The following is a 114,131-nucleotide window of genomic DNA, read 5'->3' as shown; positions in this document are numbered from 1 at the left end:
AACAGATGCCCTACCGGGCGCACCACCAGATCACCCACCGGGTCATCGCGCATGGCCATTTCGGCCACGATGCCAATGCCCAAGCCTAGGCGCACATAGGTTTTAATCACGTCCGAATCAATCGCCTCGAGGGCGACACGCGGTTGCAGGCGGCGTGCAGCAAAAGCGGCGTCGATCTTACCGCGCCCGGTAAACGAGGGGTGGTAGGTAATCAGCGGCTCGTGGGCAATGTCTTCTACAGCAATGCGCTCTTTTTGCGCCAGTGGATGGCCGGGGGGTAGCACCAGTACGTGCTGCCACTCGTAGCAGGGCAGCGTGACCAGTTCGGGGTAGTCGGCCAGCGATTCGGTGGCCATGCCAATCTCAGCCACCTCGTCAATCACCATGCGCGCCACTTGGTCGGGCGTGGTTTGGTGCAGGCTGACATTCACCTTGGGATAGGCCTCGCGCAGGCGCGCCACTGGCAGCGGCAGCACATAGCGCGCTTGGGTGTGGGTGGTGGCAATGCTCAGGGTGCCGCTGTCTTGGGCGCTGAACTGCTCGCCAATGCGCTTGAGGTTACTGACCTCGCCCATGATGAGCTCAATGCTGCGCAGTACATGCTGGCCCGGCTCGGTAATGCGTTTGAGCCGCTTGCCGTGGCGGGCAAAAATTTCTACGCCCAATTCATCTTCTAACTCGATGATGGCCTTAGATACCCCCGGCTGCGAGGTGTGCAGAGCCTTGGCCGCCTCGGTCAGGTTGAGATTGCGACGCGCCGCCTCTTGTACAAAGCGAAATTGATGCAGATTCATATTCTGTTCTTATAAAGAATTGCATCATTATGTACTATTGATCTATAAGATGCCTGCCAATGGTGGTGGCGTGCTGGCAATGTCGGCCATCAGGGCCGTCATGCGGGGGTCTTCGCCAATGGCGGGTTGCACCGTCAACAGGATGTCGGGGTGGGCAAGGCGCAAGGCCTCTACCAGTTGCGGCAGGTCTTCGCGGGCGTGTTTGCCGGTGCCCAAGAACATCGGCACTACGGTGATGGAGCGCAGCCCCTGTGCGTGCAATTGCTGCACGGCCTGCGCCAGATCCGGCTGGCAACACTCCAAATAGGCACAACAGGCCAGCACCTGCGGCTGGGTAGCGGCAATGCGGTCGCGCACAGCCTCCATTGGCGTACGCCACAAAGGATCGCGCGAGCCATGGGCAAACAAAATAACGCCGTGAACAGAGTTAGGCATGGGCAACATCAAAGGATAAAAAAACCACCGGCTTAACGGCGCAGCACCAACCAGCCAAAAGCTGCCAGTGACAACAAGGAATACAGCAGCCCCGGCACTGCCGCCGCTACCCAAGGTGCCCAATGCTGCAAATTGCCCACAAAGCCAAACACGTTGTTGAGTAAAAAGAAGCTGATACCTGCCATCACGCCGCCAAAAACATAGCTGGCAATGCCACCCGAGCGGAAATGCAGATAGGCAAAGGGCAGCGCCAGCACCACCATCACCAAGCAACTGATGGGGTAAAACACCTTGCGCCAAAACTCAATCTCGTAGCGCTGCGCCGCTTGGCCGTTGGCCTCTAGGTGGCGTATGTACTGGAACAGATCAATCGTGGCCATGCGGTCAGGCTTGAGCACCGCCGCAGCCACCATGTCGGCGCTGATCTGGGTCGGCCAGTGCCATTGCGCCAGTTCTAGCACCCCCACGTGGGCTGGTGTATCACCTTGAGCCAGTTCGTAGCTGGTGTGGCGAATCTGCTGCAACAGCCAGCCGCCTTCGGGTGCAAACTGCGCCCCAGCCGCATCGGTGCGTGACACCATGCGCCCTTGGGTATCAAAGCCAAAAACCCGCAACCCCTGCATGTGCCCGTCTGGGCCAATAGCGCGCACATTAACCACAAAAGAATTCTCGCCCTGGGTCTCGCGCAGCCAAGCCCCCGTGGCCCCGGTGGTGAGCACCCCTTGGTAGCGCGCCTTGACCAACTGTGCGGCCCGGTCGGCCAGTGGGGCCAGATAATCACCGATAGCAAAGGTGAGCAGCACAAAAAGCCCCCCCAGCGTGAGCAAGGTACGCAAGGCGCGCCAAGGCCCCAGTCCACTGGTGCGCATGATGGTGAACTCGGAGCTTTGCGCCAGCCGGGCCATGACAAAGATGGTGCCAATTAGCACCGTGATGGGCAACAACTCATACAGGTGGTTAGGCAGTGCCAGCGTTACAAACAGCAGCGCTTGGGGCAACTGGTAGCCACCAGCAGGGCTGCGTCCCACCCAGCGCAACTCATCGACCAGATCAAAAAAGAAAAACAACGCCAGAAACCCCAGCGTGACAAAGCCCACCGCCGCCAGTACTTCGCGGTGGATGAGACGACGGATGGTTTTCATGCAGCGCTCCGACGGTGCCACCAGTAGCGCGGATGCCAATGGTAGTGGCGTGCGGTAAGCCAGACCCCAGCCAGCACCAGCGTGCTGCCATGCAGCAGCAGCAGAAAAGGCAGCAGTGTGATGCGGCCCGCACCCACCCAGCTTTGGCCCAAGCTCAGTAGGTTGTAATAGACAATAAAAGTAAACAGGGCCAGCAGCAGGTTGCCGCTGCGGCTGGCACGTGGGTTGACGCTGGCCAGTGCCAGTGCCAGCAGTACAAAGTTCAAGCCTGCCAAGGCCAGCCCAACGCGCCAGCCCACCTCGGCCAGCTCCACCGGCTGGCCTTGGGCCAGCAATTGCATCGTGCTGATGGTTTTGACTGGCCCCGCTTCGGTGTTGTGGGTCGCGGCAGTGCCAATGCGCGTGCCGTATTCGACAAATTGGCTGATTTTGATACCGGGTTTGTCGTTTGCTGTTGCGGTTTCTAGGCGGCGGCCATCGCTCAAAATGACTAAACGCTCGCCATCGCGCACTTCTATCCGGGCACCACGTGCTGAGGTGATGGCTTCGCCTTTGGGGTCGGTGGCAGCAATAAACACATTGCTAGCTACATCGCCTGCGGTGCTGTCGCGGTCAATAAAAAAGACGCGGCTGCCGTTGGCCGACTCTTGAAACTCACCCGGTGCAATGCGGTCGATGTCGCTGCGTTGCTCGTATTGCAGCTTGAGGGTCTCAATTTGCTGATTGGCCCAAGGCCAGACTAGCAAGGCCAGCAGGGCAATAGCCAGCAGCACCGGCCACGCAAAGCGCAGCAGCGGCCCCAAAAAATTAAACAGGCCCCGGCCACTGGCAAACCAGATGACCATTTCGCTGTCGCGGTACATCCGCGACAAGGTACTGACAATGGCCACAAACAGGCACAGACTCAGTAACGTGGGCAACTGGCCCAATACGGTAAAGCCCATGACCAGCATCACATCCGAAGGACTGACATTGCCGCGTGCGGCTTGACCCAAGGTGCGAATCAGCATCATGGTCATCACCACCGTGACCAGCACCACCAAGGAGGCACCGAAGCTGCGTGCCAGCTCTTTGCGGATGGATGAATCGAATAACATTGCTTGAAAACAAAAGGCGCATTATGAACTTCGACTTAAAAACCCTTACGCTGTCTACAGCCGCCACCGAAAAATGCGATCTGCTGATCGTGCTGGTGGCCGACGGCTTTACCCCCGGCAGCGATGCCCTTTCTACCTTAGTAGCTGGAGCCATCAAGGCCGGTGATTTGCAAACCAAGGCGGGCAAGGTGCTGCCGTGCTACCAAGTGCCCACCGTAGCTGCCCGCCGCGTGGTGCTGGCAGGCGTGGGCAACGGCCAGCCAGCGGGCGTGCGCCAAGGCGTGCAAGCGCTGGCCGGTGCCTTAAGCGCTGGAGCGCCCAAGCGTGCCGTGCTTTGCTTTGCTGGCCCGGTGCAGGCTGCTGCGGTGGCCGCAGCCGTGGCGGCCCTGTCGCAAGCCAGCTACGTTTATACCGCCACCAAGTCCAAGGCCGAAGCCCGCAGCCTGCAACGAGTGTTGGTGGGTGTGGCCGACACCGCCACTGTGGCCGATGCTTTCCACCAGAGCGTGGCTATTGCCACCGGCGTCGAGCTGGCGCGTGAATGGGGCAACCGCCCCGGCAACCATGCCACGCCCACGCTGTTGGCCCATGTCGCCAAAGACTTGGCTAAGCAGCCCAACATCGACTGCAAGGTAATGGGGCCTGCCGAAGTGAGCAAACTGGGCATGGGCGCTTTTATGGCCGTGGCCCAAGGCACCCACGAGGAGCTGCGCTTTATTGAGTTGCGCTACCACGGCGCGGCCAAATCCCAAGCGCCCATCGTGCTGGTGGGCAAGGGCATCACCTTTGACAGCGGCGGCATCTCGCTCAAGCCCGGCGCTGAGATGGACGAGATGAAGTTTGATATGTGCGGCGCTGCCAGCGTGCTGGGGGTGTTCCAAGCGCTGGCCGAACTGCAACCAGAGATCAACGTGGTCGGTTTGATTGCCGCCTGCGAAAACATGCCCAGTGGTCGTGCCGTCAAACCCGGCGATGTAGTGACCAGCATGAGCGGCCAGACCATTGAAATCCTCAACACCGATGCCGAAGGCCGTTTGGTGCTGTGCGATGCCCTGACCTACGCGGCCCGCTTCAAGCCCAGCGCCATCATCGACATTGCCACGCTCACGGGCGCCTGCGTGATTGCCTTGGGTGGCGTGCGCAGCGGCCTGTTTGCTACTGACGATGCGTTGGCCAGTGCCTTGCAAACCGCCGGTGAGGCCGCGCAAGACCCCTGCTGGCGTTTGCCGCTGGACGACGATTACGCCGAAGGGCTGAAGTCCAACTTTGCCGATATGGCCAATGTGGGTGGGCGTCCCGCTGGCTCCATCACGGCAGCCAAGTTTTTGCAAAAGTTTGTCGATGGCACCCCTTGGGCGCATCTAGACATTGCGGGCACGGCTTGGAAAAGCGGTGCCGCCAAAGGCTCTACGGGCCGTCCGGTGGGCTTGCTGGTGCAATACCTGCTGCAAGCTGCTGCGCCCCAAGCTGCGGCCCCTGCACCCGCCAAACCTGCTAAACCCGCCCGCGCCCCCCGCGCCAAGGCCAGCACGCCACGCGCCGCTTGAGCCTGCCCAGCACCATCATGACGCAGATCGCCTTTCATTTTCATGCCCCCGACAAACTGGCCTATGCTTGCCGGGTGGCGCGCAAGGTGCTGCGCCATGAACAGCGGCTGGTAATAACCGGCCCTGCCGACACGCTGGCGCTGCTCGACGATATGCTCTGGCAACTTGCGCCGCAAGACTTTGTGGCCCATTGCCGTGCCGATGCCAGCGAGGAGCTGCTGGCCGCCTCGCCGGTGCTGCTGCTGCCCGACCCGCGCCAAGCGCGGCACCACCAAGTGTTGCTCAACTTGGGCGACACCGTGCCGCTGGGTTTTGACACCTTTGAGCGCCTAATTGAAGTGGTCAGCGCCAGTGACGAGCACGACATCCAACAGGCCCGCGCCCGCTGGCGTAGCTACCGCGTCAGCGGCTACGACATCGTGCGCCACGACCTGGCCACCCAAGGAGCCTGATCGATGAGCCGCCCCCCCAAGGCCCCACCCCGTTTTATTCCTACCCTGACCGAAGTGGTGCCGCTGCCGCGTGAGCCGGTAGTGCCACCGCCGCCTACATCGCGAGAGCGGCCTGCCGCTGTGGCAAGCCCCGCGCCCGCTGGCCCGCCGCCGTGGCTGCTGGACATTCCAACCCTGGCTGACAGCATAGAGGCCAGCTTTGCTGCACAAACAGCGCCCACGCAGCCACACAGCGCAGCCGAGCCATTTCAGCAGGCCACAGCGTTGCCCGGTAGCCTGTCTGCCGAGCAAGAAGCCCGTTTGGTGCAGCGCCTGCTGCAACGGGTAGAAGCCTCGCTAGAGCACCGCTTGCGCGAGGCCATCGACCATATCGTGCAAGAGCAGGCGGCGCTGATTTTTCCCAAGCTGCGCACCGAAGTGCGCACGCTGGTGCGGCAAACCGTGGGCGAGGCCGTAGCCCAAGAATGGATTAACGTCCGCACACCGGGGCGTCAAGAGCCGCCGCCGTCCCTTAGCGGTGCATTTGCAAGGCCCCTGGATTGACGATATTGGTGGGAGTGCCTTGCAGGTAGCGCACGATGTTGTCAAAGGCGGTAGCAAACGATTGCTCGTAGCTGTCTTGCTCGACATAACCAATGTGCGGCGTACACACGCAGTTTTCTAACCGCAACAGCGCATGGCCTTGCAAAATCGGCTCGCTCTCAAACACATCAATCGCCGCCATGCCGGGCCGCCCCCGGTTGAGCGCTGCAATCAGGGTGTCGGGAGCAATTAGCTCGGCGCGTGAGGTGTTGACCAGCAGCGCGGTGGGCTTCATGCTGGACAAATCATCTAAGGTGATGGTGCCTTGGGTTTCGGGGCACAGTTGCAAATGCAGCGAGACCACATCACATTCAGCAAAAAATGCTTCGCGGCTGGCAGCCACGGCAAAACCATCTTTGCGCGCCCGTGCCAATGATGCCTCGCGCCCCCAGATGCACACCTTCATGCCAAAGGCACGGCCATAACCGGCCACGATTTGCCCCACTTGGCCATAGCCCCAAATACCCAAGGTTTTGCCGGTGAGCACCGCCCCTAGGCCAAAATTGACCGGCATAGAACCTGACTTGAGGCCCGATTGCTGCCACGCCCCATGTTTGAGGTTTGCCACGTACTGTGGCAAGCGGCGCATGGCCGCCATGAGCAAAGCCCAAGTCAGCTCTGCCGTGACCACCGGAAAATTGACCCCATCTGCCACCGCCACGCCGCGCTCGGTACACGCCTGCACATCAATATGGCGGCCCACCCGGCCCGCTTGGGCAATCAGGCGCAGACGCGGCAGCTTTTCTACCAATTGGCGGCTGATGGGCGTGCGGTCGTGCAGCAGCACCAGAATGTCAGCCTCCTTGAGGCGCACCGACAGCTGCCCCAGCCCCTTGACGGTGTTGGTATACACCTTGATGTTGTAGGCATCAAGGCGGGAGGTGCAGTGCAGTTTGCGCACGGCGTCTTGGTAGTCGTCCAGAATGACAATGTTCATACGATAAAGTAGCTCAGCGCGTGGCTGCTTATGAAATCAAACGGATACAGGGTTTATGGAGTCAGCATGTTGGTGCTCTTGCCTTTGGCTTGCGCAGCAACAGCGCGTTGTTCGCATCACCCAAGTGCAATTGTGCGGTTCGAGACCATTTTCTGCGCAAACGCTATACCGTTGGAAGCTTCGCCGTGGGGATGGTGTCGGTATTTGCCATCACGTTGCGCTGCGGCAGGTAATGCAGCAGCAGATCGGTTTCTTTCTTCACGACGCTGTAGCACTCGCAACTGAGCGTTTCAAGCTTGGGCCGATCGAGCACCTTGATCAGGCCGCGTGAATAAGAAATCACGCCCAAGTGCTGCAATTTCAAAGCGGCTTGGGTGACGCCTTCGCGCCGAACACCGAGCATGTTGCCGATAAATTCTTGCGTCATCGTCAGGTGGTTATGCGACAGGCGATCCATAGAAAGCAGCAGCCAGCGGCAAAGCTGCTGGTCGATGGAATGGTGCCGATTGCAAACGGCGGTTTGCGAGACTTGCGTGATCAGGGACTGTGTGTAGCGCAGCATCAGCAGCAGCAACTGGCCGTGGCGGTTGAACTCCTCTTTCACCCGCAGTCTGGGGAGCCGGTAGGCGTAACCGGCGCTTTGCACCAGCGAGCGGCTTGGTGTGCTCTCGCCACCCAGAAACAACGTGATGCCCAGCAAGCCCTCGTTGCCCACTACCGAGAGCGCGGTGGAGGCCCCGTTCTCCATTAAATACTGTAGCGAGACGATGGAGTCGGTAGGGAAATATACATGGCGCATGGGGCGCCGCGACTCGTACAGGAGCGCGCGCAATGGCAGTGGCACTAGCTCGAGATATGGGAACAAACGGTTTTGTACGTCAGGCGACAAGGCGGCCAGCAGATGGTTTTGCTGTGGCTGTGGTAAGGGTTTGGTGGAGATGTTGGCGCTTTCTGAACGGAGTGGTGAGCAGGCTGTTGCTGCCCGATAGAGGCTGGTAAGACACCGCGAGAACGGGTGGCTTGGCCCATCGTAGCCCACCGATGGGGAGGGCTTTGAAGGGGTTCGAGCAGTTTCATAAAATGTATACAAATCTTCTCATATCTATCCAAATAGCTATCCAATCCAAAAATTGGGCAATCCGCTTCTCTGTCACTGGACATCGTTGGCTACAGCGCTCAAAATTGCAACACTTATGCTGATGGCCCATCGTATCGCACTCGAACCCAATAACGCACAGGCCACCTACTTGGCCCGTGCAGCAGGTGTGGCGCGTTTTGCTTACAACTGGGCGCTGGCACAGTGGACGCAGCAGTACGAAGCCTGCAAGCTTGATGCCAGCCTGCCCAAGCCATCCCAGGCAGCCTTGCGTCGGCAGCTCAATGCTATCAAGCGCGAGCAGTTCCCGTGGATGTTGGAAGTGACCAAGAATGCCCCTCAGATGGCCATTATTCAGCTGGGTGATGCCTTCAAAAACTTCTTTGCTGGGCGTGCCAAGTATCCGCAGTTTCGTAAAAAAGGCAGGTATGAGCGTTTCAGCCTGAGCAACGATCAATTCAGCATCGACGGCTGTCGCATACGTATCCCCCATTTGGGCTGGGTGCGGATGCGCGAGGCGTTGCGCTTTAGCGGCAAAATCCTATCGGCCACCGTTTCACGTGTGGCGGATCGTTGGTTTGTCAGTATTGCCGTAGATACCCCAGACAATGCACACCTGCCCAAAGCTGAAAACCAAGGCGCGGTCGGTGTGGATTTGGGTATCTCGGCGTTGGCAACGCTCTCAACCGGAGAAAGCATCGCTGGCCCCAAGCCACATAAAGCCCTGCTGGGGCGTTTGCAGCGCTTGTCACGCAGTTTAAGCCGCAAGCAAAAAGGCTCCAGCAACCGCAACAAGGCGAGGGCGAAACTGGCCAAGCTGCACGCACGCATTGCCAATATCCGCTCGGATGCCTTGCACCAGCTCACTACCAGCCTGACGCGCCGGTTTCACATTATTGGCATTGAAGACTTGAACGTGCGTGGCATGGTGAAAAACCGCTGTTTGGCACGCTCGATATCCGATATGGGGTTCTTTGAGTTTCGGCGGCAACTGCACTACAAGGCAGCCATGCGTGGCGGGCAAGTGGTGGTGGCTGATCGCTGGTTTGCCAGCAGCAAGACCTGTTCAGCCTGTGGGCACAAGTTAGAGAGCTTGCCGCTATCGGTACGCCAGTGGAAGTGCCCCGAATGTGGTGCCAACCATGATCGGGATGTGAACGCGGCAATCAATTTGAAACAAGTGGCCGAGAGTTCGGCTGGCGACTGCCAGCGCATGCAGTCTATGGCTGTATGTTCGGTGACAGCCTGTGGAGAGGAAGGCGCTGGCTTGGGTTGTAAGACCCAAGCGAAACCTGCCTCTGTGAAGCAGGAAGTAATCGGTAGATTTAATTAAAAATGATTAGATTTGCATAGGTATTGCAGAACGGTGGATGATACGAGATCAGCCCCTTTATTTTTACCCGGAGAATGCCCTTGGCCTGAAGCGCACAAGCGTGACTGTGGCAGGTGAATCCAGCGATGCCAGTGCCTCTACCATGAGATCAAGCGCCCCTTCTTCACCAAAACCGCCCGTGCCAGCCCCAATAATAGGAAAGGCGACCGATTGAAATGAATGCTGGTTTACCAAAGACATGGCAGAGATGACAGAGCCTTGAATGGATTGTTTGGATGAGCGCCACCACATACTGATGCCCGCCACATGAATAATCGCTTTGAAAGGCAATCGGCCTGCCGATGTTTTTACCGCACCACCCAGAGGGATAGCTCCCATGCGACCCAACTCAAAAAATGGCTGCAAACCGGCCTTGCGTTTGATGGCACCAGAAACCCCCTGCGGCAGTAAAAGCCACCAAGGAATGATATTTCTATTCCAGGCATTCACAATCACCTCAACCTCTTGATCTAAGAGATTGCCATCAACTATTTGTGGTTGGATCATGGTGGTATTGAAGTGTAAAACTAAGCAGCAGATGTAAGCTATTTATCAAGCAAGAAAATTATACTCAAGATAAGGCTTGAGTGCTTCAAATTTATTTTTGCAAAGGATCAATTAAGCAGAATGTGCTGTTTCTTGTGCAGATTTAGTGCAATGCTGGTTTAGCTAATATATCCAATGTGCCATATGCCGGAGCCCATTTTTTTGGAGGGTTGATAAAGCACCCAATTTATGTTTATGGCGATCTGGTAAATTTATGCAAGAAGAATGAGTAAGCCGACGAGTGCTCCACTCAATGACCGGATGCCTGATGTACCTACCAGTGTCAGAGATAGCAAGATGCCATATGAGAATGGTAGGTAGCAGATAGCGACAACAAAAATATGTCGGACGATTTTTTACAATATTTCTATTGCGTTGCTTGGATGTAGTTCGAAACTTCAATGAGATTGAGGTCTGGATCACGGAAGTAGATGGACATGATTGGACCGCTAGCGCCTGTTCGCCTTACTGGGCCTTCAATCAAACTAACGCCTGCGAGGCGAAGCTCATCAATGACTTCATTGATTGCGGTTTCAGTAATGAGGCATATATCAATTGAGCCCGGTGTCGGCTTGTTTGCTTTTGGCTCAAATTCTTTACCTGCTTCATGTAGGTTGAACTTTTGCTCTCCGAACGACAGGGCTTTTCGCCCTTCGCCAAAGGTAACTACCTCCATGCCTAAAGCACGTTCGTAAAATTCCGTCGTCACGTCGATACTTTTTACGGTGAGTACGATATAGTCAATTCGAGAAATTTTCATTGGATTTTTATATGATCAAGAACATAACGAAACAAGGTAGGCGGCAACTGGAAGCTGTCCGCTTGAGCAATGGGTTAGTAAAATGGCAGTTAGAAATGAATATATTCAATCTTGATGCCTTCATATTTTGTTTCGGCTCGGAAAATGCGCGCAAGATTATGTTTTTGAATTTGAAGGTGTGAATCTGATAGCCAATTAATCTGAACTTCAGGGCCGCCACCTTGACCTATTGGTGCAGCATCATGATTTGTGTCGGCAATGAATATGTTGCCACTTTCATTTTCAAGTGTATCAGTACTTGAAAGAATCGACACTTGGGTTGAAAAGCTTGTGGTAGCTCCACAGTCACGCTGAAAGGTGACAGCTTTTAATTTGTTATTTGGAGATAAATATTGAGCCAAAACTACATTGTTACACATGTCAGGTAGTGACTGAATAAATAGATATAAACCGCCAATAAATATAGAAGTTAGTGCGAATGCACCAATGAGTATTTTCTTCCAGAGTTTCATTTTGTGATTACCAATACTGGCTATAAAAATTCCGAAGATATGGTCAGTGTTGGCATCCGCGTTGAACCGAGTTAGGCATCATGGCTGCTTAGCTTGTACGGTTGACACCAGTATGCCTATTTCTCTGGCAACTACTTCAGGCCTGCCCTTCTGGATATAGTGGCCAGTTCCATCCACTGTAGAAATGGTCATGCCAGACAAAAGCTCCGGCCAGCGTGAAGCAAGCTCTCTTGACATTGATTGGAACTCTGCTGATTCCGTAGGTTCGGCATTGCCGCGCAACAACAGCCGAGCGGTGACTGGCGGCGTGTCTTTTCCCCGTAGGTCAGCGATGCATTCGGATTGGGCATCAAATTCTCGCCTTTCGGTGTCAGAGAACGCGATCGCTCGCAATCCACGCACCATTGCTGCTGAGTTGGGGACTCGACGTTGCATGGTGGCCCAATGTTCTGGATGTGTTGCATCGAGAAGTAGTATTCCACTCACCTCACTCGGATAAAGTTTTGCGTAGGCATATTGGTAAAGACCTCCCAACGAATGTCCAACCAAGACATAGGGCGGATGTATGTCTGCGATGCGTAGCATTTCATGAAGTTCGCGAGCAACTGAGCAGGGATCGCGCCTATTGTGTTTGCTGGAGCTACCACCATACCCCGGGCGATCATAGGCAAAGGTGCCAACGGCAGATGGAAGGCGTTGAAGAACCGCTGACCATACCGACATCCCGTCGCCAAGACCAGACTGAAACACGACGATAGGGGTGCTGCCGATCTTATGTGCAATAGCGACTTTCGATTCTTCATACTGTAGCTGTGCAGCATTTGGTAATGTCGAACAGCCAGAGAGAGCTGCGACTGAAATTCCAAAAAGCCAATAGGAAAAAAGTGTCTGTTGCACAAAGCTCACCCACATAGAAAACCAGTTTCAAATCCAGCGACGAACCGAAGATTTGTATGCACGATAGTCCACTCCGAACAACGCCTCTAATGTGGCTTCCTCGGGTTTGATCTGAAATTCAGTTAAGTACAAGCAGAACAATGCGACAAGTAGGAAACCCAAGGCATTGCATGTCCACGTGGTTACCGAAGCTAGTACAAGCGCCATGCCAAAATACATCGGATTTCGACTGATTCGGAATAAACCCCTCGCAACAAACTTGCTTGCTTTGGCTGGGTTCCTTGGATCGAGCGTCGTGTGATGAAGTCGGAATTGCAGGGCGGCCCCAAGCAACATGGAAACTCCGGCGAGCATCAAACCAGCAGACATGTATCTGCTATAGGGAATGGGAAACACTAAAGCTGGAAAAACGAATACGACAGCTACGATCGCCGCAAGGAATACGGCTGTAAGCAGGAGCGGTGGAACTTTCAATTCGAGTGCGCGCACGTCGATTTTCTCTTTCAGTGTGTCAACGGAGTCCATATTTTCCTAGGAGAGCCTAACGAAATAAGGTAAGCGGCAGCTGGAAGCTGTCTGCTTGAGCGACCAGTTAGATAACTACCTAGGTAAGCACTCTGAACTGATGTGGAATTTTTTTGGGTACCTCTCCAGTGTAGATGCTTCCACGACGGTTGCGCATGCTTACTTATTTTTGTAAGTATTGCGTACCTTTGGTGGTACAAAACTATATTTTGCAACTTCATCAATAATTTCTGGATACAGACAAAAAGGAGAATTTTCAAACATTAATGGGTAATTCTTCATTTTTACTGATTTTCTATTAGAATTAGTGTAGTAGAGATTAGACCAAACCAATTCTGGTCTTGCAGAAGATTCTTTGTTTTTTAAAGTTTCCTCAATAAATCCCCCAGAAATATGGGTGTTTTGATGGATGGGTTTATCAATTAATTTAAGAACATCATAAGCATTTGGCTTTACTTCTAAAAAATCATTATCTGAATATATGTATAGACTAGAGTTGCAGTAACGGCGTAGTTCCCAAACAGCTCTATCAAGAACTGCTAATTCCACCTCTTGCGCAACCCAAGAAACCCCTAAATATCTGTCCTCGGCTCCATTTTCTAGGCGACAAATAAAATTTCTAGTCTGTTCTGACAGAATAATATCAACTCGATCATGAAGTAATGCTATTGCCTTATTAACCTCATGGTTTATATACTCTGCGCGCTTTTGAGGTTTTGGAACACGAGTTAATATTAATATACATTTTGCATATTTTTCCAACGCATGAAGTGACGACCAAAGAAATTGAGGATATAAAGCCGCTTTATAATCCATCCGAGCATGTATGTAATCTTTATCAGCAGTATCTCTGAAAGCCCTTAGAGCATAAGTATTAACTTTTTGTGTCATGCTATGAGGCATAAATCCTCGTTTAAATATCTAACTAAGATTAGACGACTGAGCTACGCTGGCCAGCAGTCGGATATGATGGCATCATCCTATCCTATCCATAGGGAAACGCCAACAGCCAAGCGTTTAGGCAAACCTAAATTTTTGCGGATGCCAGTCTCGCCCTACATCCCCAACACCGATGCCCCGCGCCAGCCAAAACTGCTGGAGCGTATGCGTATTCACCTGCGCACGCAGCATTACAGCATCCGCACCGAGCAAGCCTACGTAGATTGGGCGCGGCGTTTCATCTTGTTTCATAAAAAACGGCATCCACAGGAGATGGGAGCCTCCGAGGTAGAGGCTTTCTTGAGCTATCTGGCCGTGGAGCGGCAGGTATCAGCCTCCACGCAAAACCAAGCTAAGGCGGCACTTTTATATCTGTACAAGCAAGTGCTCGGTGTCGACCTGCCTTGGCTCGATGAGGTGGTGCAGGCCAAGCGCCCCCAGCGTTTGCCAGTGGTGCTCACGCCCTCTGAGGTGCGCGAACTGCGCCTGCGCGTGAAGGATATAGAGTTTTCCCAGCGCGAAATCGTGGTGCGCGAGGGCAAGGGCAACAAAGACCGGGTCACGGTGCTGCCTTAAAATTTGTTGGCACCCCTGCGGGCGCAATTAGAAAAAGCGCGGGTGCTGCACGAAAAGGATTTGGCCGCAGGTTTAGGCCGCGTTTATTTGCCCCATGCGCTGGCCGTCACGTACCCCGAATCGGTACAGCGCGCAGTGCGTGAAGCGGCACGGCTGGCGTGCATTGATAAACCAGTCTCACCCCATGTATTGCGCCATTCGTTTGCCACGCATTTATTGCAGGCGGGCTACGATATTCGCACGGTGCAAGAATTGCTCGGCCATGCCGATGTGAGCACGACCATGATTTATACCCATGTCTTGAACAAAGGTGGGCCTGGTATTTTAAGCCCACTCGATACGTTATAAAAAAGCCCGCCCCCACAAAATGGGGACGGGCTTTTGCTTGAAATACCGGGTCGTGTTTACAGCGAATCAATAAAGCTGCGCAGCTTATCCGAGCGGCTGGGGTGCTTGAGTTTGCGCAGCGCCTTGGCTTCTATTTGGCGGATGCGCTCGCGGGTCACGTCAAATTGCTTGCCCACTTCTTCCAAGGTGTGGTCGGTGGACATTTCAATGCCAAAACGCATCCGTAGCACTTTGGCTTCGCGGGGCGTCAGGCCATCCAGAATATCTTTGACCACATCGCGCAAACCGGCCTGCATGGCTGCATCAATCGGGGCGGTATTGGCACCGTCTTCAATAAAGTCGCCCAAGTGGCTGTCGTCATCATCACCAATCGGGGTTTCCATCGAGATTGGCTCTTTGGCGATCTTCATGATCTTGCGGATTTTGTCTTCCGGAATCTCCATTTTCTCGGCCAGTACGCTGGCATCTGGCTCAAAGCCAAATTCCTGCAAATGTTGGCGCGAGATGCGGTTCATCTTGTTGATCGTTTCGATCATATGCACCGGAATCCGGATGGTGCGTGCCTGATCGGCAATCGAGCGCGTAATCGCTTGGCGAATCCACCACGTAGCGTAGGTGGAGAATTTATAGCCCCGGCGATATTCAAACTTGTCCACCGCCTTCATCAGGCCGATATTGCCTTCTTGGATCAGATCCAAGAATTGCAAACCCCGGTTGGTGTATTTTTTGGCAATAGAAATCACCAGGCGCAAATTGGCCTCGATCATTTCTTTTTTGGCATTGCGCGAGGTGGCTTCACCCTCGTTCATGCGCTTGTTGATGCCCTTGAGTTCAGCCAGCGGCACCACAACGCGGGTTTGCAAGTCCATCAGCTTTTGCTGCAAATCTTGGATGGGTGGAATGTTGCGCGCCATCGTCGCGCTCCAAGGCTTGCCTGCCGTGGCTTGTTTTTCTACCCATTGCAGATTAATCAAGTTGGCCGGAAACTCTTTGATAAAAGTTTCTTGTGGCATGCGGCATTTGTCCACAATGATGCGGCGCAGTTCACGCTCTTTTTTGCGCACATCATCGACTTGGGCGCGCACCATGTCGCACAGCTTTTCGATGGTTTTGGCGGTAAAGCGGATGCTCATCAGCTCGGCAGACAGGGCTTGCTGCACCTTCATGTAGGCTAGGGTGCCGTAGCCTTCTTTGTTGTAAATGCTGTGGATTTGGTCAAACAGCTCGCGCAGCTTGTCAAAGCGCTCTAGGGCTTGCTTTTTCAGCTCTTCGAGCTTTTTGGTCAGGGCTTTGGAGCCGCCCTTGCCGTCGTCATCGTCGGCTTCGTCAAACTCGTCAAAGTCTTCTTCGGCCACATAGTCGTCGGCCTCGTTGGGGTTAGAAAAGCCATCGACGATGCTAGAGATCACCACCTTGCCTTCGCGGATTTCTTCGCCCATGCTCAAAATTTCGGCAATGGTGGCGGGCGAGGCGCTGATGGCTTCCATCATGGCTTGCAAGCCGCCTTCGATGCGCTTGGCAATTTCGATTTCGCCTTCGCGCGTTAGCAGCTCTACCGTGCCCATTTCGCGCATGTACATACGCACGGGGTCGGTGGTGCGGCCAAATTCGCTGTCCACAGTGGAGAGCGCTGCTTCGGCGGCTTCTTCGGCTTCTTCTTCGGTGGCGGCGGTCTGCGCGGTGTTGGTCACCAGCAGGGTTTCGGCATCGGGGGTTTGTTCGTACACCGCCACGCCCAAGTCGTTGAGCATGGAGATCACGACGTCGAGCGTTTCTTGGTCGATCAGCTTGTCGGGCAAGTGGTCGGAGATTTCGGCGTGGGTCAGGTAGCCACGGGTTTTGCCCAGCTTGATCAGCGTTTTGAGGCGCGAGCGGCGCTTGGCTAGGTCTTCTTCGGACAGAACGGTTTCGTCCAGACCAAATTCTTTCATCAAGGCGCGCTCTTTGGCCTTGCTGATTTTCATGCGCAGGGGTTTGACCTTTTCTGCGCTGGGGGTGGCTTCGGTCTCGGTGCCTGCTTCGGCCTCTACTTCGCCTTCACCTTCCAAATCGGCTTCGATGTCGGACAGATCGGCATCATCGGCGGGGTCGGCATCGGGGTTGGCCTTGGGCTTGCGACCGCGCTTGGCTGGGGGTTTGGCGGGGTCGGCGGTGGCCGATTTGGCTGGGCGGCCGGGGCGCTTCTTCACAGCCTCTTCCGCTTCGGCGGCGGTGGCAATCAGCACCGCTTTAGGCTCGACTTTGGTAGCCACCGTTTTGACGGTTTTGACCACGACCGTGACAGGCTTGACCACCACCACGGGTGCTGCTGGCTTGGCTGCGGGTGCTACCGCCACTGGCGCAGGCTCTAGCGCAGCGGACAAGGGCTTGAGCTGGATCGTCTTTTTCTTTTTGATGATGACCACAGGGGCATCAGGTTCCAGCGCTGCCGACAGGGGCTTGAGCTGGATGGTCTTTTTAGTAGTGACGATGTTTTCTTCCGGGGCGGAGGCGGGAGCGGCAGGCTTGGTCACGGTGGTGGCTTTCTCGGGGGGCGCTGGCCAAAATACATCGGTGGGGTGCGCAAAACACCGACACGGCAAGGCGGCCCAGATGGGTTTTTACAGAAGGGGCAAAGCCCCGGAGGCAAGATGTGTGGGCGAACATTTGGTGTGCAGTCCTTGCGGTGCCAGGGGCGGTTGTGCGTGTGTGTCACGGTGGCCCAACCCGGAGGTGCTGCTGTCGCTCTTGCCGAAAACCCTATATTGTACCTTCGGGGCTGGATTCAAGTGCCAGCGCGGTTTAATTTTTCCAATAAATCACGGCGTCGGGCATCTAGCGTCCGGTAGTGTTGCAATTGGGCCGGATCGCTCATGGCTGCAGCCAAGGCTTGGGTGGCTTGTTGGCCCAGTTGCTCCACCAACAGCCGGTTGAGCAGGTCGTGCAGCTCATGACGCCATTCGCCCACATCGCCTTCGGCTTGGGCGTGGGTGCCGCTCATTAACTGTTCGGCCAAGGCTTGGCCTTCGTGGTCTTGCAGCCGCTGGTGCAGCACGGCCCAAGTTTGCGGGCCATGTTCGTGGAACTGCTCTTCTAGCCAAGCCAGCAAGGGGCTGTACGGTGGCCCCAAGGCGTGCAGGGCGGCAAGGTGCTCGTGCGAGAGTTCATCAAAAAAAGCCATGTGCGCCAACAATAGGCGGATGGCGTGGTCAGCACGGCTGACCGGCACCGACCTTCTGGTCTGTGTGGGCCTCGCCGCGCTGGTGCGTGCCGGGCCTTTGCGCCGTTGCACTAGCGCATCGGTATGGCCGGGAGGCGGTGGTGGTTTGTGTCCGGCAGCGCGGTGACTAGCGTTTTGCCAGTCTTCTAGCAACTCGGCGGGGGTAAGCTGTGCCTGTGCCGCCAGATCGCCCAGCATTTGGCGCTTAAAGGCCCCCTCAGGCAGGGCTGCCCACAAAGGCGCGGCATGGCTGCTCATGCGTGCGCGGCCTTCGGGGGTGGTCAGGTCGCACTGCTGCGCCGCTGCGGTACACAAAAATTGGCTCAGGGGCTGCGCCCCGGCCACCAAGCGGGCAAAGGCATCGCTGCCGTGGCTGCGGATAAAGCTGTCTGGGTCGTGCTCAGGTGGCAGGAACAAAAACTTGATGCTGCGGGTGTCGGTGGCATAGGGCAGGGCACCTTCTAGCGCCTTGTGCGCTGCCCGCTGCCCGGCAGTATCGCCATCAAAGCTAAACACTACGGTATCGGTAAAGCGAAACAGCTTGGCTACATGCTCTGGCGTACAGGCGGTGCCCAGCGTGGCTACAGTGTTGGCAAAGCCGCGTTGCGCCAGCGCCAGTACATCCATATAGCCTTCTGTGACCAGCACATAACCTTGCTCGCGGATGGCAGTGCGGGCTTCGAACAGGCCGTACAACTCGCGGCCTTTGTGGAATACCGGGGTTTCAGGGGAGTTGAGGTATTTGGGCTTGTCATCACCCAAGACGCGGCCTCCAAAGCCGATGCACTCGCCTTTCACGTTACGGATCGGAAACATCACCCGGTCGCGGAAGCGGTCGTAGCGCTTGCCGCCATCGTCGGCGTGGGTAATGACCAGCCCGCTTTCTTCGAGCAGGGGGTCGTCGTATTGCGCAAACACGCTGGCCAGGTTGCGCCAGCCCTCTGGGGCGTAACCGACGCCATAGGCGCGGGCCACCTCGCCTGAGACGCCGCGCTCGCGCAAATAAGCAATCGGGCTCTGGGCACCACGCAACAGGCGGCGGTAGGCTTGGGCGGCGTGCTCTAGCACGTCGGTCAGGGTGGCTTGCTTTTGCCGCTGTGCGGCAGCTTGCTCTTTTTGCTGCGGCGAGAGGTCGTCTTCGGGCACTTGCAGCCCGGTTTGTTGGGCCAGATCATGCACTGCCTCGACAAAACCCATGCCGGTGTGCTCCATCAGAAAACTGATGGAATTACCGTTTTTACCGCAACCAAAGCAATGGTAGAACTGCTTGGCCGGACTGACGCTGAACGAGGGGGATTTCTCACCATGAAAGGGGCACAGCCCCATGAGGTTGGCCCCCCCCTTTTTGAGTTGCACATAGCGCCCAACGACATCGACGATATCGACGCGTGAGAGAAGCTCTTGGAGAAAAGACTGGGGAATAGACACCGGCCTATTGTCCGTGCAAAGCCGGGGTGGCCCCGATACAGGCTGATACAGACTGACAGTTTCCTGCCAGTGTTCGGGCGTAAACTGGTTCGCTCTCCGTCGCCGTGGCACTGCCAGGCGTTTTTTGTCTGAACTGTTTTCTTATGACATCCATCTACGAGCAAGATCTGCCACGCAACCAAGCCAACTTTGCCCCGCTGTCGCCGTTGGGTTTTATCGAACGCACCGCCGAGGTGTATCCAGAGCGGCTGGCGATTGTGCATGGACAGTTGCGCCAGACCTGGGGCCAAACTTACACGCGCTGCCGTCAGTTGGCCAGTGCCCTGCAACAGGCTGGCATTGGTAAAAATGACACTGTGGCCGTGATGCTGCCCAACACCCCACCCATGGTAGAAGCCCACTTTGGCATCCCAATGGCTGGGGCTGTGTTGAATACACTTAATACCCGCCTTGACCCTGAAGCCATCGCTTTTATGCTCGACCACGGCGAGGCCAAAGCCTTGATTGTCGATCCAGAATTTGCCACCGTGGTGGCCAAAGCGCTGCCCTTGCGCCAGAGCCAAACACCGCTGCTGTTGATTGATGTAGAAGATGCCCTGTATGGCACAGCAGCCCAGCGCTTGGGCAGCAGCACATACGAAGAGTTTGTGGCCCGTGGCGATGCCAACTTTGCTTGGGATTTGCCCGCCGATGAGTGGGACGCCATTGCCCTGAACTACACCAGCGGCACCACTGGCAACCCTAAGGGCGTGGTCTACCACCACCGGGGTGCGGCCTTGAATGCTATCTCCAATGTGCTGGAATGGGACATGCCCAAGCACGCGGTTTATTTGTGGACGCTGCCGATGTTCCACTGCAATGGCTGGTGTTTCCCTTGGACGCTGGCTGCCCGTGCGGGCGTGAATGTCTGCCTGCGCCGCGTTGATGCCCAGTCGATTTTTGATGCCATCCGCAACTACGGCGTCACGCACTACTGCGGTGCCCCGATTGTGCAGAGTCTGCTGGTCAATGCGCCTGCGGCGATGAAAGAAGGCGTTCCTGCGGGCGTCAAGACGATGGTGGCGGGTGCTGCGCCACCAGCCTCGATGATCGAAGGCATGGAAAAGATGGGTTTTGACCTGACCCACGTTTATGGCCTGACCGAAGTTTATGGCCCAGCTACAGTTTGCGCCAAACACGATGCTTGGAGCGAACTCGATATTGGCGAACGCGCTCAACTCAATGCCCGCCAAGGGGTGCGTTACCACTTGCAACGCGGTGCCAGTGTGCGCAACCCCGAAACCCTCGAAGAAGTGCCCCACGATGGCGAAACGATGGGTGAGATCATGTTCCGGGGCAATATCGCCATGAAGGGCTACCTCAAAAACCCAGCGGCCACCGAAGAAGCCTTCCGGGGCGGCTGGTTCCACAGTGGTGATTTGGCCGTGCAGTATCCTGATGGCTATATCAAAATTAAAGACCGCAGCAAAGACATCATCATTTCTGGCGGCGAGAACATCTCCTCTATTGAGGTAGAAGATGTGCTCTATCGCCACCCCGATGTGTTGGCCGCTGCTGTGGTAGCCAAGCCCGACCCAAAATGGGGTGAAACGCCCTGCGCCTTTATCGAACTGAAATTGGGCGCGCAAACCACGGTAGAAGACATCGTGGCGCATTGCAAGCTGCATCTGGCCGGTTTTAAGGTGCCGCGCCATGTGATTTTTGGTGAAGTTCCCAAAACCAGCACCGGCAAAATCCAAAAATTTGCGCTGCGCCAGCAGGCTGGTTCGCAAAGCGCCATCAACGTCTAAGTGCCCTGCCAACATCATGGCCATTTACTGTATTGGTGATGTGCAGGGCTGTGACGAGGCGCTGCAACGGCTGCTAGAGCAGATCGATTTTTCTCCTAGCCGAGATACGGTCTATCTGCTGGGAGATTTGGTCAATCGGGGGCCGGCCTCGGTGCAGGTGCTGCGCCGCTGCTTGGCCGCTGATGGGGCTATCTTGAGCTTGCTGGGCAACCACGACCTGCACTTGCTGGCCGTGGCCCACGGAGCGCGCAAGCCATCAGCACGCGACACATTGGCCCAGGTGCTGCAAGCGCCTGACCGCATGGCGCTGCTCGATTGGCTGCGCCAGCAACCGCTGGCGCGTACGCTCGAGCATGGCGGCGAGTCGATGCTCATGGTACACGCCGGGGTGTTGCCACAGTGGGATACAGCACAAACACTGATTTTGGCCCAAGAGGTGCAAGCGGTATTGTGCAGCCGCGATTTACCGCTGTTTTTGCGCCAGATGTACGGCAATGCTCCCGACCACTGGAGCTATCAGCTCCAAGGCATGGATCGGTTGCGGGTGGTGGTCAATGCGCTCACGCGGTTGCGCTTTTGCTCGCCTGCCGGGGCGATGGACTTTGCCAGCACCGAAAGCGCCACCACCACCCCAGCGGGTCTGCTGCCTTGGTTTGAGGTGCCGGGGCGGCGCACGCAGGGCCAGCTAGTGGCGTTTGGGCATTGGTCTACGCTGGGCTGGCTCAACCGGCCCGATGTGCTGGCGCTGGATACCGGCTGCGTATGGGGTGGTTGCCTCAGTGCAGTGCGTTTTGGCCGGACGCTGGCCGAGCGCGAACTATTGCAAGTGCGCTGCCCACAAGCGCAAAAGCCGGGCTAAAAGGGAGCGGCAACCGTTTTGCAGCAAGAAAAGAGCATTATGGTGGCTACCCCAAGGCCCACGGGTATCGCCATTCATCCTTGGTGCTATGGAACAAAACGGTACCCTACACCCGTCTCAGTGAGCAAATGTTGGGGCATAGAGGGGTTTATTTCAATTTTCTTTCTTAAGTTACCCATGTGTACACGGACATAATGGGTGTCTTCTGTATGCCCCGGCCCCCAGACAGATTTGAGTAACTGCCCGTGTGTTACCACCCGATCGGGCTGAGAAGCTAGATGGGTGAGAAGTTTGTATTCAATGGGGGTTAGGTGCAATGGTTTTTCATAACAGCTTACTATGCGCCGTGCCAAATCAATGGTGATATTGCCAAACCTGATCATTGAACTGCCGTCAATCGCGTTCTTTTGGCCGCGTCGCAATTGGGCACGGACTCTGGCCATCAGTTCACCCGTACTGAATGGCTTGACAAGATAATCATCGGCCCCAAAATCTAGGGCACGAATTTTTTCATCCTCGTGGCTTCGGGCAGACAGAATAATCACCGGTGCCGCAGACCATTGACGCAGTTCTTTAATGAGATCGATGCCGTCGCCATCGGGCAACCCCAGATCGACCACTAACAAATCAGGACAGCGTGTGGCCGCTTCGATCAGACCACGCGCTAAGGTGCTGGCTTCGTGGACGGTATACCCTTCTGCCTGCAACGTCAGGCGAAGGAAACGCCGTATTTCCACTTCATCTTCTATGATAAGAACGTGGGTCGTAATCAGGTTCATAGCGTATTTGTACCATCATCTTGCGGCGGATTACCACAGGGTAGCCCGATTGTAAATCGGGCCCCTACTATTTTAGTATTTTCTTGCCGATTGTGGGCGGTAATATGCCCTCCGTGGGCATCAATAATTGCGCGGCAAATCGCCAATCCTAACCCTACACCAGGGGTAGTTGCTTCGCGCTGACCGCGTTCAAATTTATCAAACAACAGCTCTTCTTTTCCTGGGGGTAGCCCTGGGCCACTATCGTCAATATCAATCACTACCTCGCCACTCTTGAGCTTGGCATCTAGTGTGACTGGGCTGCCCTCAGGGGTATATTTGGCAATGTTCTCTAGCAGGTTGACCCATACCCGCTCCATCAGCACGGAGTCTAAGTGCAGCAATGGTAAATCTTCTGCCAGATGAATTTCAATAGGCCGCCCTGCCATCATGGCGGCACAGGCGGTCAGGGCGCTGCCAATCACTTCGTCTAAGGGCTGCCAAGCACGGTGGAGTTGAACGCTGCCCCCTTGCAGTCTGGCCATATCCAGCAGATTGTTGACCAGCGCACTCATGCGCAAGGCTGCGTTTTTGATCGAGTCCACAATGTCACGCTGCGCCCGCTCCAAGGCGGGCGGCATCATGAGCAATGCCTCTGACAGACCAACCAATGAGGCCAAAGGTGTTCTGAGGTCATGGGAAATAGCCGACAAAAGGGAGTTGCGCAAGCGTTCGGACTCGATCTGTACCGTGCTTTTTTGTGCCATGTCGATATAGTGAATACGCTCCAGTGAAATAGCCAACAGAGATGCGCAGGTGTCGAGCAGCCGCCGCTGTTCAGGCCCCAGCAACCGGGGGTCGCCCGGCTCCAGTGCCAACACCCCCCGCACCCGCATCGGGGCTTTGAGCGGCAATACCAAACAACTGGTAGAAGGCAGGGTATCGGTTCCTAAACCGGCGGCCTCGGCACGATCAAATGCCCACTGGGCCACGCCCATATCTACGGTGGCATTGCCGCCCGGAAGGGCTTCTAGGCGATCTTGTTCGTCTGCGGCCAACAGCGTGGAGCGGGCTTGAAACTCAGAGGCTAGAAAACGAGCGCCAATCTCGGCCACCTGTTCTGACAGGAGAGCCGCTGATAGGTCGCGGGACATCTCATACAAACTTCGTACTCGGTGCTCACGCTGGGTGGCAGCCTCGGCCTGAACTTTCAGGCCCGCCGTGAGTTGGCCTATCACCAGCGCCACTACCAGCATCACGCCAAAAGTGACGAGATACTGCACATCACTGACGGCAAACGAGAAGCGCGGGGCCACAAAGAAAAAATCAAACAGCAATACCCCCAGAAAGGCAGCCAGTACCGCAGGCCCCCGGCCAAAACGCAAACCAACGCCCACCACGGCCAGCAGGAACAGCATCACAATATTGCTCAGTTCGAGCACATTGCGCAGTGGGCTGATGAGCAACGCCACCATGACACAAGCCATAGTGGCTGCCGCATAACCTGACCATGTAATCGGGGCCTCTAGCATCCGCTGTTTTTGCTCTGGAGGCTGGGCGCGGCCTGTACTCTGTGGCAATGCGACTTGCAAAACATCCAGATCGTCGGCCCGTTGTGTCACAGCATCTACTAAGGGCCGATGCCAAGGCCAGCGTCGGTGGCTGCGGCGGCCCAACACCAAGCGCACCAAGTTTTGTTCTCGGGCATAACGCACCAAAGCAGTGGCAGTATCGGCATGAGAGACCGTGGCTGTAGTGGCCCCCAACTCTTGGGCCAATTTGAGCACCCGCAGTGCTTGCTCGTGCTCTTTGTCGAGGCCCTTGTGCTGTCCGAGCGACTCGACATGCAAGGCATGCCAAGGCACGTTTAACTGTGCGGCCATGCGTGCGCAGGTGCGTACCACTTTTTCGTCTTCAAGCCCTAGCCCGACACAGGCCAACAGCGCCTCACGGTTGGGCCACACGGGCTTGACTGAGCTGGCACGGCGATAGGTGCGCATCTCATCATCGACCCTGTCAGCAGTGCGCCGCAATGCCAGTTCACGCAGGGCCAACAAATTGCCTTTGCGAAAGAAGTTAGCCGCTGCTTGCTCTGCCTGCTGCGGTAAATACACTTTACCCGCCTTGAGGCGTTGCAGCAATTCATCAGGGGGCAGATCTACCACCACCACTTCATTGGCAGCGTCAAAAAGACGGTCAGGCACGGTCTCCCACACCCTGATGCCGGTGATACCACTGACAATATCGTTCAGGCTCTCTAGGTGCTGCACGTTCATCGTTGACCAGACGTCAATGCCTGCTTCTAGCAGCTCCTCTGCGTCCTGCCAACGTTTAGGGTGCCGGGAACCGGCCACATTACTGTGGGCCAGCTCATCGAGCAGCACCAGCGCTTGGGGCTGCCCAACGCCAAAGGCTAGGGCAGCGTCCAGATCAAATTCTTGCAGCACCCGATCCCGGTATGGTACCTGTTGCAATGGCAGGCGGGGCAGATGCTCGGCCATGACTTCGGTGTCTAAACGACCGTGGGTTTCCACCACACCGATGATGACGGGTATCCCCTCGGCTCTGGCGGCATGGGCCGCTGCCAACATGGCATAGGTCTTGCCCACTCCAGCATTGGCACCAAAGAAGATTTTGAGACGCCCCCGATGGGCTTGCCCCTCTTCCTGCTGCATCTGGGCCAGCAGGGCATCGGGGTTTGGGCGCGGTTTCTCCATGACGGGCACGGTTATAACCAACCAATACGCCGAAAGCGCCAATACAGCACACTGGCAGCACTGAAAATAATGAACAAGGCCGCCGGGTAGCCATACTCCCACTTTAATTCAGGCATATTCTCAAAATTCATACCCCAAATACCAGCCAAGGCTGTAGACACGGCAAAGATAGCGGCCCAAGCTGCCAGTTTTTTGGTGGTTTCAGACTCTTCAATCGTTACCATAGATAGGTTCACCTGAATGGCCGTAGCGATAGTTTCACGAATGGAGTCAATAGTTGAGTTGATCCGCATCAGATGATCGTGGACATCGCGAAAATATTCTTGTGTTCCAGAGAAAACCACGGGCACCCGACCTCCATGCAGTTTTCCGGTAACTTCGAGCAGCGGAGAAACTGCATGACGCATAGTGGTGGCACGGTGTTTAAGTGCGTACAAGCGCTCAATATTGCCGCGCCCCGCATTGCGCTCAAAAATTCGCGATTCAATATCGTCCAACTCGGTCTCAATGGCGTCGAGCAGCGGAAAATAGCGGTCTACTACAGCATCCATCAGTGCATAACAGACAAAGCTGGAGCCATGTTGTAATAAATGGGGTTCCCGTTCACAGCGTCCACGCACCCCCAGAAAATTCTGCTGGCTGTTATTGCGTACGGACAGGACAAAGTTGGTACCCACAAAAATAGCGACTTCTCCCACTTGCACCTGCTCTTGCTCTTGCTGGATTTCCAGCAACTGCATCACAATAAAAACGATACCACCATACTCTTCCATCTTGGGGCGTTGGTGTCCATTGCGTGCATCTTCCACCGCTAGCTCATGCAGTCCAAATTCTTCTTGCATCTGTTGCAATTCGGCATGGGTGGCGTCACGCAAGGCTACCCAGACAAAACATTCGGGTTTCTGCACCCAGATGGAAATGTCTTCGATAGAGATGTCCGCCAGTTTTTTTCCTTGGTGGTAGGCTACGCAGTTGATCAGCATGAGGTCTCCTGTGGATTAGGGCTTTTTATGATGCCCTTGTAGATGCTTGGGCGGTGCTTGGCGTCGTACTAGCCATGCGGCCCACAACGCAGGCAAAAGGACTGTACCCAAACCCAATAGCAGACCCCAAAAGTTGTCCATGATTGCTGTTTAATGCGCGCCCTGAGCATCCAGTGCCAGATTCAGGGGCAGCACACGGACACGGGATTCGCCCAGCAACCCTAGCCAAGGGCCTTGCGTGTGCTGCGCCACCAGTGCTTGCACTTGGGCTGGTGGCAGGCCTCGCGCTCGCGCTACCCGCGCTACCTGAAAATCGGCAGCCGCCACACTGATATCTGGATCGAGTCCACTGGCCGACGCCGTGACCAGATCAACAGGAACTGGCTGGTTATTGCCCGGATCAGCAGCGCGCAAGGCGGCTATGCGGCCTTTGACTACCTCGGTCAGGTTGGGATTGGATGGCCCCAGATTAGACCCGCCCGACGCTGCTGCGTTGTAAGCCATAGGAGCAGTGGCCGATGGTCGCCCCCAAAAGTAGTGGGCGGCGCTGAAGTTTTGCCCGATTAGTGCAGAGCCAACCACTTGGTCACGCACTTGGATCAGGCTGCCGTTGGCCGCATGTGGCAGCAGCAGTTGCGCAAAGCCGGTCACGGCCAATGGGTAGATCAACCCTGTCACCAGCGACAGTATGGCAAAGAGGGTGAGTGCAGGCCGCAGGATGCCAGGGGCTGCATCGGTGCTTGTTGGAGCCATGGATTGGGATGTCATGAATGCCTCTTCGATCAGAAATTGATCTTGGTACCCACCACAAGGCGGCCTTTGCCCAAGTTCCTACCATCGGGTGCCGTGTAGGCATGGCTATCGGTGCCCAGCCATGTGGCACTGAGCAATACGCCGTGAACATCCTTGGTCAAAGTCAGTGCATAGTCAGTGTAGGAGTATGTGCCGTTGTTGCGCACGATCTGTCGGCCAATGTGGGGCATGAGTGTCATGCCGTCACCCAAGTCGAGCGTGGCACTCAGATCAAGATAGCCGCTCCCACGGCTGTTATCAAAACCAAACAGATTGGTGGTGCTGCGGAAATACTTAGCGCTGAACACGCCCATGCTGACTCCACCATAGACTTCAGTGCTGTTGGGGCTAATCGATAGGCCTGCAGAGGGATATTGGTAACGTAGCACGCCAAGGTCGTAGCCAAGTCCGGACGAAAGTTCACCCTTGTAGCCTCCGTAAAAGTCAAACTCTAAGGGAGCGTCACCACCAGAATCCTTGATCCAGCGGATAGTGGATGCCCAAGCTCCTAGATAAAGGCCACCATTGCTGAAATCAGCGCCCGCCTGAACAGCCGGTTGCCAATGGGTCTGGGACACACCACGATAACGGTACTCACTTATAACACTGGCATTGAAAGTGAGGTCAGCATGGGCCATCATGGGTTGTGTCAGTGCAGCCACAGCCACGAACAAACAAGATACGATTTTTTTCATGGGAGAAATCCGAGAGGGTTTGTTTTAGGCCAGACCAACGATGGTCAATGCCATATCAATCAACTTGATGCCGACAAAGGGGACGATGACGCCGCCCAGACCGTAGATCGCCAGATTGCGCCGCAACAGCACTGCCGCGCCCACAGCACGGTACGGCACGCCCTGAAGCGCCAAGGGAATCAGAAAAATGATGATGAGGGCATTGAAAATCACCGCCGCCAAAATGGCCGAGTTCGGACTGGTCAGTTGCATGACGTTCAGCGCAGACAACTGGGGGTAGGTGCCCACAAAGGCGGCGGGCACGATGGCAAAGTATTTGGCTACATCGTTGGCAATGCTGAACGTGGTCAGGGAGCCTCGCGTCATGAGCATTTGTTTGCCTGTCTCGACAATCTCGATCAGTTTGGTCGGATTGCTGTCCAGATCAACCATATTGCCCGCCTCTTTGGCCGCTTGGGTGCCGGTGTTCATGGCCACCGCCACATCGGCTTGGGCCAGTGCGGGGGCGTCGTTGGTGCCATCGCCCGTCATGGCTACTAACCGACCAGCACTTTGGTAGTCACGGATCAGCTTGAGTTTGGCCTCGGGCGTGGCCTCGGCCAGAAAGTCGTCCACCCCGGCTTCTGCGGCAATGGCCGCTGCCGTCAGGCGGTTGTCCCCCGTCACCATCACGGTTTTGATGCCCATGCGGCGCAATTGGGCAAACCGTTCTTTGATGCCCCCCTTGACAATGTCCTTTAGCTCTACGATGCCCAGCACCTGACTGCCATCGGCCACCACCAACGGGGTACTGCCCCGGCGTGAGACATCATCCACCAGCGCTTGCAGTGCGGCTGGAAAGTGTCCGCCTAGAGCCTCCACATAGTTGCGGATGGCTAAGGCAGCTCCCTTGCGCAAGCTGCGTCCACCGGCCATATCGACGCCACTCATCCGGGTTTGGGCCGTAAAGTGAACAAACTGTGCCTCTAACGCGCTGATATCGCGCTCGCGCAATTGAAACTTCTGCTTGGCTAGTACCACGATGCTGCGCCCCTCCGGGGTTTCATCCGCCAAGGAGGCCAACTGGGCAGCATCGGCCAGATCGACCTCTTTGATGCCCGGTGCTGGCAAAAATGCGCTGGCTTGGCGGTTGCCCAAGGTGATGGTGCCGGTTTTGTCCAGCAGCAGCACATCGACATCGCCCGCTGCTTCTACCGCCCGCCCAGAGGTGGCAATCACGTTGGCCTGCATCATGCGGCTCATGCCTGCTACACCAATGGCACTGAGCAATCCGGCAATCGTGGTGGGGATCAGGCAGACCAGCAAAGCCACCAGCACCACCAGATTGACTGGCTCCCCAGCACCACTGGCATTGACAGAAAACTGCGAAAAAGGCAGCAAGGTGACGACGACACCCAAGAACACGATGGTCAGTGCCACCAGCAAAATGGTGAGCGCGATTTCGTTGGGGGTTTTCTGCCGTTTGGCGTTCTCCACCATAGCGATCATCCGATCGACAAAGGTTTCTCCTGGATTGACGGTGATACGGGCCACAATCCAGTCAGAAAGCACTTGGGTGCCACCGGTGATGGCACTGAAGTCGCCCCCGGACTCGCGTATCACTGGGGCCGATTCGCCAGTAATGGCGCTTTCGTCCACCGAAGCCACCCCAGCAATGACCTCCCCATCGGCGGGGATGGTGTCTCCAGCCTCTATCAGCACCAGATCACCACGGCGCAGCATGTCGGCCTCTAGCGGCAGCCATTGCATTTGTTCGCGCGCCATGTCGGGGCGAGAATCAGCATCGAGCTTCTTGGCCCATGTTTTCTTCTTGAGGCCCCGCAAGGATGCTGCCTGCGCCTTGCTGCGGCCTTCGGCCAAAGCCTCGGCAAAATTGGCAAACAAGACGGTAAACCACAGCCACAAGGCTACAGCCACCGTGAAGAGCGTAGGATCACCTAACGCCAAGGCGGTGGTGAAGGCGCTGCCCACATACACAACAAACATCACAGGGTTGCGCCACTGGATTCGGGGATCGAGCTTCTTGACGGCATCCCACAACGCGGGGCGCATGAGAGCCGGGTCTAACAGGGTAAGCTTTTTGCGGGTCATACAGCTTGGCTCCACAGCATCAGGTGCTCAACAACAGGCCCCAGTGCCAAGGCAGGCACATAGTTCAGCAATCCGACCAACAACACCATGCCGATCAGCAGTGCCACAAACAGCGGCCCGTGGGTTGGCAGCGTGCCTTCGGTGGCTGTGAGGCGTTTTTTTGCGGCCAGTGATCCGGCAATGGCTAGCACCGGAACAATGATGCCAAACCGCCCCAGCCACATGGCTGTAGCCAGCAATACGTTGTAGAAGGGGGTATTGGCAGACAGGCCCGCAAAAGCACTGCCGTTGTTGTTGGCGGCTGAACTCAGGGCATACAAAATTTCACTGAAACCATGCGGGCCAGGATTGGCAATACCCGCACGGCCTGCCTCGGTCATCACCGACAAGGCTGTTCCGAGCAGCACCACCAAGGGCGTCACGAGGATGGCTATAGCCACCAGCTTCATCTCTACCACCTCGATCTTCTTGCCAAGATACTCTGGCGTGCGACCAATCATCAGGCCGGCGATGAATACGGCCAAAATGGCAAACAGCAGCATCCCGTACAGGCCAGAGCCCACGCCGCCAAACACCACTTCACCCAGTTGCATCAGGATCAACGGCATGGCACCCCCCAAAGGGGTAAAACTGTCATGCATGGCATTGACGGCCCCGCAACTGGCGGCGGTGGTAACGATGGCAAACAGGGTAGAGGCATTGATGCCAAAACGCACCTCTTTGCCCTCCATATTGCCGCCAGACTGGATGCTGCTGGGGCTTTGGTCAATGCCCAACCCCGCTAGAACTGGGTTGCCCTGTTGCTCGGCCACTGTGGCAGGAATGACGAAGGCGACAAAAAGTATCACCATAGCTGCCAACACAGCCCAGCCTTGGCGCTGGTCAGACACCATCTGGCCAAAAACAAAACACAAGGATGCTGGAATCAGAAAGATAGCCAGTATTTGCAAGAAATTGCTCAGTGGCGTCGGATTTTCAAAGGGGTGGGCAGAGTTGGCGTTAAAGAAACCACCACCATTGGTACCCAGCATCTTGATAGCAAGTTGGGAGGCCACAGGCCCCATGGCTATGGTCTGTACCGCGCTGTGCTGCTCTTGCAGCAGCGGCTGGCCTTGTGCATCTGTTATCGGCTGCTCTTCGGGGCCCAGTTGTGGTATTTGCCAAGTCACAGGCTCTAACGTAGTCACCTCTTGATAGGGCGACAGGTTTTGTAGAACCCCCTGACTGACAAACATCAAAGAGAACACCAGTGACAGTGGCAACAAAATCCAGAGCGTCACCCGGCTCAGGTCTACCCACACATTGCCTATGGTCTGCACCGAATGGCGGGCAAAACCGCGTATCAAGGCCAGCACCACCACGATGCCGGTGGCGGCAGACAGAAAGTTCTGTACCGTCAGCCCCAGCATCTGCGTGAGGTAGCCCATGGAGGACTCGCCACCATACCCCTGCCAATTGGTGTTGGTAACAAAGCTGATCGCGGTATTGAAGGCTGAATCTGGGCTGATGGCCGCCATTGCCTGAGGGTTGAAAGGCAGGTAGGCCTGCCACCGTTGTAGCCCATAGACGGCCAACACCCCCAAGCCATTGAACACCAAAAGCCCTAGGGCATAACGGTAAGCGTTGCTTTCGCGGTTTGCTTGCACGCCTAGCAGTTGCCACAGTGGCGCTTCCAGCCGCTGCATCCAGCCCACACGGCCAGACAGAATGGCATCTATGTAGCGCGCTAGGGGCCAAGACAGCGCCAGCAGCACGGCTAGGAAAGCGGCCAGTTGAATCCATGCCCCAGAGGTCATGAAAAGTCCTCCGGACGCAGCAACGCCACGATCAGATAGAAAAACACGCCACCAGAGAGCAGCAACGCCCACAGATCCCAGCCGGTCATGTGCGCTGCTCCTGCGTTGCTAGGCCGAAGCAACCCCTGAACAAACCATAGGCCAGCAGCCAGAACATACCGGCCAGACCCAAATACAAAGCATCCATCTCATCCTCCTATGGAGATGGCTCCATGTTAGGAAAGATGGCATCAAGATAGTCTCAAGAAAGAACTACCAGATAGCAAGAAAGTCTTAAGAGAGTGTGGCCTCGTTGGGCGGCCCGATACAGGTGCTATGGATGCTGGTAGCTGTTTATGCATCGTGCTACACAAGGCACAGCACGATGCCAAACCAAGGTGTTGGGTTAAGAGAGCGAATCTATGTACCAACTCATCCCCGTTAAGGTAGCTGTGGTGACGGGTTGCACATAGTCTTGCAGCTCGACATAGACATTATCTGCGGGCTGATTCTGACCGGCTGGCACTTGGTATAACACCCCGCCAATTTGCAGCAGCTCTATATGGCGCACCACATCTACTGTGCCACTGGCTTTGTGCCGGATCAGTGCATCATGCACCCCAGCCGCAGTATTGGGCGTGAGGGCGACCTCGTAATCTGACGGCCTGCCAAAGTACACTGCCATGTCTGTGCCCTCGCCACCATCGAGCACATCTGTGCCACTGCCACCCACCAACATATCATTGCCTGCACCACCGAGCAGGGTGTTGTTGCCCGCATTCGCTGACCAGCCCGTTTCACTGAGCTGTTGATCGATGAGCTGTAGATGGCCTTGGGCATCAGTGAGCGCTCGCGTATGGTGGGCATCGCGTGCCAAGGCCAACCAAATCGCCGACCAACTACCACCCGCGTTCAGATGACTTACCCCTAAATTGGTTAATGCGGCAGTTGCACTGCCTGTGCCCCAGACTTGGTTCATCACGGCAGCCACCTGTTCTGGTAAGGATTGGTTTGCCCATGTGGAATGGGTTCGCATCCAATAGCTATGGGCCATCTCGCCTAACTGGGCACTGCTGTAGTTTCCTGCCGCAAATACCCCCATCTCGCTCAAGGTGGGCAAGCGCCCACCCAGCGCATGCACCAACAAGGCCGTGTCTTGGGCCAGTTGGTAGTTGTCATAGACCCACGCCAAGCGCGCATCAGTGACCAAGCCACTGCCGTGGTTGTTGCTCCAAGTATTGGTCAGGTGCAGGCCGGTGCTGTCGGCCAGCTCGGTGCTGCTGGGGGTAAAGTCCACTTGCAAGCGCCCCTCAGGCGTGAGGGCAAAACGCCAGCGCCCGGCGTCGCTGGGGCCACCTTGGAGCAGGTCGTTGCCATCACCACCTTGCAAGGTGTCATTGCCAATGCCGCCGACTACCCAGTCGTTGCCGCCATCGCCAAACAGTTGATCGTCTCCACCTTTGGAGCCAATGGTGTCATTACCATCACCACCGCGCAGCACATCGTCGTCAGCGCCCAGCACTAAAAATTGCGCACTGCCATCGCCAATGACAAAGTTACGCCCGCTGCCGCCAATAGCGGTGCTGGGGCCAATGACGATGGCAAACTCAACCAAACTCAAATCGAGTACGGAGCCGGGTGGTAGCTGGCGGGCATCAATCACCAAGGCCTCAGCCCGCTGGGGATTGGTGCTGTCATCCTCGCCGGTGCCGGTGGTGCCCCTAATGACGATGGGTTGCGTGGGTGCGGTGCCACCTGCTGCTGTGGTCAGGGTGATGGTGCGCACCATGACTTGGTCTTGGTTAACCACGCCGGGCACATATTGGTCAATGCCTTGGCCAAGGACTTCTGCAAAGTTGGCAGGCAGATCAATGCGCGGCTCACTGGCTTGAATGAGTTTCTCGCGCAGGGTCAGGCTGCTGCTTTCGCTGCTTTCAGAGGTCAGACCGACTCCGACGGGCAGGCTCACTTGTAGCAGCGGTTCGCCACTGCTGGTTTTGGCCAGCGGAATATCAGCCAGAGCACCATTGGGGGTATTGGTGTCTTCGGGGCGGGTTTTGCTCACCGGGGCAATGGTTTGGGTGGTGGTGGTGATGGTTTGGCCATTGCTGCCGATTTGGGTGTTGGTCTGTGTTTGTACCGTGGTGCCATCAACAGTTTCAGTGCTGGGTGCTGGCGCTGGTGCAGGTGCAGGTGCAGGTGCAGGTGCGGGTGCAGGTGCTGGTGCTGGTGCTGGTGCTGGTGCTGGTGCTGGTGCTGGCGCTGGTGCTGGTGCTGGTGCTGGCGCTGGTGCTGGTGCTGGTGCTGGCGCTGGCGCTGGCGCAGGTGCAGGTGCAGGTGCAGGATCAGGCCCCGGATCAGGCGCAGGCGCAGGGGCAGGCGCAGGCGCACTGGCTGTGGTGAAATTGTAGGTACTGGTATTGCTGACTGCTGTCGCGGCATTGCCAGCGGCATCTTGGAGTGCACCAGTATCCCAGTTAACATAATAGGCTGTACTGTAGCCTAGAGAGGCGGTTGGATTTATAACCAACTCACCATTACCATTGATGCTGATGGTGGCTGCCACTACACTGTTGTTAGTTATATCCTTTAGATAGACTTTGCTAGTATCTGATCCTGAATCCAATGGCTCTGTAAATCGAACAATGATATCGCTATCAATACCAGCATTGATAGAGTTGTCAGCCGGAGAGCTCGTTCCAAAATTGGGGGTGGGGGCTATAATATCCAGTACATAAGATTTACTTACTTCGGGGCCGTTGTTTCCCGCTGTGTCAGCCACACGTATTTTTAGCGTATCATTTGCAATAAGCGTCTGGCCTGTCAGTGTCCAGTTGCTAGAGCCAATAGTATTGGTAGCTGTTACCCAAGTAGTGCCATTATCCAAAGAAACTTGTATGATTTCCCCGGCCGCAGTCACTGTGCTCAGGGTGCCGCTGATGGTTTGTGCATCAGTGCTGGTAATAAAATCTGTGCTGCTGGCCCCAGTATCAGATGAAAATTCCTGCGTGGCGATAGTGGTGGTAGGGGAGGTTTGATCCAGAAAATAATTCTGGGTTAGGGGTGTACTGCTTCCAGACGCATTGGTGACTCGTGCCTGCAAAGTGTTATTGGCTGTTAAGGTTTGGCTGCCTAAACTCCAGGTGTCTTGGCCGATGGTGTTGGCTGCAACAGCCCACGTTGCGCCATTGTCCAAAGAAATCTCTACTGTTTCTCCGGTAATGCTCGCTGCACTTAGCGTTCCTGTAATTGTTTGCGCGGCTGTTTTGGTAATTAAATCGGTGCTGCTCACCCCAGTGTCCGCAGAGAATGCCACACTGCTTACGGTGGTACTGGGGCCAGAAGAGACGTTGAGGGTTTTTGTTTTACTATCAGTTTGTGTGCCACCTGAGCCGCTGTTGCCAGCATCGTTGCTAGTAATATTGAGTGTGATAGAGCCAGTGGCCCCAGCCACACTGGTGTAGCTGATGTGGTTGCCAGAGATAAATGCATTGAGGCTAGTCTGCGATCCCGTTAATGTGATGGAATTGGTACCGCTGCCGCTTACCGTGACACCTCCGCCGGAGGTGCCTGTCAAGCTGCCTGCCGCCGCCGACAGTGCGAGTGTGATCGGGTTGGTATCGGCGTCTGGATCGCTGATACTGATGCCAGTGATCGGGGTGGCAGTAGCTTCGGCTATATTTTGCGAAGCCGACGCAGTGAGCACTGGTGGTTCGTTCACGTTACTGACGCTGATGGTCAGTGCATTGGCCGCAGTATGGCTGCTGGCGTCAGAAGCAATCACCTCTAAGCTGTAGCTGGACTTGGTTTCATAGTCAGCAGTAGCATTGAGCGTGAGCTCGCCTGTGCTGCTATTGATGGTAAACGCACTGGCGTCGGTGCCAGACAGGGCGTAGGTGATGGCTTCGCTTTCTGGGTCAGTGGCTGTGGCGGTGTACACCACGGTGCTGGTGGCTGCATTCTCCGCCACTGTGCCCGCAGCGCCGCTAGTGAAGCTGGGCGCTTCGTTCACATCGGTAACGTTGATGGTCACTGCCTTGGTGGTGGTGTTGTTGGCATCCTTGGCGTTGACGGTGATGCTGTAGCTGGACTTGGTTTCATAGTCCGCCGCAGTGAGCAGGCGCATCTGGCCGGTGCTGGCATCGATGGAGAACGATGCTGCGTCGGTGCCGGTCAGCGAGTAGGTGATCGCGTCGCTTTCGGCATCGGTAGCGGTAGCGGTATAGACCACGGTGCTGGTGGCGGCGTTTTCGGCTACGCTGGCGCTGGCACCGCTGGTAATAGTAGGCGCGGCGTTGGAGACGGCAATATTCAGCGTTTCGGTTTTGCTGTCAGTTTGCGCGCCGCCCGAACCCGAGTTGCCACCGTCGTTACTGCCAATATTGAGCGTGACGGTGCCAGTGGCACCTGCCGCCGTGGTGTAGGTCACCTTGCTGGCGGCAATAAAAGAGTTGATATTGGTTTGTGTGCCGCTCAGTGACACTAGGCTAGTGCCGCTACCCGCCACATTCACACCGCTGCCGGTGGTAGCGGCAAACGTGCCTGCCGCTGCCGACAGGGTCACGGTGATCGAATTGGAGCCTGCGTCTGGATCGGCCACGCTGATGCCGGTGAGCGCGGTGGCGGTGTTCTGGTTGACGCTTTGCGAGGCGGGCGCGGTCAGGACGGGGGCTTCGTTGACATTGGTGACGCTGATGGTCACTGATTTCAGCCCAGTATTGACCCCATCTTTGGCCAGCACGTTCAGGCTGTAGCTGGTCTTGGTTTCATAGTTGGCCGAGGCATTCAGCGTCAGCGCGCCCGTGCTGCTGTTGATGGTAAACGACGCGGCGTCGGTGCCCGCTAGGGCATAGGTGACAGCCCCGCCTTCCGGGTCGGTGGCGGCAGCGGTGTAGACCACGGTGCTGGTGGCGGCGTTTTCGGCGACGGTGCCGGTGGTGCCGCTGGAATACACCGGTGTCTCATTGATGTTGTTGACGTTGACGGTCACCGCCTTGGTGGTGGTGTGGGTGGCGTCCTTGGCCAGTACATTAATGCTGTAGCTGCTCTTGACTTCGTAGTTGGCGGCAGTGGTCAATCGCACCACGCCAGTGGTGGCGTTGATGGTAAAAGACCCGGCATCGGTGCCAGACAGCGCATAGGACAGAGTGTCGCTGTCTGCATCAACGGCCATCGCCGTGTAGACCACGGTGGAGGTGCTGGCGTTTTCGTTGACTGAGCCGGTGGCACCGCTAGAGAAGACTGGGGCAACGTTGCCGCCGCCGATGTTTTCCAGTTGGATGTCGTCAAAGTTAACTTGGAATACGCCATCATTGCTGGAAATGGTCAATGAGGTCAGATTGTCAAAATTTGTATTGGCGCTCAAATCGACAGTTTGCGTCTGCCCCCCGGAGAAGTTATGCGTCACTTTGTTGGCAGCATTGCCATTGGGCGTGAAGGTCATGACTTCACTCAGCCCTCCCGCCTCCATCATCAGCATGGACACAAAATCAAACACCTTGCCGCCTTGTACGGTCAGGGTGATGCTGTTGATGTCGGTATTGTCCGCCGTGACCACCACCATGCCGCTACTGCCTGTGGGCACGCTCATGCCCAAACCGGTGAACACACTCGTGGTGTCTTGATAAATGCCAGTTCCACCATTGATCGCAATATCTAGCGTATCGCTGGTGGCGGTGTTGGTGATGGCGACGGATGCCACCGGCGTGCTTGTGGACACCGTGGCATTGGGGGCGCTAGTGTTGCCGGCATCGCCAGTAAATGACACTACTGCCAGTGTTCCAGTGTAGTCATCCACCGCGAGCGCGGCAGTGTTAAGTATCCCAGTACGTGCTTCCAGCACCCAATTGCCCCCCCGTGCTGCATAGCCTGTGAGGTTGGTAGATGCTGCCATGTCAGCTTGGGTTATGCGGCCAAGCTGATCAAGCAAGCGGGCACCAGCCTCTCCGGCTGCCACATCACAACCGTACAGTAGCCAGTCGCCCTCTGCGCTCAGAGAGCGGTGGATGGTGTCCAGCTCTGTGGCGTACCTGTGTAAATTGTCAGCAGTCAATGTGGCACGGCCCAGTTGCACTTGGCCAGTGCTGCCGTGGCTCAACAGGTGAATAGCATCCACACTGCCTTGGGGTAGCCCAGCAAGGTACTCGGCCATCTGTTGCAGCCCGTCGTTCTGACTATCCAATATCACGACCTTGGCCTTTGCTGCCACCGCTTGGGCCAGCACTTGCCAATCCACAAGGTTGTCTTCAATGAAAACGATGTCTTGGCGGGCTGTGGGGCTATCGAAAATAGGAGAAGCAAGAGCGGTCATAGGAGCAAACTATCGAAAGGCAAACAGACAATAAGATTACGGGGCTATACCGTTTTTGGGGCGGCCTAGATTGCTTTATCAGTTATGCGTTATAGGCATAGGCATGTGCTAGGGTAACCGCGCCAGAGGTCGCACTACACTGCTCAATTACCACCATGAACCTCAAACGCATCGAATACCTATTGCAAGTGGCCGAGCTGGGTAGTTTTTCACGGGCGGCTGCCGTGTTGGGTATTACCCAGCCTTCCCTTGGGCGGCAGGTGCAAAAATTAGAAGAAGAATGCGCTGTGCGGCTGCTGTACCGCCACGGTCGGGGAGTCTCCTTGACGCTTGATGGCGAGCAGTTTGTAGCCCGCGTACGGCCCTTGTTGGCACAGTTGCTACAGGTGTCTGTCGATATGCGTGCCAGCCGTGAGCAGGTAACGGGTGAGGTGGCGGTAGGAATGCCGCCCACCACCGTTAGCTTTTTGGGCTTGCGGCTGTTTCAGAGGGTACGCCAGCAGTTTCCGGGTATACGCCTGAACGTGGTCGAAGGCTATAGCGGCCACATCCACGAATGGTTGCAAGATGCCCGGCTAGACTTGGCCGTGCTGCACCATGCCCGCCGCTCGCACCATGTGCTGCTAGAGCCGCTGGCAGATACTCGGCTGGCTTTGATCTGCGCCCCAAAATATCTGCCTTTGGGCCAAGGAGATCGAGCCGACATTGAGTTTGAACAACTGGGCCGAGTGCCGCTGATTCTCTCGAGTCGGCAACATGGCTTGCGCCGAACCTTGGAGCAGACGGCGCAGCAGTTAGGAATACGGCTCAACGTGGTCTATGAAGTTGATTGTCTGAGCATGAGCAAGCACATTACGGCCACTGGTTTGGCGCATACGGTGCTAGGGCCATCTGCCGTGAAAGCCGAGTTGCAGGCTGGGCATCTAGTGGCCTTGCCGTTGACTAATCCAGAAATCCATACCCGCTTGCTGTTGGCCTCAGCCAGCCAGCGTCCCTACACCGAAGCTACGCGCCACGTTGCCCACTGCATCAAAGTTCTAGTGCAAGAGCTGATTGAGAATGACCGAGACGACATTGGTTTGAAGGCTATTTCTAGCCCAGCCAGAGATTTGTCTGACGAGGGCTAAACCGACCCTCATTGACTGTAGCCCCTGAGGCGCGAACGATGTCATGCCAAGAGGCAATCTCGGCCCGAACAAACTGGGCGAATGTGTCGCTGCCCATGGGCACAAAGCGCATCCCCTCGGCGGTCATCCGTGCTTGCACGGTGGGCAATTGCAAAATGCGTTGCACTTGGGCATGAATTTTTTGTACCACCACGGCAGGCATACCGGCGGCACCAAAAAGACCAGCCCAGTTTGCTAGTGTTTTACCCATCCAAGGTGACTGCGCCAGTGAGGGTAGCCCTTGTACCCAAGGGGATGGAGTCGCCCCCAGCGCTCCCAGCACCGCCAAGGCCCGCAATCGCCTAGACTGCAAATACGGTATCACCGTTTGCAGGGTGGCAAACATCATGGTCGTTTGCCCACCGATCAGATCGACCAGTGCCGGGCTGTTGCCTTTGTATGGAATGTGGGTGAGGTCGAGCCGGTTTTTTTGTCTGAACAGCTCTCCTGCCAGATGGCTGGTGCTTCCTAGCCCTGCTGAGGCAAAACTGAGATTTTTTTGCGTTCGTGCCCACTCCAGCAGTTCCTGTACTGTCTTGGCGGGTGACGATGCCGGTACTACCAACACGCCTTCAGCTTCTACGACAAAACTGATCGCAGAAAAGTCATTCACAGGGTGATAGGGCAGACGGGCTAACAAAGAGGCATTGATAGCATGGGTGCCTACCGTGCCCATCAGCAGGGTGTAGCCATTGCCAGCGGCTTGGGCTACCTCTGAGGCGGCTAACATCCCACCATTGCCAGTGCGGTTGTGTACCGTGACGGACTGCCCCCATGCCAGCGTCATGTGTTCGGCCAGAATGCGGGCATAGGCATCCGCATAGCCTCCTGCGGGAAAAGGCACCACGATCTTGACGGGCTTGCTGGGCCAGGGCTGGGCGCGGGCCAGTGCCCACCCTAGGCCGCTACTGCCGACCAACAACTGTTTGAGTATTTTGCGTCGTGCAATCGGCATGGCAAAGTGCAGGCAATGCCTTCTTCAAAAATATCAATGTGATCGATCAGTGTAATCACATAGATTTTTTAAATCACAAGGCATCTCGTCAACTTTTTGCCGATGGGGCTGCGTTCAGGCGGGTGCTACTGTTGGCTCTGTCGGCTTGAACAAGGCCGCTAGCTTGCGCCGTGGTTTGATGTTGCCCGATGGGGTGCCACGCGCTGCCGGGTTGGGGGGAGCCGAGTCCCATTGTGCTATTGCGCCAGCGGCTGGAGCCTCGTAGGGCCTGTCAAAAAACGGGTCGCGCGAGGGCATAGCGGGCCGAAAGCCGCCGCGCTGCACCGGCGACCTGGCTGCACGGTCAAAGCGCTCTGGGCGCTCGTAGCGCTCGCTGCGGCCTTCGGGGCGTGCCTCAGCGTAGCGGCTGGCAGGGCGCTCGGTGCGAGGCGGCTCGTCTAGGGCCAGCGTTTCGATGTTGAGCTTGGTTTTGAGCAGTTTTTCGATGTCTGCCACGAGACGGGTGTCGCTGCCCGACACCAGTGTGACGGCCAGCCCGGAGGCCCCGGCGCGGCCCGTGCGGCCAATGCGGTGGACGTAATCTTCGGCGTTGAACGGCACGTCAAAGTTGAACACGGCGGGCACGTCTTTGATGTCGAGGCCGCGCGCGGCCACATCAGTGCAGACCAGCAAATCGACCTCGCCTTGCTTGAAGGCATCCAAAGCCTTGATGCGCTCGTCTTGGCTCTTGTCGCCGTGCAGGGCGGTGGTTTTGAGGCCCTCGCGCTCTAGGCTGCGCGCCAAGCGGCCACAGCCGAGTTTGCTGTTGACGAAGATAAAGGCTTGCTTGATGCCACGGGTTTTGAGCACCTGATGGATCACGCGGCGCTTGTCTTCGTCGGTGGCGGCATAAAAGCGCTGCTCTACGGTGGAGGCGGTCTGATTAGGCCGGGCTACTTCAATGGTGATGGGGTCTTGCAGGTAGCTGCTCGCCAGTCGTTTGATCTCGGGCGAGAAGGTGGCGCTAAACAGCAGCGTGGTGCGCTGCTTGGGTAGGTGGCTGAGGATGCGTTGCAGGTCAGGCAAGAAGCCGATGTCGAGCATGCGGTCGGCCTCGTCGAGAACGACGTATTCGACTTGGTTGAGTACGGTGTTTTTGGCTTCAATGTGGTCGAGCAGACGCCCTGGGGTGGCTACCAGTACCTCAACGCCTTTTTTCAGCTCTAGGGTTTGGGGCTTCATGTCCATGCCACCAAAGACCACGGCGCTGCGCAGTTTGGTGTATTTGGCGTAGAGGGCGATTTGCTGTGCCACTTGGTCGGCCAGTTCGCGGGTGGGCAGCAACACCAAGGCGCGCACGGGGTGGCGCGCTGGGGAGGTGGAGGCGTTTTCGTGCTGGAGCAGGCGTTGTAGCAGCGGCAGTGAGAAGGCAGCGGTTTTGCCAGTGCCAGTTTGGGCAGCGCCCATGACGTCCTGCCCGGTGAGCACGACGGGGATGGCTTGTGCCTGAATGGGAGTCATGGACTCGTAGCCCATTTCGGCTACGGCACGCGCTAGCGGCTCGGCCAGCGATAAATTGGAGAAGGAGCTTGTCATTGGTGTGCAATTGTCGCACCAGCGCCGCCAAAACGGTATCGAAAACGCTATGGGCTAGAGGTTACGCGCTGAAAAAGTGTCGCAAGCTTGCACATTGCCCTTTTGTAGCCCCTGCTGAAACCAGCGCACGCGCTGGGCGCTGCTGCCGTGGGTAAAGCTATCGGGCACCACGCGGCCTTGGCTGCGTTGTTGCAGGGCATCGTCGCCAATTTTGGCGGCGGCGTTCATGGCGGCTTCGATGTCGCCTTGCTCCAAAATTTGCCGCGAGGCTTGCGCATGGTGCGCCCAAGCACCGGCCAAGCAGTCGGCTTGCAGTTCTAACCGCACCGAAAGTTGGTTGTATTGCACTTGGCTCACGCGCCCACGCTGGCGGTCTACTTCGTCACTGATGCCCAGCAGGTGCTGGACGTGGTGGCCCACTTCGTGGGCAATGACGTAGGCTTGGGCAAACTCGCCGGGTGCGCCTAAGTCGTGCTTCAGGGTTTCGTAAAAAGCCAAGTCGATATAGACCTTTTGGTCTCCGGGGCAGTAAAACGGCCCCATCGCTGCTTGGCCGGTGCCGCAGGCGGTGGGCGTGGCCCCCCGAAACAATACCAGCTTGGGTTGTTGGTAGTGGCTGCCGCCTTGGCGAAACAGTTCCGTCCAGACGTCTTCGGTGTCGGCCAGCACGGTAGAGACAAACTTGGCCATGCGGTCGTCCGCTGGAGGGCGGTGCGCTGGGGTGTGCTGCTGCACTGGCGCCGGGGGGTGGCCACCGCCACTGAGCACGCCCAGTACGGTGAGCGGGTTGATGCCCAGCAGCCAACCTGCCAGCAGGGCCACAGCGATGGTGCCTAAGCCGATGTTGCGCCCACCGAGCACGGGCTGGCCGCCACCGCTAGGGCTGTCGCGGCGGTCTTCGACGTTGTCGGATTGGCGGTTGCCTTCCCATTTCATGCGCTGTCTCCGGTGGGAGCTATGGGGCCTGATTAGGCGCGTGGCAGGGTGACGCCGTGCTGGCCTTGGTATTTGCCGCCACGGTCTTTGTAGCTGGTCTCGCACACGTCGTCTTTGTCGCTCTCAAAGAACAAGACCTGCGCGCAGCCCTCTCCAGCATAAATTTTGGCGGGCAGGGGGGTGGTGTTGCTAAATTCGAGTGTGACGTAGCCTTCCCATTCGGGCTCAAAAGGCGTGACGTTGACGATGATGCCGCAGCGGGCGTAAGTGCTTTTACCCAAGCAAACGGTGAGCACATTGCGCGGAATGCGAAAGTACTCTACCGTGCGCGCCAGCGCAAAGCTGTTGGGCGGGATGATGCAGGAGTCACCATAAAAATCGACAAAACTTTTTTCGTCAAAGTTTTTGGGGTCTACCACGGTGCTGTGGATGTTGGTAAACACCTTGAATTCGGGCGCACAGCGGATATCGTAGCCATAGCTGCTGGTGCCATAACTGATGACTTTGTGACCATCTGCCGCTTGGCGCACCTGGCCTGGCTCGAAGGGGGAGATCATGCCGTGCTCGGCTGCCATGCGGCGGATCCATTTGTCACTTTTGATGCTCATGGTAGCTCGGCTCCTGTGAAAACTACGGTTTTGATAGCTGCTGGCTCTGCTCAAGACAGCTTAAGAGCGCTATTTTGCTTGAGAAATCACGGCAAACAGCAACTTGCCTAAGCTACTGGCGTGTGTTGGGCCAGCAGCGGTGTGGCTTGCGGGTTGATCAGCACAAAATCGCCCTCGCAGCCCGGTTGCAAGTTGCCCACCACGCTTTGTGTATCAGGCCAATAGGAGCTTAGAACTCCCAAGCTATTCCCAGATTACCCATATTGTGCCGATTGCCCCGGCCACCAGCCATCGATAGTTTCAGTCCCTCTGCTATTTGGTAGCGTAGCCCAGCTTGGTAGGCTGGTTTGCGCTCTTGCTCACCAAAAGTTTCTAGCGTCAATACCAAAGCCCCTAGCACTGGCATATCGCCCCCTAGTCCCCAAGTGCCAACATGGCCTTGCCCCCGTGTCCAAGTTTTTCCAAGGTTCAGATGCAGGCTTGGCCCGGCTGTAAATGTCCAGCTGGCCAGAGCCAACAGTCTATGTGTGTGGTATTTGGCCTGCTCACTATCGAGACGATCACGGCTATACGCATATTTCAGGCCCGCTGACAACCCCTGGTCGGCTTGCAACGGCACCCACTTAACGGCAGCTCCTACCGCACGCTGGGTGTCGCTGGGTGTGAAGGAGTGATCACGGGCGTGACCAAAATTTACCTCGGTTTCTACATGGTGCAGCGGGCTATAACCGATGGAGGTATCCCAACCACGCAGGTTAGCATCTTTGCTCCAGCCCAGCTCTACCTTGGCGCTGCCGCGCTCCATCGTGCTGGCATCTTCCACTGCCATTGGCCGTTCAGCCCACACCGGCAACGATAACGCTGCCAAACAGCTAGACAAAACCGTGGCGTGCCAGTGACGAACAACAACATGGTGCATAGTAAACCCTCCAAAATAGTAAAAATATCTGTTTGAGAGCGCGTTTTTAACCTAGCTTGCGTTGGGGAAAAGCAAAAACGCCAACCGTTGTGGTTGGCGTTTGGGTGGGAATGGGGCTTGAATGGCTCAAGCCCAGTCAAAATGCTGGTGCGGCTGGCGGGGATCGAACCCACGACCCTTGGCTTCGGAGGCCAATACTCTATCCACTGAGCTACAGCCGCTGGTGCGGCACAGGGCCGACTTCGCAATTATGGCATGGCTGGGCAAGCCCCCACACAAGATAGCGGCCCCTCCAAGCTGGTTCTGCGCTGGCCTTGAAGATGCACCCATATAATCCGGGGTTATTTTTCAGTCCACTCACCCCCGATCTTTGCGAGGACGTCATGCGCGCCAATCCCCACAAAAAACACCCCAACCGCTCCCGAGGGTCGCTGTCCTCCGTGATGCTGACCCTTGTGCTGCCGATTGCCGTGGTGGTCGGACTGGTCGCCACGGCCTACGTCAAGACCAACCCCACTACGCCCGCAGGGCGCTTGGATGACGGCGGTCAAGCAGTTGCCAGTCGTATTCAAAAAGTAGGCACCGTGGCCATCCGCGAGGCTAAAAAGGCCTTGCGCACTGGCGAGGAAGTCTATACCGCCCAATGCTCCGCTTGCCACGCCAACGGCACCGTGGGTGCGCCCAAGTTTGGTGATGCTGCTGCTTGGGGCCCGCGCATTGGCGCTGGCTTTGATGCGCTGCTGCAATCGGCACTCAAGGGTAAAAATGCGATGGGTGCCCAAGGTGGCGGCGAGTTCAACGACATCGAAATTGGCCGTGCTGTAGCCTATATGGCCAATGCCGGTGGTGCTAAGTTCACCGCCCCTGGCCCAGCAGCCGGTGCTGCGGCCGCTGCCGAAGCGACTGCGACGCCCTAAAGCGCTCACTGTCCCCCAAGGCCGGCTTGATTGCCGGCTTTTTTATGTCCGCTTTTTTTGTTTTTCTCTGAGGAGCCACACTATGGCCGGTCTGACTGCCCACTCCCCTACGCCCCAAGCCATCACTGCGCACGAAACCTCGCGCGTTCTTGAAGTGGCTTTTTCGGATGGCGCTGTGTTTCGCATCCCTTTTGAGCTGATGCGCGTGGCCTCGCCGTCGGCTGAGGTGCAAGGGCACGGCCCCGGCCAAGAAACGTTGCAAACGGGCAAGCGCGATGTCACGCTGCTGGCCTTAGAGCCAGTAGGCCACTACGCCGTGCAGCCCACCTTTTCAGATGGTCATAGCAGCGGCATCTTCACTTGGGACTTTTTGTACCAGCTGGGCCGCGATCAAGAGGCCCTCTGGCAAAACTACCTGCAACGCTTGGCCGCTGCCGGACTAGACCGCGACACCCCCATGCCCGTCCGGGGAGGCCCACGCCCAGAGGGTTCCGGCTGCGCTAGTCATTAAAGTTCTTCTTTTTCTCACTCCCCAGCGCGATACCCGGAAGGCTTGCAGGGTTGTCGCCATAGCAGATAGCATCAGCATTATGAGTACCACCCACTTCGGATTCCAGTCGGTTGACGAGCACGAAAAAGCACAGCGCGTGCGCAGTGTTTTTGACTCGGTCGCGCCCAAATACGACCTGATGAACGACCTGATGTCGGCGGGTCTGCACCGCCTTTGGAAAGCCTATACCGTCATGGTAGCCAACCTGCGTGAAGGCAGTCAGGTGCTCGACATTGCGGGCGGCACCGGCGATTTGGCCTTGGCCTTTGCCAAAAAGGTAGGTCGCAGTGGCCGCGTGGTACACACCGATATCAACGAAGCCATGCTGCGCGTGGGGCGCAATCGCTTGCTCGATGCGGGCGTGGCCCTGCCCACGCTGGTGTGTGATGCCGAGCAACTGCCCTTTCCCGATGAGCATTTTGATGTGGTGAGCGTTGCTTTTGGTCTGCGCAACATGACGCACAAAGACGATGCTCTGGCCGAGATGTGCCGGGTGCTCAAACCCGGGGGCAAGCTGCTGGTGCTGGAGTTTTCTAAGGTGGCGCAGCCACTGACCAAGGCTTACGACTGGTATTCGTTCAATGTATTGCCCAAGCTGGGGCAACTGATTGCGGGCGATGCCGACAGCTACCGCTATTTGGCCGAATCCATCCGTATGCACCCCGGCCAGCAAGAACTCAAAGCACTGATGCACGAGGCCGGTTTTGGCCATGTCGATTACCACAACCTCACCGGTGGCGTCGTAGCGCTGCATGTGGGCATCAAGTGTTGAACCCAAGGAGAAATAAGCGATGAAGAAACTCTGGCCCGCCCTGTTGTTGGCAATTATGGTGATCGTGGCACATCCTGAGGCCGAGGCCAAACGTTTGGGCGGTGGCAAATCGCTGGGTCAGCAGTCTGGCAACGTCACCCAGCGCGACGCTACCCCCGGCGCACCGGGACAAAATTTCAACCAAGCGGCACCGCGTCCGGCCACCGCGCCGCAGGCAGCCCCTGCTGCAGCACCTAAAAAGCCTTGGGGGGCCATGCTGGGTGGTTTGGCAGCTGGGCTGGGATTGGCTTGGCTGGCGCACTCGCTGGGCTTTGGGGAAGGGTTGGCACAGTTTCTGATGTTTGCACTCTTGGGGGTAGCTGTTTTGGCGGTGGTGGCTATGGTGTTGCGCAAACGCCAAGCCAGCCAAAATGCCGCTGCCTCACCCTTTGCCTTCCAAGGCGCAGGAGCACCGGTCAATGCCCCGGTGCTGCACGACTACAACCCCGACAAGGTGGGCAACGACGCCTCGGCCCGCCCTTGGGAACGCAACAGCATGTCTTTTGACAACAGCCGCCCGGCCTCTGGCGGTTCGATGATTGGCTCGGCGCTGGCCGGATCGCAAAACTGGGCCATTCCTGAGGGTTTTGACAGCGCCGCTTTTGTCGAAGCCGCTAAGCGCAACTTCATTACGCTGCAAGCGGCTTGGGATCGTTCTGACGTTTCCACCCTGCGCTCAATGATGACCGACACCATGTTGGCTGAAATCCGCAGTCAATTGGCCGAGCGTGAAACCCACCGGGGTGAGCAGCAACCCAACCAGACCGATGTGGTGATGCTAGAGGCGCAACTGCTGGGCATTGAAGACTTGGGCGAAGCCTACATGGCCAGCGTCGAGTTCTCCGGCATGATCCGCGAAGAAGCCTCGGCAGGCCCCAACCCGTTCCGCGAAGTCTGGAACATGACCAAGCCCAAAACCGGCGGCAGTGGCTGGTTGGTAGCAGGCGTTCAAGCCCTGCAATAACAATACCGGCCCAATACTGGGCGCGCTTCAGGAATAATCGGGGATATGGCAACACCACAGTCCCCTTTTTCTATTCTTGGCAGCGTGTTCGAGCGTCTTGCCCCCGGGCTTGTCCCACCACCTTGGCTGGTACACGAGGTGCAGCATCGCGCCGTCCTGCTACTCAACCATGTGCTACAGCAAGAGCCTGCGGCCATGGAGCGCCTAGAACGCCAGCAAGGGCGCATCGTGCAGGTGCAATGGCGGCACTTTTTTATCGCCTTGCAAGTCACGCCAGCGGGCTTGTTTGATACCGCCGATGAAGACCTCACCCCCGATTTGCGCTTAGAAGTGATGCAGGACTCCCCGTTAGGCTTGGCCCAATTGGCCCTGCGCGGCGAGCGTCCCGCAGTGCGCATTGATGGCGATGTGCAATTTGCGGGGGATATCCAATGGCTGTCTGATAACCTGCGTTGGGACATTGAGGAAGACTTGGCCCGCGTGATTGGTGACGTGCCCGCGCGTACCCTGTCTGAGGCAGGGCGCTGGCTGGCTCAGGCGCTGCGCCAGTTTGTGGGTAGCCGCATGGCAGCCGCCCAAGGCATGGAGGCATCTGCCCATGCCCCTGGTGCAGCCCCGGTGTGGTCTGACGACCGCACAATTCCATGAACCGACTGCTTCGTGGTGCCACCATCGTCTGGGTGGCGTTGCGCTATGGCCTAGACGAGTTGGTGCTCAACAGCTTTCAGCACCGTTGGCTGCACTTGTTGGCGCGCATTATCTCGGTCGGGCGCGATCTGCGCGCACCGCGTGGCCAGCGCCTGCGCGAGGCGCTGGAGCGGCTGGGGCCGATCTTCGTGAAGTTTGGCCAAGTGCTCTCCACCCGGCGCGATTTGTTGCCGCCCGACCTTGCCGATGAACTAGCCCTGCTGCAAGATCGGGTGCCGCCGTTTCCATCAGCCGTGGCCGTCGCTACCATTGAGCGCGCCTTTGGCAAACCATTGGCAGAAGTATTTGTCTCGTTTGAGCAGGTGCCGGTGGCCAGCGCCTCCATTGCTCAAGTTCACTTTGCCACGCTGCGCGACCGCCACGGTCAGTTGCACGATGTGGCCGTCAAGGTGTTGCGCCCCGGTATGTTGCCGGTGATTGACAAAGACTTGGCGTTGATGCGCATGATGGCTGGTTGGTTAGAAAGCTTGTCCAGCGATGGCAAACGCCTCAAACCGCGTGAGGTGGTGGCCGAGTTTGACAACTACCTGCACGACGAGTTGGACTTGGTGCGCGAAGCGGCCAACGCCGCGCAACTGCGGCGCAACATGGACGGGCTAGACTTGGTGCTGATTCCAGAAATTTACTGGGATTTTTGCCACCCCGAAGTGATGGTGATGGAGCGTATGCATGGCGTCCCCATCAGCCATGTGGACAAGCTGCGCGAGGCTGGGGTCGATATCCCCAAATTGGCGCGCGATGGCGTGACGATTTTCTTCACGCAGGTGTTTCGCGATGGTTTTTTCCATGCCGATATGCACCCCGGCAACATCCAAGTCAGTTTGGCCCCTGAGACGCTGGGGCGCTACATCTCGCTAGACTTTGGCATTGTTGGCTCGTTGACCGAGATCGACAAAGAATATCTGGCGCAAAACTTTACCGCGTTTTTCCGGCGTGATTACAAGCGCGTGGCCGAGTTGCACATTGAGAGCGGCTGGGTGCCCCCCGATACGCGCGTCAATGACCTAGAAGCGGCCATCCGCACCGTCTGTGAACCCTACTTTGACCGGCCCCTGCGTGAGATATCGCTGGGCATGGTGCTGATGCGGCTGTTCCAGACCTCGCGGCGCTTTAATGTCGAAATCCAGCCGCAACTGGTGCTGCTGCAAAAAACCCTGCTCAATATTGAGGGGTTGGGCCGCCAGCTGGACCCCGACCTCGACCTGTGGAGTACTGCCAAGCCGTTTTTAGAAAAGTGGATGCTCGACCAGATGGGGCCGCAGCGCCTGTGGCAAGAACTGCGCGCCCAAGCGCCGCATTACGCCAAGCTGCTGCCCGCGCTGCCGCGCCTGTTGTATGAGCAATTGCACCAGCGCAGCGCCAAGAGCGCCGCCCCCAGCGAGCTGCAACAACTGCTGCAAGAGCAGCGCCGCACCAATCGGCTGCTGCAAGCGCTGCTCTATGGTGGCGGTGGTTTTGTGCTCGGCCTGCTGGCGATGCAGTTGGTGGTGCGCGTGCGGTTGTTCTAACCCACTTGCCCGGATAATGCGCGGCATTTTTCACTTCCCGGTTGGCGGAGCCACACATGCTGATCACTTTTATCGTCTTGTACCTGCTGGTCTCGATTGCCGTGGGCCTGTGGGCCGCCACCAAGGTACACAACACGGCTGATTACGCGGTGGCGGGCCGCAGCCTGCCACTGGCGGTGGTTATTGCCACCACCTTTGCCACTTGGTTTGGCTCCGAAACGGTGCTGGGCGTATCGGCCCGGTTTGTCGACCAGGGGCTGGGGGCGGTGGTAGAAGACCCCTTTGGTGCCTCCATGTGTTTGGTGCTGGTGGGGTTGTTTTTTGCCTATAAGCTCTACCAGAAAAACCTGATTACCTTGGGCGATTACTACCGCCAGCGTTATGGGCGTACGGTAGAAGTGGTGTGTTCCATCATCATCATTTTTAGCTATTTGGGTTGGGTGGGGGCGCAGATTGCTGCGCTGGGGCTGGTGTTTAACTTACTGACCCAAGGCGCGATGTCGATGACGGTTGGCATGGTGGTGGGCACCTTGGTGGTGCTGGTCTATACGCTCTATGGTGGCATGTGGTCGGTGGCCCTGACCGATTTTGTGCAGATGATCGTGATTGGCTTGGGGCTGATCGCCATTGCGTGGTTTGCCGCCGATTTGGCTGGTGGTGCAGGCAAGGTGGTTGATTTTGCTGCGCGCGAAGGCAAGTTCCAGTTCTTTCCGCAAGACGGCGGCTTTAAAGAGTGGAGCTTTTTTATTGCGTCAGCCATCACCATGATGCTCGGTTCGATCCCGCAGCAAGACGTGTTTCAGCGCGTCATGTCGTCGGACAGCGCCCGCACCGCCCGCATCGGCCCGGTGATTGGCGGGCTGCTGTACCTGCTGTTTGCCTTTATCCCGATGTTTGTCGTAACAGCCGCTGTGCTCATCATGCCCGATACTGCTCGCGCCCTGTTGCAAGATGATCCGCAAAAGGTACTGCCCACACTGGTGATGGAGCATATGCCGCTGGCGCTACAAATTGCCTTCTTTGGAGCCTTGTTGTCGGCCATCATGTCCACCGCCTCGGCCACGCTGTTGGCTCCTTCCACTGCTTTTGTCGAAAACATTTTGCGCAACCTGCGCCCCGGCATGAGCGATGCCCTGACGCTCAAGGCAATGCGAGTCTCGGTGCTGGTGTTTACTGGCTGTGTACTGACTTATGCCATCACCATGCAGGGCACTTCGATTTATGAGATGGTGTCTGGTGCCTACCAAGTGCCGCTGGTGGGGGCTTTTGTGCCTTTGGTGTTCGGCCTGTACTGGCAGCGCGCTACTACCCAAGGGGCACTGCTGGCGGTAGTACTGGGGCTAGGGGTTTGGCTGCTGTTTGTGGCCAGCCCGGTGCTGTCGCAGGCGTTTCCGCAGCAATTGGCTGGTTTGTTGGCAGCGCTGGTTGGGATGCTGGCTGGCTCCTTGCTGCCTCAGTTCATCGCCAACCACAAGGGCCATGCGCCCCATTACGAAGGTAGTCCGGTGGCTTGAAGGCCGTTAGTAATGCTCAGACATCTGGCCGTCAAGGGGGAAGCCTATAATTGAAGGCTTTGCACTTTCAGTCCAGGCCCCAAAATATGCCTATTTACGCCTACAAATGCGGCTCCTGTGGCCATGCCAAGGATGTGCTGCAAAAAATGTCCGATCCGCCCCTAACGCAGTGCCCTGCCTGCGGTGCTGAGGCCTTTACCAAACAGGTCACGGCAGCGGGCTTTCAGCTCAAGGGATCGGGCTGGTATGTGACCGATTTCCGTGGCGGTAGCGGTGGTACCGCAGCGCCAGCCACCTCGGATAAAACCGCCAGTGGCACAGATGCTGCTGCGCCCAGTACGGCCAGCTCCAGCTCCGATGCCGCCAAGCCAGCACCAGCCGCAGACAGCAGCAGCGCTACCCCCAAAGCCTGAGTTCATACCCATGTCTGCCCTGCGCAAATGGCTGTTCACCGGCCTGCTGGTGATTGTTCCTGGAGCGATCACTCTGTCGGTGCTCAACTGGATTGTGGGTCTGCTCGATCAGACGCTGCTCATCCTACCGCAGGCTTGGCACCCAGACCGGCTGTTGGGTTTTCACCTGCCCGGCTTTGGCGTGGTGTTGACGCTGATGATTTTGCTGACCGTGGGTGCCTTGGCCAGCAATTTTGCTGGCCGCAAGCTGGTGCAGTGGGGCGATGCTGTGGTACACCGTATCCCGGTGGTGCGCTCCATTTACTCCAGCGTCAAGCAGGTATCAGACACGCTGTTTTCTGAAAGCGGCAACGCCTTTCGTACAGCGGTGCTGGTGCAGTGGCCCCGCGAAGGCGTCTGGACGCTCGGTTTTATCACCGGTTCGCCCAGTGGTGAGGTAGCTAGCTATTTGCGCGACGAATTTGTCAGCGTCTATGTGCCGACTACGCCCAATCCCACCGGTGGTTATTTTGTGATGGTGCGCAAAAGCGAGTGCGTCGAGCTAGAAATGAGCGTCGATGCCGCGCTGCGCTATATCGTCTCCATGGGGGTGGTTGTCCCCGTCGATCCTTTGACGCTGGCTGCTGCCCAGATCCCCCCTAACCCTTAACGCGCCGACAACGGCGTCGGAAGTTTTGCTATGGCTATGCGCTCCCATTATTGTGGTCTTGTGACCGAAGCCCTGTTGGGCCAAACCGTTACCTTGTCGGGCTGGGTGAACCGCCGCCGCGACCACGGTGGCGTGATCTTTATCGACCTGCGCGACCGCGAAGGCTATGTCCAGGTGGTGTGCGACCCAGACCGCCCTGAGATGTTCCAAACCGCCGAGAGCATCCGCAATGAGTTTTGCGTGCAGATCAAGGGTTTGGTGCGCGCACGCCCCGAAGGCACCACCAATGACAACCTGTCTAGCGGCAAAATCGAAGTGCTGTGCCATGAGCTGAACGTGCTCAACCCATCCGTCACGCCACCCTTCCAAATCGACGAAGAAAACCTGTCGGAAACCACCCGCCTGACGCACCGCGTGCTCGATTTGCGCCGCCCCTATATGCAGCGCAACATGATGCTGCGCTACAAGACGGCCATCCAAGTGCGCAACTTCTTGGACAAAGAAGGTTTTATCGACATCGAAACCCCGATGTTGGGCAAAAGCACCCCCGAAGGTGCGCGCGATTATTTGGTGCCCAGCCGCGTACACGACGGCCAATTCTTTGCCTTGCCACAATCGCCCCAGTTGTACAAGCAAATGTTGATGGTGGCGGGTTACGACCGCTACTACCAAATTACCAAGTGCTTCCGCGACGAAGACCTGCGCGCTGACCGCCAGCCTGAGTTCACGCAGATTGACTGCGAAACCTCGTTCTTGGACGAGGAAGAAATCCGCGCCATCTTCCAGCGCATGATTACCGAAGTGTTCAAGCAGCAACTGAACGTCGATTTGGGCGAGTTCCCGATCATGAGCTACCAAGAAGCGGCGCGCCGCTTTGGCTCGGACAAGCCCGACCTGCGCGTCAAGCTCGAATTTACCGAGCTGACCGAAGTGATGAAGGATGTGGACTTTAAGGTGTTCTCCACCCCCGCCACCACCAAGGGTGGCCGTGTCGTGGCGCTGCGCGTGCCCGGTGGCGCGCAAATCTCGCGTGGCGAGATCGACCAATACACCGAATTCGTCAAAATCTACGGTGCCAAGGGCTTGGCTTGGATCAAGGTCAATGAAGTGGCTAAGGGTCGCGAGGGCCTGCAATCGCCCATCGTCAAAAACCTGCACGATGCCGCCTTGGCTGAAATTATGCAGCGCACGGGCGCACAAGACGGCGATTTGCTGTTCTTTGGTGCCGACAAAGAAAAGGTGGTCAACGACTCCATCGGCGCGCTGCGCCTGAAGGTGGGCCATAGCGAGTTTGGCAAGAAGAACGGCCTGTTTGAAAACCGCTGGGCACCGCTGTGGGTGGTGGACTTCCCGATGTTTGAGCACGACGAGGAAGAAAACCGCTGGACAGCCGTACACCACCCCTTTACCAGCCCCAAAGATGGCCACGAGAACCTGATGGACACCGATCCCGGCGCTTGCATTGCCAAAGCCTACGACATGGTGCTCAACGGCTGGGAACTGGGCGGTGGTTCGGTGCGTATCCACCGTGCTGATGTGCAGAGCAAGGTGTTTGCCGCGCTCAACATCAGCCCCGAAGATGCCCGCGCCAAGTTTGGCTACCTGCTCGATGCGCTGCAATACGGCGCACCTCCGCACGGTGGCTTGGCCTTCGGTCTAGATCGTCTGATTACGCTGATGACCGGCGCTGAATCCATCCGCGACGTGATTGCCTTCCCCAAGACCCAGCGCGCCCAAGACTTGCTGACCCAAGCCCCCAGCCCAGTGGACGAGAAGCAACTGCGTGAACTGCACATCCGTTTGCGCAATCTGGACGCAGTCAAGGCGGGTTAAACCGTCTGGTGCCTGTACACTGACAGGCAAAATCGAAGGGCACCTACGGGTGCCCTTTTTGATGCTCAGGAGAAGTATGTTGTGACCAAGCCGCTGTCTAAATCCCATTTGTTGGCTAGCAAGGTCATGTATGCGGCCATGAGTATTTTGCGCGATGGTGGCAAAACCATGAAGGCGGCAGACATCTTGGAGGCCATTCCGGCCCATGTGCCGCTGGATGCCTGGGCGCTGGAGGAGATTGAGAGCAACGGCTCACCACGCTGGCGGATGTATGTTCAGTTCTTTTCGGTCGATGCCGTCAAATCGGGCTATCTGCTCAAATCCAAAGGCGTTTGGTCATTGACGCTCACTGGCGAGGAGGCCTTGGCTTTGGGAGCCAATGGGTTTTTCTCCAAAGCCCGTGAGGGCTACCGCATTTGGAAAAAAGAGCAAATCAACACCTCCAAATCTTCAGGCAAAGAAAAGTCAGACGATGGCAACGTCGTACAAGAACCGCCAGAAGAGCAGTTTGAGCGCTTGCGCAAAGATGTCAACTCCACCTTGGTGGCAGAGATTTTGGAGCGCATCAAGACCAATTCTTGGCAATTTTTTGAGCGGCTGGTGGTGGAACTGTTGTTGGCAATGGGCTATGGCGGCACTGGGGGGCAAGGGCTGGCGTTGCAACAGGGCAGTGATGGGGGCGTGGATGGTTTTATCCACCAAGACAAACTGGGTTTGGACATCATTTACCTGCAAGCCAAACGCTGGACAAATCAAACCGTGGGTCGGCCCGACATCCAGCAGTTTGTTGGGGCCTTGGCGGGCCGCCAAGCCAATCGCGGTGTGTTCATCACCACGTCAAAATTTAGCCAAGAGGCGCGTGAATATGTCAAAGCCTTGCAGGTACGGGTGATTTTGATGGATGGGGAACGCTTGGCACAGTTGATGATTGAGCATGGCGTGGGCGTTTCTATTTGGAAGTCTTACGAACTCAAACGCATTGACTCCGATTTTTTCAGTGAGGAATAACACCATGCACAAGATGACGTGGGGCGCTCTGGTGCTGCTGTGGGCTGCCATCGGGCTGACGGGTTGCGGCGAGAAAAAAACCGAACTGGGCCAAGGCGGCTCGGTGGTTACGGGATCAGCAGGGCCGCAGGGTGCCCAAGGAGCTGCGCCGGAGTTGGTGCGTTGTGAGGCACCTGTGGCTACGGTAGCGCTGGCCGAGAATCCGCATGGCTATGTCATGGGGTCGGGTGGGCATTTGCCTGCCTCGCCGGTGCCGCTGGTCAAATTGTTGGCGCAGCAAAGCGGCTGCTTTCGTATCGTTGATCGGGCCGCCGGACTGCGGGGCACGGTGCAAGAGCAAGAGCTGAAAGAAGCCGGGGTGCTGCGCAAAGAAGGCTCTACCGTGGCTAAAGGGCGCGGCTACGAGGCCCAATACACCCTCACCCCCAGCCTGACTTTCAGCGAAGAAAACGCCGGGCGCGGGCTGGCGGGTATTTTGGCCTTGATTCCGGTGCTGCGCGACATGGCTGGGCTGATTGGGTTGGCCGAGCAAGTCAAGTTTAAAGAGGCGCAAACGGCTTTGCTGCTCTCAGATAACGAAACCACCGAGCAAGTGGCGGCGGCCACCGGCGCGGCCCGCACCACCGATTTGGGCGTGGGCGGCTTGGTGCTGGGCCGCATCGGCGGCGGTGCCGGAATGGGGTGGAGCAATACTAACGAGGGCAAGGTAATTGCCGCTGCTTTTTTGGACGCGCACAATCAACTGGTGGTGCAGGCGCGGGCCTTGCAGGCCAAGCAGTTGCCGCCCGCCGTACCAACACGCGCCGCTAGCGTGCGTGCGCCCGGTTGAGATGTTCGATAGTAGCAAGTAGGAAGCAGCCATGCACAGTTTCACCACGGCCTTGGGCCCACGCGCCAGCGACACCCTGCGCATCGCTACCTACAACATCCACAAAGGCGTGCAGGGCCTAGGCCCGGTGCGGCGGCTAGAAATCCACAACTTGGGTGCAGCGGTGGCGCAACTCGATGCCGACATCATTTGCCTGCAAGAGGTGCGCAAGCTGCACCGGCGCGAGGCGCAATACTTTGCGCACTGGCCCGATCAGCCCCAAGCAGATTTTTTGGCCCCGCAAGGCTATGCCGCTGTGTACCGCACCAATGCCGTTACCCGCCACGGCGAGCACGGCAATGCGCTGCTCACGCGCTGGCCGGTGATAGGGCACCAGCATGAGGACATTTCTGACCACCGCTTTGAACAACGCGGGTTGCTGCATGTGGAGCTGGAGATACAAGGGCTGCCCGTACACGTCATTGTGGTGCATCTGGGGCTGATTCCTGGCAGCCGCGTGCGGCAAATCCACCGGCTGCATGCCTTTATCGAGCGTGAGGTGCCGGGCGGTAGCCCGCTGGTGGTGGCCGGAGACTTTAACGACTGGGGGCAACAAATCAAGCGGATGCTGGCAGGCCAAGGGCTGCATGAATACGAAGAGGCTACCCCCCATCGGGCCTTTACCTACCCAGCCCGCCTGCCCATCGTGCAGTTAGACCATGTGTATGTGCGCGGCTTGCAGCCCTTAGGCTTGCAGGTGCCGCGCGGGCGCAGTTGGTGGCGCATGTCCGACCATTTGCCACTGGTGGCCGAGTTTCGCGTTTAAAGGCGGGTGCAGGTGTCTGATACAGATTGGGGCGATAGCCCGCAGATAGCGCTGCTACAGGGGGCGACAGAGCTTTTTCCGGCGCTGATTGCCGCGCTGGATGCAGCCCATACCGATGTGCAGTTTGAGACCTATCTGTTCGACTTTACCGACACTGGTGCCACGGTGGCCCAGGCGCTCGAGCGCGCCGCCCAGCGTGGGGTGCATGTGCGCGTGGTGGTAGATGGTGTGGGCACTGGGCGGCTGCCGCCGCAATGGCGCTTGCGTTTTCATCAGGCTGGGGTGCGCTGCCTGATTTTTGCGCCGCTGGGGCCACTGGGCCTGCTCTGGCCTAAGCGCTGGCGGCGGCTGCACCGCAAGCTGTGCGTGGTGGATGGAGAAACGCTGTTTTGCGGTGGCATCAATGTGCTGGACGATTTTCACGACCCAAACCACGGTGCGCTACAGGCCCCCCGGTTTGATTTTGCCGTGCAAATGACAGGGGATTTGGCATTACAGGCCAGCGACACGATGGAGCAACTGTGGCAACGTATGGTGGCGGTGCGCCAGATACGCCACTATCAGTTGCCTGAGGCGGTACGCGCCCTGCGTGCTGCCCAAGCGGCCCGGCGCAGCGCTATGCTAGCCGCCGAACAGCGCCCACGCGCCAGCCTGCTGCTGCGTGACAACGTGCGCCACCGCGCTCGCATCGAAAAAGCCTACCTGCGCGCCATCGCTGCGGCGCGGGAAGAAATCATCATTGCCAATGCCTACTTTTTGCCGGGGCGCAAGCTGCGCCGGGCGCTGGTGCTGGCCGCGCGGCGCGGGGTACGGGTGCAGTTGCTATTGCAAGGGCGCTATGAGTATTTTTTGCAGTACCACGCTGCTCGCCCTGTGTATGGAGCTCTGCTGGCCGCTGGTGTCGAAATCCACGAATACGAACCTAGCTTCTTACACGCCAAGGTGGCGGTGATTGACGCTGCCAGCGCCCATCCGTGGGCCACGGTCGGCTCGTCCAACCTTGACCCTTTAAGCCTGCTGCTGGCCCGTGAGGCCAATGTGGTGGTAGAAGACAGCCACTTTGCCCTGATGTTGCGCCAGCGCCTTGTCCACGCTATGGAGCACGCTGGCCGAGTGCTCGATGCAGAAAGTTATGCCCAACGCCCTTGGCGCGTGCGCTTGCTCGACCGCATAGCCTTTGCCTTGGTACGGGCAGCGCTGTGGCTAACCGGAAAAAAATATTGAGCACTGGTACGATGGCACCATTTACCGACCACTGGCCGCCGATATGACACCTGATACTCCAGACGAAGGCATTCCGGTCTCCGTCAAAATCCGTGAGCGCATCATTGCGGCGCGCAAGCGCGCCCACGCCAACGACAACATCGCCCAGTTTATTCAACCCGGTGAGCTAGAGTTGCTGCTCGACGAGGTGGAAGCCAAAATGCAGGGCGTACTCGACAGCTTGGTGATTGACACTAACAGTGACCACAACACCAACAACACGGCCCGGCGTGTGGCCAAGATGTACTTGCTGGAGGTGTTCAATGGCCGCTACGTGCAGCCGCCCAGCGTTACCGAGTTTCCCAATGCCGAGCACCTCAATGAGTTGATGATTGTTGGGCCGCTCACGGTGCGCAGCGCTTGCAGCCACCACTTTTGCCCAGTCATGGGCAAAATCTGGATCGGCATCATGCCCAATGAGCACACCAACGTCATTGGGTTGTCCAAGTATGCGCGCTTGGTCGATTGGATCATGAACCGTCCGCAAATTCAGGAAGAAGCCATCATCCAACTAGCTGACCTGATTTTGGAAAAAACCAAGCCCGATGGTTTGGCTATCGTCATGGAAGCGAGTCACTTTTGCATGTCTTGGCGCGGCGTGCGTGAGACCGACAGCAAAATGATTAACTCGGTGATGCGCGGCGTGTTCCTGAAAGACTCGGCGCTGCGGCGCGAATTTTTGTCCCTGCTCCCCCGAAAGAACTAACTATGCTCGTGCGCCTGCTCTATGTGAGTCGCTTGGCCGACACCTCGCCCGATGCGATTGAAACCATCCTAGCGCAATCGCGCGGACACAACCCCGGCAGTGGCATTACCGGCGTGCTGTGCTATGGCGAGGGCATTTTTCTGCAAGCTATTGAAGGCGGGCGTTGTGCCGTCAATGCCCTGTATGGCCAAATTTTGCGCGATCCACGTCACCATCAAGTGGAACTGCTGCACTACGAAGAAATTGCCGAGCGCCGTTTTGGCTGCTGGACTATGGGGCAGGTCAATCTGTCCAAAATCAATCACGCTATTTTGCTTAAATACTCTGAGCGCGCCGAGCTTGACCCCTACGCCGTGTCGGGCCAAGTCTCGCTGGCGCTGCTTGAAGAGCTGATGGCTACGGCCTCTATTATTGGCCGTGCCTAATATGTGGTGGCTACGGCGGCTGGTGCTGGCGGCCTTGTGGGTGGCTCACGCTGGCTTGTGGGCGGCCCCAGCTCCGTGGTACTACTGGAGCTATGCCAGTGGCGGGGCCTTGGTCTGCGCCCAGCACGCTCCCGGCCCCGGCTGGACAGCGCATAGCCCGCCCTTTGCTGGCCCCGGTTGTCAGCGCCCACTGCGCTCAGCGCAGCCTTAGTCATTAGCGTTGCCATGCCTACGTTACAAACCTTGTTGAGTTTTTTGGTGTCTCGCTGTTGCTGGCCCTAACGCCGGGGCCAGACAACCTTTTTGTGCTGGTGCAGTCTGTGCAGCGTGGCGCACGCGTCGGCTTGGCCGTGGTACTGGGCTTGTGCTTGGGACTGGTGGTACATACCAGCGCGGTGGCGCTGGGGCTGGCGGCCCTGTTGGCAACCATGCCGCTGGCCTTTACGCTGTTGCAATGGTGCGGTGCGGCTTATCTTGGCTGGTTGGCATGGCAAGCCTTGCGCCCGCGTCCACTTCATCTCTCCGCTGCCCCCAGCCCGCACAGTGCTGCACCCACCCCAGTCGCTCTGGCCCGCATGGTGAGGCGTGGCATGCTCATGAACCTGAGCAATCCCAAGGTGCTGGTGTTCTTTTTGGCCTTTTTGCCCCAGTTTGCTGATCCAGCCCAAGGCAGTATTACCACGCAGATTTTGCTGTTAGGGCTAGTGTTTATGCTGGCCTCTCTGCCAGTGTTTGGTGCTATCGCTTGCTTTTCGGGTGGATTTGGCGCGCTGCTGCAACGCCATACCCGCGCCACCGTGTGGCTAGATCGGATGGCTGGGTTGGTTTTTTTAGGGCTAGCGCTGCGCTTGTTGGGTACGGATTTACCCAGCACCAGCCCCAGCCGCTAAAGCCACCCAGATCGCTTATTCGCGGTGGTAAGGGTGCCCGGCATTGACCGACCAAGCGCGGTAGAGCTGCTCAATCAGTAGCACGCGCACCATGGCGTGCGGTAGCGTTAAATCAGACAGACGGATGCGCTCGTGCGCCGCTTGCCGAAAGGCCGGATCAAGGCCATCGGGGCCTCCAATCACCAACGCCACATCATCGCCTGAGAGTTGCCAGCCCTTGAGCCGTTCGGCCAAGGCTTTGGTGGTCAGGTTAGTGCCGCGCTCGTCCAGTGCCACCACGCGGGTGCCGCGTGGAATGGCGGCCTCGATGCGCTCGCGCTCGGCGGCATAGAGTGTTTCTAGCGTTTTAGAGCCACGCGGTTCAGTTTTGACGGCTTTGAGCTCCACCTTGAGTTCAGGCGGAAAACGTTTGGCATAGTCGTCGTAGGCCGTTTGCGCCCAATCGGGCACGCGCTGGCCCACGGCCACAATCAGCAGGCGCATGGCTCACGGCTCCTTATTCGGGCTTGCTGCGCGGTGCTGCCTTGCGGGCCGGAGCCTTTTTGGCGGCAGTGGTTTTGGCTGGAGCCGCTTTTTTGTCAACGCGGGGCTTCACGACCACTGTTTTAATAGCTTTTTTGGCAGCCGGTGCTGCGGGGGCGGCACTGCTGCTCTTGCTGGCCCGTTTGGCGGGGGCCTTGGCTGCGGGGCTGGCACTGGTGGTGCTGGCCGAGTCCACCTTTTTCGGGGCAGTCTTGCGGGCGGCAGGCTTTTTGGCGGCTACTGGGGCTTCAGCGGGTGCGGCAGCGGTGCTACGGCTGGTTTTGCGTGCGGCAGGCTTTTTGGCTGTGGCAACGGTACCTTCTTCTGTAGCAGCGGCTTCGGCCTTGGCAGCGCGGCGTGCAGCAGTTTTGGCAGGAACCTTAGCTACGGGGGCCACTGGCTTGGCCGCACCGAGCTTGAGGCGCACGGGCTTTTCTCCCCAAAGCTCTTCGAGGCGGTAGTACTGGCGGATGGTGGGTTGCATGATGTGAACCACGGCAGCACCACAATCGACAATGATCCATTCGCCGTTGTCTTCGCCTTCAGTGCGGGGCTTGGAAAAACCCGCGTCGCGCACGGCATCGCGCACGCTGGCGGCCAGCGCCTTGGTCTGGCGGTTGGAAGTGCCCGAGGCCACGATCACGCGCTCAAACAGGGGGGAGAGGTGTTCCGTATTGAAAACCTGGATGTCTTGTGCCTTGACATCTTCCAGGCCATCAACGATGGCACGCTGGAGTTTGGTTACGTCTTTTTTAGCGGTGGATTCCGATTGGGGAGTGGTGGTCATCAGGCAGTGGTTAGAGAAAGAAAAGGGGTAACAGGAAAAAAATCAATAGTTGCCAATATAGCGTGCCTTCAGGCTTCAATCCGGTCGCGGCCATCGACTTTGGCGCGCAACAAAGCGGCATCGGCCCGGTTGAGGGTATCTGAAAAGCGCTCACCTAGGCAGTAGGTACTCAAACCCACACTGGCGGAGATGCGGGTATCGAGAAATTCAAAGCGAATGGCCTTGATGCTCTGGGTCACTCGCTGTGCGATCTGCAAAGCAAAATCTAACGGCGTTTCTGGCATCAAAATCAAAAATTCTTCACCGCCCCAGCGGCCACACACATCGTATTCACGCAGCGCATCGGCAATGGCGTTGGCAATGGAACACAGGACTGTGTCGCCCGCCTCATGGCCGAAGCGGTCGTTGACGGTTTTGAAGCGGTCTACATCCAGAATAGCCAGTGTATAAGGCGATGCTTTGCGGTTGGCGCGCTCGGTTTCCTGCGTCAGGCGTTCCATCAGAAAACGGCGGTTGCCTAGGCTGGTCAAGGGGTCGTGTAGTGAGGCTTGTTTGAGGGTTTCACTCAGTTCGCGCAGGCTGTTTTGGTAGCGGTCCGAGATGCGAGCAATTTTTTCTAGGCGGTGCAGTTGCCGCTCGTATTGCTGCTCTAGGTTCTCTTGTTGGCGCCGTGAGATGTATTGATAGCCGTCGGAGATGCGGATCAGGCGGTGCAGTTGCGCCTGATGTACCTGATTGCAGGCCAGCAAATGCGCCAGCGGCTCGCGCAGCGGGTTAGCTTGGTGCACCGGGTCGGCCAGTAGGGCCTGTACCTGTGTGACTAGCTCGTCCTCATTGCAGGCATGGCGTGGGCACTCAGGCATCGGCAGCAATCTGGAACGGAAAGGTGCAATCTTCCCGAAACTCATCGGCCAAGTCCACCACGCGCTCGTTGCGCGAGTCGTAATACCAGTCCACACGAACTTGGCGCCCCTGTTTATGGGCATCTTCGAGCAGGTCAAAAATGTCCATCATGGCCTTGACTGAGCTGGTGTTCATGTACACCAAGCGCAACTCCACACGCAGCATGGGTGCGGGTGGGTTTTGCAGAAAGCACTCCAGCCAAGCAATGATGGGGCTAAAAAACTCAAAAGAATTTTCGGGGTAGGAGTCGCCTTGCATGCGTAGCAAACCCTGCGCCCAATTGCCAGTAACGCTGGGTGTGGATTGGCTGCCCGTGATAGAGAAGTCGTTGGTATCGCTCATGGTCGCTGCATCAAGAGGTTTTTTGGATCACGGCGCGTATGCTGAAAAAACAGCGCCCATTATCCAGTTCGGTCAAGGTGGCGCTCAGGGGATGTACCGATTTGCGGGCAATATCAATCAAACCCAGGCCAGCACCGCTGGCACTGGACTCGCTGCGCGGCTGGCGTAGCTGGGTTTTGTAAGCTGCTTTGAGTTCTGCTTTATCCATACTGGCCAGCGTGGCAACGCGTGCCATGAGCGCCTGACCATCGGGTTTTTCGACCAAATTGCCCGATTGCACAATGTAATGCTGATCGCCATCGCGCGCTACCACTACGGTGGCCGAGCTGTCGATCTCGTCGTATTGGTGGGCCAGCGCGTAGTGACGAATGTTTTGCGTCATCTCGATGTACACGCTGAACACATCCATAGCTGCGTTGGGTTGGGCTTGATCGGCCTGCAGATAGTTTTTCAGCGCGTTGCCGATTTCTTCAATCAGACTGCGCGAAATTGGGCCATTGAAGCACAGCAAGATATTGCTGTGGTTGAAGTGTGCCCGAAGCTCAAACAGGTTGATGTCTTGCATGGAAGTTTTATGCTGGCAGGAAAGGAGTTTCAGGTAACGCGGAAAGAGAGCAAGGTGATATCGTCGCGCTGGGGGTAGTCGCCGCGGTAGGCCTCCAGTACCTGGTTGAGTGCGCTGGCCTGTTGTTCCATGGGCAAACGGGCATGTGCCAGCAGCAACTGGGCAAAGCGGGTATCGCCAAAGCCGTAGCCCAACTCACCGCCAGCTTGGTCGAGAAAACCATCGGTGGTAAGGTAGTAGGTAGCGCCGGGAACAATCTCTACTTGGGTATCGGTGTAGCTGCCTTGGCGCCGATCACCCAGCGCACGGCGACCGCCCTTGACCTCTTGTACCATCTGACCATCGCTCCAGTATAGGCTGATTTTGGCCCCAGCGTAATGCAGGGTGCGGGCTTCGCGGTCTACGTAAGCTAGGCCCACATCCATATTGGTGGCAATGGCACGGGGCAATTCGCTGTGTTGCAGCATGGCGCGCATAGTGGTATCGGTATGGCCCAGAATGGCAGCTGGGGACATAATGCCAACCTGCGCCATGGCATGGTCTAAGGCCGAGCGCGCCAGCATAGTCATCAGCGCACCGGGCACTCCGTGGCCGGCGCAGTCCACCACGCCCAGCAGGTAACGTGGCCCTTCGGCGCGGAACACATAAAAATCGCCGCCCACTACGTCGCGGGGCCGCCACAGCACAAATTGGTGCGGGCCTAGCAGCTGCGTCAGCTGCTGACTGGGCAAGGTGGCCTGCTGGATCAGGCTGGCGTAGTCGATGGAGTCGTTGATTTGCTGGTGTGCCCGGCGCATGTCGCGGTTGGCCTCTTCCAGCGCCAACGTGCGTGCCTGTACCTTGTGTTCTAGCTCTTCGGTGTTGCTGCGGATTTGGCGCGCCATAGTGGCAAAGGCCCGGGTCAGGTCGCCCAGTTCATCGGGGCCGTCGGGGGGTAAAGACACGCTGAAATCGCCCTGCGCCAATGCTGATGCTGACTTTTGTAGTTTACGCAGTGGTTGCAACACCAGTTTCTCCACCGCGTAGCCAAACCCCAGCAGCAACACACACAGTAGTACCACCACTGCGCCCACGACAGCGTGCAGCCAACCTTGGTTAATGACTTGGGCCGCCTTCAAGTCGACCGCAGTGACGATATGCCATTGCAACTCTGGGATATAAGACAGCGCTAGCAGTTGCTCTTTGCCGTCTAACGTGGCTTGGAAGCTGCTGACCTGCCCCGGCTTGGCCACAGCTTGTGTCATGGCAGTGGCGAGCGAATCACGCTGCGCACCGGCGGGCAATTGACCAGCCAAAGTTTGCGCCAGCTCTGGCTGGCGCCCAGCCGGATTGATGGCAATCAGCGCGCGATTGGGGTGCGCCTGAATGGCACCGGCAGCGGTCAAGATAATGGGGGTGACACCGGGGTCGCTGGTGGTGATGAAGTCTTTGAGGAAATCCGTCAAATCCAGCCCGGCACCGGTCACGCCAATCTTGTGCTCACCGCTGCGGACGATGATGTTGAACCAGACCTTGGTGGTTTGCAAATCCAGATCATCGTTCACATTGATGTTGTAGTGACTCCCGGTTTGGTTCAGGGTGGCAACAAACCAAGCATCTTTTTTCTGGGTCAAGTCCAGCGTATAGCGAGGCGTAGCGCTGAACGGCTTGGTGTTGTCATTGAAATAAAAATGTTGCGAACCCACGCTGGCCAAAAAATAGGCGTGGTCACGCAAGTCTTTGCGGTAGCCCTCGGCTTCTTCAAAAAACAGCGCTTTTTTGGCGACATTGCCCTCGTCGAGCAGCCATTGCCGGGTGACGACCGAATCGGCCAGACGCAAAGAAAGGGCCAGCTCACGCGCTACCGGGGCCAAAATGCTTTCGCGTTTGAGCTGGGTGTAGTTGCGCGCGTAGTTCTCGCCAAAATAGTTGCGCACGCCCTCGAGCACCTGCCAGCCAATTAACACAGCAGGCAGCAGCGCCAGCGCACAGGCCAGCGTCAAAGCCAGCATGGACTTAGCCCTCAGACCTGCCATCCAAGAAGGAGCTGCGTTTGTCACCGTGTATCTCCCAAGGGTCGCCGCTGACTGTGGTCGGCAGGTGCGCGCCTCAGAGCCAATCGCGGCGCACCAGATAACGCTGGGTGAGTTCAGCTTCGGGGCTGCCTGGCTCGTCTTGGCGCTGGTAGGCCCAAGCCGCTTGAGGCGGCATAGACAGCAAAATGGACTCTGTGCGCCCGCCCGACTGTAGGCCAAAATGGGTGCCTCGGTCCCAAACGAGGTTGAATTCCACGTAGCGGCCCCGGCGGTACAACTGGAAATCGCGCTCGCGGTCGCCATAGGAGGTGTGTTGGCGCTGCTCCACAATGGGCAGGTAGGCACCCAAAAAGGCATCGCCCACCGCTTGTGTCATGGCCAAACTTTGCTCAAAGCCCAGTTCAGCAAAGTCATCAAAAAAGATACCGCCCACGCCGCGCTGCTCGTTGCGGTGTTTCAGAAAAAAATACTCGTCGCACCATTGCTTGAAGCGCGGGTATTTGTCCTGCCCAAACGGGGCCAGTGCATCGTGGCAACTGCGGTGAAAATGCACCGCATCTTCTTCAAAGGCGTAGTAGGGCGTTAAGTCCATACCGCCGCCAAACCAGCACACCGGCGTTTGTCCTGGCTGACCCGCCGCAATCATGCGCACGTTCATGTGGACGGTAGGCACATAAGGGTTGCGTGGGTGAAACACCAACGATACCCCCATCGCCTCGAAGGGCGCACCAGCCAGCTCAGGGCGGTGCTGTGTGGCTGAGGGCGGCAACTGCGGTCCGCGCACATGGCTAAAACCACAGCCAGCGCGCTCGAACACGCGGCCCCCCTCGATGATGCGGGTGATGCCATCGCCCTGCAAGCGCTCGCCTTCGGGCTTGTGCCAAGGGTCGATGGTGGAGCACGCACCTTCAGGCCCTTCGATGGCTTCTAGCGCGTCCATGATCCGCGCTTGCAGCCCCACCAGATAGCCGCGCACGTGGGCCACCGTGGTGTCGGGGTTGAATGCTGGGCTGGTGGCTTGGCTCATGGGGTTTTGATGGCGCGGTGGCCGATATCACGGCGGTACTGCATACCGTCAAAATGGATGCCACGGGCCACATCGTAGGCCCGGTTTTGGGCCAAGCGCAGGCTATCGGCTAGCACTGTGACGCACAGCACACGGCCACCGCTGGTACGCACCACACCGTCTTGCAGCACTGTGCCCGCGTGGAACACCACTGCATCGTCATGGTCGGCAGGCAGGCCCGTGATGGCGTCACCCTTGCGGGGGTCTTCTGGGTAGTTGTGTGCGGCCATGACCACACCCAATGCCGGACGGCGATCCCATTGCAAATCGACCTGATCGAGCTTGCCATCAATGGCGGCATTGAGCAGATCGAGCATGTCGCTTTTCAGGCGCATCAAGATGGGCTGGGTTTCGGGGTCACCCATGCGGCAGTTGAACTCCAGTGTCTTGGGGCGGCCTTGGGCGTCGATCATCAAGCCAGCGTACAAAAAGCCAGTGAACGGGATGCCGTCTTTTTCCATGCCCCGGATGGTGGGCAGAATGATCTCGCGCATAGCGCGGGCATGGACGTCTGCCGTGACGACGGGCGCGGGCGAATACGCGCCCATGCCGCCGGTGTTGGGGCCTTCGTCACCGTCTTTGAGGCGCTTGTGGTCTTGGCTAGTGGCCAAAGCGGCCACGTTTTTGCCATCGCACAATACGATAAAGCTGGCTTCTTCGCCTTCGAGAAACGCCTCGATTACCACGCGGGCACCACCGGCGTTGTGCGTCACGCCGTATTTGTTGTCCACCAGCATAAAGTCCACGGCATCGTGGGCTTCTTGCAGGTTCATGGCAACCACTACACCCTTGCCAGCGGCCAAGCCGTCGGCCTTGATGACGATGGGCGCGCCCAAGCGGTCAATGAAGGCGTGGGCAAGGGCCGGATCGGTAAATGTGTCGTAATCGGCGGTGGGGATGCCGTGGCGGCGCATGAACGCCTTAGAGAAGGCTTTGGAGCTTTCAAGCTGCGCAGCGGCCTTGGTGGGGCCAAAAATGCGCAGGCCGTGGGCGCGAAACTCATCGACGACGCCAGCGGCCAGCGGCGCTTCTGGGCCGACCACGGTGAGGCCGATTTTTTCTTGCTGCGCCCATTCGCGCAGGGCCACCACATCGGTGATGGGCAGATTTTCAAACTTGGGGTTCAGGGCAGTGCCGCCGTTGCCGGGCGCGACAAAGACGCGCGTGACTTTAGGCGACTGGCTGAGTTTCCAAGCGATGGCGTGTTCGCGGCCACCGCCGCCAATGACAAGAACTTTCATAATTCGGCGTTGTGGTAGACCTCTTGGACGTCGTCCAGGTCTTCGATGATGTCGAGGAGTTTTTGCATACGGGCGGCGTCTTCGCCTTCTAGGGGGATGGTGATGTCTGGGCGCATAGTGACATCGGCAGCGTCGGGGGTGAGGCCCGCCGCTTCGAGAGCGTTTTTCACGGCTTCAAACTCGGCGGGCGAGGTAAGCACTTCGATGGCGCCATCGTCGTCGGTGACTACGTCGTCGGCACCGGCTTCTAGCGCCACTTCCATGACCTTGTCTTCGTTGGTGCCGGGGGCAAAAATGATTTGGCCCACGTTCTTGAATTGGAAGGCCACCGAGCCCTCGGTGCCCATGTTACCGCCGTATTTGCTAAAAGCATGGCGCACTTCGGCTACTGTGCGCACGCGGTTGTCGGTCATGGTATCGACGATGATGGCTGCGCCACCGATGCCGTAGCCTTCGTAACGAATTTCTTCGTAGTTGACGCCCTCTTGGTTGCCGGTGGCCTTGTCAATGTTGTACTTGACGCGGTCGGCAGGCATGTTGGCTGCTTTGGCTTTTTCGACGGCCAAGCGCAGGCGCGGGTTGGCGCTGAGGTCACCCCCCCCGGCGCGGGCTGCGACGGTGATTTCACGGATGATGCGCGTCCAGATTTTTCCGCGCTTTTCGTCTTGGCGGCCCTTGCGGTGCTGAATGTTCGCCCATTTGCTGTGTCCGGCCATGGGAAGTCCTTTTACTATCCTGATATTTAATCTAACCCTCCGATTCTACTTTTGCCCACCTCTTGGCTATGACCAATCTTTTGCTTCATTACTATCGGCATGGGGTTTGGGCCTGCGTGCTGGCTTGGTCGTTGGCTATTGGGGGGGTATTGGCGGGTTGGTGGCCCGCCCAGCCACGTGGGATGCTGTATTTGTTTGCTACGCTGGCGCTATGGGCACTGCTGGCTTATGCCGTGCGTGCTGCGCGCGAACGCTTTGTGCGCGAGGCTGCGTTGCCGCAGTTCTTAAAGCGCAAACTGCGTGATGCCTACCCACATTTGGCGCAAAAAGATGCTGAACTGGTGGAGCAGGGCCTGCGGCAGTTTTTTTTGAGCTGTTTGCGCAGCAAACGGCAATTTGTAGCCATGCCCTCGCGGGCGGTAGATGTGCTTTGGCACGAATTTATTTTGCACACCCGTGCCTACCAAGATTGGTGCCAGAGTGCGCTGGGCTTTTTTTTGCACCACACACCTGCCGAAGCGCTAGGGCGGCGTGCCAAGCACAATGATGGCTTGCGCCGGGCTTGGTATTGGGCCTGTAAGCAAGAAGATATTGACCCACGGGCTCCCTTGCGCTTGCCGTTGCTCTTTGCTGTGGATGCGCAACTGGGCATTGCCAATGGCTTTTTTTATCTGCCCGATTGCAGCGATATTGCGCGCAAAAACGCCGCTGGCGACAGTGGTGGTACCACCTACTGCGGCACCGATTTTGCCGATGCCAGCTACGATGGCAGTAGCGATGATTTTGGTGGTGCTGAATCGACCGATGGCAGCAGTGGAGATGGGGACGGCGGTAGTGATGGTGGCGGCGACGGTGGTGGGGGTTGTGGCGGCGACTGATCTTTTCAACCATAGCGGAAAAATCTACCAACTAGAGCGTTGGGGGCTTGCTTGAGGGGTTGCTTGCAGGATAATTGCCTTCTCCATCTGCTGGAAAATGCCTAGATGCTTCTGACCGCCGCCCCCTCCCCTGACGATGTCATCCAAGCTGCTGCGCGCCTCAAAGGCACTGTGCACCAGACGCCGGTGTTGCGCTCCAGCACCGCTGACCGCTTGCTGGGAGCACAGCTGTTTTTTAAGTGCGAGAGTTTGCAGCGCACTGGATCGTTTAAATTTCGCGGGGCGTTCAATGCCCTGTCGCAGCTAAACGCCGAGCAGCGCCGCCATGGTGTGCTGGCGTTCTCGGCGGGCAACCATGCGCAGGCTGTAGCACTGGCGGCGCGCCAGTTGGACATTCCTGCCGTGGTGTTCATGCCCGAAGATGCGTCCACCTCCAAAATGGCTGCCACGCGCCACTATGGCGCCCAAGTGGTCACTTACGACCGCTACACCACCGACCGCGAGGCCCTGAGCCGCCAGTTTGCCCAAGAGCGTGGCATGACGCTGGTGCCACCGTCTGAGCACGCACAGGTCATTGCTGGGCAGGGCACTGCCGCCCTAGAGCTGTTTGAAGAAGTGCCCCACTTAGATTATCTGTTTGTGGCGGTGGGCGGTGGAGGTTTGCTGGCAGGCAGCTTGCTGGCAGCGCAAGTGCTGGCCCCGCAGTGCGTGTTGGTGGGCGTGGAGCCGGAGGCGGGCAACGATGCCCAACAATCTTTGCGCAGCGGCCAGATTGTGCAAATCGCACCACCACACACCATTGCCGATGGCGCGAGAGCCGAGAGTTTGGGCAAGATAGTGTTTGGCCTGATTCAGCACCAAGTGCAAGACATCGTCACCGTGAGCGATTTGCAGCTGTTGCACGCACTGCGCTTTTTTGCCGAGCGCATGAAAATCGTGGTCGAGCCTACGGGGGCTTTAGCCATTGCTGGTGCGCGCCACGGCGGTATGGATATTCAAGGCAAACGGGTCGGCATTATTATCAGCGGTGGCAACGTGGATATGGCCCGTTACGCCCGTTTTCTGGCCGATTAGCGATTCTCAATCGACTGAACTGGTGCTGACTGCGCCGGGGCTGCGCCAGTCTTGCAACTGCGCTACCGGCATTGGGCGGCCAAACCAGTAGCCTTGGTAAAAAATGCAACCCAGTTGCTCTAGCATGTCGCGCTGCTCTTGGGTTTCTACCCCCTCGGCCAGTACCGACAAATGCAGGCTGTGGCCCATGCCGACAATCGCTTTTACGATAGACAGGTCATTGGCATCAATGAGCAAATCGCGCACAAAGGATTGGTCAATTTTGAGCTGATCGAGCGGCAGGCGCTTGAGGTGGTTGAGCGAGGAGTAGCCAGTACCAAAATCATCGAGCGACAAATGTATGCCGTGCTCTTTGAGCTTTTTCATTTTGGTGATAGCCCCCTCCATATCCTCGACCAATTGGCTTTCGGTCAACTCTAACTCTAGCCGCTCTGGGTTGGCCCCAGTCTCGTCCAAGATAGCTAGCACCTGCTCTACAAACCGGGCATGGTGCAACTGGCGCGCACTGATATTTACGGCCACTTGCAAATGGGCCATAGCTGGGTTGTGGCTCCAGTGTGCTATTTGTGTGCAAGCGGTGCGCAAAATCCACAGCCCCAGCGGCTCAATCAGCCCCGAAGCCTCGGCCAAGCCAATAAAGCTGCCCGGTGGCACCAGCCCACGTTGTGGATGTTGCCAGCGCACCAGCGCCTCGACGCCAAACATTTGGTGCTTGCTGTCCACTTGGGGTTGGTAGTAGAGCAAAAATTGTTCTTGGCGCAAGCCCTCGCGCAGATCGGTTTCTAGGGCGGCGCGTGCGGCCACGACCACTTCCATATCGGGCTTGAAAAAGCGCAGACTGTTGCGGCCTTGGGCCTTGGCTTGGAACAGTGCCAGATCGGCATGTTTCAAAATCGCCTCTACCGATGGCTGGCTGCTATCGAGCACGGTGATGCCAATACCAGCAGAGGCCAGGTACTCTAGTGCGCCAATTTGGTAAGGCATCTCGGACAGCGCCTTGAGAATGTGCGTGGCTGCATACTCGATTTGGTGCTGCGTGCTGGCCGAGTTTGGCTTGTGCTCACCCATAAGCAAGGCAAACTCATCACTGCCCAAGCGGGCCACCATATCGCCGGGGCGAGCGCAGGCTGTGAGGCGTTGCGCCACTTGCAGCAGCAGTTGATCGCCAGCGCTGTGTCCGTGGGTATCGTTGAGGTCTTTAAAGTTGTCCAGATTAATGAGCAACAGCGCTTGGCTGCCTTGGTGGGTGCGAGGCTCTGCCATCAACTGGTGTAGCCGCTCCATCAGTTGCTTGCGGTTGGGCAGGTGCGTGAGGGGGTCGTAAAAAGCCAGTTGATGGATTTCTTCAATAAACTGGCGCTGCTCGGTGATCTCGGTAGAAATGCCGCACAGGGCATAGCCTGCTTGTCCGGGCAGCCCCAAGGGTAGCTTGACCGATAAAAAAGTGTGTTTTTTGGTGTTGCCTAAGCGATGGCCGTATTCTTCGCGCACCAAGCGCTGGCCCGATTCGAGCACTAGATGATCGATCTCACGGATGCGCGCTGCGGTAGGGGCATCAAAAAAGGCTTCATCGCTTTTGCCCAAAATTTGTTCTATGGGCACGCCGAGAAACTCGCACAGTTTGCGGTTGGCATACTGGTAGCGCAGTTGAGCGTCTTTGATAAAGACGTTGGCTTCAATGCTGTTGAGGATGGTAGAGAGCTTTTCCTCGCTGGTGCGCAGCTTGTGTGTTTGGCGTGCTACCTCGCGGCGCAGCAGCAGCATACCTGCCAAGGCCAGCAGCAGCAAGGCAGCCACAGTAGCCAAGCCCCACCAGAAGGCGATGGGGACGGTGGGAGGGGCAGGGGGAGGGCCACTCCAACGCTTGAGGTTTTGAAAATAAAACGAATTGGGGTTGGCTTGCCAATTGGTGAGGTGGCTGTCAAGGGTTGCCAGCAGGTCGCTATTGCGGCCCTTGCCGCTGGCGTAATAGAGTTTGGACGGCTGAAAAATCAGGCTGGTAGGCAACAAATGAAAGCGGGGCGCTGCCTGATCGCCAAAGTGGTAGTTAACAGCCGCCGCATCAGCTTCGCCTGCTGCCACCTTGGCAAAGGCTTGCTCAAAATTTTGTGCTGGCATGATTTGCGCGGTGATACCAAAGCTGGCTAGCAGAGGGCGCAGGTATTGTTCTTGCACGGAACCGTTGAGCACTATGAGGCGCTTGCCCTGCAAGTCCAGCATGGAGTGCAGTTCTATCCCTTCGCGGCGGTAAATTTGCGACCAACTGTGCAGGGCGGGTGTTTCGTGAAAATCTAATGTGCTGGCGCGCTGCTCGCTGTAGGCCACATCGGGCAGCAGGTCAATGTCGCCAGCCTCTAGGGCCGCCAGACAAGCTTCCCAAGTGCAGTGCACTGGGTGCAGTACCCAGCCCTCTTGCAAAGCTATTTCTTGCAGCAAGTGTCCCAAGATACCGCTGGGCTGACCATTGGCCCCAGCCATGATTTTGGGTGGGTTGTTGTAAATCCCAACATAAACCTCTCTGGCAGCCGCTTGGGCTTGGGAGGTGTTGGTGTTCATGGCACCAAACAGCAGCGCTAGCAGCAGTGCGCAACCACAGCACCAACGCCAGTACCACCGCACACGATGCAATCGAGACATGGTTAGAACGCCTTCTTTTTCAAGCACGGCATCGGGGTCATTGGGGAGGCTGGAAAAGTACGGTGGCACATGTGGGTTATGCCCAATGGTATGTCACTATCCACAGACTTCGGTTTCGATTTTTGCAATCGGTAAAAGATTGCCTTATTTTCGTTGTTTTTGATGGCTTTTTGATGGCAAGTGTGACTCCCAACAGCAAAAACCGCTGCCGCCCAAAGTGGGCTGCAGCGGTGCTGGGTGCAGTGGTGGTTTATACCTTGACCGATGCCATATAGGCGTTAAAGCGCTGCTCAGAGAATTTTTCCCACAAAATTTGGTCACGCTGGAACGCGCGCATGTCTTGGTGGATTTTCTTAAATTCAGGCGACTTGGCCTCGTGCTCGGCAAACACTTCCATCGATGCCTTAAAGCCCGCGTCGAGCACATCTTTAGAGAAGGCTTTGAGCTGGGTCTTGGCACCTACCAAACGCTTGAGCGCTTGCGGGTTGAAGGCGTCGTACTTGGAGCCCATGTCGCGCGCTGCCACAATGGTGGCGGCATCAACGATGGCTTTGAACTCTGGGGTCAAGGCTGCGTAAGCCTTGGTGTTGACGTAGAACTCCAGCTCAGCGCTGCCTTCCCACCAGCCGGGGTAGTAGTAAAACGGTGCCACCTTGTTAAAGCCCAGTTTTTCATCGTCGTACGGGCCGACAAACTCGGTAGCATCCAAGGTGCCTTTTTCAAGCGACTGGTAGACCTCACCCACGGGCATGTTTTGCGACACGACGCCCAGCTTTTGCATGGCTTCGCCAAACAGACCACCGCCCAAGCGCATTTTCAGGCCCTTGAGGTCAGCCACGCTCTTGATTTCTTTGCGGTACCAGCCGCCCATTTGTGTGCCAGTGTTGCCGGCGCTGTAGCTCTTGATGTTGAACTCGGCCAAGAAGGCATCCATCAGCTTGCGGCCATTGCCGTGGTTTTTCCAAGCATCCATTTGGCGTGCGGTCAGGCCAAAGGGCACGGCGCAGCCAAAGGCAAAAATGGGGTTCTTGCCGGTAAAGTAGTAAGAGGCAGTTTGTGCCATTTCGATGGTGCCGTTTTGTAGGCCATCGACTACGCCAAAGGCAGGCATAAGCTCGCCAGCCGCATGGACGGACACTTCAAACTTGCCACCCGACAGTGCCTTGACGGTCTTGGCAAACATTTCGGCGCTGCCAAAAATGGTATCGAGCGATTTTGGGAAGCTCGATGCCAAGCGCCAGCGCACGGTGGCTTGGGCATGGGCCGCAGGGGCGACACCAGCCGCCAGGACGCCAGCGATGCCAGCGTGTTTGATAAGGGAACGACGATCCATAGGAAGACTCCGAAAAGGACTGCAAAACCTGCCGTGGCAGGAGCTTCTGGGCTGCGGGCAGGGGTGGGCAGCAGCCTATGATTGCCGCACGGGGGTAGGGTGTGCGGCATTTGCACCAGTGTAGGGGCCGGTGCCAGATTTTTTATGGGTGGTGGGGTAATTGAAAGTGCATTCGCACCGCCTGCTCAATGCCTTGTGCGTCTAGCCCCTGCAAGGCCAGCAGCTTGGCGGGGTCGCCGTGCTCGATAAAGACATCGGGCAAACCCAGTTGCAACACTGGGCGCTGCACTTTGGCGGCCGCCAAGGCTTCGAGCACTGCACTGCCGGCACCACCGGCAACGGCCCCTTCTTCCAGCGTGACCAGCAGGTCGTGCTCGGCGGCCACTTGCAGCAGCAGTTCTATATCCAGTGGTTTGGCCCAGCGCATATTGACCACGGTGGCATCCAAGGCTTGGGCCGCTTGCAGTGCTGGATACAGCAGGGTGCCAAAAGCCAAAATGGCGATGCGAGGCCCATTATCGGTAGCGGTGTGGCTGCACTGGCGGCGGATTTCGCCTTTACCAAAGGGCAGGGGGTCTAAACTTTGCAGCGGCGCAATGCCTGCACCGGCCCCGCGTGGGTAACGTACAGCCACTGGCTGGTTTTGTGCAAAAGCAGTGCTTAAGAGTTGGCGGCATTCGCGCTCGTCAGCGGGGCAGGCCAGCGCCATATTGGGGATGCAGCGGATAAACGGGATGTCGTAGGCCCCGGCATGGGTAGCGCCATCGGCACCCACCAAGCCAGCGCGGTCTAGCGCAAACACCACTGGCAGATTTTGCAGCGCCACATCGTGGATCATCTGATCGTAGCCGCGCTGCAAAAAGGTGGAGTAAATCGCCACCACTGGCTTGAGGCCCTCGCAGGCCAGACCGGCGGCAAAAGTGACAGCGTGCTGCTCGGCAATGCCCACATCGTAGTAGCGCTCTGGAAAGCGGCGGTGAAACTCCACCATGCCGGAGCCTTCGCGCATGGCGGGCGTAATGCCTACCAGCCGCTGGTCTTGAGCCGCCATGTCGCACAGCCAATCGCCAAACACTTGGGTAAAAGTAGGCTTGGGTGGCGTAGCGGGCTTGACCAAGCCCACGCTGGGGTCAAACTTGCCGGGGCCGTGGTAGGCGATGGGGTCGGCTTCGGCCTGTTTGTAACCTTGGCCTTTTTTGGTGACGACGTGCAAAAACTGCGGGCCGGGCAGGCTCTTGATGTTTTCTAGCGTCGGGATCAACGAGTCGAGATCGTGGCCGTCAATGGGGCCGATGTAGTTGAAGCCAAACTTCTCAAACAGCGTGGCTGGTACGACCATGCCCTTGGCCTGCTGCTCTAGCCGCTTGGCTAGTTCTAGCAGGGGTGGCGCGTTTTTGAGCACGTTCTTGCCGACGTTTTTGGCTTTGGCATAAAACTGGCCGCTCATCAGTTGTGCCAGATAGCGGTTGAGCGCGCCCACGGGCGGGCTGATGCTCATGTCGTTGTCGTTGAGCACCACCAGCAGTTTGCAGTCTTCCACCCCTGCGTTGTTCAGCGCCTCAAAGGCCATACCTGCCGTCATGGCCCCATCGCCAATGATGGCTACGGCATGGCGGTCTTCGCCCTTGCTACGCGCTGCCAGCGCCATGCCCAAAGCGGCGGAGATGCTGGTGCTGGAGTGCGCGGTGCCAAAGGTGTCGTATTCGCTCTCGGCGCGCTGCGGAAAGCCACTCAGGCCACCCAACTGGCGCAGGGTGGACATACGGTCGCGCCGCCCCGTCAGGATTTTGTGCGGGTAGGTTTGGTGGCCCACGTCCCACACCAGCCGGTCGTGTGGGGTATTAAAAACGCGGTGCAGGGCGATGGTCAGTTCTACCGTGCCCAAATTAGAACTGAGGTGGCCGCCGGTTTGCGCTACGCTGTCAATGACAAAAGAGCGCAGTTCGGTGGCCAGCGCCTTGAGCTCGGTGCGGGGCAGGCGGCGCAAATCCGCCGGGTTATTGACGGTCTGCAACAGGGGGTAGGGCGTGGTGGGCATGGATCACTGTGTCTCGTGAAGGGGGCAGGTCAGTAGGCGCGGTGAACGACTTTGTCGGCCAAGGCGGCCAGAGCGCGGGTGTCGGGCAGGCCACTGGCCGCCAGTGCCGCCAACGCCTGCTGGTGCAAGGCTTGGGCATGGGTTTGGGCGCGCTCTAATCCGAGCAGCGACACATAGGTCGGTTTGTCTTGCGCCGCGTCTTTGCCCGCTGTTTTGCCCAGTGTGGCGGCATCGGCAGTGACGTCCAAAATATCATCCACCACCTGAAAAGCTAGCCCCAAGGCAGCGCCGTAGTCGGCCAGAGCAGCTCGTGCTGCTGTATTGGCTTGACTGCAGGCGGCTCCCATCAGCACACTGCCTTGCAGCAATGCACCCGTTTTGAGGCGGTGCATCTGGCGCAGTTGGTCTTCATTCAGGGCTACGCCCACGCTGGCCAAGTCAATGGCTTGCCCCCCGGCCATGCCTTGGGCACCAGCGGCGCGGGCCAGCAGGCTGCACAGCCGTGCTTGGATGCCCTCCGGGATGGCGCTGCCTTCGGGAGCGAGCAGCTCAAAGGCCAAGGCTTGCAGCGCATCACCGGCCAACAGGGCCGGGGCTTGACCAAACTGCACATGCACGGTGGGCTTGCCCCGGCGCAGCACATCGTTGTCCATGCAGGGCATATCGTCGTGGACGAGGGAATAGGCGTGGATTAGCTCGACGGCACAGGCGGCGCGTAGCGCAGCCTCATCGCAATGGCTGCGCAGCAGGGCGTCGGGGCTATCGGCACTGGCCACGGCCTCGCGGGCGGCCAGCACCAGCAGCGGGCGCAGGCGTTTGCCACCATCGAGCACCGCGTAGCGCATGGCCTCGCCCAAGCCCGCTGGGGCACCTTGGCCCACCCAGTCGGACAGGGCTTGCTCCACCCGCAGCAGGTGGCTTTGCATCCAAGCTGCCATGTCAAGTAAAGGAGTAGAACTGCTGCCCGCGCCGGTGGGGTGGGCAGTCTGGGTATGGAGCATGAAAGCGGGCCTGCAAAAGTCTGAAACCTTCAATTTTAGGCCGATACCGCTGGCAATACACGCATGGCCCCTGCGGGAATGCCCCACAGCAATAACCCCACGGCCTATAATCCCATTCCCTGCAAGCCGGCGTCCTGCCGGTTTATTTTTTTCTCACCCGCGCCGTGTGCGCACCTCCCTGTGGGGAGTCTTTAGGTCAGGTCACCCATGTCTGATTTAAGTCTTCGACTGCAGCAGGCTGCAAGCCAACTACCAGTTTCAAGCTACTTTGATGAGGCGCTGTTCCAGCGCGAGATGGAGCTTATCTTTCAACGGGGGCCCCGCTATGTGGGGCACCAATTGGCTGTGCCCAATGCAGGAGACTATTACGCCCTGCCCCAAGAGGGCGAGGGCCGCGCGTTGGTACGCAATGCCCAAGGGCAGGTAGAGCTGGTCTCTAACATCTGCCGCCACCGCCAAGCGGTGATGCTGCAAGGGCGCGGCACGTTGCAAGGCCAAGGCAAGGGCCATGCCGGTGGCAACATTGTGTGCCCATTGCACCGCTGGACGTACAGCCCCGGCGGCAGCCTGTTGGGCGCACCGCATTTTGCGCAAGACCCCGGCCTCGATCTGAAAAACTACCCACTGCGCGAGTGGAATGGCCTGCTGTTTGAAGACAATGGCCGTGACGTTACCGCCGATTTGGCCGGTATGGGGCCACGGGCTGAACTCAGTTTTGAAGGCTTTGCCCTAGACCGCGTAGAGCTGCACGAGTGCAACTACAACTGGAAGACGTTTATTGAGGTCTACCTAGAGGATTACCACGTCGGCCCCTTCCACCCCGGCTTGGGCAACTTCGTCACCTGTGATGATTTGCGCTGGGAATTCAGCAAAGAATACTCAGTGCAAACCGTGGGCGTGGCCTCCACCTTTGGCAATTCTGGCTCGGATGTGTACCAAAAGTGGAAAGAGGTGTTACTGCAATACCGCCAAGGCAAGCTGCCTGAGCGCGGCGCGATTTGGCTCACCTACTACCCGCACATCATGGTGGAGTGGTATCCACACGTGCTCACGGTGTCCACGCTGCACCCGATCAGCCCGACCAAAACGCTGAACATGGTGGAGTTTTACTACCCCGAAGAAATTGTTGCTTTTGAGCGCGATTTTGTGGACGCCCAGCAGGCTGCCTACATGGAAACCTGCATCGAAGATGACGAGATTGGCGAACGCATGGACGCAGGCCGCAAAGCTCTGCTGGCCCGTGGCGACAACGAAGTCGGCCCTTACCAAAGCCCGATGGAAGACGGCATGCAGCATTTCCACGAGTGGTACCGTACTACGATGGGTGCTGCGGTGCCACAACGCTAATACGTTGTAGCCCTGAATGCCCTGAACCCCTAGCTGCCGGTGCTGAAAAAACAGCGCTGGCAGCTATTTTGCTTTTTATCCTCTACCTTTTCAGGATTCCATGCAAGCCCTGTGGATGGTGCTGGCGGCTTTTTTATTTGCCAGCATGAGCGTGTGCATTAAGTTGGCATCAGCCTACTTTAACGCGGCAGAACTGGTGTTTTACCGGGGGCTGATTGGTATTGGCGTGCTGTGGCTGTTGGCGCGTTCGCAACGGGTGGTGCTGCGCACCGACTACCCGTGGATGCACGCTTGGCGCAGCGTGATTGGCGTGACGGCAATGGGGGCTTGGTTCTACGCCATAGGCCAATTGCCGCTGGCCACGGCCATGACGCTCAACTACATGAGCAGCGTGTGGATTGCCGCCTTTTTTGTTGGCGGGGCTTTGCTGGCGTGGCGGCCCTCGCCCAGCGCCCCTTTGCCCGCCTTGCAAGGGCCTTTGGTGCTGACGGTGTTGGCCGGTTTTGTTGGGGTGGTAATGGTACTGCGCCCCAGCCTCGACCAAAACCAGATGTTTGCCGGGATTGTGGGCCTGCTGTCAGGGATGGCTGCCGCCTTTGCCTATTTGCAGGTGGTCACGCTCTCTAGGGTGGGGGAGCCAGAAACCCGCACCGTGTTCTTTTTTGCTGTCGGCTCCACCTTGGCTGGTGGCTTGGCTACCTTGGTAATGGGGGTGTCCGATTGGCCCGGTTGGTCGGGGCTGTGGCTGCTGCCGATTGGCATACTGGCCTCTGGTGGGCAGTTGTGCATGACGCGTGCCTACGCCAGCGCCAAAACGCAGCGCGGCACGCTGGTAGTAGCTAATTTGCAGTATTCAGGGATTGTGTTTGCAGCACTGTATGGCATGGCCTTGTTTGGCGACAAAACACCCCTGCTGGGTTGGGTGGGCATGGCCCTGATTATCAGCAGTGGCATTGCCGCTACCGTGCTGCGCGCCCGTGCCGCGCCGGGGGCCACTCCGGCCCCAGAGGAATAGACCGCACTAGGAATAGCCACAATGGCGCTTGGTTTTAACTCTCCAGCCTACCTGTGATGACCTATTCCACCTTGATTTCTGTGGCGCAACTGCGCACCTTGTTGGCTAGCGACCAGCCGCCGCTGCTGTTTGATGTCAGTTTTGATCTGGCCCAGCCTGCTGCCGGTGCCGAGCAATACCAGCAAGAACACCTGCCCGGTGCTGTGTATGCCCACTTAGAGTACGACCTCAGCGCCCAGCCCGACGATGCCCCGGCCTCTGGTGGCCGCCACCCGCTGCCCAGCCGTGAGCGTTTTGCGCAATGGCTGTCGGCCCAAGGGCTGGGTAATAACCGCCAAGTGGTGGTGTATGACCGCAATGGCTGCGCTTTTGCTGGGCGCTTGTGGTGGATGCTGCAATGGGCCGGGCACGAGGCCGTGGCGGTGCTCGATGGCGGTTTGTCTGCGTGGAAGGCCGCAGGGGAGGCGCTGGAGTCGGGGCCAGCACAGCCGCCAGTGCCTGCTGCTTTCCGTTTGGAGCCCTCCTTGCGCTTTTTGGCCAGTGTGGCGCAGGTGCTGGCAGCGCTGGGGCAACCTGAGCAAACGCTGATTGATGCTCGCGCTCCAGCCCGTTATCGTGGCGAGGTGGAACCCCTCGATCCGGTGGCAGGCCATATCCCCGGTGCCTTGAACCGCCCGTTTACCGACAATTTTGCTGCCGATGGTTGCTTTAAGCCCGCTGCGCTGCTGCGCGCCGAGTTTGAGGCCCTGTTGGCAGGGCGCGACCCGGCCAGCGTGGTACACCACTGCGGCAGCGGCGTGACCGCCAACCCCAATGTGTTGGCGATGGAATGGGCTGGTCTCGGAAAAACCACACTTTTTGCCGGTAGTTGGAGTGAATGGTGCCGAGATACTGGTCGTCCGGTAGCACGCGGGGCCACCTAAAGCGTGGTGGGGCTTGTTGCAGTGCAGCAGGCCATGCACGGGGCTAGGGGGCTGTACCTGCTGCATGGTTTGTAAGGCAAATTCCTACAAGGCTGCCAGATTGCCTGACACGCGATACCGACAAAGCCCGACTTAATTTTTGATTGGCATGTCTTCACAATCCATTTCAACGGTTCACCCATTGGCGTGGCCTGAAAACCCCGACCGAACTGAAAGGATTGCACCATGACTAACGAACAACTGCTTGCCGAGATCCGCGAAGCCAACCTGACCTATCTGATGCTGGCCCAGACCTTGATTCGCCAAGACAAGGCCGAAGCAGTGTTCCGTCTGGGCATCAATGAAGAGGCTGCCGATATTTTGTCATCCTTGTCGGCAGCGCAAGTGATGAAACTAGCCTCCCGCAACACGCTACTTTGCAGCTTCCGTGTTGATGACAACTTGGTCTGGAGCTTGCTGACCAACCACAACACCCCCAAAAAGGTGGGCAACGAAGCCACCAACACCTTGCACGCCAACATCTTGATGGCCAGCCGCGTGTCGGAAGTTTTGTAAGCCTTTGTCACCTTGCCTGCATCTGATTGGAGATTTCACCATGACCGCCACTTCCGCCGACCAAAGCACCGCCAAAGTCACCAAGCCCGCTACTAAGAGCGTGCTCAATGAATCCAAGCAAATTGAGCGCGCTGCCATGCTGATCGGCATGGGTGCTCGGATGCAGGTGCTGGAGTCGGAAACCACGCTGTCGTATGAGCGCCTGATTCGCTTGTACAAAGAAGTGGCGGGCAAATCGCCCTCTAAAGGTCAGTTGCCCTTCTCGACCGACTGGTTCCTGACTTGGCAAGAAAATATCCACAGCTCGCTGTTTTTGAACATCTACGAATACCTGTCTAAGGGCATTGATTTGGATGCGGTCGATCAGCTCACCAAAGCCTACCGCCTCTACATCGAACAAATTGAGATGGCCCAAGTGGAGCCGCTGTTGTCTTTTACCCGCGCTTGGCGCTTGGTCAAGTTTGTGGATGCCGGTATGCTCACGCGCACCAAATGCGCCCAGTGTGGCGGCCAGTTTGTGACCGAGTTGTATGAAAACCGCCATTACACCTGCGGTTTGTGCAACCCCCCAGCCCGCGCTGGCAAGAGCAAAGCCGCTGGCTCGCTGATGCTGCACTGAACCAATTTTTTCCGTTAGCAACAAAAAACCCGGCCCGCCTTACACAGGCTGCCGGGTTTTGTTTTGCGTACGGTTCAGGCAGGTTTAGACGTAAGCCAAACCCATGTGGGCCAGCCCGACCAGATTGACGCTGCTGGCATTGAGATCGGTATTGGCAGCCAGTGCCAGCATTTGCGCTGGGGTTACTTCATGATTGTCTAGCATGGCGGTAAAGGTGGCTTGCGCAGTGGCATCAGGAGCGCGGCCCACCACATGCTGGTACACGGTTTTGACAAAATCGCTGTGGCTGACATTGTTAAAAATGCCCGTATCCATCACCACCTGTGCTACCGCTTGCAAGTCTAAGCCTTGGTCAAACAGATTGAGGCCCGCACCGACGATGGCTGGGGTCAGAGCGTTGAGCCCCGCAGCGGCGTTAATCAGCAGTGCCGTTTTGCCTGCGTTGCCATTGAGGTCGTAGGCATACTGGCCATCTGTAAAGCGCAGCCGGCCTGCATCGGCCACGGTCTCGCTGCTGTGCTGGCCGTCAATTTTGGTCACGGTCAGGGTTTTGTTGCTGTTGAGCTTGACGCCATAGTCGAGCCGGTTGCCGCTGTAGCTGGCTACAGCAACGCCGTAGGCATTGCCTTGCAGGGTGTGGCTGGTGGCAGTGAGCGTGGCTGCTGGGGTGTAGCGGTCGGCGCTGTAGATGCTCAGAAAGTAGGGATAAGGAAAATTTTGGTAGTTGCTACCGTTGAGGCTAAAACTGGCGGTTTGCGTGTTCTCAATGGCGTCGATGACGTCCATACCGTCGATCACTTTGCCAAACACGGCGTAGCCGGGCTGAGAGGCGCTTTGGTAGTTGAGCGCAGTGTTGTTGACAGTATTGACAAAAAACTGCGAGGTGGCCGAATCGGGCACCGTAGTGCGCGCCATAGCGATGGTGCCCCGGTCATTGAGCAGGCCATTGTTCGATTCGAGGGCAATCGGGTTGTGCGTGGCTTTGAATTGCAAGGCTTTGGTCATGCCGCCGCCCTGCACCATAAACTGGTCAATCACCCGATGAAACAGCGTGCCATCGTAGAAGTTTTCATCCACATAGGTCAAAAAATTGGCTACCGTGGTGGGCGCTTGCGTAGCGTACAGCTCTATCGTGAACGGGCCGTAGCTGGTGTTGATGAGAACTTGGGTGTTGTTGGCAGAGGCGGGCATGGCAATGGGGCAGCAAAGGTCAAAAAACGGCGCAGTCTAACGGAGCCGCCTTGCTGGCGCACCGTCGGTTAGCGGGCGTACAACAAAGAGCGCACGTTGTCGTCCATCGGCAAAGTGTAGTCGGCAGCAGCCATAACCAGATTGCCCACCGGATGCACCAGTTTGAGGCTGACATACACCGAGCGCAACGAGGCGGCATAGGTGCCTACCAGCACGGCTTGGGCATCGTGGCGCTGGCTGACTTCGTGCAGCTCGCGCGAGAGCAGCAGCTCCCCTTGGCTGGGGAGCATGACCAAGTTGTCGCGCAAGCGTGGCTCCACCACCAACACACCGCGCTGCACTAAGCGGCCTGCCAATTGCTCAGATAGGGTGCGGCCTAGGCGTGAAGATTCACCCAGCCGATCTACGCTGACCAAGGTGCTGACCAAAATCGGGCGGCTGGGGTCTAGCACGATGTTTTGCAACAGTGCTTCGATGGCTTTGGTGTTGGCTTCTACCAAATCGACGCCCACCTGTGCGGCGTCGCCATAGTAGTAGCGGGCGCAACCGGGCAGCGCCACAGCGGCTGCCAGCAGGGCGAAAGCGGCGGTACGGCGCTTCATGGTGCTACCACCCGCCAGCTTTTAATGGCTGTAGGGGCCGGTGGCGGCGGTGGCGGTGCATACAAAAAGGCATCGTCGGGATTGAGGTAGTAAATGTCGGAAGTACGGGTCAGATAACGCTGGCCGCTCTCTAGCGAGGTGGTAATGAGCACCTCAGTGCGCGTGGGCCAAGGCCCCATATTGTGCGGATGCGAGGCTGTAGCGGCGGGCAAGGTACTGCTGCCGCCACTCTCGCCCACTTCGGGCCCAGTACGCCCTGGGGCCGGGGGCTGCCAGTTGCGCAACACCGACACACCGGAGGACAGCGGTAGCAGTCCCGTGAGTGGTGCGCCGTGGGCAATCAATTGGGCATCCACATACAACACCACCTCGGTCGGCTCGGTGGAAATAGTGATGTCGCGGTCTAGCAGACGGGTAAGCAGCAGCTTGTGAAAGCCCGCGCTAAAGTCTGACGATTGCACCGGCTTGATGTACAGCGGAAATTGGCCTGAAGGCCATTCACTGACTTTGTAGGCAATGCGTGTGGCTACATCGTCGGCCAATACATCCCAATGATGGGCCGACATCGCCTTTTTTTGGCCGCTGGGGGCGTGGCGTTCTAGGTGTGGCAAATCGGCCACGGTGCCACAGCCAGCCAGCGCAGCGGCGGCCAGCAGCGGCAAAAGGAGGCGGTGCGTAGTGCGCCGAGAGGAGTGGGGCTGGGCTTGCATAGGCTAGATGGTAGCGGCCAACAGCCGGTTTTGATCGGGCAATCAAACGCTGATTCGCCATGTTCTTTGGTGCAGAGATGGTGTAGTGGCCGCTTCCGGTTGCAAAATCGCCCCATGAACGCGCGCGCTTCCTCTTCTGTCAAAGCATCTCCCTCTAAGCCTGCTGTCACAGTGACGGCTCAAGGGGCGAATGCGCCCCCGGTAGCCCCTGCCTTTGATTTGCCCCGGCTGGCTTTGGTGTGGTTGGCTTTTTTGGCCAGCGTGGCTACGCTGCACTGGGCCAGTGCAGTGTGTATTCCGATTGTGCTTAGTTTGTTGCTGACTTGCGCTTTGCAGCCTGCGGTGCAGTACCTCAGCCAGCGTTGGCGCGTGCCACGGGCGCTGAGTGCGGCGGCGCTGCTGCTGGCGCTGGTGGCCGCTCTGGCGGGCAGCAGTTGGTCTTTGAGCGATGGTGCTTCGCAATTGGTCGATTCTTTGCCCGTGGCCGCCAAAAAAGTGCGCGACCAGTTGCGCAGCACCCACCGCACAGGCAGCACCAGCACGCTAGAGACGGTGCAAAAGGCCGCCACCCAACTGGAGCAGGCCACGCAAGACAGCGGCACCCCTGCTATCCGCCGGGGCGTGCAGCGCGTGGTGGTGGAGCGGACACCGTTCAATGTGCGCGATTATGTGTGGCCGGGTACGCTGGGGCTGATGTCGGGGCTGGCGCAATTGGCTGCCGTGGTGTTTTTGAGCTTCTTTTTGCTCGCTTCTGGCGATTTGCTACGGCGCAAGCTGCTGCGCATCGTTGGCCCAGGATTGCAACGCCAGCAAAGCGCATTAGACATGGCCGATGAGATCAACACCCAAGTGCGCCGCTATTTGCTGGTGCAGTTGTGGACGAGCGCTTTGGTGGGCGTAGCCACTGGGCTGGCTTACTGGGCGCTGGGCTTGCAGCAGGCAGCGGTGTGGGGTGTGGCGGCGGCGGTGCTTAACTTGGTGCCTTATGTTGGCTCGTTGCTGGTGACGGGCGGCTCGGCACTGGTGGCCTTTTTGCAATTTGGCACGCCCAATATGGCGCTGGCCGTGGGCGGGGCCTCGTTGCTCATCCACACGCTGGTGGGCAATGTGCTCACGCCGTGGCTGACCAGCCGCACCAGCAGCCTCAACCCGGTGGCAGTGTTTGCCGGGATCATGGCTTGGGGCTGGTTGTGGGGGGTGTGGGGCTTGCTGCTGGGTATTCCGCTGATGATTGCCATCAAAGCCGTGTCGGATCGGGTGGCGGCCTTGCGCCCAGTGGGCGAGCTGCTGGGCAATTGACGTACACGGCAACCATAGCGTTTTACGCGCACAATCTGCGCTTCACGTTTTTCTTGCTATCCACCCATGAAATTCCAAGGCTCCTCCCAATACGTTGCTACCCAAGATTTGATGCTGGCCGTGAACGCGGCCATCAAGCTCCAGCGCCCGCTGCTGGTCAAGGGGGAGCCGGGCACCGGCAAAACCATGCTGGCCGAGGAGGTCTCGCAGGCCCTGAGCCTGCCACTGCTGCAATGGCACATCAAATCGACCACCAAGGCGCAGCAGGGCCTGTACGAATACGACGCCGTGAGCCGCCTGCGTGATTCGCAATTGGGCGACGCCGATAGCAGCGAGCGCGTGAAAGACATCCGCAACTACATCGTCAAGGGGGTGCTGTGGCAAGCCTTCACTGCGGATCAGCCGGTGGCATTGTTGATTGACGAGATCGACAAGGCCGATATTGAGTTCCCGAACGACTTGCTGCGCGAACTCGACCGCATGGAGTTTTACTGCTACGAAACGCGCGAGATGATCCGCGCCAAGCACCGGCCTTTGGTGTTTATCACCTCCAACAACGAAAAAGAGCTGCCCGACGCCTTTTTGCGCCGCTGCTTTTTCCACTACATCAAGTTTCCAGAAGCGGAAACCATGCGCCGCATCGTCGATGTGCATTTCCCGACGCTCAAGAGCGAGCTGCTGGCCGCAGCCATGAAAACGTTTTACGACGTGCGCGGCCTGCCCGGCCTGAAAAAGAAGCCCTCGACCAGCGAGCTGATCGACTGGCTCAAACTGCTGGTGGCCGAGGATATTCCGCTGGAAGCGCTGCAAAGTGCCGACAACAAAGTGTCGGTGCCGCCGCTGGTGGGCGCACTGTTGAAAAACGAGCAGGACGTGAGCCTGTTTGAAAAGCTGGTGTTCATGAACCAGCGCAACCGCTGAGAGACCGATAGAGCATTAGGCAGGAGTGTGCAGCATGGCTTTTGTGGAACCTGTGACCCTGCAACAGGGTAATGTGCGCCTAGAACCCCTGACGTTGGCCCATGAGGAGGGCTTGCGGCAGGCGGCGGCTGATGGCGAGTTGTGGAATCTGCGCATCACCTCGGTGCCTGCGCCCGACGCCACCAAAGCCTACATTGAAACCGCGCTGGCCGCCCACGAGCAAGGGCAACGCTTTGCCTTTGCCGTGATCGACGCCACCACGGGCCGGGTGCTGGGTAGTACCAGCTACCACGACATTGTGCCCGCCGTGCGCCGGGTGGAGATTGGTTACACCTGGTATGCGCAAAGTGTGCAACGCACCCATGTGAACACCACGGCCAAACTGTTGTTGCTGGCCCATGCCTTTGATACCTTGGGCTGCCCGGTGGTGGGCTGGCGGACTGACAACCTGAATCTGGCCTCGCAGCGGGCCATTGAGCGTTTGGGGGCAAAAAAAGATGGGGTGATTCGCCGTCAGGCTTTGCGCCGCGATGGCAGTATCCGCGATACGGTGATGTACAGCATGACGGTGGAGGAATGGCCGCAGGTACGTGAGCGGTTGCTGCGCCGAATTGAATCTCATAGCTAAAAGAAGAAAAAAGCATATTTATGCACCCACCCAGCAATCAACCATCGAATCCATCCGGCGATTTGGCTGAAGCAGCCGAAATCAATAAGGAGGATGACGACTCCATCGCAAAAGGTTTGGGTTTTACCGTAGTGGCAATTACTTTGCTATTGGTGGGTGCTGCTGCTGTTGCTTACTTTTCTAAGGATATACCACAATCTTTTAAAGATATTAAAAAATTTGGTGAGATAGGTGATTTTATTGGTGGAATATTGAATCCAATTATTTCTGGATGTACTCTGTTTGTTGCGTATGCAGTATGGAAGCTACAAAAGGCGGAATTAGCTGAAACAAGAAAAGAGCTACAAGAATCCCGAAAGGTGATGCAAGAGCAAACAAAAATTGCCGAGCAACAACGTAGCGAGCAAAGATTTTTTGATTTGCTGAATCTTTATAAATCAGCTTTGGAAAATACAACAGAATCAGCAAGGCGCAGCGACGGTGGTTTTGATGTGCTTATTGGGAAAGAAGCTGTTTCAAGAATAAACTCAGCACTTTCAAGGGATATCCCTTTGATTGCAGGCTTTAATGTTGATATAAAACAATTTAGATACTATTGCGGCAGGATAGATGGAATCGTGGCTGTGTGCAATAAAAGCTACTCTTACTCGAAAACGGTTTTGCTGATTATAAAAACATTAAACGATGATTTAAATAATTGCGATAATTATAAAAACTTATTTTTAAACCAGCTAACAAAAGCGGAGCTTGCATTGATTGCAGCGTTTTTAATTTTTGATTTTGAAGGGGATGGTTATTTTGATGTTGCGGCGAAGGTTGATCTATTTTCTAGAATGGAAAACGGTTTTCTTCGGTCTAAAATAGAAAAATTACTTTTAGAGAATAAAAACTCCAAAGATTAAAAACATGCTAATTGATTTCTTCTACACCCTGCGCGCCGCCAAACTCCCGGTCTCGGTCAAAGAGCTACTTACGCTGCTGGAAGCCTTGCAAGCGGGCATCGTTGGCCCTCACTCCGAAGACGCTTGGAGCATCGACGATTTCTACCATCTAGCCCGCCTGACGCTGGTCAAAGACGAAAAGCACTTCGACAAGTTTGACCGCGCTTTTGCCGCTTACTTCAAGGGCGTGGAGCTGCTCACCGACTTCACCCAAGAAATCCCTGCCGACTGGCTGCGCAAGGTGCTAGAGCGTGAACTCACGCCCGAGCAAAAAGCCGCCCTGCAAGCAATGGATTGGGACGAGCTGATGGAGACGCTCAAAAAGCGCCTCGAAGAGCAAAAAGAGCGCCACGAAGGCGGCAACAAATGGATAGGCACCGGCGGCACCAGCCCGTTTGGTCATGGCGGCTACAACCCGCAAGGCATCCGCATTGGGGGCGCTGGTAAAAACAAAAGCGCCGTCAAAGTCTGGGAGCAGCGCGCTTACCGCGACTACGACGACAGCCAAGAACTGGGCACGCGCAACATCAAAGTGGCCTTGCGCCGCCTGCGCAAGTTTGCCCGCCAAGGCCATGAGCTAGAGCTAGACCTGCCCGACACCATCCGCAGCACCGCCGCCAATGCAGGCTGGCTGGACATCAAAATGGTGCCTGAGCGCCACAACAACGTCAAAGTGCTGCTGCTGATGGATGTGGGCGGCACGATGGACGACCATATCCAGCGGGTAGAAGAGTTGTTTTCTGCCGTCAAAACCGAGTTCAAGCATTTGGAGTTCTACTACTTCCACAATTGCGTGTACGATTTTGTCTGGAAAAACAACCGCCGTCGCTTTGCTGAGAAGTTTCCTACTTGGGACATCATCCGCAAATACAACAAGGACTACAAGCTCATCTTTGTCGGTGACGCTACCATGAGCCCTTATGAAATTTTGCAACCCGGTGGCAGCGTTGAATACACCAATGAAGAGCCGGGGGCCGAATGGCTGCAACGCCTGACCTACGCCTTTCCGCACTTTGCGTGGATCAACCCGGAGCCGCAGGGCGTGTGGCAATACCGCCAGAGCATCGCCATCATCCAGCAGTTGGTGGCCGACCGTATGTATCCGCTGTCGTTGCAGGGGCTGGAGCAGGCTATGCGCCTGCTGTCCAAGTAGCCTACCGCGTGCGCAAAGCCATTTTTGGGGGAGCTAGAGTGGCACCCGTACAGGTTGGGCGGCTGCTGCGCTGGGCGGTGCTGAGTGTGCTCATGCTATTGGGCACGTGCCTACAGCCTTGGCAGGGTGCGCAGGCGCAAACGCTGCCCCATCCGCCAACAGCAGATAGCGATAACACAGCACCAGTAGCTTTTACGTTAGAGGTGCGTAGCCCCAATGATCGCATCAGCGCTTATTTAGAAAAGCACCTAGAGTTGCAGCGTTTTCGCCAACTGCCTGAGTTGCAAGAGCGTGAATTGTTGCGCCTGTTGGCCTCTGCCCCCGACGACGCGCACGAGTTGTTAGCCACGCTAGGCTACTTTGAGCCTACCGTGACGCTAGAGCGCACACCGACGCCCACAGGCGATGCGCAGGCATTGCCACACATCACCTTCATCATAGAACCCGGCCCGGCCACGGAGATTGCGCAGGTCAATCTTGACTTTACTGGGGCTGTGGCCGATGAGGCCCCCACCAGCGCGCAAATAACCCAGATACGCCAGTCTTGGGAGCTGGCACCGGGGCAGGTTTTTAGCCAAGCAGCGTGGGATGAGGCCAAGACCGAAGGCCTGCGCAGCTTGCAAGCGCGCCACTACCCCGCCGCCCGCATTGACCAAAGCCACGCCCTGATCGATGCCGACCAGCACCGGGCCGAGTTGTCGGTGCGTTACGACTCTGGCCCAGCCTACCGTTTTGGCGCACTGCAACTAGACGGCCAGCAGCGCTACAGCTTGGAGGGTGCGCAGCGCATTGCCCGCCTGCCCACTGGGGCCGCCTACGACCAAACGCAATTGTTAGAGGCGCAGCAGCGCTTGGCTAGCAGTGGTTATTACGACACGGTGTTTTTGCGCCTCGATACCGAAACCACCACCCCCGAAGCTGCGCCGGTGCTGGCCCAAGTGCGTGAGGCACCATTGCAAAAATGGGTGTTTGGTTTGGGAGCCTCCACCGACAGCGGTGCCCGTCTGCGCATAGACCACATCCACAACCGCCTGCCGCTGATTGGCTGGCGCGCCGTGAGCAAGCTCTCGCTAGACCAAAAAAGTAAATTAGTGGCCAGCCAATGGACGGATTTGCCCGACGCGCGCGGCTGGCGCTGGTTTGGCGGTGCCCAGCTCCAGCGCGAAGAAACTGGCAGCTATCAAGTCAACAGTGCGCGCCTGCAAGCGGGCCAGCGCCGCGACAGTGAGCGCATTGACCGCAGCAATTATCTGCAATACGACTATGCCAACGCCCAAGGCCAAGGCGCGCCACCATCGAGCACGGCTTGGAGTATCAACCACAGTTGGACGGGCCGCTACTTTGACAGCACCACCGCCCCCAGCGCTGGCTATGGGTTGGCGTGGGAGTTGGGGGCGGGCACCACGTTGCGCCCTCAACGCGACCCGTTTGTGCGGATGTCTGGGCGCTGGCTGGCGTTTGTCCCGGCGCAAACCATCACCTTGCCCAGTGGCCGCAGCCGCCAAGGGCGCTGGGCTTTGCACGCCCAAGGCGGCGCTGTGCTGGCCCGCGATGCGGCTTCTTTGCCGGTGACGCAACTGTTTTTAACTGGCGGCGACACCACGGTGCGCGGCTATGGCTATCAGCAAATTGCCGCGCGCACCGTGCTAGACCAACGCTATGGGGGCCGTTATTTGGCCGTGGCCAGCGTGGAGTGGCAGCGCCCCATTGTGTTGCATGACCAGTTTAGTGACTGGGAAAGCGCCTTGTTTGCCGATGCCGGGGCCGTGGGCGATACCCCACGCACCATGCGCTTGCGCACAGGGGTAGGGGCGGGGGTGCGCTGGCGCAGCCCAGTAGGCCCCTTGCAGGCTGATCTGGCGTATGGCGTGCAAGACCAAGCCGTGCGTTTGCATTTGCGCCTAGGCTTTAGCTTTTAGTCTGTGATGACCGATTCTTCCCCCACACCTGCCTCCCGCCCTGACGAGGCATCTGCCACCGCCAAGACTTTGCCACCCCGCAAAGGGCGCTTCTGGCGCTGGCTGGCGGCAGGCTTGCTGGCGCTGGTGGCCCTGCTGCTGTTGGCTGCTGGCACCGCTTGGGTTTGGACAGGCCGTGACACCGCCTTGTCTAGCACGCTAGAGCTGGCCCGGCGCTGGCTGCCTGCTGGCCAAACTTTAGAAGTGCGCGGGGTGCGTGGCTCTTTGCACCAAGGCGGCCACATTGCTTGGCTGCGCTGGCAGGGGCCAGCGTTGTCGGTAGAAGCCCACGATATAGCGCTGCGCTGGCAGTTGGCACCGCTGTGGCAGCAGCGGCAGGTACAAATTGAGCAATTGCACATCGCCCGCTTAGACATCAGCCAAACCCCAGAGCCAGATAAACCGCCACCGCAGCCCCTGCAACAATTGCTGCTGCCGGTGTCGGTGGCGCTGGGGTTTCAGGTCGATCAGATATCTTGGATTAAAGGCCCCACCTCGGTGCAGGCCAGTGCGCTGGCAGGCCACTATGGCTATGACGGCAGCAGCCACCAACTCAAGGTGGAGCGCTTGAGCTTGGCCCAAGGCCAGTACAGCGCCCAAGCCCGTTTGCAGGCACAAGCCCCGATGGCTTTGGATGTGCAGGTGCAAGGGCAGGTGCAAACCACGCTGCCCAAAGCCACGCAGCCGCTGTTGGCACAGGCCCAAGCCCATGTCCAAGGCACTTTGGCCGGTGCTGGGGCGCGGCTGTCTTTGCAGGCCAGTTTGCGCCCGCAGGCACAGAACAACGCCACCGCAGCAGAGATGATAGGGGCCGAACTGGCCGCGCAATTGGCACCGTGGGCCGCCCAGCCCTTGCAGCAGGTGCAGGCCGATGTGCGGGCGCTCAATCTGGCAGCGTTGTGGCCGCAAGCACCAGCCACCGCCTTGCACGGCCAGCTCCAGCTCCAGCCCGAAAGCGCCTCTGGCTGGACAGTGGCTGTACAGTTGCGCAACGATAGCCCTGGCCCATGGGATCGGCAGCGCCTGCCCTTCAGCCAGCTCAACGCCCAAGCCCACTATGACGGCCAGCAATGGCATCTGCCCCAAGCCCTGCTACAACTGGGGGCTGGCCGGGTAGAACTGCAAGGCCGCTACACCCCAGCCACCCAGATGGTGCAGGGCAGTGCGCAGCTACAAAGCCTCAATCCAGCAGCCCTGCATAGCCGTTTGGATGCCGCCCCTTTGAACGGCTGGGTGCGCGCCCAAAGCCCAGATGGCGTAGCCGTGGATTTCAGTGTCGATGTGCGGGCAGCACCAGCCCCAGCAGCAGGAAAAATGGCAGGCTTGCCTATCCAAAAAATTCAAGTCCAAGGCCATTGGCAAGCCCCCACGCTGGATTTGCAGCGCGTGCAGGTTGAGGCTTTGCAAGCCAAGCTCCAAGCTGATAAGGTGAGCCTGCTGTGGGGGCCTACCCCCGTAGTGCGCGGCACCTTCGCATTGACTGTGCCCGGTGCCCAATGGGATGCCAGCGGCTTGCTGGGTGCCGTGCAGGGCCAAGGCAAGCTGCAAGGCCAAGTCCACCACGCCGAGCGCTTGCGGCAATGGTTACAAACCTTGCCTGGTGTACCAGCGCTGTTGCCCGGCCACAGCGTACAGGGGCAAGCACAATTGGCGCTGCATTGGCAAGGGGGCTGGGACAGCGTGCGTCCCCCGGCTGCCCCCCGTGCCAGCTCGGCCACTCCCTTGCGCTGGGAGGCCACCTTGGCGATTCCTACCTTGGTGTTGGCGCAACCCGCTGCCAGCGCCGAGGCACCAGCGCAACGGCTAGAACTGACGGCGGTGCAAGCGCAAGCCTCTGGCAGTGCCCAGCAGGCCACTCTGCGCTTGGATGCACAAGCGGGCATGGCACCCTACCGAGCTACCTTGCACAGCCAACTCCAAGCCCAACGCGACGGCAACACCGCCACCAGCCCGTGGAAAGCCCAACTCAGCGCCTTGCAGTTGCAACTGCAACACCAAGAGCGCGCTGGTCGTTGGAACCTCACCCTCGATCAGGCATTGGATGCCGTTTGGCATCCACCCACCGCTGGTAGGGTACAAGCTGTGTTGGAGGTAGCCGCTGGGCAGGCCCGCATCACCGGCCCGCTGCCGGGTGCGGTGCAACTGCAGTGGCAGCCCCTGCAATCGCGCTGGGGTACGTCCGGCGGTATGCAGTTGCAAACACGCGGCCATCTGGCGGGCTTGCCCTTGGCGTGGGTGGATGCGCTGGCCCCGGCCAAGACCCCGGTGCTGGCCGCAGCAGGCTTGGCCAGTGACCACCTGCTGCTAGAGGCCGATTGGGACATTCAAACCCACCCCAGCTTGCGCGCACAACTGCAAGTGCAACGTACCCAAGGCGATGTGCAACTGCTGCACGAACAAGGTGCAGCCACCCCTGCCGGACTGCGCCAAGCCCGCTTGCAGCTCAACGCGGTGGATGACAACGTGCGCGCCCAACTGGTGTGGGACAGCGCCCAAGCCGGTCAAGTACAAGCGCAGGCCAATACCCGCTTAAAGCGCGAGGAGTCTGGCTGGGTTTGGACTGACGATGCCCCACTGGCCGCTCGTGTGCAGGCCAAGTTGCCGGACATGGGCGTCTGGTCGGTGCTGGCTCCGCCGGGCTGGCGTATCCGTGGCACGCTCCATGCCGATGCCACGCTGTCGGGCACGCGCCAAGCGCCGCGCTGGCAGGGCCACATCAACGCCGATCAACTGGCCCTGCGCTCCTTGGTCGATGGTGTCGATTTGCAAGAGGGCCGCCTGCGCACCGTGCTGCGTGGTGATTGGCTAGAGATTACTGAATGGTATTGGCGTGGTGGCAAGGGCAGCCAAGCGCGCATTGCAGGCTACAGCGGCAACCTGACTGCCCCGCCCCAAGAGGGTGGCAGCCTGCAAGGCAGTGGCAGCATCCGCTGGAACGATGCTGGCGCTGGCTCTGGTATCCACCTCGACTTGCAAGCGCAGGCCCAAGCTTTGCAGGTGCTGGTGCGTGCTGACCGACAAGTGAGCGTATCGGGCGCTTTGCGCGCCCAGTTGGCACAGGGCCAATTGACACTGCGCGGTCAGCTGCAAGTAGATCGTGCGGCTATCTTGCTGCCCGATGCCACTGCGCCGCGCTTGGGGGCTGATGTCGAAGTGCGTTCTGCGCGCAAATTAGCCGTGGCGGCGGCCCGGCCAGCACCTGCTCCCAGCACCCCGGCGCAAACGCGCAAACCGATTGACATGGCTATCACGCTGGACTTGGGGCGCGATTTTGCCCTGCAAGGCCATGGCATCACCACCCGGCTGCGGGGTCAGCTAGAACTGCGCAGTAGCCCTGTGCCGGATGCGCCGCCGCGTGTCACTGGCGAGGTGCAAACTGAACAGGGCCGCTACCGTGCTTGGGGCCAAATGCTGGATATCGAAACCGGCCTGCTGCGCTTTAGTGGCAAGCACGACAATCCGGCGTTGGATATTTTGGCTATTCGGCCCAATATCAGCGTGCGTGCTGGGGTGCAGGTCAGTGGTAGCGCACAAGCGCCCTTGGTACGCCTGTATGCCGATCCAGATCTGCCCGATGCCGAAAAGCTGGCTTGGGTGGTTACGGGCCGCAGCAGCGCCGCTGGTGGTGCCGAAGCTGCCTTGCTCCAGCAGGCTGCGTTGGCCTTGCTGGGCAAACAGGGCGGCGGTACGGGGGCAGTGGCGGGCAAGCTCGGTTTGGATGAAATCGGTTTTAAGGCCGCCGATCCGGGCAATGCCGCCAGTACGGCAGCCATCACTTTGGGCAAGCGCTTGTCGAGCAAACTGTATGTCACCTACGAGCATGGCCTGTCGGGGGCGGTCGGTCTGATCTCGGTGTTTTACGACCTGTCGCGCCGCCTAAGCCTGCGCGGCCAGACCGGTAGCCAAAGTGCTATCGACATCATCTATACCGTGCGCCACGACTAAATGGGCTGACCAAGCCCACTACAATAGTGGGCTGCGCGTCTCGCCGTAGTTCAATGGATAGAACGAGTGCCTCCTAAGCGCTAAATACAGGTTCGATTCCTGTCGGCGGGACCATAGCACCACTACTTCAGGCCGTTTTGCAACATCTCCAAAGCCCCTTGCTCTATAAGCAATGGGGTTTTTTTGTTGAGTGCCCAGAGCATCGGGCAACCTACCGAAAAGATCAACCCCTCACAATCGAATAGCGAATCCTGACATGGAAATCACAGAACAATGCGTAGTTGCACTCACTTGGACGCTCACGGATACCTTGGGTGAAGAGCTGGATGTACTGGACGAGCCGGTAGAGTTTTTGGTCGGCGGCGAGGATTTGCTTGCCCGCATTGAGCAAGCCCTGCAAGGCTATAGCCCCGGTGCCACGTTATCGTTGCACATTGAGCCAGAAGAGGCCTTTGGCGACTTTAACGACCAGTTGCTATTTTTAGAGCCGCGCAGCCTCTTTCCGGCTGAAATCGAAGAAGGCATGGTGTTTGATGGCAATGCCCTGCCCTCGGGCTGCAACCCTGACATGCCCCACGATACCGTCTATACCGTAGCCGAGTTGTACCCCGACCATGTGGTGCTCGATGGCAACCACCCATTGGCAGGCATTGCCATCCGGTTACACCTCAAGGTGTGCGGCGTGCGCGAAGCCACCGAAGAAGAAATTGGCAGTGCCAGCACCGGTACGGGGTTTTTCCGGGTGCAGCCACTGGCTCCAAGCAACCCGCTGTTGCATTAATGGCTTAGTAACGGGAGATTTGCCCTTGGTACACCTGTACCCGGTCACCGGCGCGCAAGTCTCCCGGCGATGGCACATCGTAAGAGCGAAAGCCCCCGCGATCCATGCGCAACGTGATGCGGTAGCTGCGGCTAGAGCGCCCACCGCCAGAGTCGCCCTCTAGGGCGTTGCCCAGCACAGCGCCCCCTACCGCCCCAATACCCGTAGCCACCGCCCGCCCACCGCCGTGGCCAATCTGGTTGCCCAATACGCCACCAATGACCGCCCCCACCACAGCACCTACACCGGACGATTGCTGTTTTTGCGGCGGTGACTGCAAGACGTCAATCCGACTGACGCGGGCCAACTCGGTGCCATAGCCCGCGTTGCGGGCTGCTGGGCGGGTTTGGTAGGCGTTGCCAGAGTAAACCGGCTGCGGTTCAGACGGGTAAGTGGCACAGGCGGTCAATGTAACGCAGGCAAGGATAGAAGCCGCACCACTGAGGTGACGCAAAAGGCTGGACATACAAAAACTCCTTGAAAAATAACGCGATGCGGTAGCGCCCCAGCACTCAAGCGGTGCCCGTAGAGCCATAGCCACCCTCGCCACGCACCGTCTCGGTCGCAAAGTCCTGCACCACCTGAAACTGTGCCTGCACCACCGGCACAATCACTAATTGGGCTAGGCGCTCCATCGGCTCAATGGTGAAGGCCACGCTGCTGCGGTTCCAAGCACTGACCATCAGTTGGCCTTGGTAATCGCTGTCAATCAGCCCGACCAAATTGCCCAGCACAATGCCATGCTTGTGCCCCAGCCCGGAGCGCGGCAAGATCAGCCCAGCATAGCCCGGATCGCACAGATGGATGGCCAGCCCGGTCGGTACCAATTGCCATGCGTTGGGCTGCAAGGTCAAGGGGGCATCTAGGCAGGCGCGCAAATCTAAACCAGCACTGCCGGGGGTGGCATAGGCGGGCAGTTGTGCGGCCAAGCGCGCATCCATAATTTTGACGTCAATTTTCATTTTTTACTTTTTTCATGTTGGCGCTGCTGCGCCAGAGAACGGATTTCTTGTTGGAGCCGCTCTAAACCAGAACGTGCCCTTTGGGAAGGGGGGGCATCGTCAGACAAGGCTGCCAGCGCCCACCCCCATGCTCCCCAGACGGCGGCCATGAAAATCAGCACGGGCACCGAGCCACGGTCGAGTAACAACCAAGCGACCAGATGCGCCAGTGTGAGCCAAAGCAGGACAGCGCGCCCCTTGTGCAGGGCTGCGAGCACCGCTGCCCACTGGCTAGCCAGCGGCAATGTGGGTTGCACCGTGGCGGGGGCTGACTTCGGTGTTCCCGCCGGGGGGGTGGGGGCAGTCGCTGCCAAACGCTCTAGGTAGCGCACAAAATCGCCGTTGGGCGGTGTGTCCCAGTCGTTTTTATAGGGATCAGGGAACATGAGTGGCCTCCAACAACAGCTTAAAACCGCTTGCTGTGCAAGGGCAAGCGCTGGGCAATCTCTACCACCAACTGCTGGGCTAACTCCCGCTTAGAAGCATGGGGCAGCTCGCGGTGGCCTGCTGCATCGACCAGCAACAAGGCATTGTCATCGCGGCCAAAGGTGGCTGGGCCGATATTGCCCACCAGCAGCGGCACGCCTTTGCGCACTCGCTTAGCCGTGGCGTGTTGCAGCAAATCATGGCTTTCGGCGGCAAAGCCCACGCAAAACAAATCGCTCGCCTGCGCACGCTCTGACTGCGCTACCGTAGCCAGAATATCCGGATTTTCAACAAAAGACAGCATGGGCACTTCACCAGAGCCATCTTTTTTGATTTTTTGCTGCGCCGAGTGGGCCGGACGCCAATCGGCCACGGCAGCGGTGGCAATAAAAACGCTGGCTGCTGGCGCTTGCTGCGTCACCGCGTGCAACATCTCTTGGGCTGATTGCACATTGAGCCGTTGTACGCCTCTGGGGGTGTGTAGATGCACCGGCCCTGCTACCAGCGTCACTTGCGCACCCGCCTCTTGTGCGGCGCGGGCAATGGCAAAACCCATCTTGCCGCTGGAGTGGTTGGTAATGCCGCGCACCGGGTCAATGGCTTCAAAGGTGGGGCCAGCGGTAATCAATACCTTTTGCCCAGCAAGGCACTTGGGCGTGAAAAAGGCAATCACCTCTTCCAGCAGCTCTTCAGGCTCTAGCATCCGGCCATCGCCGGTTTCGCCGCAGGCTTGATCGCCGTGGCCTACGCCCAACACCAGTGCGCCATCTTGGGCCACTTGGGCTAAGTTGCGTTGTGTGGCCGGGTGTACCCACATCTCGCGGTTCATGGCGGGGGCCAACAGGAGTGGCACGCGCTCTTGAGGGCGCGCCAGACACAGCAAACTGAGCAGTTCATCGGCGCGGCCTTGTACCAGTCGGGCGATAAAGTCGGCGCTGCACGGCGCAATTAGGATGGCGTCGGCCTCGCGGCTGAGGTTGATATGCGGCATGTTGTTGGCTTCGCGCGCATCCCATTGCGAGCCATACACGGGCCGATTGGACAGCGCCTGCATCGTCACTGGGGTGATGAACTGCGCTGCCGCCTCCGTCATCACTACCTGCACGGTAGCCCCCGCTTTGATGAGTAGGCGACACAATTGCGCCGATTTGTAACAAGCCACGCCTCCACTGAGGCCCAGCACGATATGTTTGCCAGCAAGCTCTTTCATGGTGCGGAATTTAGCAGACACCTATAATTCCGATTTCCCACCCCCTATAAAATGACATGACCAAATTTGTCTTCGTCACCGGCGGTGTGGTGTCTTCCCTGGGCAAGGGAATCGCCTCAGCCTCCCTTGCCGCGATTCTCGAATCGCGGGGCCTCAAAGTCACCCTCATCAAGCTCGACCCCTACATCAACGTCGATCCGGGCACCATGTCGCCATTCCAGCATGGCGAAGTTTTTGTTACCGACGACGGTGCCGAAACCGACCTCGACTTGGGCCACTATGAGCGTTTCATTGAAACGCGCATGAAAAAATCCAACAACTTCACCACTGGCAAAATTTACCAGTCGGTGCTAGAAAAAGAGCGCCGGGGCGACTACCTCGGCAAGACCGTGCAGGTGATTCCGCACGTTACCAACGAAATCCAAGAGTACATCAAGCGCGGCGCAGGCATTGGCACCCCCGATGCTGTAGATGTGGCTATCTGTGAAATTGGCGGCACCGTGGGCGACATTGAATCGCTGCCGTTTTTGGAGGCCGTGCGCCAGTTGAGCCTCAAGCTAGGCCCCAACAACGCTGCTTTTGTGCACCTGACCTACCTGCCGTGGATTGCCGCTGCCGGTGAGCTCAAAACCAAGCCCACCCAGCACACGGTGCAAGAGCTGCGCAAAATCGGTATCCAACCCGACGCCCTGCTGTGCCGCGCCGAGCGCAAAGTCCCCGCTGAAGAGCGTGAAAAAATCTCCCTGTTTACCAATGTGCCTGAATGGGGCGTGATTAGCATGTGGGATGTGGACACCATCTACAAGGTGCCACGCATGCTGCACGAGCAAGGCTTGGATGGCCTGATCTGCGACCGCTTGCGCCTGCACACGCCGCCCACCAGCCTCAAGCGCTGGGATGCGCTGGTGCATGAAACCGAACACCCGCAAGGCGAAGTGCGCATTGCGATGGTCGGCAAGTATGTCGATCTGTCTGATAGCTACAAATCGGTGAATGAAGCGCTGCGCCACGCCGGTATGCAAAGCCATGTGCGCGTCAAAATTGACCACATCGACTCCGAAACCATCACCCCCGAAGGCGTAGCCAGCCTAGGCCAGTACGATGCCATTTTGGTGCCCGGTGGCTTTGGTCAGCGCGGCGTTGAAGGCAAAATTTGCACGGCGCAATATGCCCGCGAGCACCAAGTGCCCTATCTGGGTATCTGCTTGGGGATGCAAGTGGCTACCATCGAATATGCCCGCCATGTGGCCGGTTTGGCCGGTGCCAACAGCACCGAGTTTGACCCGCAAACCAAGCACCCCGTCATCGCGCTCATCACCGAGTGGAAAGATGCCAACGGCAGCATCCAAAAGCGCAATGCCAGCTCCGACTTGGGCGGCACCATGCGCTTGGGCGCGCAAAGCTCGGATGTCACCCCCGGCTCCTTGGCGCACAGCATCTATGGCGATGTGGTTACGGAGCGCCACCGTCACCGCTACGAGGCCAACGTCAATTACCTTGACAAGCTGCGCAAGGCGGGCTTGGTGATTTCGGCGCTGACACAGCGCGAACACCTGACCGAAATCGTCGAGTTGCCACAAAACGTTCACCCGTGGTATGTGGGCGTGCAGTTTCACCCTGAGTTCAAGTCGACGCCGTGGGCCGGTCATCCGCTGTTCAATGCCTTTGTCAAGGCGGCCATCGCCCACCAGCAGGCCCGTCAAGCCAGCGCAGCAGTGCCCGCTGCCTCGGAGGCCAGCGCATGAAGCTGTGTGGCTTTGATGTCGGACTCGACCAGCGCTTTTTCCTCATCGCTGGGCCTTGCGTGATCGAATCTGAACAATTGCAGATGGATGTGGCCGGGCAGCTCAAAGAGATCTGTGCCAGCTTGGGCATTCCATTCATCTTCAAGAGCAGCTTTGACAAGGCCAACCGCTCTTCGGGCACCAGCTTTCGTGGCCCCGGCATGGAAAAGGGGCTAGAGATTCTGGCCAAAATCAAGCGCGAGCTGAATGTGCCGGTGCTCACCGATGTGCATACCGAGGCAGAAATCCCCCATGTCGCCAAAGTGGTTGATGTGCTGCAAACCCCCGCCTTTTTGTGCCGCCAGACCGACTTTATCCACGCCGTGGCGCAGTCGGGCAAGCCGGTAAACATCAAAAAGGGCCAGTTCCTCGCCCCACATGACATGAAGAACGTCATCGACAAAGCCCGCGCCGCTGCCCGCGAAGCAGGCTTGCCAGAAGACAACTTCATGGCCTGCGAGCGCGGTGCCAGCTTTGGGTACAACAATTTGGTCTCGGATATGCGCAGCTTGGCTATCTTGCGCGAAACGGGTGCCCCAGTGGTGTTTGATGCCACGCACAGCGTGCAACTGCCCGGCGGCCAAGGCACCAGCAGCGGCGGCCAGTGCGAGATGGTGCCGGTGCTGGCCCGTGCTGCCGTGGCCGTGGGCGTGGCAGGCTTGTTTATGGAAACCCACCCCAATCCCGCCCAAGCCCTGAGCGATGGCCCCAATGCCGTACCGCTCAAGCACATGAAGGCGCTGCTAGAAACGCTGGTAGCGCTGGATGCTGTAACCAAAAAGAACGGTTTTCTGGAAGACCACTTCAGCGCCTAAAGCGCCTGAAGCGTCCTCCCCTCCCTGTTTGTTAGCTAGAAATGGAAAAATACCATGAGTGCAATCGTTGATATCGTAGGCCGCGAAGTACTGGACAGCCGTGGCAACCCCACCGTCGAATGCGACGTGTTGCTCGAATCGGGCGTGATGGGCCGTGCTGCCGTACCTTCGGGCGCTTCCACCGGCTCGCGTGAAGCCATTGAACTGCGCGATGGCGACAAGAGCCGCTACTTGGGCAAGGGCGTGCTCAAGGCCGTAGAACACATCAACAGCGAAATCGCCGAAGCCATCTTGGGCTTGGACGCCTCCGAGCAGGCTTTCTTGGACAAAACCCTGATTGACTTGGACGGCACCGACAACAAGGGCCGTTTGGGTGCCAATGCCATTTTGGCCGTGTCGATGGCTGTGGCCCGTGCTGCTGCTGAAGAAGCTGGCCTGCCCCTGTACCGCTACTTTGGCGGCATGGGCGCGGTGCAAATGCCTGTGCCGATGATGAACGTGATTAACGGCGGCGCACACGCCAACAACTCGTTGGACATCCAAGAGTTCATGATTATCCCCGTGGGCGCACCCACGTTCCGCGAAGCCATTCGCTGGGGCGCTGAAGTGTTCCACGCCCTGAAAAAGATCATCCACGACAAGGGCATGAGCACCGCCGTGGGCGACGAAGGTGGTTTTGCGCCTTCCGTCGAAAACCACGAAGCTGCTATCCAACTGATCCTGCAAGCCATTGACGCCGCCGGTTACACCGCTGGCGAACAAATCGCCTTGGGCCTCGATTGCGCTGCCAGCGAGTTCTACAAAGACGGCCACTACGTGCTCGAAGGCGAAGGCGGCCTCAAGCTCACCGCCCAGCAATGGACAGACATGCTGGCCACTTGGTGCGACAAGTACCCCATCATCAGCATCGAAGACGCCATGCACGAAGGCGACTGGGACGGCTGGAAGCACATCACCGAGCGCTTGGGTAAGAACGTGCAATTGGTGGGTGATGACCTGTTCGTTACCAATACCAAAATTTTGCAAGAAGGTATCGACAAGGGCATCTCCAACTCGATCCTCATCAAGATCAACCAGATTGGTACCCTGTCTGAGACCTTCGCCGCTATCGAGATGGCCAAGCGCGCCGGTTACACCGCCGTGATTAGCCACCGCTCTGGCGAAACCGAAGACAGCACCATTGCCGACATCGCTGTGGGTACTAACGCGGGTCAAATCAAGACTGGTAGCTTGAGCCGTTCGGATCGCATGGCCAAGTACAACCAACTGCTGCGCATCGAAGAAGATCTGGGCGAAGTGGCCTACTACCCAGGCCGCCGCGCGTTTTACAACCTGCGCTAAACCGCTGATGCGCCCGCCCTTGGCATCATCACTTGAGCACCCCACCACATGACGCCGCGCATTGTGGTGCCGGTGGTTTTGCTGACTTTGCTGGCTATGCTGCACGCCCAAATCTGGCAAGGGCGGGGCAGCATCCCCTATGTACAGGAAATGCGCCAAAAAATTGCCGCGCAACAAGAGGCCAATGCCAAGGCATTGGCCGTGAACCAGCGCTTAACTTCCGAAGTACAAGACCTGAAAGAGGGGCTGAACATGGTGGAAGAAAAAGCCCGCAGCGAGCTGGGCATGGTTAAGCAGGGCGAAATCTTTGTGCAATACACCCCGCGTTGATGTGTGTGGCGTTTCTGCTATTGGCTCAGTGCAAAGCGCACTACGCTTTCACTGAGCCAAATACCTTGGCGGCGCATCCGTGCAATGGCATCGGGCATCGCAAGCTCATAGCCTAAACGCTGGGCCTTGAGCAGTACCCCAATAGAGCCAGTCAGCGTTAAATCGCACAGGCGGGCCGCGCGTCGTCCGGTGGTTTCGTCGATACACACCAGCGACAAGCCCAAATTCATGGCGGTCTGAATGACCGATGCCCCTCCCTTGTCCAGAGAGTTTTGCAAAAACGGCAGCAGGGCCACTGAGGCTGGCTGAATATCCAGTCAGTCCGCCCCTTGGAAGGCATAGCGTCCCCCAGCCCGCACTTCTTCAGCCACCTCCAACGGAACTACTACCCGGCGGTAAAGAAAACGCAGAACCTCTAGGCTGCCGGTTGCGGCAGCCAGTGAGATCAACGGCGTGGTGTTGGTTACCAGAACTTGGCTGCGTTCAGGCATTGCCAATGTCCATTGCCAATTCATCGTCGTTCAGATCAATGATCGGCACACCAAAGCGCTGCAACTGCGCCAAGAAGGTCATGCGATCCATACCGATCAGTTGGGCCGCCATGCCCGAAGATAAACGCTTCATCTCGAACAGCTTGGCGGCCATAGCCAGCTTGGCTTCTTGGGCAAAGTCTTCTGGTGTTTGGTGCATGGCATCCAGATAATGGTTCGGAATATCGACACCGATTTGCATAGGTGTTCCTTCTGTACCGCAGGCAGTTTCAGGTAGGGTGAGTTTTTTTAATGCACAGTGTCAGGCACTGGTGGCTGCTGCGCCGATGGCGCAAAAATTTGCGCCGCATCCACCGGGTCAAAGCGGTATTGTTGGCCGCAGTATTCGCAGCCCACTTCAATTTGGCCCTGCTCGGCCAGTATGCTCTCGGCCTCGGCCACGCCCAAATTTTGTAACATACGGCTAACACGCTCACGGCTGCAAGAGCAGGCAAAGCGCGGGCCTTGCTCGCCTTGCTGCGGTTCAAAACGCAGTAATTTTTCTTCCCAGAACAAGCGGCGCAAAATGGTGTCTACATCCAGCGTTAGCAGTTCGTCGCGGGTCAGGCTAGCGGCTAGGTGGGCAATGCGGTTGTAATCTTCATTGAGGCCGATTTGATCGGCTTCGGCGCTGTGGGCATGGCTTTGGGCGATATTGGCCTCGCCCTTGATGGGCATACGCTGCACTAGTAAACCGGCGGCTACGCTGTCATTGGCGGCCAGCACCAGCGTGGCGTCTAGTTGCTCCGATTGCAGCATGTAGTGCGAGAGCACCTCGCTCAGACGCTCTAGCTTGCGCCCCTGAGCATCTACCAGTGGCACCACCCCTTGGTATGGTTGTTGGCCCGGAAACTTGTCTTTCGGGTCTAGGGTGATGGCGCAGCGCCCACCGCCATGCACATTCACCAAGCTGCCCAGAGTGGCATCATCGGCCACGGCACCCTTGAGCGTAGCGGTTGCGCGCAATTGCAAATCTGATTGCACCTCAGCCACCGCCACTTTGACGGGGCCATCGCCAAAGATCTGCAACACCAAGGCCCCGTTAAATTTGATGCCCGACTGCATCAAGACACCGGCGGCGGCCATTTCGCCTAGCAACTCACGCACCGGCACGGGATAGGGGCCGCTAGCGGTGTTGGCAGCGCGGCGCTGCAACATGTCAGTCCAAGCATCGGTCAGGCGCACAATGGCACCACGCACGGGCTGGCCGTCAAATAAAAATTGGTGAAGTTCAGACACGCAAAAATTTCCTGAGATCAAGGGACAAGCCATCAACCGATTTGTTGGAGGCCATCGCGAAAGCGGCGGGCATTGTCGATGTAATGGGCCGCACTGCGGCGCAGCCCTTCGATTTGTTCCGGCGTTAGGGGGCGCACCAGCTTGGCGGGGCTGCCCATGATCATCGAGCCATCCGGAAACTCTTTGCCCTCCGTCACCAAAGAGCCTGCCCCTACGAGGCAGTTTTTGCCGATGCGTGCGCCATTGAGCACCACGGCCCCAATGCCAATCAAAGATTCATCGCCAATGGTGCAGCCGTGTAGCGTTACTTGGTGGCCTACCGTGACGCGCTCGCCCACCACCAAAGGTTGGCCCGCATCGGCATGGAGTACACAGGTGTCTTGGATATTGCTGCCCGCGCCAATAGTGATGGAGTCGGTGTCGCCACGCACCACGCTACCAAACCAGATACTGGCTTCTGCTGCCAGTGTGACTTGGCCTATCACTTGGGCGCTATCGGCCACCCATGCCGACGCGGCTAGCTGTGGTGCCACACCATCGAGTTCATAAATTGCCATCGGGGTTTGCCGTCCTGTGAAGATGATTGCCTAGAATTGTAAAGATGGAACTCCGCCACCGCGCCTTGCAGGTCTTGTGCCTTGCCCACCCTGACGACAAAGCCAGCGCTGCACTGGCCTTGTACGTCCAAGCCGATCAACACACCATTGCCACCACGGCACCCATACCGCCTGCCGACCCCCAAGCCTTGCCAGGGCGGCCAGAACGTCCAGAACTGCTGCACCACACTGCCGTGCGGCGGCGCTCACCGGCCACCCCTGAAGGGCGCGCCATCTTGTTACACGCTATTGCACATATTGAATTTAACGCCATCAATTTGGCCTTGGATGCGATCTGGCGCTTTGATGGAATGCCCACAGCATACTATCTCGATTGGTTGCGTGTCGCCGCAGAGGAAGCGCAGCATTTTGGTTTGTTGCGCGATCTACTGCGCACACAGGGGCACGACTACGGCGATTTTCCAGCGCATCAGGGTCTGTGGACGATGTGCGAAAAGACCCAGCACGACATCGTAGCCCGCATGGCCTTGGTACCGCGTACACTGGAGGCACGTGGCCTAGATGCCACGCCCTTGATACAACAAAAACTGCGCCAAGTGGGCACCCCAGATGCCTTGGCTGCTGTGGACGTGCTTGACATTATCTTGCGCGAAGAAGTGGGCCATGTAGCTATTGGTAATCATTGGTACCGCTGGCTCTGTGCCCGTGATAGCCTAGAGCCAGAAACGCATTACACCGCACTGGTGCAGCGCTATGAGGCTCCACGGCCTAAGCCCCCTTTCAATGCAGCGGCCCGGCGTCAAGCGGGCTTTACGGAGGTGGAATTGGCTTGGCTGCTCCATGCAGGCTGACCCCACTACCTTACCTGTAATCCGTCCTTCCTAAAATAGCCCCATAGCTGCACAAGGCAGCACCTACCGGAACCATATATTCTCACCATGTCGAGCACATCCGCCACGGGGATAGCCACTGGCGCACCCACACCCGCCGACCAAACCAGCGCCACGATGATCGCCCGTCAAGCCATCGTCAATGCGCAGCACCTCGTCATCGGCTACGAGCTGTTCAACCGCTCTCGCCCTGAGCCTACGCACACGGCTGCCACCGACGTTGCACTCGTTTTTACCGCCCTGTCTCACGCTGGCACCGATGAGCTGGTGGGCAAAAAACTCATTTTTGTCAATTGCACCCACGAAAGCTTGGTGGGCGGTCACCTCGAATTGGTAGACCCCGAAAAAGTGGTGCTAGAAATTCCGCCACTGAGCCATGCTGCCTCCGAAGAGGTAGCAGCCCGCCTGCCCACCTTGGCTGCCTTGCGCGCTAGGGGGTTTCATCTGGCGTTCAACCATACGGTATTGCAGTCGGCCTACAACCCTTGGTTGCTTTTGGCCGACTACATCAAATTCGATTTGTCACTACTGGCTCCCGATCAGTTGGCAGTGCTCATCAACTATGCCCAGCGCCATACCCAAGCCGATTTGATCGCTGAAAAGGTAGAAACTGCCCAACAATACGATATGGTCTCTAGCCAAGGGGTGCAGATGTTCCAAGGCTACTGGTTTGCGCGCCCCGCCTTGGTGCGTGCCAAACTGGTCTCGCCGGGGCAAAGCAGCATTTTGGAATTGATCAATCTGGTACGCAAACAGGCCAGCACCGAACAAATTGAAGAAGTGCTGAAAAAAGATGCCGGGTTGGCTTTCAACCTGATGCGCCTCATCAACTCCTCAGGGTTTGGGCTGGCCCGCGAAATCACCTCGTTTCGCCAAGCCGTGATGCTGATGGGCCTGAAAAAGTTGTTCCGTTGGGCCGCCTTGCTGTTGACCACGTCGCGCCACAGTGGCACGCCGCCTTCGGTGGGCCAGACCGCCGTGGTGCGTGGCCGCCTGATGGAGTTGTTGGCCCTAGAGAAAAAACTGCCCCAAGATGAAACCGATCAGGCGTTTGTGGTCGGTATTTTCTCGCTGCTCGACACTATGCTGGGGATGTCGATGGAAACGGCGCTGGGTTTGGTGAGCGTACCGCCCGGTACTGAAGTGGCGCTACTGCACAATGCAGGTGTGCTGGGCCATTTGCTGGTGTTGGCCAAAGCCTGCGAATCCGGAGACGATGTTGCTTTTGACAATGCCGCCACCTCCTTGCAGATGAGCAGCCAGCAGATCAACAATGCCCATTTGCAAGCATTGGCTTGGGCTGACCACTTTGCTGATTGAATCTTGCCTAAGCAGTGTGCATCATCGCTCCTAGAATCAATACAGAATCACCCTCCTGCCGCTATGTCCAGCATGTCCGAACCATCCGTCCCCGCCCCTTCACCTACCCCCGAGGACAACTCTGCGGACAATCTGGCGGTCATTGCGCGCCAAGCCATTGTGGATGAGCACCGCGCTGTTTTTGGTTACGAGCTGTTTGACCGCTCCACCGCCTCGTATGCGCATAGCGCCGACAGTGATGCTGCCTTGCTGTTCAATGCCTTGTCCTATATCGGCACCGAATCTTTGGTTGGGCAAAAGTTGGTGTTCATCAACTGCACCCACGAAAGCCTCTCTGGTGGGCATTTAGAGCTGATCCACCCCGAAAAAGTGGTGCTAGAAGTGCCTGCTCTGCCCTCAGAGGCTACGGCGCAAGACATCCAAGCCCAGTTGCCCGTATTAGAGCAATTGCGCCGCCAAGATTTTCGGCTGGCGTTTAGCGAGCAGGTGCTGTGCCCTGCCTACCTGAGCTGGTTGGCTTTGGCCTCGTTCATCAAGCTGGACATGACCACCTTTGCGGTCGAGCAAGCCCCCGCTTTGGTACGCTTTGCCCAAGAGCACAGCTCGGCCCGGCTGGTCGCAGAAAAGGTAGAGTCGGCAGAGCAGTACCAACTAATGTCTAGTTTAGGTGTGCGCTTGTTCCAAGGCTATTGGTTTGCCAAGCCCGCTTTGGTTAAGGCCCATACCATTCGGCCCTCGCAGGCTACAGTCATCCAATTAATCAACTTGGTGCGCAAGCAGGCCACTACGGCAGAGATTGAAGAGCTGCTCAAAAAAGACCCCACCCTGTCCTTTAACCTGCTGCGTTTTATCAACTCTTCTGGGTTTGGCCTCTCGTGCGAAATCACCTCTTTCCGACATGCCGTGATGATCTTGGGGCTGCGCAAGCTGTTTCGCTGGGCTGCGCTGCTGCTGACCACCTCAAGGGCCGGAGGGTCGTCTCCGGCAGTAGGTACGATGGCCGTGGTACGCGGTCGCCTGATGGAGTTGCTCGCCGCCGAACTGATGCCCCCCGAAGAATGTGACAACGCCTTTGTCGTGGGCGTATTCTCGCTGCTAGACACCATGTTGGGGCTGCCGATGGACAAGGCCCTAGAGTCGCTGGCCCTGCCCCAACCGGTGGTAGACGCACTGCAGCACAACACGGGCCCCTTTGCTCCGTTTTTGGCCCTGACCAAAGCCTGCGAAAGTGGTGACGAGGTAGCTTTTGCCCTTAACGCTGAAGAGCTGCACTTGTCCAATCGCCAAGTCAATTGGGCGCATCTACAGGCTCTGACGTGGGCTGAAGGCTTGGATGCACCCTGAACTTGCCAGTAGGGTTACTTCAGCCAAGTACCCCGGCGAAGACATGAAAAACTGATAGGATTCTTGCGTGCTGGGCGCATTCCCTTGCAAAAATACAGTTTTGTATTTATACCATTGCTAAAACATGGTGTTTGTTTGATTATCCATACAGGAGAAACACTTCTTGATTCGCTCCGATTGGAATAATTCGACCTTCTGGTCTTCTGCAGCCTTCGGATTGGCCGCTGCTGTAGCTGTGATGGCTGTGGGCGGGTTGTCGTTGCTCCCTGCGTTGTTGGCGGTGGCCTTGCTGGCAGTAGGCGTCTTTTTGGGCTGGCAGGCCCAGTTGAGCAAGCACCAGCAGTTCCAGGCCCATTTGGCCCAATTTTTGACCGAACAACGCGACTTCGGCGAGAAAATTACCCCTGTGTGGGCAGGGCACATCAGCAACTCACGCACCCAGATGGAGTCGGCAATTACAGAACTGACTGGCCGCTTCAGTGAGATTGTGCAGCGCCTAGAAAAGACGGTGGCTGCTGCCAGCCAAGCCAGTACCTCCAATGAGGGCGAAGGGCTAGACTTGGTTCATGTGCTGGCCAAAAGCCAGCAAGAGTTGACGCAGGTACTCAGCTCCCAGACCTCGGCCATGAGCAGCATGACCAGCATGCTAGAAAAGGTGCAGTCGCTCAACCAGTTCACCAAGCAACTAGAAGACATGGCCACCGACGTGGCCAAGATTGCCTCGCAAACCAACCTCTTGGCCCTGAATGCTGCCATTGAGGCTGCCCGCTCTGGTGAGCATGGGCGCGGCTTTGCCGTAGTGGCCAAAGAATTTCGGATGCTTTCTAATCAGTCGGGTGAAACCGGTAGGCGCATTGCTGATATGGTCAAGGTCATCAGCGAAGCCATCACCAGTACCTGCCATGCTGCCCAACAGTCGGTGCACCAAGAAGACCAGGCCATGCAGACCTCCCAAGATCGCATCGTCAACGTACTAGAAAATTTTCGAAATATCGCCAGTGGCCTGATCGCCTCCAGTGACCTGCTCAAGCAAGAGAGCATTGCCATCCACGGTGATGTTGGTGAGGCGTTGGTCAATTTGCAGTTTCAGGATCGAGTCAGCCAAATTTTGGTTCAAGTGGAACAAAACATTGCGCGGATTCCGGGCTACTTTCGTGAGCATGAAGAAGATTGCCTGCGCCAAGGCAACATCACACCACTCAATGCAGACGATTTTCTGGCCGCCATGCGCAAAACCTACGTCATGAAAGACCAGCATCTGGCCCATGACCAAAAGGACGTGAGCGTTACTAAACCCGCTAAGGCAAACCCCGAAAAGAGGGCCGCGCTCCCCCCACCCCCCCCGTCTTCCGATGACGGCGACATTACTTTCTTTTAAAAGGGACGGCAGATGGCCAAAACAATCATGATTGTCGATGACTCCGCCTCTATCCGCATGGTGGTCGGTATCGCCTTGCGTGGGGCAGGTTACGAAGTGATCGAAGCTAAAGATGGCAAAGATGCCTTAGACAAACTCACTGGACAAAAGGTACACCTGATCATCAGCGATGTGAACATGCCAGTGATGGACGGCATTACCTTTGTCAAGTCGGTCAAGCAGTTGGCCAATTACCGTTTTACGCCCATCATCATGCTTACCACCGAGTCTGATGAGTCTAAAAAACGCGAAGGGCAAGCTGCTGGTGCTAAAGCTTGGGTGGTTAAGCCCTTCAAGCCTGAGCAAATGCTCGGTGCGGTGCAAAAACTGTGTTTGCCTTAAACGATACGGCCCCACCATGAGCACTGCCAGCTCCGCACCCATTTCGTTGCGCATTGAAGGTGAGATGACCATCTATCGTGCGCAAGAACTCAAACAGCTGCTGCTCGAACCCTTACAGCAACCTCGCACCACCATAGAAGTCAACCTCTCTGGAGTGACCGACCTTGATACGGCCGGGCTGCAACTGCTGTTGCTAGCCAAACGTACCGCTCTACAGCAAGAAGGGCAATTGCGTCTGGTAGGCCACAGCAGCGCTGTGTTGGGTGTGTTTGACCTGCTTAATTTGGCCGCCCATTTCGGCGACGATTTGGTCATTTCGCAACACTCTGATGCCATGCGCAACTGAGCACAGGGCCAATCGCTGCAAAGGTTTTTCATGAATCTCGACGAAGCACTGCAAATCTTCTTGCTAGAAAGCCGAGAGCTGCTCGAAGAAATGGAAACCTGCCTGCTCTCGCTGGAGGAGGCTGAAGAGAAAACCGAACTCGTCAATGCCATTTTCCGGGCAGCCCATACCATCAAAGGCTCCTCTGGGTTGTTTGGTTTGGACGGGGTGGTGGCTTTCACCCACATCACTGAAAGCGTACTAGACCGGGTGCGCGATGGTCGCATTACCATCTCTGACCGGCTGATTGCCCTACTGCTCTCGTGCCGCGACCACATTGGCACTCTGATTGATGCCGTGGCCGCTGGCCAAGATACTACCGACCCGGTTTTGACCACACAAGGTATGCCGTTGCTAGAGCAGTTGCGCAGCTACCTCGGCCCCCCGGCGTCCCCTCTGCCCACGTCTAGCCTGACCAGTTCAACCACGGTCGAGCAAACGGCGCAACCCTTACCCTTGGAGGTACACGCAGCCGACCATTGGCACATCTCTGTACGCTTTGACCCTAACGTATTGCGCAATGGCATGGATCCGCTGTCGTTCCTGCGTTTTCTGCAAACTATCGGCAAGATTGTGGAGGTGGTGGTGCTCCATGACAAACTGCCCAATCCTGCCAGTATGGATCCGGAGAGTTGCTATCTCGGCTATGAATTGGTGTTTGAGAGCAATGCGTCTAAGACAGCCATCGAAAATGCGTTCGAATTTGTACGCGACGACTGCCAACTGCGCATCCTGCCGCCGCACAGCCGCACCACCGATTACATCCGCATCCTAGAGGAAGAATCTTACGAGTCCTCGGCACGCATCGGAGAAATGATGGTGCATTGTGGTGCCCTGACGCAGCAAGAGCTTGATGCGGCACTGCATACCCAAACTATCGCTGCTCCACCATACCCCCTGCTGGGCAAGGTGCTGGTACAACAACAGGCGGTGACGCCTGAGGTGGTGGAGGCTGCGGTCAAGAAGCAGGCTCAACTCAAAGAGTTGCATACCCAAGAAAGCCGCTCCATCCGCATTGATGCCGACAAACTCGATCAACTCATCAATCTTGTTGGTGAACTCATCATTGTGGGGGCCGGTGTGAATTTGGTAGCGCAGCGGGCCAACATTACAGAGTTGCAAGAGCACACCTCCAAGTTGTCTAGTTTGGTTGAAGAAGTGCGTGACAGTGCCCTGCAACTGCGCATGGTAAAAATTGGTGCCACGTTCAGCCGCTTTCAGCGTGTGGTACACGATGTGTCGCGGGAGCTGGGCAAAGATATTAGCCTGCTCATCAATGGTGAAGAGACCGAGTTAGACAAAACCGTGGTCGAGAAAATTGGTGACCCACTGATGCACTTGGTGCGTAACTCGATGGATCACGGCATTGAATCGGCTGAAGTGCGGCTCGAACGTGGCAAACCAGCACAAGGTACGCTGCGCCTCAATGCTTTTCATGATTCGGGCAGTATTGTGATTACCGTTGAAGACGATGGTGGTGGTTTAAAGCGCGACAAAATCTTAAGCAAGGCCATTGAACGTGGGTTGCTGGACTCCGGCCATCACCTGACTGACAGTGAGGTCTATGCACTGATCTTTGAGCCCGGATTTTCTACCGCCGACAAGGTATCTAACCTGTCTGGGCGTGGTGTGGGACTCGATGTAGTTAAGCGCAATATTGCCGCTTTGCGCGGTAGCGTTAATATCCAAAGTGTCGAAGGTGAAGGTACTACTGTAACCATTCGCTTGCCCTTGACCTTGGCCATCATTGATGGCTTTTTGGTAGAGGTAGATTCTTCGGTCTTTGCGATTCCACTAGACATGATTGAAGAATGTGTTGCATTTTCTTCAGAGCCAGGCCACAATTATACTAACTTGCGCAACGAGATTTTGCCATTTATTCGTTTGCGTGAATTGTTTGATATTAAAAATCCTCCAAAGCGCCGTGAAAATATTGTAGTACTCAAGCATGGTGGCCAAAAAGCAGGGTTGGTAGTTGATACCTTGCTAGGAGAGTTTCAAACGGTTATAAAGCCCCTGGGTAAAATATTTAACCAAGCCAAGTGTATTAGTGGCTCCACTATTTTAGGTAGTGGTGAAGTAGCCTTAATTCTGGATGTTCCGGTTTTGATACAGCAAGCTTCTCACAGTCAGATAGAACACAAGAAGATTGAATCTCTTGTGTTAACCTAAAAATTTTATTCCAACAAAGATCAGGCCCAAAGAAAGAATACCATGTTTCGAAATATAAAAATTGGAACCCGGCTGGCTATTGGATTTTCGGCCATTTTAGCTTTGCTGATCGTTGTTGTGAGTATTGGTGTATCACGTATCAACGAAATCAATGGAGATATTCGATCTTTAGTGAGAGATGATTTTCCAAAGACGGTAATAGCTAATGAAATCATTGATGCGCTTAACGTGAATGCGCGGATATTAAGAAATATTTATATATTTAAAGATTCTGAAATGCAGAAAGAAATTGATCTTCTGCCAGAGAAGAGTCGAGTAATTACTGCGGGTATCGAGAAACTCGACAAGATGATTGCAACCGACGTTGGCAAAATCAGCTTGCAAAAGGTCAAAGATGCTCGCGTTCCGTATCTGGCAGAAGTGGAGCGTTATCTGAGTCTGATCAAATCTGGCCAACGGGAAGAAGCGGCAGGCATGTTGTCCGGTACACTGCGCAATACCCAAGACAACTACATTGCTGCAGTTCTAAGTTTGGTGGATGGCCAAAGTGCCTTAATCGTACAACGGGGCCAAGCCGCAGAAAATCTCGCGGCCAGTGCAGAAAATTTGCTTTTGATACTGACGGGCGTGGCTGCCGTACTCAGTGCTGTGCTGGGTTGGTTGATTACACGCAGCATCACAGAGCCTACCCGCCAATTGATGAACCATGCGAACGAAATGGCAGCTGGTAATTTTGGTAACACCGTGACCCTGAGTCAGCAAGACGAGGTGGGCATACTGGCCCAGTCTTTGCGCACCATGCAGTCTGCGGTACAAACTATGATTGCTGATACTGCACTGCTGTCTAAGGCCGCTGTCGATGGTAAACTGACCACCCGTGCTGATGCCAGCCAACACCAAGGTGATTTCCGCAAAATTGTCCAAGGCGTCAACGATACGCTGGACGCAGTGATTGGCCCGCTCAATGTGGCGGCCAAGTATGTTGAGCAGATTGCCATTGGCGATATTCCCAAGCCGATCACCGAGAGTTACAACGGTGATTTCAACACCCTGAAGAACAACCTCAACGCTTGTATTGAGGCCACCAATCAGCAAGCCGCAGCAGCCCAAGCTATCTCCAAAGGCGATCTGTCGGTCTCCATCAAGGTACGCTCAGATAACGACATCATGGCCAAAAGTTTGGTCGATGTGGTGCAGGCCGTGGGCGCGTTGGTGGCTGACGCCAATATGCTGTCGCAGTCCACGTTGGAGGGCAAACTCTCTGTGCGGGCTGATGCAGCCAAGCACTTGGGTGATTTCCGCAAAGTTATCCAAGGCCTTAATGCGACGCTGGAGTCGGTGGTGGTGCCAGTCAATGAAGTCATGGCGGTGTTGGGG

At 57.5% G+C, this 114,131-nt stretch carries 103 protein-coding genes, 2 tRNA genes and 2 pseudogenes (1 of these 107 running past the window's edge); 54 read left to right on the top strand and 53 right to left on the bottom strand.

Annotation, left to right across the window (positions count from 1 at the left end; genetic code table 11):
• The 4 genes in view from BMX55_RS12055 to lptF are tightly spaced (at most 42 nt apart) and all read right to left on the bottom strand, a layout consistent with a single transcriptional unit that may run on beyond the window.
• Positions 1-794 carry the 5' portion of a CysB family HTH-type transcriptional regulator gene (locus BMX55_RS12055; protein WP_091458055.1) on the bottom strand. Its footprint begins 148 nt before the window's first position, so the window shows 794 of its 942 coding nt (coding positions 1-794); its start codon is at positions 792-794; the stop codon falls past the left edge of the window.
• Positions 795-836: 42 nt separating this feature from the next.
• A complete protein-coding gene (locus BMX55_RS12050; RefSeq protein WP_091458108.1) occupies positions 837-1,229 on the bottom strand; it encodes a sirohydrochlorin chelatase in 393 nt (130 codons plus the stop codon).
• Positions 1,230-1,261: 32 nt separating this feature from the next.
• Positions 1,262-2,371: an LPS export ABC transporter permease LptG gene (gene lptG / locus BMX55_RS12045; protein WP_091458052.1), complete on the bottom strand. Its 1,110-nt coding sequence runs from the start codon at positions 2,369-2,371 to the stop codon at positions 1,262-1,264.
• A complete protein-coding gene (gene lptF / locus BMX55_RS12040; RefSeq protein ID WP_091458051.1) occupies positions 2,368-3,468 on the bottom strand; it encodes an LPS export ABC transporter permease LptF in 1,101 nt (366 codons plus the stop codon). Before lptF ends, lptG begins: the two co-directional genes overlap by 4 nt.
• A 23-nt stretch (positions 3,469-3,491) precedes the next feature.
• On the opposite strand from lptF, the gene BMX55_RS12035 reads away from it, so the two are divergent.
• Genes BMX55_RS12035 through BMX55_RS12025 form a run of 3 tightly spaced genes read left to right on the top strand, consistent with a single transcriptional unit; the run spans position 3,492 to position 6,010 of the window.
• A complete protein-coding gene (locus tag BMX55_RS12035; RefSeq protein WP_091458049.1) occupies positions 3,492-5,015 on the top strand; it encodes a leucyl aminopeptidase in 1,524 nt (507 codons plus the stop codon).
• A 17-nt stretch (positions 5,016-5,032) separates the two neighbouring features.
• Entirely contained in the window at positions 5,033-5,467 is a 435-nt protein-coding gene (locus BMX55_RS12030; RefSeq protein ID WP_091458106.1) for a DNA polymerase III subunit chi, read from the top strand.
• A gap of 3 nt (positions 5,468-5,470) precedes the next feature.
• The gene (locus BMX55_RS12025; RefSeq protein WP_177172892.1) at positions 5,471-6,010 is read left to right on the top strand and encodes a hypothetical protein; all 540 of its coding nucleotides are present in this window, start codon (positions 5,471-5,473) and stop codon (positions 6,008-6,010) included.
• On the opposite strand, the gene BMX55_RS12020 is transcribed toward BMX55_RS12025, so the two are convergent.
• Positions 5,979-6,986 carry a D-2-hydroxyacid dehydrogenase family protein gene (locus BMX55_RS12020; protein WP_091458048.1) on the bottom strand — a complete coding sequence of 336 codons (1,008 nt, stop codon included), beginning with the start codon at positions 6,984-6,986 and terminating at the stop codon, positions 5,979-5,981. The genes BMX55_RS12025 and BMX55_RS12020 overlap by 32 nt on opposite strands.
• Before the next feature lie 163 nt (positions 6,987-7,149).
• A complete protein-coding gene (locus BMX55_RS12015; protein WP_342707684.1) occupies positions 7,150-7,785 on the bottom strand; it encodes a Crp/Fnr family transcriptional regulator in 636 nt (211 codons plus the stop codon).
• A 400-nt stretch (positions 7,786-8,185) separates the two neighbouring features.
• Here BMX55_RS12015 and BMX55_RS12010 point away from each other — a divergent pair, with 400 nt between their 5' ends.
• Positions 8,186-9,415 carry an RNA-guided endonuclease InsQ/TnpB family protein gene (locus tag BMX55_RS12010; RefSeq protein WP_245751421.1) on the top strand — a complete coding sequence of 410 codons (1,230 nt, stop codon included), beginning with the start codon at positions 8,186-8,188 and terminating at the stop codon, positions 9,413-9,415.
• Positions 9,416-9,478: 63 nt separating this feature from the next.
• Here the strand turns inward: BMX55_RS12010 and BMX55_RS12005 are convergent, their stop codons facing one another.
• From BMX55_RS12005 to BMX55_RS16255, 6 genes are all read right to left on the bottom strand, one after another.
• Entirely contained in the window at positions 9,479-9,961 is a 483-nt protein-coding gene (locus BMX55_RS12005) for a macro domain-containing protein (RefSeq protein WP_218144489.1), read from the bottom strand.
• A 406-nt stretch (positions 9,962-10,367) separates the two neighbouring features.
• On the bottom strand, positions 10,368-10,760 hold the full coding sequence (locus BMX55_RS12000) for a VOC family protein (protein ID WP_091458044.1): 393 nt from the start codon (positions 10,758-10,760) through the stop codon (positions 10,368-10,370).
• Between the two features lie 89 nt (positions 10,761-10,849).
• The gene (locus tag BMX55_RS16260; RefSeq protein ID WP_143059668.1) at positions 10,850-11,272 is read right to left on the bottom strand and encodes a DUF5412 family protein; all 423 of its coding nucleotides are present in this window, start codon (positions 11,270-11,272) and stop codon (positions 10,850-10,852) included.
• Between the two features lie 78 nt (positions 11,273-11,350).
• Entirely contained in the window at positions 11,351-12,184 is an 834-nt protein-coding gene (locus BMX55_RS11995) for an alpha/beta fold hydrolase (RefSeq protein ID WP_091458042.1), read from the bottom strand.
• A gap of 12 nt (positions 12,185-12,196) precedes the next feature.
• A complete protein-coding gene (locus BMX55_RS11990) occupies positions 12,197-12,694 on the bottom strand; it encodes a methyltransferase family protein (protein WP_091458040.1) in 498 nt (165 codons plus the stop codon).
• A 159-nt stretch (positions 12,695-12,853) separates the two neighbouring features.
• Positions 12,854-13,597: a hypothetical protein gene (locus tag BMX55_RS16255; RefSeq protein ID WP_177172891.1), complete on the bottom strand. Its 744-nt coding sequence runs from the start codon at positions 13,595-13,597 to the stop codon at positions 12,854-12,856.
• A 138-nt stretch (positions 13,598-13,735) separates the two neighbouring features.
• Between BMX55_RS16255 and BMX55_RS11985 the strand changes: the two are divergent.
• Positions 13,736-14,557, top strand: a pseudogene (locus tag BMX55_RS11985) (phage integrase N-terminal SAM-like domain-containing protein).
• Positions 14,558-14,613: 56 nt separating this feature from the next.
• Here the strand turns inward: BMX55_RS11985 and rpoD are convergent.
• Both rpoD and dnaG read right to left on the bottom strand, forming a co-directional pair.
• Complete coding sequence (gene rpoD, locus BMX55_RS11980; protein ID WP_425432069.1) at positions 14,614-17,070, bottom strand: RNA polymerase sigma factor RpoD; 2,457 nt, start codon at positions 17,068-17,070, stop codon at positions 14,614-14,616.
• Positions 17,071-17,321: 251 nt separating this feature from the next.
• Positions 17,322-19,184: a DNA primase gene (dnaG, locus tag BMX55_RS11975; protein ID WP_091458036.1), complete on the bottom strand. Its 1,863-nt coding sequence runs from the start codon at positions 19,182-19,184 to the stop codon at positions 17,322-17,324.
• Positions 19,185-19,327: 143 nt separating this feature from the next.
• On the opposite strand from dnaG, the gene BMX55_RS11970 reads away from it, so the two are divergent.
• Positions 19,328-20,974: an acyl-CoA synthetase gene (locus BMX55_RS11970; protein WP_091458034.1), complete on the top strand. Its 1,647-nt coding sequence runs from the start codon at positions 19,328-19,330 to the stop codon at positions 20,972-20,974.
• Between the two features lie 16 nt (positions 20,975-20,990).
• Entirely contained in the window at positions 20,991-21,833 is an 843-nt protein-coding gene (locus tag BMX55_RS11965; RefSeq protein WP_091458033.1) for a symmetrical bis(5'-nucleosyl)-tetraphosphatase, read from the top strand.
• Between the two features lie 86 nt (positions 21,834-21,919).
• On the opposite strand, the gene BMX55_RS11960 is transcribed toward BMX55_RS11965, so the two are convergent.
• The 9 genes from BMX55_RS11960 to BMX55_RS11920 form a co-directional block, all read right to left on the bottom strand.
• On the bottom strand, positions 21,920-22,612 hold the full coding sequence (locus tag BMX55_RS11960; protein WP_091458032.1) for a response regulator: 693 nt from the start codon (positions 22,610-22,612) through the stop codon (positions 21,920-21,922).
• A complete protein-coding gene (locus tag BMX55_RS11955) occupies positions 22,609-25,308 on the bottom strand; it encodes a DUF4118 domain-containing protein (protein WP_091458031.1) in 2,700 nt (899 codons plus the stop codon). The genes BMX55_RS11960 and BMX55_RS11955 overlap by 4 nt, the downstream gene beginning before the upstream one ends.
• A gap of 11 nt (positions 25,309-25,319) precedes the next feature.
• Complete coding sequence (gene corA, locus BMX55_RS11950; RefSeq protein ID WP_091458030.1) at positions 25,320-26,291, bottom strand: magnesium/cobalt transporter CorA; 972 nt, start codon at positions 26,289-26,291, stop codon at positions 25,320-25,322.
• A gap of 150 nt (positions 26,292-26,441) precedes the next feature.
• Entirely contained in the window at positions 26,442-27,059 is a 618-nt protein-coding gene (gene kdpC, locus BMX55_RS11945; protein ID WP_091458028.1) for a potassium-transporting ATPase subunit KdpC, read from the bottom strand.
• Positions 27,060-27,073: 14 nt separating this feature from the next.
• On the bottom strand, positions 27,074-27,778 hold the full coding sequence (locus tag BMX55_RS11940) for a TorF family putative porin (protein WP_091458027.1): 705 nt from the start codon (positions 27,776-27,778) through the stop codon (positions 27,074-27,076).
• A 24-nt stretch (positions 27,779-27,802) separates the two neighbouring features.
• Positions 27,803-29,869, bottom strand: a complete 2,067-nt coding sequence (kdpB, locus tag BMX55_RS11935) for a potassium-transporting ATPase subunit KdpB (RefSeq protein WP_091458025.1) — start codon at positions 29,867-29,869, stop codon at positions 27,803-27,805.
• A complete protein-coding gene (gene kdpA / locus BMX55_RS11930; protein ID WP_091458023.1) occupies positions 29,866-31,665 on the bottom strand; it encodes a potassium-transporting ATPase subunit KdpA in 1,800 nt (599 codons plus the stop codon). The genes kdpB and kdpA overlap by 4 nt, the downstream gene beginning before the upstream one ends.
• Positions 31,662-31,754, bottom strand: a complete 93-nt coding sequence (locus tag BMX55_RS11925; protein WP_091458021.1) for a potassium-transporting ATPase subunit F — start codon at positions 31,752-31,754, stop codon at positions 31,662-31,664. The genes kdpA and BMX55_RS11925 overlap by 4 nt, the downstream gene beginning before the upstream one ends.
• Positions 31,755-32,050: 296 nt before the next feature.
• A complete protein-coding gene (locus BMX55_RS11920; protein ID WP_091458019.1) occupies positions 32,051-37,954 on the bottom strand; it encodes a cadherin domain-containing protein in 5,904 nt (1,967 codons plus the stop codon).
• Positions 37,955-38,109: 155 nt separating this feature from the next.
• On the opposite strand from BMX55_RS11920, the gene BMX55_RS11915 reads away from it, so the two are divergent.
• The gene (locus tag BMX55_RS11915) at positions 38,110-39,081 is read left to right on the top strand and encodes a LysR family transcriptional regulator (RefSeq protein ID WP_091458016.1); all 972 of its coding nucleotides are present in this window, start codon (positions 38,110-38,112) and stop codon (positions 39,079-39,081) included.
• Here BMX55_RS11915 and BMX55_RS11910 read toward each other — a convergent pair.
• From BMX55_RS11910 to BMX55_RS11885, 6 genes are all read right to left on the bottom strand, one after another.
• Positions 39,047-40,075, bottom strand: coding sequence for a Bug family tripartite tricarboxylate transporter substrate binding protein (locus BMX55_RS11910; protein WP_091458013.1), 1,029 nt, complete (start codon positions 40,073-40,075; stop codon positions 39,047-39,049). The two genes, BMX55_RS11915 and BMX55_RS11910, sit on opposite strands and share 35 nt — an antisense overlap.
• Positions 40,076-40,189: 114 nt before the next feature.
• Positions 40,190-41,650: a DEAD/DEAH box helicase gene (locus BMX55_RS11905; RefSeq protein WP_091458010.1), complete on the bottom strand. Its 1,461-nt coding sequence runs from the start codon at positions 41,648-41,650 to the stop codon at positions 40,190-40,192.
• Positions 41,651-41,704: 54 nt separating this feature from the next.
• A complete protein-coding gene (gene ypfJ / locus BMX55_RS11900; RefSeq protein ID WP_091458008.1) occupies positions 41,705-42,586 on the bottom strand; it encodes a KPN_02809 family neutral zinc metallopeptidase in 882 nt (293 codons plus the stop codon).
• A gap of 32 nt (positions 42,587-42,618) precedes the next feature.
• Positions 42,619-43,194: a dCTP deaminase gene (dcd, locus tag BMX55_RS11895; RefSeq protein WP_091458005.1), complete on the bottom strand. Its 576-nt coding sequence runs from the start codon at positions 43,192-43,194 to the stop codon at positions 42,619-42,621.
• Positions 43,195-43,423: 229 nt separating this feature from the next.
• On the bottom strand, positions 43,424-44,113 hold the full coding sequence (locus BMX55_RS11890; protein WP_091458003.1) for a hypothetical protein: 690 nt from the start codon (positions 44,111-44,113) through the stop codon (positions 43,424-43,426).
• A 145-nt stretch (positions 44,114-44,258) separates the two neighbouring features.
• A tRNA-Arg gene (locus BMX55_RS11885) sits at positions 44,259-44,334 on the bottom strand.
• A 222-nt stretch (positions 44,335-44,556) separates the two neighbouring features.
• On the opposite strand from BMX55_RS11885, the gene BMX55_RS11880 reads away from it, so the two are divergent.
• The 18 genes from BMX55_RS11880 to BMX55_RS11795 all read left to right on the top strand — a co-directional run bounded on the left by BMX55_RS11880 (position 44,557) and on the right by BMX55_RS11795 (position 59,906).
• Complete coding sequence (locus BMX55_RS11880; protein ID WP_245751433.1) at positions 44,557-45,030, top strand: c-type cytochrome; 474 nt, start codon at positions 44,557-44,559, stop codon at positions 45,028-45,030.
• 82 nt (positions 45,031-45,112) lie between these two features.
• Positions 45,113-45,541, top strand: coding sequence for a gamma-butyrobetaine hydroxylase family protein (locus BMX55_RS11875; protein ID WP_091457997.1), 429 nt, complete (start codon positions 45,113-45,115; stop codon positions 45,539-45,541).
• 79 nt (positions 45,542-45,620) lie between these two features.
• Positions 45,621-46,352 carry a bifunctional demethylmenaquinone methyltransferase/2-methoxy-6-polyprenyl-1,4-benzoquinol methylase UbiE gene (gene ubiE / locus BMX55_RS11870; protein WP_091457995.1) on the top strand — a complete coding sequence of 244 codons (732 nt, stop codon included), beginning with the start codon at positions 45,621-45,623 and terminating at the stop codon, positions 46,350-46,352.
• A gap of 19 nt (positions 46,353-46,371) precedes the next feature.
• On the top strand, positions 46,372-47,355 hold the full coding sequence (locus BMX55_RS11865; protein WP_091457992.1) for a Tim44 domain-containing protein: 984 nt from the start codon (positions 46,372-46,374) through the stop codon (positions 47,353-47,355).
• Between the two features lie 45 nt (positions 47,356-47,400).
• Positions 47,401-48,003, top strand: a complete 603-nt coding sequence (locus BMX55_RS11860; RefSeq protein WP_091457989.1) for a ubiquinone biosynthesis accessory factor UbiJ — start codon at positions 47,401-47,403, stop codon at positions 48,001-48,003.
• Entirely contained in the window at positions 48,000-49,571 is a 1,572-nt protein-coding gene (ubiB, locus tag BMX55_RS11855) for a ubiquinone biosynthesis regulatory protein kinase UbiB (RefSeq protein WP_091457986.1), read from the top strand. Before BMX55_RS11860 ends, ubiB begins: the two co-directional genes overlap by 4 nt.
• A gap of 56 nt (positions 49,572-49,627) precedes the next feature.
• On the top strand, positions 49,628-51,085 hold the full coding sequence (locus tag BMX55_RS11850) for a high affinity choline transporter 1 (protein WP_091457982.1): 1,458 nt from the start codon (positions 49,628-49,630) through the stop codon (positions 51,083-51,085).
• Between the two features lie 86 nt (positions 51,086-51,171).
• Positions 51,172-51,498: an FmdB family zinc ribbon protein gene (locus BMX55_RS11845; RefSeq protein WP_091457979.1), complete on the top strand. Its 327-nt coding sequence runs from the start codon at positions 51,172-51,174 to the stop codon at positions 51,496-51,498.
• Between the two features lie 10 nt (positions 51,499-51,508).
• Positions 51,509-52,147, top strand: coding sequence for a DUF502 domain-containing protein (locus BMX55_RS11840; RefSeq protein WP_091457977.1), 639 nt, complete (start codon positions 51,509-51,511; stop codon positions 52,145-52,147).
• A gap of 30 nt (positions 52,148-52,177) precedes the next feature.
• Positions 52,178-53,980: an aspartate--tRNA ligase gene (aspS, locus tag BMX55_RS11835; RefSeq protein WP_091457974.1), complete on the top strand. Its 1,803-nt coding sequence runs from the start codon at positions 52,178-52,180 to the stop codon at positions 53,978-53,980.
• Positions 53,981-54,061: 81 nt separating this feature from the next.
• Positions 54,062-54,988 carry a restriction endonuclease gene (locus BMX55_RS11830; protein WP_218144488.1) on the top strand — a complete coding sequence of 309 codons (927 nt, stop codon included), beginning with the start codon at positions 54,062-54,064 and terminating at the stop codon, positions 54,986-54,988.
• A gap of 4 nt (positions 54,989-54,992) precedes the next feature.
• Complete coding sequence (locus BMX55_RS11825) at positions 54,993-55,817, top strand: CsgG/HfaB family protein (RefSeq protein WP_091457971.1); 825 nt, start codon at positions 54,993-54,995, stop codon at positions 55,815-55,817.
• Between the two features lie 31 nt (positions 55,818-55,848).
• Entirely contained in the window at positions 55,849-56,622 is a 774-nt protein-coding gene (locus BMX55_RS11820) for an endonuclease/exonuclease/phosphatase family protein (protein ID WP_091457968.1), read from the top strand.
• A gap of 12 nt (positions 56,623-56,634) precedes the next feature.
• Positions 56,635-57,846, top strand: a complete 1,212-nt coding sequence (gene clsB, locus BMX55_RS11815) for a cardiolipin synthase ClsB (protein WP_245751419.1) — start codon at positions 56,635-56,637, stop codon at positions 57,844-57,846.
• A gap of 43 nt (positions 57,847-57,889) precedes the next feature.
• Positions 57,890-58,591 (top strand): GTP cyclohydrolase I, encoded by a 702-nt coding sequence (gene folE, locus BMX55_RS11810; RefSeq protein WP_091457961.1) that lies wholly within the window; start codon positions 57,890-57,892, stop codon positions 58,589-58,591.
• A gap of 2 nt (positions 58,592-58,593) precedes the next feature.
• Positions 58,594-59,016 (top strand): BLUF domain-containing protein, encoded by a 423-nt coding sequence (locus tag BMX55_RS11805; RefSeq protein ID WP_091457958.1) that lies wholly within the window; start codon positions 58,594-58,596, stop codon positions 59,014-59,016.
• Between the two features lies 1 nt (position 59,017).
• Positions 59,018-59,227 carry a hypothetical protein gene (locus tag BMX55_RS11800; RefSeq protein ID WP_091457954.1) on the top strand — a complete coding sequence of 70 codons (210 nt, stop codon included), beginning with the start codon at positions 59,018-59,020 and terminating at the stop codon, positions 59,225-59,227.
• A 58-nt stretch (positions 59,228-59,285) separates the two neighbouring features.
• Positions 59,286-59,906, top strand: a complete 621-nt coding sequence (locus BMX55_RS11795; RefSeq protein WP_245751417.1) for a LysE family translocator — start codon at positions 59,286-59,288, stop codon at positions 59,904-59,906.
• A 15-nt stretch (positions 59,907-59,921) separates the two neighbouring features.
• On the opposite strand, the gene rlmH is transcribed toward BMX55_RS11795, so the two are convergent.
• The 9 genes from rlmH to BMX55_RS11750 form a co-directional block, all read right to left on the bottom strand.
• A complete protein-coding gene (rlmH, locus tag BMX55_RS11790; protein WP_091457947.1) occupies positions 59,922-60,389 on the bottom strand; it encodes a 23S rRNA (pseudouridine(1915)-N(3))-methyltransferase RlmH in 468 nt (155 codons plus the stop codon).
• A gap of 13 nt (positions 60,390-60,402) precedes the next feature.
• Positions 60,403-61,215, bottom strand: a complete 813-nt coding sequence (gene rsfS / locus BMX55_RS11785) for a ribosome silencing factor (protein WP_091457943.1) — start codon at positions 61,213-61,215, stop codon at positions 60,403-60,405.
• 68 nt (positions 61,216-61,283) lie between these two features.
• Positions 61,284-62,078, bottom strand: coding sequence for a biofilm regulation diguanylate cyclase SiaD (siaD, locus tag BMX55_RS11780; protein WP_091457940.1), 795 nt, complete (start codon positions 62,076-62,078; stop codon positions 61,284-61,286).
• Positions 62,071-62,460 (bottom strand): biofilm regulation phosphoprotein SiaC, encoded by a 390-nt coding sequence (gene siaC / locus BMX55_RS11775; RefSeq protein ID WP_091457939.1) that lies wholly within the window; start codon positions 62,458-62,460, stop codon positions 62,071-62,073. The genes siaD and siaC overlap by 8 nt, the downstream gene beginning before the upstream one ends.
• A 10-nt stretch (positions 62,461-62,470) precedes the next feature.
• The gene (gene siaB, locus BMX55_RS11770) at positions 62,471-63,025 is read right to left on the bottom strand and encodes a biofilm regulation protein kinase SiaB (protein WP_091457935.1); all 555 of its coding nucleotides are present in this window, start codon (positions 63,023-63,025) and stop codon (positions 62,471-62,473) included.
• A 29-nt stretch (positions 63,026-63,054) separates the two neighbouring features.
• Entirely contained in the window at positions 63,055-65,064 is a 2,010-nt protein-coding gene (gene siaA / locus BMX55_RS11765) for a biofilm regulation protein phosphatase SiaA (RefSeq protein ID WP_342707683.1), read from the bottom strand.
• A gap of 49 nt (positions 65,065-65,113) precedes the next feature.
• Positions 65,114-66,067 (bottom strand): oxygen-dependent coproporphyrinogen oxidase, encoded by a 954-nt coding sequence (gene hemF, locus BMX55_RS11760; protein WP_091457928.1) that lies wholly within the window; start codon positions 66,065-66,067, stop codon positions 65,114-65,116.
• On the bottom strand, positions 66,064-67,347 hold the full coding sequence (purD, locus tag BMX55_RS11755; RefSeq protein WP_091457925.1) for a phosphoribosylamine--glycine ligase: 1,284 nt from the start codon (positions 67,345-67,347) through the stop codon (positions 66,064-66,066). The genes hemF and purD overlap by 4 nt, the downstream gene beginning before the upstream one ends.
• Positions 67,344-68,063, bottom strand: a complete 720-nt coding sequence (locus BMX55_RS11750; RefSeq protein WP_091457921.1) for a YebC/PmpR family DNA-binding transcriptional regulator — start codon at positions 68,061-68,063, stop codon at positions 67,344-67,346. Before BMX55_RS11750 ends, purD begins: the two co-directional genes overlap by 4 nt.
• A 68-nt stretch (positions 68,064-68,131) precedes the next feature.
• Between BMX55_RS11750 and BMX55_RS11745 the strand changes: the two genes are divergently transcribed.
• Together BMX55_RS11745 and BMX55_RS11740 are read left to right on the top strand one after the other, a co-directional pair.
• Entirely contained in the window at positions 68,132-68,941 is an 810-nt protein-coding gene (locus BMX55_RS11745) for a glycine-rich domain-containing protein (RefSeq protein WP_177172890.1), read from the top strand.
• A 105-nt stretch (positions 68,942-69,046) separates the two neighbouring features.
• Positions 69,047-70,015 (top strand): threo-3-hydroxy-L-aspartate ammonia-lyase, encoded by a 969-nt coding sequence (locus BMX55_RS11740; RefSeq protein ID WP_091457917.1) that lies wholly within the window; start codon positions 69,047-69,049, stop codon positions 70,013-70,015.
• A gap of 6 nt (positions 70,016-70,021) precedes the next feature.
• Here the strand turns inward: BMX55_RS11740 and BMX55_RS11735 are convergent, their stop codons facing one another.
• The 4 genes from BMX55_RS11735 to BMX55_RS11720 all read right to left on the bottom strand — a co-directional run bounded on the left by BMX55_RS11735 (position 70,022) and on the right by BMX55_RS11720 (position 77,024).
• Positions 70,022-72,652 carry an EAL domain-containing protein gene (locus BMX55_RS11735; protein ID WP_245751415.1) on the bottom strand — a complete coding sequence of 877 codons (2,631 nt, stop codon included), beginning with the start codon at positions 72,650-72,652 and terminating at the stop codon, positions 70,022-70,024.
• A 250-nt stretch (positions 72,653-72,902) separates the two neighbouring features.
• Positions 72,903-73,985, bottom strand: a complete 1,083-nt coding sequence (locus BMX55_RS11730) for a TRAP transporter substrate-binding protein (protein WP_091457910.1) — start codon at positions 73,983-73,985, stop codon at positions 72,903-72,905.
• 142 nt (positions 73,986-74,127) lie between these two features.
• The gene (gene dxs, locus BMX55_RS11725; protein ID WP_091457906.1) at positions 74,128-76,023 is read right to left on the bottom strand and encodes a 1-deoxy-D-xylulose-5-phosphate synthase; all 1,896 of its coding nucleotides are present in this window, start codon (positions 76,021-76,023) and stop codon (positions 74,128-74,130) included.
• A gap of 29 nt (positions 76,024-76,052) precedes the next feature.
• Complete coding sequence (locus BMX55_RS11720) at positions 76,053-77,024, bottom strand: polyprenyl synthetase family protein (RefSeq protein WP_091457902.1); 972 nt, start codon at positions 77,022-77,024, stop codon at positions 76,053-76,055.
• A 207-nt stretch (positions 77,025-77,231) separates the two neighbouring features.
• On the opposite strand from BMX55_RS11720, the gene BMX55_RS11715 reads away from it, so the two are divergent.
• From BMX55_RS11715 to flhC, 5 genes are all read left to right on the top strand, one after another.
• Positions 77,232-78,371 carry an aromatic ring-hydroxylating oxygenase subunit alpha gene (locus BMX55_RS11715; protein WP_091457901.1) on the top strand — a complete coding sequence of 380 codons (1,140 nt, stop codon included), beginning with the start codon at positions 77,232-77,234 and terminating at the stop codon, positions 78,369-78,371.
• A gap of 100 nt (positions 78,372-78,471) precedes the next feature.
• A complete protein-coding gene (locus BMX55_RS11710; protein WP_091457898.1) occupies positions 78,472-79,386 on the top strand; it encodes a DMT family transporter in 915 nt (304 codons plus the stop codon).
• Positions 79,387-79,442: 56 nt separating this feature from the next.
• The gene (locus BMX55_RS11705; protein WP_091457896.1) at positions 79,443-80,309 is read left to right on the top strand and encodes a sulfurtransferase; all 867 of its coding nucleotides are present in this window, start codon (positions 79,443-79,445) and stop codon (positions 80,307-80,309) included.
• Between the two features lie 225 nt (positions 80,310-80,534).
• The gene (flhD, locus tag BMX55_RS11700; RefSeq protein WP_091457892.1) at positions 80,535-80,864 is read left to right on the top strand and encodes a flagellar transcriptional regulator FlhD; all 330 of its coding nucleotides are present in this window, start codon (positions 80,535-80,537) and stop codon (positions 80,862-80,864) included.
• A gap of 40 nt (positions 80,865-80,904) precedes the next feature.
• Positions 80,905-81,483, top strand: coding sequence for a flagellar transcriptional regulator FlhC (gene flhC / locus BMX55_RS11695; RefSeq protein WP_091457889.1), 579 nt, complete (start codon positions 80,905-80,907; stop codon positions 81,481-81,483).
• An 84-nt stretch (positions 81,484-81,567) separates the two neighbouring features.
• Here the strand turns inward: flhC and BMX55_RS11690 are convergent, their stop codons facing one another.
• From BMX55_RS11690 to BMX55_RS11680, 3 genes are all read right to left on the bottom strand, one after another.
• Positions 81,568-82,674, bottom strand: coding sequence for a peptidylprolyl isomerase (locus BMX55_RS11690; RefSeq protein WP_091457886.1), 1,107 nt, complete (start codon positions 82,672-82,674; stop codon positions 81,568-81,570).
• A gap of 68 nt (positions 82,675-82,742) precedes the next feature.
• Complete coding sequence (locus tag BMX55_RS11685) at positions 82,743-83,276, bottom strand: FlgO family outer membrane protein (RefSeq protein ID WP_091457883.1); 534 nt, start codon at positions 83,274-83,276, stop codon at positions 82,743-82,745.
• Positions 83,273-83,986 carry a hypothetical protein gene (locus BMX55_RS11680; RefSeq protein WP_091457880.1) on the bottom strand — a complete coding sequence of 238 codons (714 nt, stop codon included), beginning with the start codon at positions 83,984-83,986 and terminating at the stop codon, positions 83,273-83,275. The genes BMX55_RS11685 and BMX55_RS11680 overlap by 4 nt, the downstream gene beginning before the upstream one ends.
• 114 nt (positions 83,987-84,100) lie before the next feature.
• Between BMX55_RS11680 and BMX55_RS11675 the strand changes: the two genes are divergently transcribed.
• From BMX55_RS11675 to BMX55_RS11635, 9 genes are all read left to right on the top strand, one after another.
• Positions 84,101-85,285, top strand: a complete 1,185-nt coding sequence (locus tag BMX55_RS11675; protein ID WP_091458099.1) for an AI-2E family transporter — start codon at positions 84,101-84,103, stop codon at positions 85,283-85,285.
• A gap of 66 nt (positions 85,286-85,351) precedes the next feature.
• Entirely contained in the window at positions 85,352-86,206 is an 855-nt protein-coding gene (locus BMX55_RS11670; RefSeq protein WP_091457878.1) for an AAA family ATPase, read from the top strand.
• A 34-nt stretch (positions 86,207-86,240) separates the two neighbouring features.
• On the top strand, positions 86,241-86,834 hold the full coding sequence (locus BMX55_RS11665; protein WP_091457875.1) for a GNAT family N-acetyltransferase: 594 nt from the start codon (positions 86,241-86,243) through the stop codon (positions 86,832-86,834).
• 20 nt (positions 86,835-86,854) lie between these two features.
• Positions 86,855-87,736, top strand: coding sequence for a hypothetical protein (locus BMX55_RS11660; protein WP_091457871.1), 882 nt, complete (start codon positions 86,855-86,857; stop codon positions 87,734-87,736).
• Between the two features lie 4 nt (positions 87,737-87,740).
• The gene (locus tag BMX55_RS11655) at positions 87,741-88,928 is read left to right on the top strand and encodes a vWA domain-containing protein (RefSeq protein ID WP_091457868.1); all 1,188 of its coding nucleotides are present in this window, start codon (positions 87,741-87,743) and stop codon (positions 88,926-88,928) included.
• 92 nt (positions 88,929-89,020) lie between these two features.
• Positions 89,021-90,847 carry an autotransporter assembly complex protein TamA gene (locus BMX55_RS11650; RefSeq protein ID WP_091458098.1) on the top strand — a complete coding sequence of 609 codons (1,827 nt, stop codon included), beginning with the start codon at positions 89,021-89,023 and terminating at the stop codon, positions 90,845-90,847.
• A gap of 6 nt (positions 90,848-90,853) precedes the next feature.
• Positions 90,854-94,831 carry a translocation/assembly module TamB domain-containing protein gene (locus BMX55_RS11645; RefSeq protein ID WP_091457864.1) on the top strand — a complete coding sequence of 1,326 codons (3,978 nt, stop codon included), beginning with the start codon at positions 90,854-90,856 and terminating at the stop codon, positions 94,829-94,831.
• 39 nt (positions 94,832-94,870) lie between these two features.
• Positions 94,871-94,945, top strand: a tRNA-Arg gene (locus tag BMX55_RS11640).
• 142 nt (positions 94,946-95,087) lie between these two features.
• Positions 95,088-95,612: an FKBP-type peptidyl-prolyl cis-trans isomerase gene (locus tag BMX55_RS11635; RefSeq protein ID WP_091457860.1), complete on the top strand. Its 525-nt coding sequence runs from the start codon at positions 95,088-95,090 to the stop codon at positions 95,610-95,612.
• A gap of 4 nt (positions 95,613-95,616) precedes the next feature.
• Here the strand turns inward: BMX55_RS11635 and BMX55_RS11630 are convergent, their stop codons facing one another.
• Genes BMX55_RS11630 through coaBC form a run of 4 tightly spaced genes read right to left on the bottom strand, consistent with a single transcriptional unit; the run spans position 95,617 to position 98,288 of the window.
• Positions 95,617-96,117 carry an outer membrane lipoprotein gene (locus BMX55_RS11630; RefSeq protein ID WP_091457857.1) on the bottom strand — a complete coding sequence of 167 codons (501 nt, stop codon included), beginning with the start codon at positions 96,115-96,117 and terminating at the stop codon, positions 95,617-95,619.
• Positions 96,118-96,163: 46 nt separating this feature from the next.
• Entirely contained in the window at positions 96,164-96,613 is a 450-nt protein-coding gene (gene dut, locus BMX55_RS11625) for a dUTP diphosphatase (protein ID WP_091457853.1), read from the bottom strand.
• The gene (locus tag BMX55_RS11620) at positions 96,610-97,038 is read right to left on the bottom strand and encodes a hypothetical protein (protein WP_091457850.1); all 429 of its coding nucleotides are present in this window, start codon (positions 97,036-97,038) and stop codon (positions 96,610-96,612) included. Before BMX55_RS11620 ends, dut begins: the two co-directional genes overlap by 4 nt.
• 20 nt (positions 97,039-97,058) lie before the next feature.
• On the bottom strand, positions 97,059-98,288 hold the full coding sequence (gene coaBC, locus BMX55_RS11615) for a bifunctional phosphopantothenoylcysteine decarboxylase/phosphopantothenate--cysteine ligase CoaBC (RefSeq protein WP_091457847.1): 1,230 nt from the start codon (positions 98,286-98,288) through the stop codon (positions 97,059-97,061).
• A 56-nt stretch (positions 98,289-98,344) separates the two neighbouring features.
• Between coaBC and BMX55_RS11610 the strand changes: the two genes are divergently transcribed.
• From BMX55_RS11610 to BMX55_RS11595, 4 genes are read left to right on the top strand one after another with little or no spacing between them, the layout of a single operon-like run.
• Positions 98,345-100,033 (top strand): CTP synthase, encoded by a 1,689-nt coding sequence (locus BMX55_RS11610; protein ID WP_091457844.1) that lies wholly within the window; start codon positions 98,345-98,347, stop codon positions 100,031-100,033.
• Positions 100,030-100,887: a 3-deoxy-8-phosphooctulonate synthase gene (gene kdsA / locus BMX55_RS11605; protein ID WP_091457842.1), complete on the top strand. Its 858-nt coding sequence runs from the start codon at positions 100,030-100,032 to the stop codon at positions 100,885-100,887. Before BMX55_RS11610 ends, kdsA begins: the two co-directional genes overlap by 4 nt.
• Before the next feature lie 54 nt (positions 100,888-100,941).
• On the top strand, positions 100,942-102,228 hold the full coding sequence (gene eno / locus BMX55_RS11600; RefSeq protein ID WP_091457838.1) for a phosphopyruvate hydratase: 1,287 nt from the start codon (positions 100,942-100,944) through the stop codon (positions 102,226-102,228).
• A 48-nt stretch (positions 102,229-102,276) separates the two neighbouring features.
• Positions 102,277-102,558 carry a septum formation initiator family protein gene (locus BMX55_RS11595; RefSeq protein WP_091457836.1) on the top strand — a complete coding sequence of 94 codons (282 nt, stop codon included), beginning with the start codon at positions 102,277-102,279 and terminating at the stop codon, positions 102,556-102,558.
• Between the two features lie 17 nt (positions 102,559-102,575).
• Here the strand turns inward: BMX55_RS11595 and BMX55_RS16965 are convergent.
• The 4 genes and pseudogenes from BMX55_RS16965 to BMX55_RS11575 all read right to left on the bottom strand — a co-directional run bounded on the left by BMX55_RS16965 (position 102,576) and on the right by BMX55_RS11575 (position 104,884).
• Positions 102,576-103,049, bottom strand: a pseudogene (locus tag BMX55_RS16965) (PIN domain-containing protein).
• Positions 103,042-103,290, bottom strand: a complete 249-nt coding sequence (locus tag BMX55_RS11585) for a UPF0175 family protein (RefSeq protein WP_091457833.1) — start codon at positions 103,288-103,290, stop codon at positions 103,042-103,044. The pseudogene BMX55_RS16965 and the gene BMX55_RS11585 overlap by 8 nt, the downstream one beginning before the upstream one ends.
• Before the next feature lie 47 nt (positions 103,291-103,337).
• Complete coding sequence (gene hslO / locus BMX55_RS11580; RefSeq protein ID WP_091457831.1) at positions 103,338-104,327, bottom strand: Hsp33 family molecular chaperone HslO; 990 nt, start codon at positions 104,325-104,327, stop codon at positions 103,338-103,340.
• 32 nt (positions 104,328-104,359) lie between these two features.
• Positions 104,360-104,884: a gamma carbonic anhydrase family protein gene (locus BMX55_RS11575; protein ID WP_091457828.1), complete on the bottom strand. Its 525-nt coding sequence runs from the start codon at positions 104,882-104,884 to the stop codon at positions 104,360-104,362.
• Between the two features lie 44 nt (positions 104,885-104,928).
• Between BMX55_RS11575 and BMX55_RS11570 the strand changes: the two genes are divergently transcribed.
• The 8 genes from BMX55_RS11570 to BMX55_RS11535 form a co-directional block, all read left to right on the top strand.
• Positions 104,929-105,735 (top strand): ferritin-like domain-containing protein, encoded by an 807-nt coding sequence (locus BMX55_RS11570; RefSeq protein ID WP_091457825.1) that lies wholly within the window; start codon positions 104,929-104,931, stop codon positions 105,733-105,735.
• A gap of 87 nt (positions 105,736-105,822) precedes the next feature.
• On the top strand, positions 105,823-107,094 hold the full coding sequence (locus BMX55_RS11565) for an EAL and HDOD domain-containing protein (protein WP_091457823.1): 1,272 nt from the start codon (positions 105,823-105,825) through the stop codon (positions 107,092-107,094).
• Between the two features lie 63 nt (positions 107,095-107,157).
• The gene (locus tag BMX55_RS11560; protein ID WP_091457820.1) at positions 107,158-108,438 is read left to right on the top strand and encodes an EAL and HDOD domain-containing protein; all 1,281 of its coding nucleotides are present in this window, start codon (positions 107,158-107,160) and stop codon (positions 108,436-108,438) included.
• Between the two features lie 163 nt (positions 108,439-108,601).
• Positions 108,602-109,816, top strand: coding sequence for a methyl-accepting chemotaxis protein (locus tag BMX55_RS11555; protein ID WP_177172889.1), 1,215 nt, complete (start codon positions 108,602-108,604; stop codon positions 109,814-109,816).
• Positions 109,817-109,828: 12 nt separating this feature from the next.
• Positions 109,829-110,197, top strand: a complete 369-nt coding sequence (locus BMX55_RS11550) for a response regulator (RefSeq protein ID WP_091457814.1) — start codon at positions 109,829-109,831, stop codon at positions 110,195-110,197.
• Between the two features lie 16 nt (positions 110,198-110,213).
• Positions 110,214-110,543 carry an STAS domain-containing protein gene (locus BMX55_RS11545; protein ID WP_091457811.1) on the top strand — a complete coding sequence of 110 codons (330 nt, stop codon included), beginning with the start codon at positions 110,214-110,216 and terminating at the stop codon, positions 110,541-110,543.
• A gap of 30 nt (positions 110,544-110,573) precedes the next feature.
• The gene (locus tag BMX55_RS11540) at positions 110,574-112,754 is read left to right on the top strand and encodes a chemotaxis protein CheA (RefSeq protein ID WP_091457807.1); all 2,181 of its coding nucleotides are present in this window, start codon (positions 110,574-110,576) and stop codon (positions 112,752-112,754) included.
• Positions 112,755-112,796: 42 nt separating this feature from the next.
• On the top strand, positions 112,797-114,131 hold a 1,335-nt coding region (locus tag BMX55_RS11535), incomplete at its 3' end, for an MCP four helix bundle domain-containing protein (RefSeq protein WP_143059666.1).

The sequence above is a fragment of the Giesbergeria anulus genome (assembly GCF_900111115.1).
GTDB lineage: Bacteria > Pseudomonadota > Gammaproteobacteria > Burkholderiales > Burkholderiaceae_C > Simplicispira > Simplicispira anulus.
The sequence above is the reverse complement of the archived record's forward strand: the minus strand, read 5'-3'. Positions and strand labels throughout refer to the sequence as shown.

Excerpts from the sequence above, each read along its gene's own strand:
- BMX55_RS11915 (WP_091458016.1), top strand. The coding sequence starts at position 38,110 with ATGAACCTCAAACGCATCGAATACCTATTGCAAGTGGCCGAGCTGGGT.
- BMX55_RS11670 (WP_091457878.1), top strand. The coding sequence starts at position 85,352 with ATGAAATTCCAAGGCTCCTCCCAATACGTTGCTACCCAAGATTTGATG.
- BMX55_RS12020 (WP_091458048.1), bottom strand. The coding sequence starts at position 6,986 with ATGAACATTGTCATTCTGGACGACTACCAAGACGCCGTGCGCAAACTG.
- BMX55_RS11565 (WP_091457823.1), top strand. The coding sequence starts at position 105,823 with ATGTCGAGCACATCCGCCACGGGGATAGCCACTGGCGCACCCACACCC.
- dut (WP_091457853.1), bottom strand. The coding sequence starts at position 96,613 with ATGAAAATTGACGTCAAAATTATGGATGCGCGCTTGGCCGCACAACTG.
- corA (WP_091458030.1), bottom strand. The coding sequence starts at position 26,291 with ATGCTGATCAACTGCGTAGCCTACCACCAAGGAAAAAAACTGGCGGAC.
- BMX55_RS12005 (WP_218144489.1), bottom strand. The coding sequence starts at position 9,961 with ATGATCCAACCACAAATAGTTGATGGCAATCTCTTAGATCAAGAGGTT.
- BMX55_RS11635 (WP_091457860.1), top strand. The coding sequence starts at position 95,088 with ATGGAAATCACAGAACAATGCGTAGTTGCACTCACTTGGACGCTCACG.
- folE (WP_091457961.1), top strand. The coding sequence starts at position 57,890 with ATGACACCTGATACTCCAGACGAAGGCATTCCGGTCTCCGTCAAAATC.
- kdpC (WP_091458028.1), bottom strand. The coding sequence starts at position 27,059 with ATGACATCCCAATCCATGGCTCCAACAAGCACCGATGCAGCCCCTGGC.
- dxs (WP_091457906.1), bottom strand. The coding sequence starts at position 76,023 with ATGCCCACCACGCCCTACCCCCTGTTGCAGACCGTCAATAACCCGGCG.
- BMX55_RS11800 (WP_091457954.1), top strand. The coding sequence starts at position 59,018 with ATGTGGTGGCTACGGCGGCTGGTGCTGGCGGCCTTGTGGGTGGCTCAC.
- BMX55_RS11965 (WP_091458033.1), top strand. The coding sequence starts at position 20,991 with ATGGCCATTTACTGTATTGGTGATGTGCAGGGCTGTGACGAGGCGCTG.
- BMX55_RS11990 (WP_091458040.1), bottom strand. The coding sequence starts at position 12,694 with ATGGACTCCGTTGACACACTGAAAGAGAAAATCGACGTGCGCGCACTC.
- kdpA (WP_091458023.1), bottom strand. The coding sequence starts at position 31,665 with ATGACCTCTGGGGCATGGATTCAACTGGCCGCTTTCCTAGCCGTGCTG.
- BMX55_RS11845 (WP_091457979.1), top strand. The coding sequence starts at position 51,172 with ATGCCTATTTACGCCTACAAATGCGGCTCCTGTGGCCATGCCAAGGAT.
- BMX55_RS11675 (WP_091458099.1), top strand. The coding sequence starts at position 84,101 with ATGAACGCGCGCGCTTCCTCTTCTGTCAAAGCATCTCCCTCTAAGCCT.
- BMX55_RS11620 (WP_091457850.1), bottom strand. The coding sequence starts at position 97,038 with ATGTTCCCTGATCCCTATAAAAACGACTGGGACACACCGCCCAACGGC.
- kdsA (WP_091457842.1), top strand. The coding sequence starts at position 100,030 with ATGAAGCTGTGTGGCTTTGATGTCGGACTCGACCAGCGCTTTTTCCTC.
- BMX55_RS11890 (WP_091458003.1), bottom strand. The coding sequence starts at position 44,113 with ATGCACCATGTTGTTGTTCGTCACTGGCACGCCACGGTTTTGTCTAGC.
- BMX55_RS11550 (WP_091457814.1), top strand. The coding sequence starts at position 109,829 with ATGGCCAAAACAATCATGATTGTCGATGACTCCGCCTCTATCCGCATG.
- kdpB (WP_091458025.1), bottom strand. The coding sequence starts at position 29,869 with ATGACCCGCAAAAAGCTTACCCTGTTAGACCCGGCTCTCATGCGCCCC.
- BMX55_RS11820 (WP_091457968.1), top strand. The coding sequence starts at position 55,849 with ATGCACAGTTTCACCACGGCCTTGGGCCCACGCGCCAGCGACACCCTG.
- BMX55_RS11630 (WP_091457857.1), bottom strand. The coding sequence starts at position 96,117 with ATGTCCAGCCTTTTGCGTCACCTCAGTGGTGCGGCTTCTATCCTTGCC.
- BMX55_RS12010 (WP_245751421.1), top strand. The coding sequence starts at position 8,186 with ATGGCCCATCGTATCGCACTCGAACCCAATAACGCACAGGCCACCTAC.
- BMX55_RS11710 (WP_091457898.1), top strand. The coding sequence starts at position 78,472 with ATGCAAGCCCTGTGGATGGTGCTGGCGGCTTTTTTATTTGCCAGCATG.
- BMX55_RS11905 (WP_091458010.1), bottom strand. The coding sequence starts at position 41,650 with ATGACAAGCTCCTTCTCCAATTTATCGCTGGCCGAGCCGCTAGCGCGT.
- siaC (WP_091457939.1), bottom strand. The coding sequence starts at position 62,460 with ATGAGCGATACCAACGACTTCTCTATCACGGGCAGCCAATCCACACCC.
- BMX55_RS11610 (WP_091457844.1), top strand. The coding sequence starts at position 98,345 with ATGACCAAATTTGTCTTCGTCACCGGCGGTGTGGTGTCTTCCCTGGGC.
- BMX55_RS16260 (WP_143059668.1), bottom strand. The coding sequence starts at position 11,272 with ATGAAACTCTGGAAGAAAATACTCATTGGTGCATTCGCACTAACTTCT.
- purD (WP_091457925.1), bottom strand. The coding sequence starts at position 67,347 with ATGAAAGTTCTTGTCATTGGCGGCGGTGGCCGCGAACACGCCATCGCT.
- lptG (WP_091458052.1), bottom strand. The coding sequence starts at position 2,371 with ATGAAAACCATCCGTCGTCTCATCCACCGCGAAGTACTGGCGGCGGTG.
- eno (WP_091457838.1), top strand. The coding sequence starts at position 100,942 with ATGAGTGCAATCGTTGATATCGTAGGCCGCGAAGTACTGGACAGCCGT.
- BMX55_RS11805 (WP_091457958.1), top strand. The coding sequence starts at position 58,594 with ATGCTCGTGCGCCTGCTCTATGTGAGTCGCTTGGCCGACACCTCGCCC.
- hemF (WP_091457928.1), bottom strand. The coding sequence starts at position 66,067 with ATGAGCCAAGCCACCAGCCCAGCATTCAACCCCGACACCACGGTGGCC.
- BMX55_RS11575 (WP_091457828.1), bottom strand. The coding sequence starts at position 104,884 with ATGGCAATTTATGAACTCGATGGTGTGGCACCACAGCTAGCCGCGTCG.
- BMX55_RS11960 (WP_091458032.1), bottom strand. The coding sequence starts at position 22,612 with ATGAACCTGATTACGACCCACGTTCTTATCATAGAAGATGAAGTGGAA.
- BMX55_RS11685 (WP_091457883.1), bottom strand. The coding sequence starts at position 83,276 with ATGAAGCGCCGTACCGCCGCTTTCGCCCTGCTGGCAGCCGCTGTGGCG.
- BMX55_RS11705 (WP_091457896.1), top strand. The coding sequence starts at position 79,443 with ATGACCTATTCCACCTTGATTTCTGTGGCGCAACTGCGCACCTTGTTG.
- BMX55_RS11875 (WP_091457997.1), top strand. The coding sequence starts at position 45,113 with ATGGCCGGTCTGACTGCCCACTCCCCTACGCCCCAAGCCATCACTGCG.
- BMX55_RS11955 (WP_091458031.1), bottom strand. The coding sequence starts at position 25,308 with ATGGAGAAACCGCGCCCAAACCCCGATGCCCTGCTGGCCCAGATGCAG.
- rlmH (WP_091457947.1), bottom strand. The coding sequence starts at position 60,389 with ATGCGCCTGCTGATTGTGGCCGTGGGCCAGCGCGTGCCCGATTGGGCG.
- BMX55_RS11690 (WP_091457886.1), bottom strand. The coding sequence starts at position 82,674 with ATGCCCGCCTCTGCCAACAACACCCAAGTTCTCATCAACACCAGCTAC.
- BMX55_RS11880 (WP_245751433.1), top strand. The coding sequence starts at position 44,557 with ATGCTGACCCTTGTGCTGCCGATTGCCGTGGTGGTCGGACTGGTCGCC.
- BMX55_RS12025 (WP_177172892.1), top strand. The coding sequence starts at position 5,471 with ATGAGCCGCCCCCCCAAGGCCCCACCCCGTTTTATTCCTACCCTGACC.
- BMX55_RS12050 (WP_091458108.1), bottom strand. The coding sequence starts at position 1,229 with ATGCCTAACTCTGTTCACGGCGTTATTTTGTTTGCCCATGGCTCGCGC.
- aspS (WP_091457974.1), top strand. The coding sequence starts at position 52,178 with ATGGCTATGCGCTCCCATTATTGTGGTCTTGTGACCGAAGCCCTGTTG.
- coaBC (WP_091457847.1), bottom strand. The coding sequence starts at position 98,288 with ATGAAAGAGCTTGCTGGCAAACATATCGTGCTGGGCCTCAGTGGAGGC.
- flhD (WP_091457892.1), top strand. The coding sequence starts at position 80,535 with ATGACTAACGAACAACTGCTTGCCGAGATCCGCGAAGCCAACCTGACC.
- BMX55_RS11650 (WP_091458098.1), top strand. The coding sequence starts at position 89,021 with ATGCTATTGGGCACGTGCCTACAGCCTTGGCAGGGTGCGCAGGCGCAA.
- BMX55_RS11740 (WP_091457917.1), top strand. The coding sequence starts at position 69,047 with ATGCTTCTGACCGCCGCCCCCTCCCCTGACGATGTCATCCAAGCTGCT.
- ubiE (WP_091457995.1), top strand. The coding sequence starts at position 45,621 with ATGAGTACCACCCACTTCGGATTCCAGTCGGTTGACGAGCACGAAAAA.
- BMX55_RS11865 (WP_091457992.1), top strand. The coding sequence starts at position 46,372 with ATGAAGAAACTCTGGCCCGCCCTGTTGTTGGCAATTATGGTGATCGTG.
- BMX55_RS11840 (WP_091457977.1), top strand. The coding sequence starts at position 51,509 with ATGTCTGCCCTGCGCAAATGGCTGTTCACCGGCCTGCTGGTGATTGTT.
- BMX55_RS11970 (WP_091458034.1), top strand. The coding sequence starts at position 19,328 with ATGACATCCATCTACGAGCAAGATCTGCCACGCAACCAAGCCAACTTT.
- dcd (WP_091458005.1), bottom strand. The coding sequence starts at position 43,194 with ATGAGCATCAAAAGTGACAAATGGATCCGCCGCATGGCAGCCGAGCAC.
- BMX55_RS12000 (WP_091458044.1), bottom strand. The coding sequence starts at position 10,760 with ATGAAAATTTCTCGAATTGACTATATCGTACTCACCGTAAAAAGTATC.
- BMX55_RS11665 (WP_091457875.1), top strand. The coding sequence starts at position 86,241 with ATGGCTTTTGTGGAACCTGTGACCCTGCAACAGGGTAATGTGCGCCTA.
- BMX55_RS11570 (WP_091457825.1), top strand. The coding sequence starts at position 104,929 with ATGGAACTCCGCCACCGCGCCTTGCAGGTCTTGTGCCTTGCCCACCCT.
- BMX55_RS12030 (WP_091458106.1), top strand. The coding sequence starts at position 5,033 with ATGACGCAGATCGCCTTTCATTTTCATGCCCCCGACAAACTGGCCTAT.
- BMX55_RS11540 (WP_091457807.1), top strand. The coding sequence starts at position 110,574 with ATGAATCTCGACGAAGCACTGCAAATCTTCTTGCTAGAAAGCCGAGAG.
- BMX55_RS11860 (WP_091457989.1), top strand. The coding sequence starts at position 47,401 with ATGGCAACACCACAGTCCCCTTTTTCTATTCTTGGCAGCGTGTTCGAG.
- BMX55_RS11825 (WP_091457971.1), top strand. The coding sequence starts at position 54,993 with ATGCACAAGATGACGTGGGGCGCTCTGGTGCTGCTGTGGGCTGCCATC.
- BMX55_RS11925 (WP_091458021.1), bottom strand. The coding sequence starts at position 31,754 with ATGACCGGCTGGGATCTGTGGGCGTTGCTGCTCTCTGGTGGCGTGTTT.
- BMX55_RS11560 (WP_091457820.1), top strand. The coding sequence starts at position 107,158 with ATGTCCAGCATGTCCGAACCATCCGTCCCCGCCCCTTCACCTACCCCC.
- BMX55_RS11680 (WP_091457880.1), bottom strand. The coding sequence starts at position 83,986 with ATGCAAGCCCAGCCCCACTCCTCTCGGCGCACTACGCACCGCCTCCTT.
- BMX55_RS16255 (WP_177172891.1), bottom strand. The coding sequence starts at position 13,597 with ATGCCTCATAGCATGACACAAAAAGTTAATACTTATGCTCTAAGGGCT.
- BMX55_RS11910 (WP_091458013.1), bottom strand. The coding sequence starts at position 40,075 with ATGCCGATTGCACGACGCAAAATACTCAAACAGTTGTTGGTCGGCAGT.
- BMX55_RS11585 (WP_091457833.1), bottom strand. The coding sequence starts at position 103,290 with ATGCAAATCGGTGTCGATATTCCGAACCATTATCTGGATGCCATGCAC.
- BMX55_RS11735 (WP_245751415.1), bottom strand. The coding sequence starts at position 72,652 with ATGTCTCGATTGCATCGTGTGCGGTGGTACTGGCGTTGGTGCTGTGGT.
- BMX55_RS11750 (WP_091457921.1), bottom strand. The coding sequence starts at position 68,063 with ATGGCCGGACACAGCAAATGGGCGAACATTCAGCACCGCAAGGGCCGC.
- BMX55_RS11715 (WP_091457901.1), top strand. The coding sequence starts at position 77,232 with ATGTCTGATTTAAGTCTTCGACTGCAGCAGGCTGCAAGCCAACTACCA.
- BMX55_RS11655 (WP_091457868.1), top strand. The coding sequence starts at position 87,741 with ATGCTAATTGATTTCTTCTACACCCTGCGCGCCGCCAAACTCCCGGTC.
- BMX55_RS11645 (WP_091457864.1), top strand. The coding sequence starts at position 90,854 with ATGACCGATTCTTCCCCCACACCTGCCTCCCGCCCTGACGAGGCATCT.
- siaB (WP_091457935.1), bottom strand. The coding sequence starts at position 63,025 with ATGCAAGACATCAACCTGTTTGAGCTTCGGGCACACTTCAACCACAGC.
- lptF (WP_091458051.1), bottom strand. The coding sequence starts at position 3,468 with ATGTTATTCGATTCATCCATCCGCAAAGAGCTGGCACGCAGCTTCGGT.
- BMX55_RS12015 (WP_342707684.1), bottom strand. The coding sequence starts at position 7,785 with ATGCGCCATGTATATTTCCCTACCGACTCCATCGTCTCGCTACAGTAT.
- BMX55_RS11730 (WP_091457910.1), bottom strand. The coding sequence starts at position 73,985 with ATGGATCGTCGTTCCCTTATCAAACACGCTGGCATCGCTGGCGTCCTG.
- BMX55_RS11850 (WP_091457982.1), top strand. The coding sequence starts at position 49,628 with ATGCTGATCACTTTTATCGTCTTGTACCTGCTGGTCTCGATTGCCGTG.
- BMX55_RS12035 (WP_091458049.1), top strand. The coding sequence starts at position 3,492 with ATGAACTTCGACTTAAAAACCCTTACGCTGTCTACAGCCGCCACCGAA.
- BMX55_RS11660 (WP_091457871.1), top strand. The coding sequence starts at position 86,855 with ATGCACCCACCCAGCAATCAACCATCGAATCCATCCGGCGATTTGGCT.
- ypfJ (WP_091458008.1), bottom strand. The coding sequence starts at position 42,586 with ATGAAATGGGAAGGCAACCGCCAATCCGACAACGTCGAAGACCGCCGC.
- BMX55_RS11595 (WP_091457836.1), top strand. The coding sequence starts at position 102,277 with ATGACGCCGCGCATTGTGGTGCCGGTGGTTTTGCTGACTTTGCTGGCT.
- BMX55_RS11995 (WP_091458042.1), bottom strand. The coding sequence starts at position 12,184 with ATGTGGGTGAGCTTTGTGCAACAGACACTTTTTTCCTATTGGCTTTTT.
- BMX55_RS11920 (WP_091458019.1), bottom strand. The coding sequence starts at position 37,954 with ATGACCGCTCTTGCTTCTCCTATTTTCGATAGCCCCACAGCCCGCCAA.
- flhC (WP_091457889.1), top strand. The coding sequence starts at position 80,905 with ATGACCGCCACTTCCGCCGACCAAAGCACCGCCAAAGTCACCAAGCCC.
- BMX55_RS11545 (WP_091457811.1), top strand. The coding sequence starts at position 110,214 with ATGAGCACTGCCAGCTCCGCACCCATTTCGTTGCGCATTGAAGGTGAG.
- BMX55_RS11940 (WP_091458027.1), bottom strand. The coding sequence starts at position 27,778 with ATGAAAAAAATCGTATCTTGTTTGTTCGTGGCTGTGGCTGCACTGACA.
- rsfS (WP_091457943.1), bottom strand. The coding sequence starts at position 61,215 with ATGACCACCACTCCCCAATCGGAATCCACCGCTAAAAAAGACGTAACC.
- siaD (WP_091457940.1), bottom strand. The coding sequence starts at position 62,078 with ATGCCTGAGTGCCCACGCCATGCCTGCAATGAGGACGAGCTAGTCACA.
- BMX55_RS11745 (WP_177172890.1), top strand. The coding sequence starts at position 68,132 with ATGACCAATCTTTTGCTTCATTACTATCGGCATGGGGTTTGGGCCTGC.
- ubiB (WP_091457986.1), top strand. The coding sequence starts at position 48,000 with ATGAACCGACTGCTTCGTGGTGCCACCATCGTCTGGGTGGCGTTGCGC.
- BMX55_RS11720 (WP_091457902.1), bottom strand. The coding sequence starts at position 77,024 with ATGCTCCATACCCAGACTGCCCACCCCACCGGCGCGGGCAGCAGTTCT.